The organism is Nocardioides sp. Root122 (genome assembly GCF_001425025.1).
GTDB lineage: Bacteria > Actinomycetota > Actinomycetes > Propionibacteriales > Nocardioidaceae > Nocardioides.
Genome location: NZ_LMDE01000010.1, coordinates 72,490 through 187,832, shown reverse-complemented (window position 1 = coordinate 187,832; position 115,343 = coordinate 72,490). Strand labels below are relative to the sequence as shown.

Below are 115,343 nucleotides of genomic sequence, written 5' to 3'. Positions count from 1 at the left end.
GCCTGCCACCACGTCCAGGTCGAGCAACCCGAGCACGGTGCGCCGCAGGTGGGATCCCAGCACGACCACGTCCATGTCGCGGCCCAGCCGGAGCAGCGCCTCGTCGATCCGGCCCCGCTCGGCCCGCAGCGTGACCGACACCGGGGTCTGCCCGGCACCGCACGTCGTGGCCAGTCCCTCGACACCTCGGAGCCCGGCGAGCTGCGACTCCTCGCCGAGGACGGTCAGCGTCGAGCGGCGGAGGGCCGCATGGCGGTAGGCCCAGGCGAGTGCCGGGCCCGAGTGCTCGTCGAGGGCGACGACCACGCCCCTGCCGCCATCGACGTCGGCAGCACGTCCGCGGGCCCCATCGACCGGACGGTGAACGGCGACCGGGCAACGAGCGTGCTGGCTCAGCGCGACACCGACCGACCCGAGCACCAGGCTGGCGACCGGCCCCCGCCCGCGCGAGCCGACGACGAGGAGGTGGGCGTGGCGTGAGGCGTCGAGCAGCACCGAGCGAGCGTCGTCCAGGCGCAGCACGGTCCGCACGTCGGCCAGGCGGTGCCCCTTCGCCCGCTCGTGGGCGATCCGCAGCACTCCCCGTCCCTCCGCGTGCATCACTGCGATGATCCGTCGGGCATCGACGTGGGTGGCTGCCAAGGTCCCGACGGTGGCAGCGTGCACGATCGTCAGGCGCCGCTCCTCCAGCCGCGCCTGCTCGGCCGCCCAGTCCAGCGCCGCGAGGCTCGTCGGTGAGCCGTCGACGCCCACGACGACGGCCCCCGCGACCACGTCGGCCGCCTCGACGTCATCCACGCCAGTCCACCCTCTGCCGTACGCGCCTGGCCCGCCACGACGACGTGCCCGCGGCTGCCGCTCGCTCGAGGAGATCGTGCCCGTTCCGGCGATCACCGAGGCTGCCGATCCCGACCAGCAGCGAGGCCACCACGGCGCCGGCCCAGCCCAGCGTCAGGTCGCCCACCGTGTCGGCGTACGCCGTGCCCACCTCGCTGGACCTGGTGACGAAGGCGAGGTACTCCCACACCTCCCACCACAGCGCGAGCGTCATCCCGGCGGCGACGCCGATCTCGAGGTTGCCCCAGGCCGGGTCGACCGCCACCCGCGCCAGAGCCAGGACGAGGACGACCTTGGCCGTCACGTCGAGCAGCACGACCCACGCCATCAGGCCGGTGCCGTGGCGATCGTCCCGCTGCTCGAGGTCGGTCACCACGGTCCCTGCCTCCCCGCGGTCGCACGCCGCTCACCCACGATCCTGCTGCCCCTCGCGCCGAGCGCCTAGGGACCAAGGTCAGTGCCTGGGCAGGCCCTCGGACCGAGGCACGGTGTCCGTCCGGCCGCAGCGCCGGCCCGCGGCGAAGGGCGAAGGTGAGTCGTGCCCACCTCCTCCCATCTGCACGGCCTCCGGGGCTGGGTCCGAGGCATCGGCCTGCTCTTCGTGTCGGTCGTCGCGGTCGAGTACGTCGCCGTGCACCTGCTGGCGGGTGCGGTCCGCTCGTGGCCCTCGCTGGGCTCGGCCGCACCCGTGCTGCTGCTGGCTGCCCTCGTGACCGAGCTGCTCTCCCTCGTCTGCTTCAGCAAGCTGACGTCGGTGCTGATGCGGGAGGACGCGCCCGACTTCCGCACGGTGCTCGCCATCGACGTCACCGGCAACGGGTTCAGCCACGTCGTCCCCGTGGGCGGGGCCACCGCCGCCGCGCTCCGCCTGCGCCTCTACGGCCGGGCCGGGGTCGCAACCCCCGAGGCTGCCGCGGCCGCGGCCGGGCAGTACGCCGTCACCCTGCTGTGGTTGGTCGCGGTCCTCGTCCTCGGTCTCGTCGTCGCGGTCCCCAGCCCCAGGACCCAACCCTTGGTGAGGACCGCGGCCGCGCTGGCCGCGGTGCTGCTGACGGCCATCGCGGGCCTGGTGGCGGTGCTGGTCGCGCGTCCCGACCAGGTCGTCCGCGTCACCCACGCCATCGCGGGTCGCCTGCCGCTGGTTCGACCGCAGGTGCTGGAGGGAGTGGTCCGTTCGCTCGCCGACCAGGTGCACCTCCTGCTCCACAGCCCCCGGGCGAGCCGGCGAGCGACGCTGTGGGGGCTGGGCTACTGGGCGTTCGACGCCGCCTCGCTCCACCTGAGCGTGTGGGCCTTCGGCGGCGCGCCCACCCCGGGCGGGCTCCTCACCACCTATGCCCTGGTCAGCCTCCTCGCGCTGCTGCCGGTCACCCCGGGAGGACTGGGCCTCGTCGAGGGCGCGGCGGTCCCGCTGCTGGTGTCCTTCGGCAGCCACCACGACGTGGCGCTGCTCGGGGTGCTGACCTGGCGGCTGTTCGGCTTCTGGCTCACCATCCCGCTCGGCCTGGCGGCCTACACCTGGCTGCGGACCCGCACCCGGTCGTCCGCTCACCACTCACACGGGGTGCCCATCACGTCTGGTGCCGTCGCGCCGACGGCGCCCGGTCCGGGACCGCCGACACGACCCACTCGTCGAAGTGGAGCGGGTCGCGCCGTTCCAGCTCGTCCAGGAGCCCGCGTCGCTGCTCCACGAGCGCCAGGCGGCGATCGAGCGGCGTGGTGCTGCGCAGCACCTCGCACGTGGTCCACTCCCACTGGCGGAGCAGCTGTCGCCTTCCGAGCGTCTCGAGCGGTCCGGTGCTCCCACGCATCATCGCGCGCAGGAGCAGCGCCCGGCTCCGGGTCACGACGAACGGGCACGTGAGTGCGAGGACCAGGGCGAGCGCGCTGCCGGCCCGCGGCCATGCGGCCGCCAGACCGCCGCAGACTGCCGCTGCTGCCCAGGTCCACAGCGTCGTGCGCACGGTCCAGTACCACCGGTCGGGGCGGTCCTCGCAGAAGGTGAAGGCGAGGAGCCCCCCGCCGCTGGCCAGCAGCAGCGCCACGGCCAGCACGCCGACCCAGGTCCCGGCCGCGAGCACGGACGCAGCGGCCCACCCGGTGGCGGCCGCTGCCGACATTCCCCACACGAAGCGGTAGATGACCACGTCAAGCTCCTCTCGGCGCCGCCCGGCACCGCTCGCGCGTCCGCAGGGATGTACGGCACTCCCCCACCGTGACGGGCCGCGACGCAGCGCTCCCAGAGGCCACGGACCGGGGCCCGCGGGGCGGACGCACCCTCCCTCGCGGGACCTTGGACCCGGTGCGTGCGGCACGCGGAGCCCGCCCGGGACCACAGAGTCCGAGGTCCCGGCCCCAGGGGACCGGCGACCGTGTCGGGTCGTCGGCCTCGGCGCGCATGCTCGACACATGGAGACTGCGGCGTACGTCCTCGACCTGGACCACACCACCATCGAGGACGTGGCCCTCGTCGGCGGCAAGAACGCCTCCCTCGGGGAGATGCACCGACACCTCACCTCGGCCGGGGTGCGGGTGCCGCACGGCTTCGCGGTGACGGCAGCCGCCTACCGGCGCGTCCTCGAGGCCACCGGCGCGCGGGCACGGCTCGAGGAGGTGCTCGACGGTCTGGACCCCGACGACGTGGCCGACCTGGAGGAGCGTGCCGCCGCCGCCCGCAGGATCGTGCTGGACGCCGACATCCCCGACGACGTGCGGGAGGCGGTGAGCGCCGCACTGGGCCGGCTGCACGACCGGTACGGCAGCGACCTCCGTCTCGCGGTGCGCAGCAGCGCCACTGCCGAGGACCTGCCCGAGGCCAGCTTCGCGGGCCAGCACGCCAGCTTCCTCGACGTCGGCGAGGAGGAGCTGCTGGCGGCGATCAGCCGCTGCTTCGCGAGCCTGTTCACCGCGCGTGGGGTCCACTACCGCCACCGCCACGGCTACGACCACCTCTCCGTCGCGCTCTCGGTCGGGGTGATGAAGATGGTCCGCTCCGACCTCGCGAGCTCGGGAGTCGCCTTCACCGTGGACACCGAGACCGGCCACCCCGGCGTCGTCCTGATGAGCGCGTCGTGGGGGCTCGGCGAGAACGTCGTCCAGGGCGCCGTGGAGCCCGACGAGTTCTACGTCCACAAGGCGACCTACCGCGCAGGTCACCGGACCGTCCTGCAACGCCGGCTCGGCGAGAAGGCGGTGCGGATGGTGACGACCCCCGACGGTCCCCGCAACGAGCCCACGCCGGAGGCCGACCGGCGTCGCTTCTGCCTCGAGGACGCCGACGTGCTGGAGCTGGCCGGAGCCTCCATCGCCATCGAGGAGCACTACGGCCGCGCCATGGACGTCGAGTGGGCCCGCGACGGGGTGGACGGCCTCCTCTACATCGTGCAGGCGCGGCCCGAGACGTCCGCGGTGCGCGACGCGACCACGCTCAAGCGTTACGTCGTCGAGGACCACGGGGTGGTCCTGGCAGAGGGGCGCGCCGTCGGTGACCGCGTGGCGACCGGGCGTGCCCGCGTGGTGCGCACCAGTGAGGACCTCGCCGCGTTCCGCCCGGGCGAGGTGCTCGTGTCGGAGACCACCAGTCCCGACTGGGAGCCGGTGCTGGGCCGTGCCGCCGCCGTGGTGACCGACCGGGGCGGGCGCACCTGCCACGCTGCCATCGTGGCTCGCGAGCTCGGCCTGCCGGCCGTCGTGGGCACCAGTGACGCGACGTCGACCCTGACCGACGGCGCCGAGGTGACCGTGGTGTGCTCGGAAGGCGAGACCGGGCACGTCTACGCCGGGGCGGCCACCGTCCGGGTCGACCGCGTCGACCTGTCCGACCTGCCTCGTCCGCGCACCCGTCTCATGGTCAACCTCGGCAACCCGGACCTGGCTCTCCGCACGGCGATGCTGCCCAGCGACGGCGTCGGCCTGGCGCGCATGGAGTTCATCATCGGCGACGCCATCCGTGCGCACCCGATGGCGCTGCTCCACCCCGACCTCGTGCGCGACGCGGACGAGCGAGCCGCCATCGACGCGCTCGTGGGACCGTCGGGCGACGGTGCCGCGTACTTCGTGGACCGGCTCGCCGAGGGCATCGGCATGATCGCGGCCGCGTTCCACCCGCGGCCGGTGGTCGTGCGCACGTCCGACTTCAAGACCAACGAGTACGCAGGTCTGCTGGGAGGGTCGTGGTTCGAGCCTCACGAGGAGAACCCGATGCTCGGCTTCAGGGGCGCCTCCCGCTACGCCCATCCGGCGTACGCCGAGGGCTTCGCCCTCGAGTGCCGCGCCATCCGGCGCGTGCGCGAGGACATGGGACTGACCAACCTCGTGGTCATGCTGCCCTTCGTACGGCGCCTCGCTGAGGCGGACGCGGTGCTCGCGCGCATGGCCGAGCTCGGGCTGGCCAGGGGTGCCGACGGGCTGCAGGTCTTCGCGATGTGCGAGATCCCCAACAACGTCGTGCTGGTGGACGAGTTCGCGCAGCGGTTCGACGGGCTCTCGATCGGGTCGAACGACCTCACCCAGCTCACCCTCGGGGTGGATCGCGACAGCGAGGTCGTGGCCTTCGACTACGACGAGCAGGACCCCGGCGTCATGCGGATGATCCGGATGGCGGTCGAGGGGTGCCGCCGCAACGGCATCCACAGCGGCCTGTGCGGGCAGGCACCGTCGGACTACCCCGCGATGGCGGAGTTCCTCGTCGAGATCGGCATCGACTCGATGAGCCTGAACCCCGACAGCCTGCTGCGCACCACCCGCACCGTGGTCGAGGCCGAGGAACGGCTCGGCGGCGTACTCCGCATCCCGGCGCACGCCGTCCATGCCGACCCCGTCCACGCCGACCCCGTCCACGCCGACTGAGGAGGTCCCCATGTCGTTGTACGCCACCGCCACCGCCCTCGTCGCACCCGGCAAGGGGATCCTCGCCGCCGACGAGAGCCACCCGACCATGGCCAAGCGCCTGGCCCGCATCGGCCTGGACTCCACCGAGGCCGTGCGCAGGGACTACCGGGAGCTCCTGCTCGGCACACCCGGGCTCGACGAACACGTCAGCGGAGTGATCCTCTTCGACGAGACGGTGCGCCAGACCTGGCGCTCGGGGACGCCGGTCCCCGCGGCGTTGCTGGACCGCGGGATCATTCCCGGCGTCAAGGTCGACGCGGGGCTCACCCCGCTCCCCCGCTTCCCCGACGAGGACGTGACGCAGGGCCTCGACCACCTCTACGAGCGACTCGCGGAGTACGTCACGCTCGGCGCGCGGTTCGCCAAGTGGCGCGGCGTCATCCGCATCGGCGCGGGTCGACCGACCGCCGCCTGCATCGAGGCCAACGCGCACGCCCTCGCGAGGTACGCCGCCGCTGCCCAGGAGCAGGGGCTGGTCCCCGTGGTGGAGCCTGAGGTGCTCATGGACGGCAACCACTCGCTCGAGCAGTGCGCCGCTGTCACGACCGTCGTGCTGCGCACCGTCTACGACCACCTCGCCCGCTACCGGGTCGACCTGTCAGGCACCCTCCTCAAGCCCAACATGGTGCTGCCCGGGACCACCTCGGGACAGCAGGTCGACGACGAGGACATCGCCGCAGCCACCCTCGGGGTGCTGCGGGACACGGTGCCGGTGTCGGTGCCCGGGATCGTGTTCCTCTCCGGCGGGCAGACGCCTGAGCAGGCGACCGCGCGGCTCGACGCCCTCAACCGGGCCCCCGCGCAGCCCTGGCAGCTCAGCTTCTCCTTCGGCAGGGCCCTCCAGGCCCCCGTCCTCGACACGTGGGCGGGCCTGGAGGAGAACCGTGGCGCCGCCCGGTCGGCGCTGCTGCACCGGGCGCGGATGAACGGACTCGCCCGCAGGGGCCGCTGGGCGGCGGACCTGGAACCGCACGCGGCCGCGTGAGCCTGCCGCTGGGACCTGCCGCTTGGACCTGGCCGCTCGCCCGTGGTCGTCGACGAGGTCGACGCGGCGTCACCGCTCAGCTGTGGGGAGGCCCGTGGAAACCCGGTCGGCGGGCAGCCCTCACCGCTGCCTGCGTCCGGCTCTCCACCCCGAGCTTGCCGAGCACGATCGAGACGTAGTTCTTGACGGTCTTCTCCGCCAGGTCGAGCTGCTCGGCGATCTGGCGATTGGTCAGCCCTTCGGCCACGAGCCGGAGGATCTGCTCCTCCTTGGGGGTCAGGTGCTTCGTCAGGGGATCCTGCTGGGGGCCGTCCCGCAGGCGCGCCAGCACGCGCGCCGTCACCGCCGGATCGAGCATCGACTGGCCGGCGGCCACGCGCCGCACCGCGGTGACCAGGTCCGTGCCGCTGACCTGCTTGAGCACGTAGCCAGCGGCTCCCGCCATGATCGCCGAGAACAACGCGTCGTCGTCGTCGTACGACGTCAGGATCAGGCCCGCGGTCTCGGGCTGCACCGAGCGGATCTGCCGGCACACCTCGATCCCCGAGCCATCGGGCAGCCGCCCGTCGAGGACCGCCACCCGGGGGCGGAGCACACGCATCCGGTCCACCGCCCCGACGGCGCTGCCGGACTCCCCGACGACCTCGATGTCGTCCTCGCTCTCCAGCAGGGTGCGCACGCCCCGCCGCACGAGCTCGTGGTCGTCCAGCAGGAAGACGGTGATCGGCCCGCGCTGGGGTGCATCGGGCACATCCGGGTGCCTCACGCTTCGACGGTACGCCTCTCGGCATCCGCGGCGCTGTGGTCTTCCCGCCCCACCCGACCGGGTCCTACGGCCTCTTCTGCGTGACGCGCCGCGGGTCGTGCCGTCCGGGGTCGCGGACCTGTGGGGAGCCGGCACCCACCACGTCCGCCCGAGGGACCGACGCGAAGATCAGGCGCGCGGTCCGCGCCTTCGTGCGGGACGTCCACCCTCGCCAGGCCGGGCGTGGGCGGCGCTCGTCGGCAGGATTCACCTGGGTCCTCCCCATCGTCTGCGTCCTCGTGCGTGCTCGGGACAGCCCCACGCTAGGCAGGTCGGCGCCCGGCGGTCAGTGCCCAAGGTCCTCCCTCGGCTCGGGACCCGGACGGGCCGATGGCCTCTGGTGACCAGTCGGTCGCCACCCCCACGATGGTGAGGTGAGGCCGCTCGACACGAGGAGGAGCACCATGACCACCACCGCACGAGGTGAGGACGGGGCCCTGCACGCGGCCGTCGGCGACCGGCTGGTCGTCCGCAGCCTGCACGGCCCCGCACGGGACGGGGAGATCGTGGAGGTCAGGCACCCGGACGGGACCCCGCCCTACACGGTGCGCTGGTCCGACACCGGGCACGAGACCCTCGTGTTCCCCGGCGCGGACGCCTTCGTGCAGCACTTCACCGGCCTGGCCGGTGAGGGACGACACGACGGGGCGCACGACTGACCCACCCAGACCCACCGCGGGCCGATCAGCTCGCCCGTCGCGGCCTCGGCACCTGCAGCAGGTGTGCGTGCGGCCCGATGCCCCGAGGTGGACCGAGTCCGGTGGGACGCTGCTCGAGCAGCTCCCGGGTCAGCTGCTCGGCCGCGACGGCCACCTGGGAGGCCTCGCAGCCGGCCCGGAGGACGGCGCGCACCGAGCGCGCGAAGCAGCGGAGCACCGAGCCGGGAGCCAGGTCGCCTCGCTCGTCGAGCAGGCGTGACGCGGCGTCGCTCAGGGCCTGGTTGCTCAGCTGCTCCGCGCCCCCGACAGCGAGGTTGGTGCGCCGCTCGAGCCGGCGCGGCATGCCTACTCCTCGCCCCTCGCGGGAATCAGGGCACGGGCGATCGGAACCTGCACGGGCGTGGGCGCTGTCGTCTCCGACGAGGACGGGACGGAGCCCTCACCGGCGCCGACGCGGCGCTCGGCGGTCGGCGTGCGTGAGCTGATCGGAATCATCGGAGTCTCCTGGTGGGTGACAGGTGCGTTGAGGTCCACGATCGTCGCTGCGGCCGCGGCGCCCCAGAGGCGGACGTCCCGAGAGCGACGGGCCCTCGCTCCTGGTTGGTAGCCCGGGTGTCCGCGTCTCCACACCCCCCAGGTGGGAGATCGTCCGGCACGGCGTACGGCGGACGTGACCCCCGTCGTGGGACACCCGGGCTGACCCCTCACGGGGCGTGGGTCCATCGCAATCCACCGCGGGGGGATGGTCAACTGGCGAAGGTCCCGGGATCTTCGGGACACTGTCCCGGCCCCGCTCTTCGGTCCACACCGCCGCCCCGCTGCGGGCGACGTCTCAGCCGGCAGTGAGCCGGGCGGCGAGCACCGCCGCCTGGGTCCGGCTCGACACGCCGAGCTTGCTCAGCACGGAGGAGACGTAGTTCTTCACGGTCTTCTCCGACAAGAACATGCGTCGGGCCACGTCGCGGTTGGACAGGCCCTCGCCCACCAGCTCCAGGATGCGTCGCTCCTGCGGAGTGAGGTCGTGCAGCTCGTCGTCCTCCTGCACGCCGTGGCGGATGCGGTCGAGCACCCGGTCCGTCATCGCGGGGTCCAGCAGGGACTGCCCCCTCGCCACGCGTCGTACACCGTCGACGAGGTCGGTGCCGTGGACCTGCTTGAGCAGGTAGCCCGACGCCCCCGCCATGATGGCCGCGAACAACGCCGCGTCGTCGTCGTACGACGTCAGGATGAGGCCCTTGATGGCCGGATCGATGCTCCGCACGTCGCGGCAGACCTCCACCCCCGAGCCGTCGGGGAGTCGACCGTCGAGGATCGCGACGTCCGGCCGCAGCGCCGGTATCCGGCTCACAGCCTCACGGGCGGAGTCCGACTCGCCCACGACCACGATGTCGCCGTGCTCCTCCAGCAGCTCCTTGATGCCGCGGCGCACGACCTCGTGGTCATCGAGGAGGTAGACGCGGATGGGCTGGCTCGCCTCGTCGTCCATCGCCTCAGCGTAGAGGCGCGCGACGTGCCCTCGTCCGGCCGTTGGTCCGCCGTGACCGGGACTTTGGTCCCGGGACCCGACCTCTCAGCCCGCGGTGGGGTCGTGCCGCGGGGCCGCGAGCGGCACCGTCCAGGTGACGCAGGTGCCCGCCCCGGCCCGGGAGTCGACGACCATGTCGCCACCGAGTCGGCGGGCCCGCGAGCGCATGTTGGCGAGCCCGCTCTCGAGGTGGACAGGGTCCATCCCGATGCCGTCGTCGGAGACGGTGAGGGCGAGCTCATCGACATCGACCGCGATCCGCACGGCGACCGTCGAGGCATGCGCATGCCTGCTCACGTTGGTGAGCGCCTCGCTCAGCACGGCGAGCAGGTCGGGCGCGAGCTCCGCGCCGACGGCGCTGCGCAACGGACCGTCGACACGGAAGACCGGACGGAGCTTCATCGTGGCACCTGCTCGGTCGACGACCCGCTCGACCTCGCTCTGGATGTCGTGCGACGTGTCGAGGACACCGAGCGCGAAGATCGTCCGTCGGATGTCCTTGACCGTGTCGTCGAGGTCCATGATCGCGCGTTCGATCCGGTCTCGGACCTGGGGCTCGGAGCACGCGTTGAACGTGCCCTGCAGCCCCAGCCCCACGGCGAAGAGCTGCTGGATGGTGGTGTCGTGCAGGTCGCGACCGATGCGGTCCCGGTCCTCGTAGAGGGCCAGGCGCTGCCGGTCGTCCCTGCTCCGGGCGACCTGGAGGGCCAAGGTGGCCTGCTCGGCGAAGCTGGCCGGCAGGGCTGCGTCGACGCGATGGAAGCCGGCCGCGTTCTCCTTCGTCCACGCGAGCGAGAGGACGCCCTCCACGCCCTGCCCGGAGCGCAGCGGCAGCACCATGACCGGTCCGAGCACCGGCCAGCCGGGGATGGACGACGGGTCGACCGCCCGCGGGTCGGACGAGACGTCCATCACGACCTCGGGGCGACCGGTCCGGACGACGGTGCTCGCCAGCGACCTCTCCATCGAGAGGTGGTGCATGTCGTCCATGTCCGCGGGAGCACCCGACGCGACCTCGAGCCGGAGGTCCGCGGGATCGGAGCCGAGGACCAGCCAGGCCACGTCCGCCCCGGACACGGACCGAGCCCGATCGGCCACGACCTGGAGGGCCGACTGCGTCGAGGTGTCGTCGGCGAGCATCGACGTGATCTCCGCGGTGGCGGTCAACCACGCCTGGCGGTGCGCCGCCTCCTGGTAGAGCTGGGCGTTCTCGATCGCCACGCCCGCGGCTGCTGCGAGGGCGACCACGACGGCTTCGTCGTGCTCGGTGAACTCGGTCCCGTCGATCTTCTCGGTGAGGTAGAGGTTGCCGAAGACACGCTCGCGGATGCGGACCGGCACGCCGAGGAACGACGACATCGGCGGATGGTGAGCCGGGAAGCCGTAGGAAGCCGGGTGCTCGGACAGGTGGGCGAGCCGCAGTGGGCGCGGGTCCTCGATGAGCAGACCGAGCAACCCGTGCCCGGTCGGGAGGTCGCCGACGTCGGCAACGGTGCGCTCGTCCATGCCCTGGTGGACGAAGGTGCGGATGTGGCGCTGCGGACCGGGAGAGAGCACTCCGAGGGCCGCGTACTGTGCTCCGGCGAGCGCCCGGGCGGCGGAGAGGATGCGGTCCAGGACTCCGTCCAGCGACAGGTCGGCTGCCACGCCGACCACAGCGTCGAGCAGGTGACGTAGCCGGGCCTGCTCGTCGAGGACCCCGTCGACCCGCGCAAGCACCTCCCTCAACAGGTCGTCGAACGCGGCCTGGCTGAGGTCCTGCCCGCCCGTGCGGCCGTGCCCACCCGGATCGTCCTCCACCTTCCGCCTTCCGCCATGCGAGAGCCCGAGACGCCTTCGAAACTAGTGCCCCCCGGCCGGATCCGGAAGGTGCGAGGCACTCAGCAGCTCACGACCCGAGGCCCGGACAGGGCAGGACCAACGGCCCTTCTCCGGCCGCACGGACCCGGCGACGCTCGATGCCGTACGTCGAGCAACCCGGAGGAAGCTGATGACCCGTCGCCTCGTCGTGCCGGAGCAGGTGCTGCGTCGCGTCGTCCAGACCGCGACCCTGGCACCCAGCGTGCACAACACGCAGCCCTGGCTCTGGCGCGGCTCGTCCCACGGCTTGGACCTCCGCGCGGACCGCTCACGCCAGCTCCCCGCGACCGATCCCGACGGCCGCAACCTGGTCATCAGCTGCGGTGCGGCCCTGCACCACGCACGTGCGGCGGCCGCTGCGCTCGGCTGGTCGGCGCGGGTGACCCGGCTCCCGGATGAACGTGACCCCGACCTCCTGGCGCGGATCGCTCTCTCACCGGCCCCGCCGACGCCGGACGGGGCCGAGGTGCTGGACGCGATGGCCCGCCGGTGCACCGACCGCCGACGGTTCACCTCGTGGCCCGTTCCGGACGCGTTGCTGGCGCAGCTCGCGGACGTCGCTGCGGAGCAGGGGACCTCCGCCTGCGCGGTGACCGACGCCGCCGTGCGGTTCCGTGTCGAGCGGCTGGTCCTCCGGGCAGCCGACTTCCAGGCAGAGCTCCGCGCAGCGTCGACCGAGCACGAGGTGTGGCTCGACCGGGCCACGGCGGACGGCATCCCGGCGGCAGTGCTGGAGGGCTCCGGCTCCGCCTCAGGAGCCCCGCACACGCGCTTCAGGACCCGGCGATCCGCTGACCTCGAAGGTCAGGACGTGCAGGTGAGCGACGGGCTCGTGGTCATGTTCGGCGCCGGCGACGACCCTGCGAGCTGGCTGCGGGCCGGAGAGGGGCTGAGCGCGTTGTGGCTGGCGGCGACCGGCTTCGGGCTCTCCGTGGTCCCCCTCTCCCAGGTGATCGAGGTCGACAGCACGCGCGCCGCGTTCCGGGTCCACGTGCTGCGAGGTGAGGGACATCCACTCGTGCTGACCCGGATCGGCTGGCAGGCGATCGGGCGCAGCGAGCTGACACGTACCCCCCGACGTCCGGTCTCCGAGGTGCTGCGGATGCGATGAGACCATCGGGCCGAAGGTCCTTCCCAGCACCGACCTCCGCCCGTGGTCACCGACGCGCCAACCGGTGACGCTGGGCACATGAGCACCGTGCCCCTCCCTCGCCCCGCCCTCGCGGGTGCAGTCGTCGTCGGGTACGACGGACGTCCGCCCGCCGATGCGGCGTTGGCGTGGGCGGCAGGTGAGGCGAGCGCGACCCGGCGCCCGCTGGTGATGGTGCACGTGCTCACCATGACCCCGATGATGGCGGGCCCGGGCCTTGCCGGGCTGGCCACCCTCACGGCGCCTGCCGTCGGCGACACGGTCCAGCGCACGACCGTGCAGCGCGCTGCCGCGCAGGTCGCCGAGCGACTCCCCCAGCTGACGGTCGAACGGCTGGAGGTGCGCGGAGACCCGGCCGTGGAGCTGGCCGACCTCAGCCGTGGGGCCCACGTGCTCGTCGTCGGGTCGCGCGGCACCGGGATCGCGCGCGCGGTTCCGTCCGCCCAGGTCGGGACCCGCATCGTCGCGCAGGTCACCTGCCCGGCCGTCGTGGTGCCGACGTCGCACCCCGGACGCATCCGGCGCGGCGTGCTGGCGGGCATCTCCGTGCGCACGAGCACACCGGAGGTGCTCGACCGGGCGTTCTCCCACGCGGACCTCCACGACCTCCCCCTCACCGTCGTCCACGCGACGCAGGACACCCTCCGCGCGTCGGACGAGGACCGGAGACGCTGGATCGGTGAAGCCGTCAGCGGACACCGTGCGAGGCACCCGAACGTCCGGGTCGAGATCCGTCTCGCGGCCGGCCGACCCGCCCGGACCCTGTTGGGGCTCGCCGAACGGATGGACCTCGTCGTCGTGGGGCAGCACGCGGCCGGGAGCACGAACCCGCTCGGCCACGTCCGGGGCAGCATCGTCGACCGCTCGCCGTGCCCCGTGATGGTGGTGCCCCCACCCACCCCCGGACCGTGAGCCACCGTCACGCCCGCGAGTCCACTGGTCCCGCCCTGCTCAGCGAGCAGGTCGGACGCCGGGTGGAGCTGAGCGACGGCACGCGGCTGGGCGCCCTCATGGACCTCACGGTCGCCCTCGGCGTGCCACGCCCGCACACGACGCACGCGCTGGTCCGTGGGTCCCACGACGCCGTCCACCTGGTCGAGTGCGATGCCATGAGCGGGCTCACCGCGACCACGGGCCCGGTACGCCTCGACCCCGGGGTGGACCTGCGCACGCCGCCCGGGCGTCGTACCGATCAACGTCGTCCCACGCTTCCCCCGGACGAGGTCCTGCTGATGCGTGACGTCGTCGACACCCAGGTCGTCGACCTGCAGGGCCACCACCTGACCCGCGTCTCCGACGTCCTCCTGTCCCGCGACGGCGACCGGTTCCTGGTCCTGTCCGTGGACCTGGGTGCGGGCGCGATGCTGAGGCGTCTGGGGCTGCGACGGATGGCGAGGTACGCCGGCGAGCGCAGCGTCGACTGGCACGACCTCCACCTCACCTCGCCCCGGGCCCACCAGGTGCAGCTCGCGACGGCCGGAGTCCCGTTCCGCCGTCTCGGGCCGGCAGACCTCGCGGAGCTGCTGGCCCGCCTCAGCACGGCCGGCGCCATGGACCTCGTGCGTGCCCTCGAGCCCCGGCGGGCCGCAGCCGCGATCCGGCACTCACACCCGCGCGTGGGCCGCCGGCTGATGCAGCACCTCAGCCCGCAGGAGCAGCACGACCTCGTCTCTGCCGCCCCTGCGGAGGACACCCCGGCCCTCACCCACCTCGTCCAGGACCGGGCGCCCGCCGCATCCACCGGGAGTCCGAGGCGTTATCGCCGCACCGATGGGTGGCGGCTCCACCGGCCGCCGAGGCGCTAGGCATGCGTGTCGCCGAGACGGGCGCAGGCACCCCGCGGCACGCCTCCAGGCCGGGACGCACCCGCGTGGCTGCGGGTGCGGCTGCCCTGCTCGCCGTGGTGGGACCGGGACTGCTGGCCGGGTTGTCGGACGACGATCCGCCCGGCATCACCACGTACTCGGTGCTCGGTGCGGAGTACGGCTACCAGCTGCTGTGGGTGCTGCTCGTCTCCACGGCGGCACTGGTGCTGTTCCACGACCTCGGGGCCCGCATGGGTGTCGCCACCGGACAGGGACTGCTGGGCCTGGTGCGCGACAGGTACGGCGTACGTGTCGGGGCGTCGGCCCTGGTCCTCCTCCTCGTGGCGAACGTCGGGACCGCGTGCGCGGAGTACGCCGGGCTGGCGGCCGGGTTCGAGCTGATCGGGATACCACGCCAGGTCTCCGTCCCGACAGCGGCCGTGGTCGTGTCGGTGCTGGTCCTGAGGGGCCGGTTCCACCGCATCGAGCACATGCTCATGGCGCTCGCCGCCGTCTTCGTGACCTACGTCGCCGCCGGGCTGGTGGTCGGTCCGGATTGGACGCAGGCAGCGCAAGGACTCCTCCTGCCCACGATGCCGATCCGCGACAGGGACGCGTGGACGATCGTCGTCGCCACCGTCGGGACGACCCTCGCACCGTGGGGGCTCAGCTTCATCCAGTCCTACGCCGTGGACAAGAAGCTCACGGCGACGGAACTCCGGTTCGAACGGGTCGACGTGGTGACGGGCTCGTTGCTGACGGGCGTGATCGGGTTCTTCGTCGTGGTCACGTGTGCCGAGACGCTGCACGTGGGGTCCGCCTCGATCGACTCGGCCGCCGACGCCGCAGACGCGCTCGCGCCCCTGGCCGGGCGCTTCGCGGGCGGGTTGTTCGCCGTGGGCCTCATCGGCGCGGCGTTGCTGGCCGCGGCGATCCTGCCACTGTCCACCGCCTACTCGGTGTGCGAGTTCACCGGGCACGAAGGCGCCCTCGACGACGGCTTCCGCCGCGCGCCGGTGTTCTACGCGACCTTCGTCGCGACCGCCGCCACGGCCGCCGGACTCGTCCTGGTGCCCCACCTGCCGCTCGTACCCGTCCTGGTGCTGTCCCAGGTCGTCAACGCCGTGCTGCTCCTCCCGCTGCTGCTGATGATGCAGGGGCTCTCGCGCGACCCCGACGTGATGGGCGACGCCGTGTCCTCCTCTGCCGCCTGGACGGTCAGGTCCCTGGCGATCGGCTTCATCGCCCTGTGCGTGCTGGCCCTCGTCGTGCTGTCGCTCACCTGATCGCCGCCGCACACGGCGGGACCAAGGTCCCCCGGTGGACAGGCGTAGTCCCGTGGGCCCCTCCGCACCACGCCCTTAGCGTGGCAGGTGGAGGTCTGGCAGGTGTCGTCGAGCGGGGGACCCATGGAGGGCAGCGTCGGTTCGAACGGCCTGACCACTGCCGAGGTCATCGTCCGCCAGCACCAGGACGGCCCCAACGAGCTGCCCAGTCCACCTCGAGCGGGCGTCTGGCAGATGTTCGCCCACCAGCTGACGCACCTCCTCGCGGTCCTGCTGTGGATCGCAGCGGGACTGGCCCTCGTGGCACGCATGCCGGAGCTCGCCATCGCCATCGTCGTGATCATCGTGCTCAACGCCGGTTTCGCGTTCTGGCAGGAGTACCGCGCCGACCGGTCGACCCAGGAGCTCCGGGCACTGCTGCCTGCCACCTCCCGGGTGGTGCGCAACGGCACGCGGACCGACGTACCGGTCGTGGACCTCGTGGTCGGTGACCGCGTCCTGCTCGCCGCTGGTGACCGGGTCGGCGCCGACCTGCGGGTGTCCGACTCGAGCGGCCTGGCCATGGACGAGTCGCTCGTCACCGGCGAGAGCGGCGCCGTGCCCCGCGCTGCCGGCGAGGTGCTCCTCGGTGGCAGCTTCGTGCTCACCGGGGAGGGCGCCGCCGTGGTCGAGGCGATCGGCGGACGGACGACCCTGGCGGAGATCTCGGCGATGACCGCGCGGGCCGAGAGACCGGCGAGCCCGCTCACGCGTCAGCTCAACCGGGTCGTCAGGATCATCGCCGTCATCGCCGCGGTCACCGGAGTCACCCTCGCGGTCGTCTCGGTCCAGCTGGGCATGGACCTGACCTCCGCGTTCCTCTTCGGGGTCGGCGTGACCGTCGCACTCGTGCCCGAGGGGCTGCTGCCCACCGTGACGCTGTCGCTGGCCCGCGGGGCACGGCTGATGGCTGCCAACAAGGCGCTGGTGCGGCGGCTCGACGCGGTCGAGACGCTCGGGGCGACCACGTTCATCTGCACGGACAAGACCGGGACCATCACGCAGAACCGGATGAGCGTCGTCCGGGTGGTGACACCGTCGGGGACCACGACGGTCCACGGCAACGGCTACGACCCCGTCGCCACCTTCGGCGGCGAGGACCCCGCGCGGCAGGAGGCCGGCGCGGCCGCTCTCGCCGCACTCGCCTGCATCTCCGGACGGACCGTGCAGAGGGGCGGCGTGTGGACCCCTGACGGCGACCCCATGGAGGCAGCCATCCACTGTCTCTGCCTGAGGCTCGGGCTCCCTCCCCCGGACGTCGAGGGCCAGAGCCGTGCGTACTCCTCCGAACGTCTCCTGAGCTCACACCTGGGCCGGGGTCGGGTGTCGGTGCTGGGCGCACCCGAGTCGGTGCTGGCCCGGTGCCGCGAGGTTCCCGTGACCATCACGACCCAGCTCGAGGAGCTCACGGCCGCAGGGTTGCGCGTCCTCGCAGTGGCGGCCCGGACCTGGTCGGGGCCGGCGGACGACGCGATGGAGCACGACCTGGACCTCTGCGGGCTCCTCGCGCTGCAGGACCCTCCACGGCCCGACATCGCCGACGCACTGGCGAGGTGCCGCGGCGCGGGCATCAGGGTGGCGATGCTGACCGGCGACCACCCCCTCACGGCTCGGCGGATCGCGACCGAGGTCGGCCTCCTGGGGCCGCGCGGGGTGGTCCTCGACGGACGCGACCTCCCCGACGACGAGGAGCTCGCCGCGCTGCTCGACACCGACCACGGCGCGGTGGTGGCCCGCGTGTCCCCCCAGGACAAGCTGCGCATCGCCCGGGGCCTCCGCGAGCGCGGTCACGTCGTCGCCATGACCGGCGACGGAGTGAACGACGCCCCCGCGCTGCGGGAGGCGGACGTAGGCGTGGCCATGGGTGCCAGCGGGAGCGACGTGGCCCGCGAGTCGGCTGACCTGGTCCTGCTCGACGACCACTTCGCGACCATCGTGGGAGCCATCGAGCTCGGCCGGGCGACCTTCCAGAACGTCCGTCGCTTCCTGACCTACCACCTCACCGACAACGTGGCCGAGCTCGCACCCTTCGCGGTGTGGGCGCTGTCCGGGGGCAGCTTTCCCCTGGCCATCGCGGTGCTCCAGGTCCTGGCGCTGGACATCGGTACGGACATGCTGCCGGCACTCGCGCTGGGGGCCGAGCCACCGCGTGCGGACATCATGCGCGGCCGGCGCCGCCAGGTCCTGCTGGATCGCGCGCTCCTCGTGCGCTCCTTCCTCGTCCTCGGCCTGACCGAGGCGGTGGTGTCACTCGGCGCGTTCACCGTCGTCCTCGTCAGCGGCGGTTGGCGCTTCGGCGACGACGTGTCGAGCGGTCTGCAGCAGACCGCGTCCGGGACCGCCTTCGCCGCCATCGCCATCGGGCAGATGGCGAACGCGTTCGCATGCCGGAGCACCACTCGACCGGTCTGGCGACTGGGCGCGTGGGGCAACCCTCTGGTCGTGGCGGCGGTCGCAGCAGAGGCAGCCCTGCTCGTCGCCGTCGTGGGCCTTCCCTGGCTCGCCGACCTCCTCGGCGGCTCGTGGCCCACGCCCGTCGGCTGGGCGGGCGCAGCGGCAGCAGGGGTCGCGGTGCTGGTGGTGGACGGGGCCCACAAGCGCCTCTTCCGGCCCTTCCACGGGACGAGGTGACCCGCGCCGATAGGCTCGCGCCCGTGACCGCCACGCTCGTCGCGAAGGACCTGTCCGGTGGGCACGGTCACCGCGTGCTGTTCGAAGGACTGGACCTCACCGTCGCTCCCGGTGACGTGATCGGGGTCGTCGGCGCCAACGGCGCGGGCAAGTCCACGCTCCTCTCGCTGCTCGGCGGCGCCGCCGAGCCGATGGCCGGGTCGGTGAAGTGTGCTCCGCCGGACGCGTTCGTCGGGCTCCTCCCGCAGGAGCACGAGCGGGTGCCGGGCGAGACCGTGACGCAGTACGTCGCGCGACGTACGGGCGCGACCGAGGCGACCGAGGTGATGGAGTCGACCGCCTCCGCCCTCGGCTCGGACGTGCCGGGAGCCGACGACGCCTATGCGGTGGCTCTCGACCGGTGGCTCGCGAGCGGCGCGGCCGACCTCGACGACCGGATCGGCCCCGTCCTCGCCGACCTCGGCCTGGACGTCGGCCCCGACGCCCTCATGACGTCGCTGTCCGGCGGGCAGGCCGCCCGCGTGGCGCTGGCCGCGCTGCTGCTCAGCCGCTTCGACGTGGTCCTCCTCGACGAGCCGACCAACGACCTCGACCTCGACGGCCTGGAACGGCTCGAAGCGTTCGTGCAGGGACTCCGTGGGGGCGTCGTGCTGGTCTCGCACGACCGGGAGTTCCTGGCCCGCTGCGTCACCCGGATCGTGGAGCTCGACCTCGCCCAGGGCCAGGTCACCGTCTACGACGGTGGCTACGACTCGTTCCTCGAGGAGCGTGCCACCGCCCGGCGCCACGCCCGCGAGGCGTACGAGCAGTACGCCGACACGCGCGCCGACCTCGTGCAGCGCGCGCGGACCCAGCGTGAGTGGAGCTCGCAGGGCGTGCGCAACGCGATGCGCAAGAGCCCCGACAACGACAAGATCCGGCGCAAGGCGGCCACCGAGTCCTCGGAGAAGCAGGCGCAGAAGGTCCGCCAGATGGAGTCGCGCATCGCGCGCCTGGACGAGGTCGAGGAGCCGCGCAAGGAGTGGGTCCTGCAGTTCGACATCGCCTCCGCACCGCGGTCGAGCGGCGTGGTCGCCACCCTCAACGAGGCCACCCGCCGGCTGGGTGACTTCGAGCTCGGCCCCGTCTCCGTGCAGGTCGACGCGGGCGACCGGATCGGCATCACCGGCCCCAACGGTGCCGGGAAGACCACGCTCCTCCGGCTGCTGCTGGGCCGGGACGCCCCGGACACGGGCGTCGCGTCGCTCGGTGCCTCCGTGGCGGTGGGCACCATCGACCAGGCCAGGACCGGCCTCGACGACGACCTCGCACTGGGCGACGCGTTCGAGGCCGTCGTGCCCGAGATGACGCAGGCCGAGGTGCGTACGTTGCTCGCCAAGTTCGGCCACAAGGCCGACCAGGTCACCAGCCGGGTCGGTCGGCTGTCTCCCGGCGAGCGCACCCGGGCGGCGATGGCGCTCCTGCAGGCGCGCGGTGTCAACCTGCTGGTCCTCGACGAGCCGACGAACCACCTCGACCTGCCGGCCATCCAGCAGCTCGAGCAGGCCCTGGCGTCGTACGACGGCGCGCTCCTGCTGGTCTCGCACGACCGCCGGCTGCTGGAGAACGTCCGGCTGGACCAGCGGTGGGAGGTCGACGGCGGCACGATCGTGGTGCGGCACGTCTGACACCAGTGATGACGACGCGGGAGCGTCAGAGCACAGCGCCTCGAGGCGCGACCTCCACAGCGGCGACACCCCGGGCGTACACCACCACCAGGCGGTCGCCGTGCCGGCACCGCAGCACGCCGGAGTCGGTCGCCAGCGTGGACACGACGTGGTCGATCAGCTCCTCGTCGCTCACCTCGCCCGGCGCCTCGTAGGTGACGTCGGTGCTGTCACCGCTCACGAGCCTGACGCGCAGCACCAGGTCAGCCATGGTCAGGACCCGTCCGACGTCGCCATGCCGACCGCCTCTCGACCGGTTCCCGCCTCCGGGTGGAGGCTGCGTCGCCGGTCACTCGACCCGACCCTACGCCCGGACGTCGCCGTCAACGTGGCGGACCACCAGCATCGCCAGGTCGTCGTCCAGCTCGTCACCGTGGAACGCGCGCACCGCGTCGAGCACCACCCCCGCCATGTCGTCGGCGGACAGGTCGCTGTGCTCGCGCATCAGGTCGGCGACGCGGTCGGAACCGAACTGGTCCCTGCCCCGCCGCGCCTCGAGCAGCCCGTCGGTGAAGACGCACAGCACCTCGCCGGGCGCGAGCTCGACGTCGCTGTCGTGCAGCTCGGGGTCGTCGAACAGCGCCAGCGCCGTGCCGAGCATGCCGACCTCCTCGACCTTCCCGCTGGTCCGCAGGACCAGGGGCCAGTGGTGGCCGGCGAGCGAGAGGGTGATGCGCACAGGGCTGCCGGGGTCGTCCCCGCCGCCCGGCGGCCGCAGGCGTCCGTGCACGAGGGTGCAGTGGCGCTCGGACTCCGTCTGGGCCTGGAGCACGGCGTTGACCTCGCGCAGCGTGGTGGCGGGCGACGCCTCGGGACCCGCGAGGGCGCGCAAGGTGTAGCGGGTCGCCGCGCTCACGGCCGCAGCTTCCGCGCCCTTGCCGCTGACGTCACCGAGCACGAAGGCCCACGTCTCGTCATCCAGCGCGAAGACGTCGAGGAAGTCCCCTCCGATCTCGCCGCCGTCGCCCGCCGGGACGTAGCGGCTGGCGAGCTCGCAGTGGGGGATCTCGGGCAGCCGCGTGGGCACCATGCTGGCCTGCAACGTCGCGGCGACGCGCGACCGGTCGTCCAGCACCTGCTGGAGGCGCTCCTGGTCGCGGACGCGCTCGGTCACCTCGCGGAGCACCACCAGCTCGCCGGCGGTCCGGCCGGCGACGTCGTGCAGCGGCTGCTGGCTGACATCGAAGGTGCGCAGGTCGTCGCCCTCCGGGCCCCCCAGGACGAGCCCGCCCGGCCCGACCTCGGCGATCCCGGAGAGGTTCACGAGGTCGCGCAGGCGACGGCCGACGAGCTCGATCCGGCTCCGGTCGGCCAGGGCCACGGCCGACGGGTTCACGTCGACGATCCGCCCGAACGCGTCGAGGACGAACACGGCGTCGGCCATGCTCTCCACCACGGCGCTCCGGGCAAGCGGGGCCAGGTCTACGAGACGCTCCTCGAAGAGCCCCCAGACCAGCAGCCCGCCGGTGATGGTGAACGCGAACGGCGTGAGGTCGATCCGGGTGAACCAGCCGACCTCGAGGTTGTGCAGGATGTTGGCCGCCCACGGCAGCAACGCCGACCCCAGCAGCACCAGGGCCATCCTCCGGTAGGTCCGCGCCAGCTTCACCATGCTCGCGAGGAAGAGCACGGTCGCGCCGACGAGCAGCAGGTTGTTGTAGCCGAAGATCACCCAGAACGCAGGGCCCGACTCCACGATCGGGAGCTCGTCGGCGGCCGTCTCGCTGTAGTAGCGCACCAGGTCGTGCGTGGCCGGGAGCGCCAGCACCACCAGTGCGGCGACCGCCGGGACCGTCAGCGCGGCCACCAGGCGACGGGTGACCCAGCGGCTGCGACCGGTGTACTGCAGCACGAAGACCAGCCAGGCGGGGGCGAGCGTGACGATGCCGGCGTACTTGAGGTCGCCCCACAGGCTCTTGGCCGCGACGTCGGCCACGGACAGCTCCACGGCATACGCCGTGCCCCACCAGGCCACCGCGACGAGCAGCACCGCCAGGCTCCAGCCCATGCGCGTGCCCCGACGCCAGGCGACGTAGGCCGCCAGGCCTGCCAGCACCAGTCCGGCGCCGGCCATGAGGGTCGCGAGCAGGGTCAGCACCCGGGGTCCCTCCGAGATCCATCGTGCTCCTCCCACGCACTGTCGCCTGGCCGGAGTTGGTCCAACGCTAACCGCCGGGTCCCACTGCGTCCGAGAATCCACCGGATCGAGCCTCCAAGGGGTGGGCTCGTCGAGCGGCTGTGACCTGGCTCACTGCTAGCATCGCCGCGGCGCCCGAGGTCAGGGGAACGGGGTGGAGCGGTGCTGGACCTGCCTGTTCCCCCGCGGCACTCCCCCGCGTTCGGCCACGACGCCCTCGTGGTGTGCGACAACCTGGTGCGCATCTACCAGTCGGAGTCCGTCGAGGTGCAGGCGCTGCAGGGCCTCGACCTGCTCGTGCACGAGGGCGAGATGGTCGCGCTCGTCGGCGCATCCGGGTCCGGCAAGTCGACCCTGCTCAACGTGCTGGCCGGCGTGGACTCGCCGACGGCCGGTCGCGCCCGGGTCGCCGGCCACGACCTCGTGGACATGACGCGGCGCGAGCGCGTGCACTACCGACGGCACGTGGTGGGGTTCGTCCGCCAGCAGACGGCCCGCAACCTCGTGCCCTACCTGACGTCCCGGCAGGTGGTCGACCTGCCGCTGACGATCGCCGGACGTCCCCGCCGCGAGCGCCATGACCGGACGACCGAGCTGCTCGAGCTCCTCGGGGTGGCGCACTGCGCGGACCGTCGTCCCGCGGAGATGTCCGGCGGCGAGCAGCAGCGCGTGTCGATCGCCGTCGCGCTCGCCAACGACCCCCGGGTGCTGCTGGCCGACGAACCCACGGGCGAGCTCGACAGCGAGACGGCGGCCGAGGTGTTCGCGGCCCTCCGCACCGTCAACCGCGAGCTCGGAGCCACCGTCGTCGTCGTCACCCACGACGCCGCGGTCAGTGGGCAGGTGGCCCGCACCGTCGCCATCCGGGACGGCCGCACGAGCAGCGAGGTGCTCCGCAGCCACGACACCGCGGACCAGCCCGGGCGGTCGGAGGAGTTCGCCGTCATGGACCGCGCCGGTCGGGTGCAGCTGCCGCGGGAGTACCGCGAGGCCCTCGACCTCACCCACCGCGTCCGCCTCGCGCTCGCCGACGACCACGTCCAGGTCCGGTCCGACCGCAGCGACCACGGCGCATGAGCGGCGCCACCGAGCCGATGGTCGTGGCACGCGGACTCACCCGGACGTACGGCACCGCCGCCGCCCCGCTGCGGGCCCTGCACGACGTCTCGCTCGACGTCGCGCCGGGCGAGATGCTCGCCGTCGTCGGCCGCTCGGGGTCGGGGAAGACGACGCTCCTCAACCTGCTGGGCGGTCTCGACCGACCGGACGCCGGGACGGTCCGCGTCGACGGCGCCGAGGTCACCGCCCTCGACGACGAGGGGCTGAGCACCCTGCGTCGCGACACCGTCTCCTACGTCTTCCAGACCTTCGGCCTGATCCCCGCCCTCACCGCCGCCGAGAACGTGGGGGTGCCCCTGCGGCTACGACGTACGCCGGTCGCGGCGCGCGAGCAACGCGTCGCCCTGCTGCTCGACCTCGTCGGGCTGGGCGACCACGCGCTGCAGCGGCCCGCCGAGCTGTCCGGCGGCCAACAACAACGCGTCGCCATCGCGCGCGCCCTCGCCGGCTCTCCCCGGGTGCTGCTCGCCGACGAGCCCACCGGACAGCTCGACACCGAGACCGGGCTGGGGGTCATGGCGCTGCTGCGCGCCGTCGTCGAGTCGGAGGGCGTCACCGCGGTGGTGGCCACGCACGACGCCGTGCTGATGTCGCTCGCCGACCGGGTCCTCGCGATCTCGGACGGTCGGGTCGACGGCTGAGGGAGACGCCCGTGTTCTCCCTGGTGCTGCGCCGAGCGCAGGTGCAGCGGCGGCTGCTGGCGGCCGTCGTCGTCCTGGTCGCGACCGCGTGCACGCTGGTCGGCACGTGCACCCTCCTGCTCGACGTCACGCAGGCCCGCGCGTTCCGCGAGGCCGTCCAGCGCTCGGACCCCGACGACCTCAGCGTCACCGCCTTCCTCGTCGACCTCACCAGCAGGGACGCCCCGGCGGCCCGGGACGAGGCCGCGCAGGTGGTCGGCGACGTCCTGGGCCCGATGCGGCCCGTGCAGGAGACCACGCTCACCTCACGCCTGCGCGACCTCGAGGCGGACGGCGCGCGCACCGACAGCCAGGCCTACCTGGTCGCGACCGACGCACTCGCGACCCGCGCCGACCTGACGGCCGGTCGGTGGCCGGCGGCGACGGGCGGCCGTGCCGAGGTCGTGGTCCCGGACACGACCGCGCGGTTGCTCGGGATCGGTGTCGGCGACGAGGTCGCGTTGGGCGGGGAGCGCGGCCTCGGCGGCGTCGACGCCCCGGTGCCGCTCGTGGTGGTCGGCACGTTCCGGCCGCGCGCCGTCCTGGAGTGGGAGCGGGACCCGCTCGGCGGTGCCGGGTTCTCCCCGGCCTACAGCGACGGGCTGGAGGCGGCCTCGACCTACGGTCCGTTCGTCGTCGACGAGCAGGCGTTCCTCGACACCGGGTCGTCGGTCAACGCCCTCCGCGTCACCGCCCACCCCGCTCTCGACGTCGCCGGCGACTCCTCGCTCCAGCAGGCTGCGGGACTCCTCGACGACGCACCGGGCCTGCTGGCGGCGCGCGTCGGCGACCGGGCCCGGCTCACCCGGCTGGCGTCCGACCTCCCTCGCTCGCTCGCGCACCTCCACGCCCAGCGGGCGAGCACGGCCTCCACCGTCCTGGTCGTCCTGATCCTGGGCACGGCGCTCTCCCTCGCGGCCGCGCGCCTGACGGGGCGGCTGGTCGGCTCCGTACGTGAGGACGAGCGCGACCTGCTCGTCGCGATGGGACTGGGGCGCCCACAGCAGCTGGGCACGGCGGGTGCCGAGGCGGCGCTCCTCGCGCTCGTCGCCGGCGCGATCGCCGTGCCCGTCGCGTCCCTGCTCCACTCCCGCCTGACCCACCGGGGCGACCTCAGTGCGGCCGGGCTGCAGCAGGGACCGGTGGTCACGTGGACGTTGGTGGGAGCCGTGCTCGCCACCGCCCTCCTGCTCACTGCGACGCTCGTGACGGCCACGCTGCGCGCACGCCCCGTCGCCGACCCGTCGCCCCGCGCCGCCGCGGCCGGGCGTGGCCTCGACGTGCTCCTGCTCGTCGCCGCAGCGCTCGCGTGGTGGCAGCTGCGCGGTCAACCGTCCACGGCGAGCCGCACCGGCGACGTCGTCCTCACGGCGGCGCCCGTCCTGTGCCTCGCGGTGCTGACCGTGCTGGGCGTACGCCTCGTGCCGGCGTTGCTGGGCAGGGCGGCCGCGCTCGCGGGTCGCGCGCGCGGCCTCGTGCTGCCCCTGGCCACCCAGCAGGCCACCCGGCGCGCACAGGCGTCGACCGCGATGGTCCTGGTCGCCGCCGCGGTGGCAGCGGCGGTCTTCGCACTGGCGCTGCGGACCACCTGGGACACCTCCCAGGACGACCAGGCGGCGCTCCGGGTCGGGACGGACCTCGCGCTCACGCTGCGCGCACCGGCCGAGATCGGCGACGCCCGACGGGTCGGGACCGCGCTCGCGGCCCAGCGACCCGCACCGGCGGCCTCGCCGGTGATCCACCGCCCCCTCGCGCTCGGCCACTACGTCGGTCGGCAGGGCGCGCGTCCCGTCCTGGTCGCCGTCGACTCCCGGCAGGCCGGTGCGCTGCTCCGCGGTCGTCTCGCCCCGGGCACCACCTGGGCCGGCATCGGCCGCGTGCTGGCACCGGCCGACCCGGCCGTCGGTGTCCCCCTCCCCGACGACGGCGCCGGGGTCGCGCTGCGGGGCCGCGGGCCGGCCGGAGCCTCGTTGACGGCGAGGGTGACGGCCGTCGTCGAGGACCGGACCGGCTTCCGGGCATCGGTGCCGGCCGGTGACGTGCCGCTGGACGGCGCCTCCCACCCGCTGCGGTGGCCGGCGGCCGTCGGCCCGGGCCTCGAGCTCGTCGCCGTGCGCCTCGAGCTCGGCGGCTCGACGGGCGCCGGACCGGGGGTGGCGACGGCCACCACGTCCACGGTGACCGCGACCCTGACCGTCCCCGCGGTCGGCGGGACGACCGGCTCGCCCGGTTCGCGTCCGCCGTGGCAGGTGCGCCCCCTGCAGGAGCAGAGCCCCGTCGGCGGGGCCACGGCCGAGCTGCACGCCGTCGACGGTGCCACGGAGCTGCGGACGTCGCTCGAGGTCGACCTGGACTACTTCGACTACACGGGCGCCGACGTGCTGGCCACCGTCCTGCCCGTTCCGGCGGTCGTCCCGGTGGCCGTGTCCCAGGACCTGGTCGACGCCGTCGGAGCGCAGCGCGGCGACGAGCTGGAGGCGATCGTCGGCGACACCGCGCTGCGCCTGTCGGTGGCTGCCGTGGTGCCCGACGTCCCCTCGGCACCCGGCGAGGTCGCCGTCCTGGCCGACGCCGACACCTTGTCGCGCGCGCTCATCGGCGCCGGACGGCTCGATCCCGTGGTGGACGGGTGGTGGGTGGCCGCCCCCTCGACCGCGACCGTCGAGGCCGTCCGGGCGGCCGGGCTGGGCACGGTCACGACCCGGGACGGCGTGGCCGCCGACCTCGCCCGCGGTCCGTTGCGGGTGGCGGTCCCCACCACGCTCGTCGTGCTGCTGGCCCTGGCCATCGCGCTCTTCCTCGCCGCCGTCGTGCTGGTGGTCGGCGCCGACCGCGCCCGGGCGTCGGCGGCCGTGGTCCGCCTCCGGGCGCTGGGCGCGTCCCGGCGCGACGCCGTACGGCTGCAGCTCGCGGAGCACCTGCTGCTCCTGCTGCCGCTGACGCTGGTCGGGTCGCTCGTCGGCGCCGCCTCGACCCTGCTGCTCGGACCGCACCTGGTCCGCTCCGACGTGGGCGCGGCCCCCGCCCCGGCTCCGGTGGTGGCATGGCCGTGGCGGGCGGAGCTGGCCGTGGTCGGCGGGCTCGTGCTCGGCATCGTCGTCGTCACGTGGGTCCTCACCGCGCTCCTCGTCCGCCGGTCCGGGCCGTCGCGGCTCCGGGACGGTGAGCTGTGATGCCGGCGCCACGGCTGCACCTGCCCACGGTCGTCGGCCGTCTGCGCACGGACCGCGGCCTCCTGCTCCTGGTCGGCACCGTCGTCGCCCTCACCGTCGCCCTGACGGGTGCGGTGTCGCCGGTCACCGAACGGTCGGCCGACCGGGCCGTGGCCGCCGCCGTCCGGGAGGCCGGGACGCGCGGCAACGTCGTGGCCTCGCTGCCCGAGTGGTACGACGACCCGTCCGGCAGGACGCGTGATCCCGGCACCGCCACGCAGGTCCGACAGGACGCCGACTTCGTGCGCAGCGCCATGCCGTCCGAGCTCTCGGATGTCCTGCAGCCCGGCGTCACGACCGTCACCACCACTCCCCTGCAGCTCGTCGACGCCGGCCCCGGCCGCTACCTCCAGCTCGCCTTCGTCGACACCGCGGACGGCGCGCCCGCCGTGTCGTACGTCGACGGTGGGGCGCCGCAGGCCGCCCGCGGCGGAGCTCGGCAGCCGTCCGTCCAGGTCGCCGTGTCGGAGCCGGCGGCGCAGGCCCTCGACCTGCACGTGGGCGACCGTGTCCCGGCCCGCGACGAGCACGGCCGGTCCGTGGTCGTCGCGATCAGCGGCACCTTCGAGCCCGACGACGCCCAGGACGCGTCCTGGCAGGCGGCTCCCCAGCTGCTCGAGCCGACCACGAGCACGTCCGGGGAGGAGCCCCGCACGGCCGCGGCGGCGCTCGTGTCCGACGCGTCGCTGGCCGACCTCCGGTTCGCCCTCCCCGGCGACGCCCTCAGGCGGCGCGTGGTGTTCGCCCCCGATGCGGGCGCGGTGACCTGGCGGCGTTCGGCTGCGCTCGAGCGGACGATCGCAAGCCTGCAGTCAGGCGCAGGCCCGGGTCTCGGGGAGGTGTCCTGGGACAGCCTGCTGGGCACCGTGCTCCAGGACGGGCGCGCGCAGGTCGGCGCCGCACGCGGGCAGGCGCAGGTCCTTCTCGTCGGCCTGCTCGCCGGTGCGCTGCTCGTCCTCGTGCTGGCCGGACAGCTCTTGGTGCGCCGACGCACGGGATCGTTGACCGGGGCCCGGGAGCGAGGCGCCTCCCTCCCCGGCATCGCCACCGAGCTCGTCGCCGAGTCCGTGCTGGTGACCGTGCTGGGCGCCGCCACCGGGCTGGCCCTGGTGCGGCTGGTCGCGGGGTCGGTGGGCTGGACCTGGTCGGTGCCGGTGGTCCTGGTGTCAGCCCTGGCCCCGGTCGTGCTGGGCGTCGCCGTGGCCGAGGGGCCTACCGCACGGGTGCCGGCCAACCGCTCTGCCCGACGCGTGCGGGCCCGGGTCGCGCACCTGCGTCGGGTCGGGCTCGAGGTGGCGGTGCTGGTCGCGGCTGCGCTGTCCTTCGTGGCGCTGCAGCAGCGCGGCGTGCTCGGCGACGGCGAGCAGGGAGGAGACCTGACGGCTGCGGGTGCCGTGACGTGGATCGCCGTGGCCGCGGCGGTGGTGCTGCTCCGCCTGACGCCACCGGTGCTGCGATGGATGCTGCGCAGGACACGTCGTACGACCGGTGACGTCCCCCTCGTCGTCGCGGCACGCCTCGTGCAGTCCGGCGTCCGGGTGCTGCCCGTGGTGGTCGTCGTGGTCGCCGTCGCCGGGGCCACCTTCGCGGCAGCGCTCGCGGCCACCCTGCGGGACGGCCAGGCCGCCGGTGCGCTCTCCGTGGTGGGGGGTGACGCACGGCTCGACACCCGCGCCGACCCGAGCCTCGCCGACGTGGCGCGCGAGGCGGCCGGCGCCACCGGCGTCCGCGCCGCCGCTGCCGTGCGGGTCGAGGACGGCGTCAGCGTCTCGGCACACGGCGGCGCGGCGTTCGTCCGGCTGGCCGTGGTCGACGCGGCCGCCTACGAGCAGCTCCTCGGGGCGAGCGCGCTCCCGGACGCGCCCCAGCTGGCGCGCCTGCGCTCCGGGAGTGGGGACCGGGTGCCGGCGTTGCTCCTCGGCGGCCCCGACGGCCTGCGCGACGACCCGAGCCTGCGGTGGGAGGACACCAGCATCCCGCTGGACGTGGTCGGCACCGCCCCCGACGTCGAGGACGCCACCGACCCCGTCGTCGTGGTGGACGTCGACGCGCTCGCCGGCTTCGGCGTGGCGGTGCCACCCGACTCGGTCCGGGCCGTCGGCCCCGGTGCTCCCGAGGCGCTCGACGAGGTCGCGCGCAGGACCCCCGGCAGCACCGTGGTGACGTACGCCGACGAGGTGCAGCGCCGCCGCGCGGCAGCCCTGCCGTCGGCGGTCGGCACCCTCGCCGCCGCGTCCTGCGTGCTGCTGCTGGTCCTGGGCCTGCTCGGCGTGGCGCTGGCGACGGCGATCGACGCGCCGGCGCGGGCGGCGTCGACCGGCCGGCTGCGGGCGCTCGGCACCTCGCGCCGCGACCTGCGCCGCACCCTCCTGGGGGAGCTCGTCGCCCCGGTGCTGGTCGCCGCCGTGGTGGGTCTCGCGACCGGGGTCGGGTGCGCCCGGGTCGCCCTCGGCGAGCTCTCGCTGGAGAGCCTCACCGCGGCACCGGGGCCACCGTCGCCTGTCGTGCCCTGGTGGACCGTGCTGTGGGTGGTGGCGCTGGTCGGCTGCTCCGCGGCGCTGGCCCTCGCGGAGTGGCGCCGGGTGCGGCGCACGCCGCTCGCGGAGCTGCTGCGGACCTGACGGGGGCTCTGCAGCCCGCTCAGGGTCGGAAGGGCTTGTCCTCACTGCGCGGGTCGAGCCCCGGATAGCCCGCCTTCGGCTCCAGCCCGTCGGGGTTCGGTTCCTCGCCACCGGCGCTCTGCTCCGGAGGCGCGTCGTCCGGGGAGTCCACGGGTGAGGTGTCGCGGAGGCCGTCCGCGCCGACCTGCCCCGGGCCGGTGTGGCCGACGCGCTCGCTGCTGGATCCCATGCCGCCTGCCGCACCCGCGGGTCCGGAGGCGTTCGGCGTCGACTCGCGCTCCTCGTGGGCCGGTCCGGTCGTCTCGTCGCTCATGGCCTGTCGTACCCCGCGACCGCGCCGGCATGTGCCGAGGGTGCGTCAGGCGTCGAGGAAGTGGTCCGGGGTGAGCGGCAGGGAGCGGACCCGCACGCCGGTGGCGTGGAAGGTCGCATTGGCCACCGCCGCCGCCGTGCCCACGATGCCGATCTCGCCGATCCCGCGCGAGCCCATGGGTGTGAAGACCTCGTCGGACTCCTCGAGCCACTCGGCGTCCACGTCCAGCACGTCGGCGTGCGAGGCGACGTGGTAGGTCGCGAGGTCCTGGGTGACGACGTGGCCGAAGCGCGGGTCACGGTGCGACTCCTCGAAGAGGCCGGCCGAGAGCCCCATGACCAGTCCGCCGACGAGCTGTGATCGCGCCGTCCTCGGGTTGATCACCCGGCCCACGGAGTAGACGCCGTGCAGGCGCGGCACCCGCACCTCGCCCGTCCAGCGGTTGACACGCGCCTCGGCGAAGACCGCGCCGAAGGAGTGGAACGCGTAGTCCTCGGCCGCAGGATCGTCGGCCGCGGACGCCGTGGTGTGGACGCCCGGGTCCGGGTGGGCGCCGTGGTCCTCCCGGAACAGCTGCGCAGCCGCGACGATCGCGCTGCCCCACGAGCTGGTGCCCGACGATCCGCCGGCGACCGTCGCCGACGGCAGCAGGCTGTCGGCGATCGCCAGGTCGATGTCGGACGGTTCGACCTCCAGCGCGTCCGCCGCGATCTGGGTGAGGACCGTGCGTGCGCCCGTGCCGATGTCGACCGAGCCGATCGCGACCTCGTAGCGCCCCCCGTCCAGCGCGGTCACGCGGGCCTGGTTGCCCGGCTGCCTCATGGCCGGGTACGTCGCCGACGCGACGCCGGTGCCGACCCACCAGTCCCCCTCGAGCCGGGCCCGCGGCCCCGCGGGACGGGTCGACCAGCCGAACCGATCGGCCCCGCGGTGGAGGCAGTCGAGCAGGCGCCGGTCGTTGAAGGGCTTCCCCGTCTCCGGGTCGAGGTCGGGCTCGTTGCGCTCCCGCAGCACGATCGGGTCGAGGCCGCACGCGACGGCGAGCTCGTCCATGGCGACCTCGTGGGCGTACATCCCCGGCATCTCTCCCGGGGCGCGCATCCACGACGGCACCGCGACGTCGAGCTGCGCGAGCCGGTGGCTGGTGCGACGGTTCGGGGCGGCGTAGAGCATGCGCGTCGGTGACGCCGTCTGCTCGGCGAACTCCCGCACGACCGAGGTCTGCTCCTGCACGGCGTGCTCGATCGCGGTCAACCGGCCGTCGCGGCCCGCGCCGAGCCGCACGTGCGAGATGGTGGCCGTGCGGTAGCCGGTGAGGGAGAACATCTGCTGTCGCGTCACCGCAAGCCGCACCGGTCGACCGGCGGTCGTGCGGGCCGCGAGGGCCACGGCCATCACGTGCGCGTGGGCCTCGCCCTTGCTGCCGAAGCCACCGCCGACGTACGGCGCCCGGACCCGCACCTGGTCGTTCTCGAGCCCCAGCATCGGGGCGAGCGCCTGCACGACCCCGTGGACGCCTTGGGTGGAGTCGAACATGGACAGCACCTCGCGGCCTTCGCGCTCCTCCCACCAGGCGAGCGTGGCGTGCGGCTCGAGCGGGTTGTTGTGCTCGTAGGGGGTGCGGTAGGTCTGGTCGACCACGACGTCCGCGGCGGCGAGCGCCGCGTCCACGTCGCCCTCGTCGGTGTCGGTCTCCACGTCGGGGTTGACCTTGTCGGGGCGGTAGGTCGCGTTGTCCTCACGCAGCTCGGCCTCGTGCGGCTCCTGCTCGTAGGTCACCTCGACCAGCGCCGCGCCCTCGCGTGCCGCCTCGGACGTCTCGGCCAGCACGAGGGCCACGACCTGGCCGCGGAAGCCCACCCGGTCGTCCTGCAGGATCGCGAGCTCGGCGTTGTCCGTCTGCGCCAGGCGCGGGGCGCTCGTGTGGTCGAGCATCGCGCTGACGCCGTGGTGGGCCAGCGCCTTCGAGGCGTCGACCCCGGTGATCCGGCCCTTCGCCACGGTCGAGGTCACCAACCAGAGGCTGAGGGGCGCGGCCGTCCCGTTGACGTCCGCATGCTCGACGGCGTACGACGCCGTGCCGGTCACCTTCTCGCGTCCGTCGACCCGGTCGAGCGAGGTGCCGATCGAGCGCGGCGAGATCGTGCGGGTCTGCTGCTCGGTCATCGCGAGGCCTCCTCGGCCAGGTCGAGGAGGGTCATGACGGTGGTGTTGCGGAGCATGGCCACCTTGTAGGCGGTGTCGCGGTTCGTCGTGGTCGTCTCCAGCTCGAGGTCGACCGCTGCCCGGACCGCGTCCTCCGTGATCTGCTGCCCGGCCAGCGCCGCCTCGGCGCGGCGCGCGCGCCAGGGCTTGTGCGCCACACCGCCCCAGGCGAGGCGGACGTCCGTCGTCCGGCCCTCCTCCATGCGCACCGACGCGGCAACGGAGACGAGGGCGAACGCGTAGGACGCCCGGTCGCGGACCTTGGTGTAGGTCGACCGGTGGACGTCGGGGTCCAGTGGCAGCTCGACGGCCGTGACGAGGTCGCTCCGGGCGAGCGTGGTGTCCGCCCCGGGACGGTCCCCCGGCAGCCGGTGCAGCTCGTCGAACGGGATGCGGCGCTCGCCCTCGAGGCCGAGCACCACGACGGTCGCGTCCAGGACCGCCAGGCCGACGGCGAGGTCGGACGGGTGGGTCGCCACGCAGTCGGGGCTTGCGCCGAGGATCGCGTTGTAGCGCCCGTAGCCCTCGAGGGCCGAGCAGCCGGTGCCCGGCTCGCGCTTGTTGCACGGCGTGGTGACGTCCTGGAAGTACACGCACCGGGTGCGCTGCAGCAGGTTGCCCGCCGTGGTCGCCTGGTTGCGGATCTGCCCCGACGCGCCCGCGAGGAGCGCGCGCGCGACCACGGGGAAGCGCGACCGCACGACCGGGTGCGCGGCGAGGTCGCTGTTGCGGACGTTGGCGCCGATGCGCAGCACCGCCCCGTCCTCGCCCTCGACCCGCTCGATGCCGTCGAGGGGCAGTCGACGGACGTCGACCAGGACGTCCGGGGACGCGACGCCGAGCTTGAGGTGGTCCACGAGGTTGCTCCCGCCGGCCAGGAACGTCGCGCCGGGGTGCCGGGCGACCAGGTCGACGGCCTCCTGCGCGGTGGCGGGACGGCGGTGGTCGAGCGCCCTCATCCCCGAGCCGCCCTTCGGACCGCGGCGAGGATGCCGGGGTAGGCACCGCACCGGCAGAGGTTGCCACTCATCCGCTCGCGGAGCTCGGCGTCGTCCAGCTCGACCGCGGCGTCGAGGTCCTCGGTCACGTGGCTCGGGTGGCCCTGCTTCGCCTCGGCCAGCATCCCGACCGCCGAGCACACCTGACCCGGCGTGCAGTAGCCGCACTGGTAGCCGTCGTGCTCGAGGAACGCTCGCTGCACCAGGTGGGGCTCGTCGGCTCCCAGGCCTGCGGCGGTCACCACCTCACTGCCGTCGTACGCGATCGCGAGCGCGAGGCAGGTGAGGTGCCGGCGCCCGTCCAGCAGGACGGTGCAGCTGCCGCACTGGCCGTGGTCACAGCCCTTCTTGGGCGAGGTGTTGCCCAGCCGTTCGCGCAACGTGTCGAGCAACGTGGTGCGGCTGTCGACGGTCACGGCGTGCGAGGCACCGTCCACGACCAGGGAGATCTCACGGTCCATGGCCGTCCGTACCCCCGAACCCGCGCAGGCATCCGCCGCCGGTTGCCCGGGTTGCCGCCGGCGCCGGACGCCTCAGTCGTCCTCCCAGTAGGGGCCCTTGCGGTAGTGGTCGGGCTGGACCGTCGTCACCGGACGGCGCACGGTGCGCCACACCTTGCGCATGGTCCCGTCGGGGTCCTTCACCCAGCGCGCGACCCGGAAGTTGGCGTAGGTCGTGGTGTAGGCGTTGCGCGAGTTGCGGGCGTTGCTCCACTGGTAGTTGAAGTTCTTGAGGTACTTGTTCGCGACCCGCTTGCCGCGGACCGTGAACCAGACCTCGTCGTTGGCCGTGCTGAGGCTCGACCAGTTGACCGACCCGGTCAGCACCATGCTCGTGTCGGGGACGCCGTTGTAGGTGCCCTGGATGACGAGGTACTTCTGGTGGGTGTAGTAGTCGAGGATCAGGTCGTCGATGCCGTCGTTGTTGAGGTCGAAGTTGTCGTCGGTGTTGTAGTCCAGCCCGGTCGAGCGCAGCGGGATCCTCCCCCGCCGCGTGGGCGCGCCGATGATGCCCTTGGCGCGGTAGCCGATGAGGCCGTAGCTGACCCGGAAGTCGCAGCCCTCGGCGTACTTCCTGCGGATCGCGGCGGCGAGGTAGTCGCCGCGGGAGCCGCGCATCGTGTGCATGGACAACGCCAGGCGGGTCCGGGTGACCCCGCCGCTGCCGTCCGGGGTCAGGCACTGGACCTTCCCGAGCATGTCGAGGACCAGGTCGTTCTTGGGTCCGGAGTTCTTCGGGAAGACCCAGACCGTGTTCTTGTCGACGGTGTCGTCGCAGTAGGTGGTGAGGGGCGTGCCGCAGAAGAAGCGGGGTGGCTGGCGGGTGGAGTAGTCCTTCTTCATGTCGTTGAAGAGCGACACGAACTGGCGGAACAGCACGTGGTTGCCGTCGGAGAAGTGGAGGTCGTTCCACTGGTGGCGGTCGGCGTTGAGCGTCATGTTGGCCGAGCCGACGGCGATGACGTCCTCGGACCTGCCGGCCTGCGAGAAGAGGTAGAACTTCGAGTGCAGGTTGTTGAACTCGTTGGCGGCGCCGCGGCAGCTCTGGTGGCACTTGTAGATGAAGCTGTCCTTGCGCCGGTCCTTGCCGATCTCGGCGCGGATCACCTTCATCGCGCCGTTCTCCCAGTGGTCGTTGAGGAGCATCTGCACCTTGACGCCGCGGCGGTGGGCGGCGACGAGGGCGTGCGCCACGGGCATGCGGTCGAGGGAGTAGATCGCGATCCGGATGGTCGAGCCCTTGGGCGTGTGGCGGATGGTGTCGACCACCCGCCGCTCGATGTTGAACCAGCCCTTCTTGAGGTGCGGGTCGTTGAAGTAGGGACCCTTCGGGGCGTCCCACGTGCTCGGCCTGGGCTTCCCGGGCTTGGCCGCTGCCGCCGTCGCAGCGGTCGCGGCGTCGGATCCGGCCGCCAGCGCGGATCCCGGGGCCGTGGCCCCCATCGACGCGACCAGCACCAGGCACAGGCTCCCCACGAGCCTCGACAGCTTCGACACGACCACAACCCCCACATCACGCGGACTTCGCGGGCTCAGCATAGGCACGGACCGCCCCCGCCCCCACCGACGCGCCCACGTGTCGGCGGCCCGTGGTCCAATGAGCCGGATCGGGCCGTTCCGCTTGACTCGTTCGAACAGGTGTTCGATCATGGGCACATGTCCTCCAGCCGCTCGATCACCGCGCTCGACCCTGCGCGCTCGGTCGTCGAGCAGCTGCGCGAGCGGATGGCCGCCATGGAGCACAAGCCGGCCGGGCAGCCGGTGCCGACGCTCCCGGGCCTGGCCGGGCTGGTGCCCCTCCACGGCGGCGGGACCTATGCCGTCGACTCGGCCGCGCTGGGCCTGGCACTGGCCGCGGGCGCCTCCCGGGCGGGCGAGTGGGTCGGCTTCGCCGGGTGGTCCGACTTCGGGGCGGAGGCGGCGGCCGAGCTCGGCATCGAGCTGTCGCGCACCGTCCTCGTGCCCGACCCCGGCGAGCACTGGCTCGAGGTGACCGCAGCGCTCGTCGACGTGCTGCGGGTCGTGGTCCTGCGCCCGCCGGCGTCGGTGAGCGAGCGTGCCGCGGGCGTCATCGACTCCCGGCTGCGCACCCGCTCGGCCGTGCTGGTCGTGCACGGCGACTGGCCCCGGGCCGAGGCCCGTCTCAGCATCGAGGAGTCCCTCTGGACCGGCCCCGCGTCGGGCACCGGGCAGCTGGCCGAGCGCCGCGCCCGCGTCGTCGTACGCCGTGGGGCGCGGCCGCCGCAGCGCGCCGACCTCGCCTGGCCCGGCGCCCGCCGGGTGGAGGCCACCACCGAGCGGGAGGTGCGCGAGATCCGGCGGCCGGCCGACGAGAGGGCGGGATGAGGGTCTCGTGCGCGTGATGGTCGTGTGGTGCCCCGACTGGTCGGTGGTCGCCGCGCTCGACGAGGCGGAGCGGTCGCGCCGCTCCCCGGCCGCCGTCCTGTCCGCCAACGTCGTCGAGGTGTGCAACGGGCCGGCGCGCGCCGAGGGCGTCCGCCGTGGGCAGCGCCGCCGCGACGCCCAGTCCCGGTGCCCCGAGCTGGTGCTGCTGCCGGCCAACCCCGACCGCGACGCGCGTTCCTTCGAGCCCGTCCTCGCCGTGATCGAGGACCTGCGGCCCGGGGTGGCCGCGCTGCGTCCCGGCCTGCTCGCGGTCCGCGCCCCGGGCAGCTGGTACGGCACGGAGAGCGACGCCGCCGCCACGGCCTGCCAGGCGCTGGTCGAGGCCGACGTGTGGGACGTCCGCGTGGGCATCGCCGACGACCTCTTCACCGCCGAGCAGGCGGCGCGGACCGCGGAGGTGCAGTCGTGGGTGGTCGTGCCCGAAGGCGGGTCCGCCGCGTTCCTCCGCGGGCTGCCCGTGCAGGTCCTGCAGGACGACGGGCCGCGCGGACGCGAGCTGGTCAGCCTGCTGCAGCGGCTCGGGCTGCGCACCCTCGGGGACCTGGCAGACCTGCCGGGCGAGGCGGTCGAGCACCGGCTCGGCGCCCACGGGGCCGCGGTGAGGCGCCGCGCCCGCGGGGAGGACCGGAAGCTCTTCGCCGCCCGCACACCCCCGCCCGAGCTCGACGCCGCGGTGCCCTTCGAACCGCCTCTCGACTCGGTCGAGGCGATCACCTTCAGCGTGCGCACCACTGCGGAGCGGTTCGTCTCCCAGCTGGCCCTCCACCAGCTCGTCGCGACCGGGGTGCGCATCGAGGCCGAGTCCGACGGCGTCGTGTGCTCCGCCCGCACCTGGCTGCACCCGCGCCACTTCAGCGCCCGCGACCTCGTCGACCGCGTGCACTGGCAGCTCCAGTCGGCCACGGTCGGTGGGTCGCTGCGCGCCCGCAAGCACGCGGGCGAGGTGCGCGCCCCGATCGAGCGGATCCGGTTCCTGCCCGAGGTGGTCGAGCCGGCAGCGGCCCACGGCGAGGCACTCTGGGGCAACGCCTCCGACGACCTCGTCGAGCGGGGCGTCGCCCGGGTCCAGGGCATGGTCGGCTTCGACGCCGTACGCCGTCCGGTGCTGCAGGGCGGGCGCAGCCCCGCCGCCCGGCAGTCGCTGGTGCCCTGGGGCGAACGCGCGGTCGACCTGCGCCCGGTCGACCGCCCCTGGCCGGGCCGGGTGCCCGGACCGGCGCCGGTGCGGGTGTTCGCGACCCCGCCGGTCGCCGAGGTCGTCGACGACGCGGGGCGCGAGGTGCGCGTCACCGACCGGGGCGTCGTGACCGGCGAGCCGCGACGCTTCCGGGTGGGTGGCGGGGTGCTCCCCTGGCAGCCGGTGACCGCCTGGGCCGGTCCCTGGCCCACCGACGAGGCCTGGTGGTCCGGCGGGTCCGGCCCCTCGGCCCGCTTCCAGCTCGTCGGCGCCGACGGCCGCGCCTGGCTGCTCCTCCGCGCGCCCGAGGGCTGGTCCCTGGAGGCCGGCTATGACTAGCGGAGGTGCCAGGTAATGGGCTGGAACAACCCCGCCATGCACTGGAAGGAGCTGGAGCGGCGGCTCAGCGGCCTGCCGGGCGCCGACGACGCCCCGGTCTCGCGGCCCAAGCGCGGCGCCACCACGCCGCGGGCGATCGAGCGCCCGGCGAGCGTCACCCCCTACGCCGAGCTGCACTGCCACAGCCACTTCAGCTTCCTCGACGGCGCCAGCTCGCCGGCGGAGCTGGTGGAGGAGGCCGTGCGGCTGGGCCTGCACGCGCTCGCGGTCACCGACCACGACGGCTTCTACGGCGCCCCGATGCTGGCCGAGGCCGCGGCCGCCTACGACCTGCCGACCGTCTTCGGCGCCGAGCTCTCCCTCGGCCTGAGCGGCCCGCAGAACGGCGTGCCCGACCCGGAGGGCAGCCACCTGCTGGTCCTGGCGCGCGGCGTCGAGGGCTACCACCGGCTCGCTGCCGCGATCACCGACGCGCACCTGCGCGGCGACGAGAAGGGCCGCCCGGTCTACGACCTCGACGAGCTCGGTGAGCGGGGTCGTGGCCACTGGGTCGTGCTGACGGGCTGTCGCAAGGGCACGGTCCAGCAGGCGCTGGCACACGGCGGTGAGCCCGCCGCGGCCGTGGCCCTCGACCGGCTGACCTCGCTCTTCGGCATGGAGGACGTGCTCGTGGAGGTCTCACCGCGACCGGGGACCGATGCGACCAACGCCGCGCTGGCACGGCTGGCCGGGGTGCACGGCCTCGACCTCGTCGCGGCGGGCAACGCGCACCACGCCACGCCGCAGCGGCACCGGTTGGCGTCAGCCATGGCGGCGGTGCGCGCGCGACGCAGCCTGGCGGAGCTCGACGGCTGGCTCGACCTCTCCGGCTCGGGCCACCTGCGCAGCGGTGCCGAGACGGCGGCCGCGCTGGCGGCGTACCCCCAGGCGGTGGCTCGGAGCGTCAGCCTCGCCGACGACCTCGCGTTCGACCTCAAGAAGGCCTCGCCGGCGCTGCCCAAGCGGCAGATCCCCGAGGGCCACACGGCCGACTCGTGGTTGCGGGTGCTGGCCGAGCGCGGCTTCGCGGAGAGGTACGCCGGCGTCCCGCACGAGGAGGAGGCGCGCGATCGCCTCGAGCACGAGCTGCGCGTGATCTCGGAGAAGGACTTCGCCGGCTACTTCGTCATCGTGCACGACATCGTCGCCTTCGCCCGCGAGCAGAAGATCCTCTGCCAGGGTCGCGGCTCCGCGGCCAGCTCGGCGGTCTGCTACGCCCTCGGCATCACCGCGGTCGACGCCGTCTTCTACCAGCTCCCCTTCGAGCGCTTCATCTCCGCGCACCGCGAGGAGGAGCCCGACATCGACGTCGACTTCGACTCCGACCGGCGTGAGGAGGTGATCCAGTGGGTCTACGACACCTACGGCCGCCGCAACGCCGCCCAGGTGGCCAACGTGATCGGCTACCGCCCGCGGATGGCCGTGCGCGACGCCGCCAAGGCGCTGGGCTTCTCCCCCGGCCAGCAGGACGCCTGGTCCAAGCAGATCGACGGCTGGAAGTCAGTGGTCGCGGGCGACCAGGGCGATCCCGAGGCCCACGACGTGCCCCCGCAGGTGGTCGCCCTCGCCGAGGAGCTGCTGGGTGCGCCCCGCCACCTCGGCATCCACTCCGGCGGCATGGTGCTGACCGAGCGGCCGATCGGCGAGGTCTGCCCGATCGAGCGGGGCCGGATGGACAAGCGCACCGTGCTGCAGTGGGACAAGGACGCCTGCGAGTCGATGGGGCTGGTGAAGTTCGACCTGCTCGGCCTCGGCATGCTCGGCGCGATCGACCACATGATGCGGCTCGTCGCCGAGCACCTCGGCGAGCAGTGGGACCTCGCCTCGATGCCCAAGGAGGAGCCGGCCGTCTACGACATGCTGTGCCGGGCCGACTCGATCGGGGTGTTCCAGGTCGAGAGCCGCGCCCAGATCGGCACGCTGCCGCGCCTGCGACCGCGCGAGTTCTACGACCTCGCGATCGAGATCGCGCTGATCCGGCCCGGGCCGATCCAGGGCGGCGCCGTGCACCCCTACGTCCGCCGCGCCACCGGGCAGGAGCCGGTGACCTACGACCACCCCGAGCTGGTGCCGGTGCTCGAGCGCACGAAGGGGGTGCCGCTGTTCCAGGAGCAGCTGATGGCGATGGCGGTCACCCTCGGCGACTGCAGCCGCGACGACGCCGACCTGCTGCGCCGGGCGATGGGGTCCAAGCGTGGTGTGGAGCGCATCGAGTCGGTCAAGCAGAAGCTCTACGAAGGCATGGAGCGCCGCGGCATCGTCGGCGAGCTCGCCGACTCGATCTACGTCAAGATCCTGTCGTTCGCCAACTTCGGCTTCGCCGAGTCGCACGCCCTGTCCTTCGCCCTGCTGGTCTACGCCTCGTCGTGGTTCAAGCTGCACTACCCCGCGGCGTTCCTCGCCGGCCTGCTGCGCAACCAGCCGATGGGCTTCTACTCCCCCCAGTCGCTGGTCGGCGACGCGCGCCGCCACGGGGTCGACGTCCGCCGTCCCGACGTGGCGCGCTCCGCCGCGCAGGCAGACCTCGAGCCGGTCATCATCGGCCCGGTCCGGGCCAGCGGTCCCGACGCGTGCTGCCGGCCGCGGTTCGAGCGGGTCGAGTGGGTGCCCGGCACGCCGGACCCGGTGCCGACCCACCGCCGCGACACCGCGCTCGCCGTACGCCTCGGGCTCGACTCGGTGCGGGGCATCGGGCTCGACGTGGCGCGCCGGATCGTCGCGGCCCGTCAGGAGGCGCCTTTCACCGACGTCACCGACCTGTCCCGGCGCGCCGACCTGACCTCGGCCCAGCTGGAGGCGCTGGCCACGGCTGGCGCGTTCGACGCGTGGGGGCTCGGGCGCCGCGAGGCGCTGTGGGCGGCGGGGTTCGCCGAGGACGCCGCGCACCTGCCCGGCACCACCCCGGCACCCGCGGCCCCGACGCTGCCGGGCATGAGCGAGCCGGAGATCACCCTGGCCGACCTGTGGGCCACGGGCATCTCCCCCGAGCGCCACCCGGTGGAGCACCTGCGCGAGGACCTGCGCCGCGCGGGCGTGCGCTCCGTCGCCGACCTCGCCACCACCGAGACCGGGCGCCGCGTCCACGTCGGCGGGCTGGTGACCCACCGCCAACGGCCCGGCACGGCGATGGGGGTGACCTTCCTCAACCTCGAGGACGAGACCGGCATGCTCAACGTGGTCTGCTCCGTCGGCGTGATGAAGGCGCACCGGCAGGCCGCCCGCAACCGCGTCGCGGTCGTCATCCGCGGCCGCCTCGAGCGCAACGAGGGCGTCACCAACCTGATCGCCGACCGGGTCGAGCCGATCGACGTGGTCGTGCCGGGCGCCGGCGCGGTGCTCCAGGCCCGGGCGTCCTCGCGCGACTTCCGCTGACCGGCGCCGCGAGTCAACCGGCGGCGGCCGGACGGGGCGCCTCGACCGCGGGCAACAGGCTGTGGGCGGTCTCGTCCTCCTGCGCGTTGTGCAGCCGCATCACGCCGTACAGGCCGTAGAGCAGGCGGCGCACCTCCACCATGTCCTCGGGCTGTGCCCCCTCGTCCGGGACGTCGTCGAGCAGCCGACCGAGGCGGGCGACCTGGTGCTCGATCTCGGCGTGCGTCCTCGTGAGTGCGTACGTCGCCGGTTCGCCGAGCGCCCGCGCGACGAGCGACACCAGCTCGGCCTGGTCGGCACGCTCGTGGGTGAGCAGCTCGGAGCGGAGCCGGTCCAGGAGCCGGCGCACCGGCGCGACATCCGGGGCCTGCGTGCTGATCCGGTCGGCGACGGCCCGGATCTCCTCCACCACGACCAGGGACGCCTCGTGCTGGGCGCGCAGCCGGTGGCCCATCACGACGTCCGCGTGCGGCAGGGTCACGGTGTGCGTGCGTCCGGGGAGCACCGCCCTGAGTGCCAGCCCGATCGCCAGCACGTCGATGCCCTCCTGGAGCACCGCACCCGCAGCCGGCGGCAGGAAGCCCAGCGCCGCGGCGGCCATCCCGACGAAGGACAGGACCATCCCCGTGCCGACGGCCTGACGCGCGATGCGACGCGAGCGCTGCGCGATGAGGATGGCGTCGGCGAGGGCATCGACGCGGTCGACGGTCAGCACGACGTCGGCCGCCTCCGAGGACGCGGTGGCGCCCCGCGCGGCGAGTGCGACGCCGACGTCCGCAGCAGCGAGGGCGGGGGCGTCGTTGACGCCGTCGCCGACCATCATCACGACGCCGTCCGCCCGTTCGGCCTCGATGACCGCGAGCTTCTCCCCCGGGTCGCACTCGGCGCGGACGGCGTCGGTCCCGACGATCCTGCCCACCGTCTCGGCGGTGTCCGCCCGGTCCCCGGTGACCAGGACGACGCGCTGGATGCCGGCATCCCGCAGCCCGTGCACCATGCGCGGCGCGTCGGGGCGGATGACGTCCTCCAGGAGGAACGCCCCGGCCGGGACACCGTCGACCGCGGCGAACACCGTCATCGAGCCGTCGAGGCTGGCGCGCCGGCGCGCCCGCTGGGCCCACGCCGGCGCGGCGTCGGGCACGATCCACGAACGCTTCCCGAGCGCGACCCGCCGGCCCCCGACCAGCCCGCTGAGCCCGTAGCCGTGCTCCTCGACGACCTCGCTCGGCATCTCGAGCGCGAGACCTCGCGCGGTGGCGGCGGAGACGATCGAGGTGGCGAGCACGTGCGGCGACACCTGGTCGAGCGAGGCAGCGAGCCGCAGCAGCTCGTCGGCGGCCAGGTCGTCGCTCGCGGTGACCGTGCCGACGAGCTCGGGGCGCCCACGGGTCAGGGTGCCCGTCTTGTCGAACATGATGATGCGCGCGGCCGCGAGGCGCTCCAGCGCACCGCCCCCCTTGATGACCACGCCCACCCGCGTGGCCCGGGCGAGGCCGGAGATGTAGGCGATCGGAGCCGCCAGCAGCAGGGGGCACGGGGTGGCGACGACGAGCACAGCCACGGCGCGCACGGGGTCGCCGCTCAGCGCCCATGCCGCACCGGCCAGCACGAGGGTGACCGGCACGAAGACGACCGCGAGGCGGTCGGCGAGCCGGACGAAGGGGGCGGACGCGGCCTGCGCCTGCTCGACCAGCCGGACCAGGCCGGCGTACGTCGACTCGCCGGCGGAGGCGGTGGCCAGCAGGTCGAAGGGTGCGCCGGCGTTGACGGCACCGCTGCGCACGGTCCCGCCGGGCGCCTGCTCCACCGGCAGCGGCTCACCGGTCAGCGCGGACTCGTCGAGGGTGGCCCGGGTGAGCAGCCGCCCGTCCACCGGGACGACCTCACCGGTCCGCACCAGCAGGGTGTCGCCGACGACCACCGCGTCGACCGGGACCTCGACCATCCCGTCCGCGACGCGGCGCCTGGCCGTGCGCGGTGAACGCTCCAGGAGGAGGCGCAGCTCGCGCCGGGCGCGCGCGTCCGCACGGGCGTCGAGCAGCTGCCCCGTCGCGAGCATCACGGTGATCACGGCGCCGGCGAAGTACTCACCGACCGCCAGTGCCCCGGCCAGGGCGAGCAGGGCGATCACGTCGACCGTCGGCCGGTGGCGACGGAACGCGTCCGCGGTCGAGGCGACCGAGGCGACGAGCCCAGCGGCGGCGCCGACGAGCCAGAGGACGTCTGCGACGTCGGCGCGGCCGAGGACCCACAGGCCGCCGCCGAGGGCGAGGAGCAGGGTCGAGCCTGCGAAGAGCAGGACCGCACGACGTGCCTGGACGGCCTCCATGCCTCCATGTCACCCGATGCAGGGCGGTGTGGACAGGGCCGTCCTGCAGTGTCGCCGTGGGCCGATGGACCCGTGCGCGCTACCCCGCGCGGGGTACGTCGGTGCATGGCCCGCCCCGGTCACCGTCACGCGCGCACACTGCGGTGATGGCGCACGTGGGGCACGTCGAGGGGTGGGTGGCCACCGAGCGCCGGCCGCCCTCGCTCCGGTCGGCATGGTTCGTCCTGCTCCTGACGGTGAGCTGCGTGGGGACGTACGTCGTGTCGCTCGTGCTGCCCTACTACGCGAACGGGCTGCAGGGTTCCTCGATGGAGGAGCTCTGGGCGCTGGAGCTGACGGAGCAGTGGCCCTACCGGACCGCGCTCGGTGCACCGATCGGCGTGGCGGGCGTCTTCGCGGTCACGGTCGGCCCGTTCCTGGCCGCGGGGACGTTGTGGTGGTCGGCCCGGGTGCTGTGGGTCTACCGCGGTCTGCTGTCCCCGCGGGTGCGCGCGCTGGTCGTGGCGACGCTGCTCGTGGCCATCTCGATCATGGCGTGGTTGCCGACCCCTCTGGCCGGACGTCTCTTCAACTGGTTCATGGACTGAGAGGCGTTCCTCCCAACGCGGAGAGCGGCAGGTTGCCGCCGGTGTCTCGCGACCCGCCGACAACGATCCGGCAACAACGGTTGCGTCGTCAGCATCGGTCGGCCACGTTCAGGGGCCATGACGTCACGGGGGCTGGTGGCTGCTCTGCTGCTACTGCTGTGTGCGTGCGGCGGTGAGGAGACCTCTTCTGCTGGGGCCGACGGAGCGTCGCTCGCACCGGTGCCGGCCGGGCTCCGGGCAGGGTGCCCACCGCCCGAGACGCCGCTCAGGTACCCCGGCGGCGACCTCCCGGTCGGAGCCGTGGCCGTCCGGCTGTGCCCTGGCGAGCCGACCATCGCCTACACCGGCGACCTGACGGGCCCACCGATCGAGGCACCGGCGGACGAGCTCACCTCCGGCGCCGACGCGATGGTCGAGTTGGTCAACGGCTTGCCAGACTTCGATCCGGACACGCCCTGCCACATGGACGACGGCCCGCACCACGTCTACTGGTTCCGCTACCCCGACGGGGACGCGCGGGCGGTCGCCTACGACGAGGCCGGATGTCACACCGCGGTCGTCGGCGACCACGTCCAGCGACAGAACGGCGACGAGCTCGCCACCGCATTCGCCGACGCTCTCCTCGCGCAGCGAGCCGCGACGAATCCGCCGAGAGCGGACGACAAGCCGCTCGCATGCCCGATGCCGCCCAGGTCGGAGCCGACAAGCGTCCTGCCGGCCGTGCCGCTGACGCTGACAGCAGCGACGTGGTGCGTGGGCGTCGGGCCGTACAGGATGAGGTCGACGACCATCCCTGACGATCTTCTCGAGCGCCTCAACTCCGACTTGCTGGACACACCAGCCGAAGGCCGCGACCGGTGCGAGATGGCACCGTACTCAGCCACCTTGGAGGGCGTCACGGTGTGGGGCGACCGCGTCTCCTTCCTCGTGCCCGGTTGCCGGGTTGTTGCCCGCACCGGGTTCGGTCGCGACAACATGTCCACCGAGTACGAGGCCGACCCCCAGCTCCTCGCCGCCATCCAGGCGTTGCCACTCGGTCCCGCGCAACGCTGGCAGAGCGAAGACTGAAGGGTGCCGCGGCTGGGGACAAGCGACTCTGGCGACGAGCACCTAGCAGGCAGTTCAGGCGGTGGAGAACCGACGCTGAGCGTGAGGTCGAGGGCCATCAACGCGAACTGCCTTCCTGGTGCACGGCCGAGCCGACTCACTCGTGGCACCGATCGTCGCGATCACCACCCCAAGGCGATGAGCAGCGCTCGGAATTTTCGAAATGGAAAACGTTATCGATAACGATTGACACACCCCTCCGCCGACGACCAAGGTTCCGTGGTGTGATCCACGTCATACCGGGATGTGGGCGGAGAGGAACGGTCGAGATGCGGAAGCAACTACGCGGCGCAGCGCTGGCCCTCACGGTCGCGGGGCTCTCGCTCACTGCCGCGGCATGTGGCGGGGACGACACCGAGGCGGGCGGGGACGGCAAGACCATCACCTGGTGGCACAACTCCAACAACGAGCCCGGCAAGGGCTTCTACGAGCAGGTGGCCGCCGACTTCGAGAAGGACAACCCCGGCGTCGACGTCGAGGTGACCGCCATGGCCCACGAGGACATGGTCGACAAGCTGACCGCCGCCTTCCAGAGCGGCGACATGCCCGATGTCTACATGGAGCGCGGCGGCGGCGAGCTCGCCGCGCACGTCGACGCCGGCCTGACGCGCGACCTCACCGACGACGCCGCTGACGTGATCGAGTCGATCGGCGGGTCGGTGGCCGGGTGGCAGGTCGACGACCGCACCTACGGCCTCCCGTTCTCCCTCGGCGTCGTGGGGGTCTGGTACAACACGGACGACTTCGAGGAGGCGGGCGTCACGCCGCCGACCACGATGCAGGAGTGGGAGGACGCCAACGACTCCCTGAAGGAGGCCGGCCTCACTCCCCTCTCCCTCGGCGCCGGCGACAAGTGGCCGGCCGCCCACTACTGGTACTACGCGGCCGTCCGCTCGTGCTCGGAGGACGTGCTCACGCAGGCGACGGCCGACCTGGACTTCTCCGACGAGTGCTTCGTCAAGGCGGGCGAGGTCGTGCAGCAGCTCGTCGAGACCGAGCCGTTCAACAAGGGCTTCCTCGCCACCCCGGCGCAGGAGGGCGCGACCTCGGCCTCCGGCCTCCTGGCCACCGGCAAGGTGGCGAGCGAGCTCCAGGGCCACTGGGAGCCCGGAGTCATGCAGGGCCTGACCGACGACGGCGAGGGCCTCGGCGACAAGACCGGCTGGTTCCCGTTCCCCGCCGTCGAGGGCGGCGAGGGCGACCCCACCGCGGCCCTGGGTGGCGGCGACGCCTGGGCCGTGTCGGCGAAGGCGCCCGACTCCGCGGTCGACCTCGTCACCTACCTGCTGAGCGAGGACGTCCAGCGCGGCTTCGCCGAGAACGACATGGGGCTGCCCACCGTCCCGGCCGCAACAGACGCGGTCACCAACCCGGTCCTCGGCGACCTCATCCAGGTCCGCGACGACGCGCCCTACGTCCAGCTCTACTTCGACACCGCCTTCGGTGAGTCGATCGGTGGCGCCATGAACGACGAGATCGCGCTGCTCTTCGCCGGCAAGGCCACGCCGCAGGACGTCGTCGACGCCATGCAGCAGGCCGCCGACGAGCAGGGCTGACGCACCTGCCGTGAGCCTCTCCTCCGTCGCGACCACCGCAGCCGGGACCACCGGCCCGGACGACACCGTCGCCTCCCCGCCCGGACCACGGCGTCCCCCACGCCGTGGTCCCGGTGGGGGCGCCGGCTCGTGGCGCACCCGTCTCGAGATCGCGGTCTTCGTCGCGCCGGCCCTGGTGCTGATGGGCCTGTTCATCGCCTGGCCCGTCGTGTCCGCGGTCCGGATGTCGTTCTACCGGTGGCGTGGCTTCGGGCCGATGGACGACTTCGTCGGCCTGCGCAACTACGAGCGGGTGCTGACCGACGACGTCTTCACCCAGGCGGTCGGGCACAACTTCGTCATCGTGGTGCTCAGCATCCTGATCCAGCTCCCCCTCGGCCTGGCCGTGGCGCTCCTGCTCAACCGGCGGATGCGCGGGCGCGGTGTCGTGCGCACCCTCATCTTCGTGCCCTACGTCGTCGCCGAGGTGATCGCGGGCGTCATCTGGTTCCAGCTCCTGCTGCCGGAGACCGGGGTCGCCGACGGCCTGATCGGCGCGGTCGGCCTGACGCCACCCGACCAGGGCTTCCTCGGGACACCGAGCCTGGCCCTGTGGGCGGTCTTCGGGGTGCTCACCTGGAAGTACCTCGGGCTCGCCATCCTCCTCTTCCTCGCCGGGCTCCAGTCGGTGCCCGAGGAGATCTACGAGGCGGCCGCGCTCGACGGCGCGTCGTGGTGGCAGACCCAGGTGCGCGTCGTCGTACCCCTGCTGGGACCGACGATCCGCACGTGGTGCTTCCTGTCGATGATCGGCTCGATCCAGCAGTTCGACATCGTCTGGGTGCTCACCGGCGGCGGACCGGCCAACGCCACCACGACCATGGCCACCTACCTGCTCACCCAGGGCACGCAGCGCGGCAACTACGGCGTCGCCGGCGCCGCGTCGGTGGTCCTGTTCGTCATCGGCGTGGCCATGGCCGCGCTCTACCAGCGCTTCGTGCTCCGCCGCGACACGAGGCCGGAGGGATGAGGCCGGCATGAGCACCACGACCGCTTCCCGCGACCGCACGCGGCGCGCCACGAACCCCGCGGTGTACGTCATCGCGCTCGCCGTGGTCGCGCTGAGCGTCGGACCCGTCGTCTACGGCGCCCTGGGTGGCTTCCGCTCCAACGAGCAGATCGCGCGCAACCCGGCCGGGCTGCCCGACCCGTGGCGTCTCGGCAACTACACCTCGGTGTTCGGCAACCCGCAGTTCTGGGACTACGCCGTGAACTCGATGGTCATCGCGGCCCTGACCACGGCCATCGCGGTTGGCGCCGGGGTGATGGCGGCGTACCCCCTCGCCCGCTACCGCTTCCGGTTCCGCGAGTCCCTCTTCATGGTGTTCGTGCTCGGCCTGCTGTTCCCGCTCGCCACGGCGATCATCCCGCTGTCGATCTTCATCAGCCGCGACCTGCAGATGTCCAACAGCTGGTGGGGCGTCGCGCTCCCCCAGGCCGCCTTCGCACTGCCGGTGACCGTGGTGATCCTGCGCCCGTTCCTCATGGCGCTCCCCCAGGAGATCGAGGACGCCGCGCTCATCGACGGCGCCTCGCGCATCGGGGTGTTCTGGCGCATCGCCCTGCCGTTGAGCGCCCCGGCCCTCGTCACCGTCGGCGTCCTGGCCTTCGTGACGTCCTGGAACTCCTACCTGTTGCCGCTCCTGCTGCTCCAGGACGAGATGCGTACGCTGCCGCTCGGCGTGGCGGACTACTCCACCGAGCACTCGGCCGACACTGCCGGGGTGCTGGCCTTCACGTCCGTGGCGATGATCCCGGCCCTGGTGCTCTTCCTGGCCCTGCAGGGGCGCATCGTCAACGGTCTGCAAGGGGCGGTGAAGGGATGACGAAGCCATGACGAACACGGTCGGCACGGCGAGCCAGGATCCTCCGGGCGCCCGACCCCCGGGACGGGTGACCATGCAACAGGTCGCCCACGAGGCCGGGGTGTCGGTCTCCACGGTCTCCAAGGTCATCAACGGCCGCTACGGCATCTCCGACATCACCTCGGCGCACGTCAACGACGTCATCACCCGACTCGGCTACGAGACGAGCCTGGTCGCGCGCAGCCTGCGCAACCAGCGCACCAACGTCATCGGCGTGCTGGTCGCCGACTTCGAGCCCTTCAGCACCGAGGTCCTCAAGGGCGCCGCCGACGCGATCCGCGACACCGACTTCGAGCTCGTCGCCTACTCCGCGGGCGGCCGCATCGGCGAGCACGTCGGCTGGGAGCGGCGCTACCTCTCGCGCCTGATGGGCACGCTCGTCGACGGCGCGGTGCTGGTGACGCCGACCGTGACGGACGTCGAGACCCACGGCGCGGTCGTCGCGATCGACCCGCACACCGGCAGCACGACGATGCCGACGGTCACGGCGCACAACCTGCAGGGTGCCCGTGCGGGGGTGCAGCACCTCCTCGACCTCGGGCACACCCGCATCGGCATGGTCACCGGTCGCGCGGACCTCGTCTCGGCCCAGCTGCGCGAGCGCGGGTTCCGCGCGGCCCTCGAGGCGGCCGGAGTCCCGGTCGACGAGAGCCTCGTGGTCCGCGGCGAGTTCGAGGCCGACGTGGCGCGCGCCTCGGCGCGGCAGCTGCTCGACCGCCCGGACCGGCCGACAGCCGTCTTCGCGGCCAGCGACCTGATGGCCCTCGCGGTCGGCGAGGTCGCCGCCGAGCTCGGCCTCGCAGTGCCCGAGGACCTCTCGCTCGTCGGGTTCGACAACATCCCCGAGTCGGCCATGTCCGACCCGCCGCTCACCACCGTCCAGCAACCCATCCGCGAGATGGGCCGGCACGCCGTCGCGATCCTCATCGAGCTCATCGAGGGACGGCAGCCGGAGGACCTCCACCACACGCTCGGCACCGACCTGGTGCTGCGCCGTTCGACCACGTCTCCCGGGAGTCCCACACCATGACCGACCACCCCATCGAGCAGCAGGACACGCCCGTGTGGCAGGACCCGACCGCCCGCGTCGAGGACCGCGTCGACGACCTGGTCGCGCGGATGACGCTCACGGAGAAGGTCGGCCAGCTCGCCAGCATCTGGCTGGTGCCGGACGACGCGGGCGACATGGCGCCGATGCAGGGTGCCGCGACGTCAGTGCCGACGTGGGAGGCGGCGATCGCCGACGGCCTGGGCCACCTCACCCGGCCCTTCGGCAGCGCACCCGTCGACCCCGAGACCGGGCTCGGCCGCATCGCCGAGCAGCAGGCGCAGGTGCGGGCCGCCAACCGCTTCGGCATCCCCGCCCAGGTCCACGAGGAGTGCCTGACGGGGCTCAACGCCTGGGGTGCCACCATCTACCCCACGCCGGTGAGCTGGGCAGCCACCTTCGACCCCGACCTGGTCGAGCGGATGGGCCGCCAGATCGGCGACCTGATGGCCCGGCTGGGCATCCACCAGGGTCTGGCGCCGGTGCTCGACGTGACCCGGGACCTGCGATGGGGCCGGGTCGAGGAGACCCTGGGCGAGGACCCGTACGTCGTCGGCACGATGGCCGCCGCCTACGTCCGCGGCCTCCAGGCCAGCGGCGTCGCGGCGACCCTCAAGCACTTCCTCGGCTACTCCGCATCGCGCGCGGGCCGCAACCTGGCGCCGGTCTCGATGGGCACCCGCGAGCTCGCCGACGTGATGCTGCCGCCGTTCGAGATGGCCCTGCGTGCCGGCGCCCGCTCGGTGATGAACGCCTACACCGACATCGACGGGATCCCCTCGGCCGCCGACCGGGCGCTCCTCACCACGCTGCTGCGCGACACCCTCGGCTTCGAGGGCACGGTCGTCGCCGACTACTTCTCCGTCGCCTTCCTGCACCACCTGCACCGCATGGCGGCCGACCTCGGCGAGGCGGCCCGCCTCTCCCTCGAGGCCGGCATCGACGTGGAGCTGCCGTCGGAGGACGCCTACGGCGCCCCGCTGCTCGAGGAGGTCACCAGCGGGCGGCTGGACGAGAAGGTCGTGGACCGCGCGCTGCGCCGGGTGCTCGAGCACAAGTGCGAGCTCGGCCTGCTCGACCCGGACTGGGCGCCCGTCGAGCCGGCGGCGGTCGACCTCGACCCGCCCGAGGCCCGCTCGCTCGCCCGCGACCTGGCCCGCCGCGCGGTGGTCCTGCTCGACAACGACGGCACGCTCCCCCTCGCGGCGGGGCTACGGGTCGCGCTGGTCGGCCCCAACGCCGACACCGCGGACGCCATGCTCGGCTGCTACACGTTCCCGATGCACGTGCTCGCGCACCACCCCGGGCACGACCCCGGTCTCGCGATCCCGACCTTGCGCGAGGTGCTCGCCGACGACCCGGACCGCGACCTCGACGTGGTGCACGAGCGCGGCTGCGCCGTCGGTGTCCCGGGCGGGACCGACGACGAGCCCGACGACCCCGAGGCAGCACTCAAGGCGGCCGTCGCCGCTGCGGCGGGCGCCGACGTGTGCGTCGCCGTCCTCGGCGACCGCGCCGGCCTCTTCGGCCGCGGCACGTCCGGCGAGGGCTGCGACGTCGCCGACCTGCGCCTCCCCGGCCGCCAGGAGGAGCTGCTCGAGCGCCTGCTCGCCACGGGCACGCCCGTCGTCGCGGTGCTGCTCGTGGGCCGCCCCTACGACCTCAGCCGGCAGGCCGACCGCCTCGCCGCGGTCCTCTGCGGGTTCTTCCTCGGCGAGGAGGGTGCGGGGGCGGTGGCAGACGTCCTCCTCGGCCGGTGCGAGCCGTCGGGCAGGCTGCCGGTGAGCTTCCCGGGCTCGGGCGGCGCGCAGCCCGCCACCTACCTCGGCGCCCCGCTGGCCCAGCGCACCGACGTCACCAGCGTCGACCCGACCGCGCTCTACCCCTTCGGCCACGGGCTCGGCTACGCGCGGGCGACCTGGGACCGCGTCGCGCTCCGCTCCGGCGACACCTGGGCGACCGACGGCGTGGCCGAGGTGGAGGTCGAGCTCGTCAACGAGTCCGACCGGGACGTCAGCGAGGTGGTCCAGGTCTACCTCCACGACCGTGCCGCGTCGGTGGTGCGGCCCGAGCAGCGCCTGGTGGCCGCCCTGCGCGTCGACCTCCCGGTGGGCGCGCGGCGCGTGGCCCGCATCGGGCTGCACGCCGACCTCACGGCGTTCACCGGGCGCGACCTGGCCCGGATCGTCGAGCCGGGCCGCGTCGAGCTGCGGGTCGGGCGATCGAGTGCCGACCACGTCGCCGTGCTCGAGGTGGACCTCACCGGTGCCGAGCGCCCGGTCGGGCCGGACCGGGTGCTCGAGCCGGAGACCAGCGTCTCGGAGGCCTGAGGAGCACGGCCGACGGGCCGCCGCCGCATCAGCCGAGCGGCACCACCATCACCGGCGACCTCGCCTCGCGCAGCACCGTGCGCGCGATCGACCCGAGGTGGTGCGGCTCCCAGGGCCGCGGACCGTGCCGGCCCACGACCACGAGCGCGGCGGCCTGCGAGTCGTCGACCAGCACGTCGCTCGGCCACTGGTGGCGGACCTCGAGCTCGACGCGTACGTCGGGGTGCTGCTGCGCGAGGTCGGCGACGGCCTCGCGGAGGAGGGTCTTCTCCTCCTCGCGCCACTCCGCGGTGACGCGGCGGGTGATGATGTCGTCGTAGACGGCGTCGAGACGCCAGGCGTGGACCACGCGCAGCGAGGCACGGGTGGCGGCGGCCCAGCCGAACGCCGTCTCCAGCACGTCACGCGGCCCGCCCTCCTCGTGGACGCCGACGACGACCTCGTTGGGCGCCGTGCCGGGCGTCCAGTCCGGAGGCACGGACACGACCGGGCAGGCCGCATGCGCGGCCAGGCCGTTGACCGTCGAGCCGGTGAAGAGCCGACCGAGGCCGTGCGGGTGCCGGTGCTGCACCACGACGAGGCGGGCGTCGTGGCTCAGCTCGGCCAGCACCCGCGCGGGCGGTCCTTCCCGCCAGATCGCCCGGAACTCGACCGCACCTGCGGTGAGCTCCTTGAACTCGCGGCTGACCTCCTGGACCACCCAGGGGCCGACGTCGGCAGTGGCGTCGAGGGTCAGCAGGACGCTCGGCGGCGGTGCCGGGTACGGCGGGTGGACGGCGTGCACGAGCACGACCTCCGCTCCGTCCCTCCGGGCACACTCGGCCGCGTAGCGCAGGGCGGCCCGCTCCCGCTCGGGGCCGGTGACTCCGACGACGATCCGGGGCTTGCCAGCGGACGGGTGGTCGGTGACCGGGGTGGTGGTGGTCATGGTGTCCTCCTTGGGTGGTGTCCCCGTGGCCCTGGTGTGCGGGCCCGGGGCTCAGGAGCCGGCCCGCTTGAGCGCGGCTCCGGCGGTCTCGAGGTCGAGGTCGAGCACCATCGGCACGTGGACCGCGGGCACGACCCGGACCGGGCAGTGCGCGTAGAGCAGGACGGCGCGGGCCGTCGAGCCCAGGTGCGTCGCGGCCGGCACGCCGTGGGTCCGGCGCACGACGACGACCTCGTCGGCCTCCTCGGACGCGACGACCAGCGCGTGCGCCGCCTGGTCGTTCACGGCCCGCACCTCGACGTCGACCTCGGGGTGGCTCGCCCGCCAGGGCGCGACGACCTCCTCGAGCTCGCGCTCGGCACGCGCGGCCCAGTCCTTGAGGGTGCCGATGTCGCCGGACAGCAGGTCGTCGTAGGCGATCGGGAGCCGCCAGGCGTGGAGCACGAGCAGCCGGCCGTGCCGCTGGCGCGCGACCTCGAACGCCTCCGCGAGCAGCGCGTCCGCGTGGTCGGGGTGCTTCACCCCCACCAGCACGACGCCCGTGGACTGCTCGGGCGACCACGTGTCGGGGACGGAGACGACGGGGACGGCCGCGCGGGCGGACAACCCGGTGGAGACGTTGCCGGTGAGCAGGCGCATCGAGACCGGCCGGCGGTCGCTGCCCACGACGATCATGCGGGCCTCGCGCCCCAGCTCGGCCAGCGTCGCGACGACGGGGCCGCGCCGCACGTGCGGGCGGAGGGGGACGTCGTCGTGCCGTGGGCCGACCTGCTCGAGCGAGGCGTCGAGCGCGGCTGCGCCGGCGTCCATCAGCTCGTCCGGCGGCACCGGGTAGAAGCCGTTCATCGGTGCGACGTCCGGGACCACGTGGACCACGTCGACGGCGCCGCCGCTGCGGGCCGCCTCGGCCGTGGCGTAGCGGATCGCGTGCGCGCTCGCGGACGAGCCGTCCACGCCGACGAGCACGTCCTCGGTGCGGTGCTCGGACCGTGTGCTGCTGGACATCTCCTGACCTCCTGCTGGGTTCCTCTCCCACCTCCAGCCTCGACCGGTCCGGTGCGCGCCGGCAGGGCCGGAGGAACCCGGGTCCCGGGACCAAGTGCCCGGCCGGGGCGCGTCAGTCGAGCAGGACCCGCTCGCCGTACGACGGGACGACCGCCGTCCACCCCAGCTCGCGCGCGATGCGGGCAGCGAGTGCCTCGGCCGAGCGCGGCTCACCGTGGACGACGTACACGGTGCGGGGCGGTCGCGGCGAGCGGCTCAGCCACTGCAGCGTCTCGTCGGCGTCGGAGTGCACGGAGAAGTCCGGCACGTCGACGACCTCCGCGCGCACGGGGACGTAGCGGCCGTGGATCTTCACCTGCGGTGCCCCTTCGGCGAGCTGCCGACCGCGCGTGCCCTCGGCCTGGTAGCCGGTGAGGACCACGCAGTTGCGCCGGTCGGGCAGCTGGTGGGCGAGGTGGTGCACGACCCGACCGCCGGTGGCCATGCCCGAGGCCGAGATGATGATGCACGGCCGGTCCGGCCTGTTGAGCCGCTCGGAGCCGGCGGCGTCGTGCACGGTGTGCACGTTCCGGACGTCGAGGTCGGACATCAGGTGGCGGGCGTCGTCGCGGAACTGGGAGCCACCGCGGGCTGCCGCGCCGCGGTAGACGTCGAGGCTCGCGAGCGCCATCGGGCTGTCGACGTGGATCGGGACGTCGGGGACCAGTCCCTGGTCCACGAGCCGCCGGATCTCCAGCAGCACCAGCTCGGTGCGGTCGACCGCGAAGGCAGGGATCAGCACCGTGCCGCCGCGCTCCACCGTGCGGGTGATCGCGTCGGCGAGCACCTGCGGATCGGGGACCGGGTGGGTCCGGTCGCCGTAGGTCGACTCCACCACCACCGTGTCCGCCGGTGGCGGGTCGTCGGGCGGACGGAGCAGCGGGTGGTGGCCGCGCCCCAGATCGCCGCTGAAGACGACGTGGTGCGCACCCATCGCCACCTCGACCGTGGCCGAGCCGAGGATGTGCCCGGCGGAGCGCAAGGTGGCGACGGCGCCGCCGGCCAGCGCCACGGGTGCGCCGTAGTCCACGGGCTCGAACAGCCCGAGGGCACGCTCGACGTCCCGGCTGTCGTAGAGCGGGAGCGCCGGGTCGTGCTTGGAGAAGCCGGCAGAGTTGGCATACCTCGCGTCCTCCTCCTGCAGGTGCGCGCTGTCGCGCAGCACGATCGCGGCCAGCTCGGCCGTCTCGCGGGTGCAGGTGACGGGCCCCCGGTAGCCGTCCTTGACCAACCGCGGCAGGTAGCCGACGTGGTCGAGGTGGGCGTGCGTGAGGATCACGTGGTCGAGGCCGGCCGGGTCCCCCGGGAAGGGGTCCCAGTTGCGCCGCCGGTGCACCGCGAGCCCCTGGTAGAGACCCGCGTCGACGAGGATCCGGCTGTCCGGCCCCTCCAGCAGGAAGCGGCTCCCAGTCACCGTGCCGACCGCTCCGAGGAACGTCATCGCAGGTTGTGCGGCATGGCGCCTGCGTCCTGATGCACCACCGGGGATCATGCGGCACCTCCAGCTCGACTCACTCCAGCGTGGACCACGCCGGGGCCCGTGGACAGGGCCGACCTGCCGCTCCCCAGGGGGTCGCAGGTCCCGCCGGGGTCACCCCTGCGGCAGGTCGGGTCCCGTCTCCCAGACGCGGACCCAGTCGACGTACATGTGCTGGGGCAGCCGCTTCTCCTTGATCCGGGGCACCTCGTAGTCGGCCGCGATCAGGCTCAGGATCGGGAACTGCCGCTCCGCGGACACACCACGGGTCATCCGGCCGGTCTCCCGACCGTCGATGCGGAAGACCAGCAGCCGCGGGGTCCACTCGACGGAGAACACGTGGTAGTTCTTCGACCAGCCGTCGCGCCGGCTCCGCAGGAAGGACGCGGAGTCGGTGACCCAGCCACCGGTGGACACCCGGCGCCGGCCGTCGTAGCGGTGCATGAAGGTGGCCAGCCCGCCCTGCGGGTGGTGGTCGCCGAAGTACTCCACGACGTCGATCTCGCTGCCGAGGGCGCCGGGGTACATCCCGCCGGTCGGCTGCAGCCAGAAGGCGCCGTGCTGGCCGCGGAGCTGCTGGAACTTCACCCGCGCGGCAGCGACGCCGTACCGGAAGGAGAACTCGCCCTGCGTGCCGATGTGGCCGCTGAGGCGGTAGGCGTAGCGGCCGGACGTCGCGTCACGACCCTTGATCCGGCACCGCGTCGTCGCGTCGGGGTCCTTCATGACACTGAGCCGCACCGCTCCTCCGCCGACGCTGACGGCGCGCGGGTCCCCCTTGGAGCAGGACCGACGGTTGCCCATCCCGTGCTCACGGCCGCGGGTGCTCCACTGCCGGCCGAGCTCGGTGCCGGAGAACTCGTCGGTCCAGGTCGGCTCGATCCAGCGGGCGGTGCTCACCGGTGTGCTGGTGCGCGACCTCAGGCCGCCGAAACGCATCGCCCTGACCCGGTACGACAGCGGCCGACCGTCGACGACGGCCGCCGCGGCGAACTGCGCGCGCCCCCGTGCGTCCTGTCGTCGGGTGGCGACGACCTGCCACGCGTCGCCGGACCGGACCTGGAGCTGCACCCGGCGACCGACCCGGACCGGGCGCACCGTCGCGGTGACCGCGGCCGACGCGCGGTCGGGGTCGGCGACCTGCCCGCCGAACTGCACGACCGGGGGCAGCGCCTCCAGCCGGATCTTCTGTCCTCCGACCTTGCGCACCGAGACACTCGGCGGGACCTCCTCCGCCTCGTCGCCGGCCGCGCCGGGAGCGGACCAGGCGAGCAGTGCGGTGGGGAGGAGCAGGGCGAGGCTGCCCACGAGGAGGCGGCGGGCGTGCGTGGGGGCTGGCATGGCGGACCTTCGGTTCGAACGGGTCGTGCTGACGGCGGTGTGACGCAGCGGAGGCCGTCCTGGTTGTCCGAAGGGGCCGAGTCCCCGGTCACGTGCCTGCGAGCTCCTCCAGCCGCGCGAGCGTCCGCGCGAGCACCGGGTTGGCGTCCCCCTCGCGCGTGGCCACGACCAGGTCCACGCCGGGCGTGCCGACGAGGGGCACGTAGACGACGCCGGGCACGTTGAGGTCTGCCGTCGGCTCGGGGACGATCGCAACCCCGAGGCCCGCGGCGACGAAGGTGACCAGCGTCGAGGTCTCCGCGACCTGGTGCTCGACCTGCGGCTCGAGGTCGGCGTCGGTGAACAGGTCGTGGACCAGCGTGTGCATGGCCGATCGTCCGTTGCCTGCGTGGATGACCAGGCCCTCCCCCGCCAGCTCGGCGACCCGCAGCCGCTTGCGGTCGGCGAAGCGGTGCTCCTGCGGGAGCGCGACGATCAGCCGCTCGTGGCGCACGTCGGTCACCGCGAGGCCCGTCATGTCGGGGAGCCGGCGCAGCAGGGCGAGGTCGAGCGACCCGTCGTGCAGGGCGGCGACCTGGTCGGGCGAGAGCATCTCGCCCCGAAAGCCGAAGTCGACGTCGGGCAGCTCGCTGCGCATCCGCTTCGCCAGGGCCGGCAGGAGCGAGTACGTCGCCGAGCCCACGCACCCGACCATCAGCCGCCCGGTCCGGCCGGCGGCGATCCGGGCCGCGACGGCGCCCGCCTCGTCGACCGCGGCGAGGATCTCGCGGGCGTGGTCGAGGTACGCAGCGCCCGCCGGCGTCAGGTCCACCCGGCGGGTGGTGCGCGTCAGCAGGGTGACGCCGAGCTCCGCCTCGAGCTGGCGGATCTGCTGGGAGAGCGGGGGCTGCGCCATGTGGAGCCGTTCGGCGGCCCGGCCGAAGTGGCGCTGCTCGGCGACGGCGACGAAGTAGCGGAGGTGGCGCAGTTCCATCCACTCATACTCGCAGGGTTCCAGTCCCGCGAGAACGGACGTTGCTGCGTATCACTGGGCACCGCGAGCCGGTCCTCGCCCTCAGCCGCCGAGGATCCACGGGGTGAAGGTGCGGCGCGCCGGCGCCCAGTCGACCGAACCGGCGATCTCGTCCGCGAACCTCACGGCGACCCGGACCCTGTTCGGCTCCCGCAGGCAGGTGCGTGGGACCCGCACCCACACCGGCCGGTCGTCGAACATGTCGGCATGCGCCCGCAGGCCCGGGCATCGCACGAAGCGCGACGGGCGCTGGCCGAACGACTCCACGACGGCGAGCTGGCCGCCGAAGTCGGAGTTCGCGCGGAACTCCACCGCGTACGTCGGCCGGGGTCCGCGCCCGGTGTCGATCCAGAACCGGTAGACCTGTCCGGCCGCCAGCGGGACGGCCGACCGGACGCTGACCTTCACGGCGTTCTCGTGGGCGACGCGGACCCGGGTGATGTCCACCGACGTCGCGTCCCCGACCGGGTCGTCGAACGACCCCGTGTCCGCTCGTGCCGCGCCGGGCAGCCCCAGCGCCGCGACGACCGCGCCCGCAACGAGTGCTCGACCACCTGCTCTGCGTACGTCCATGACGCTCCCTCCCCCGGGACCGCCATCGTCGCGCTGCGTCGCCACTCACCGCAAGGGTCGAAGGTAGGTTCGCCGCCATGTCGGACGACCGGACCACCACCCGCGTGTACGTCGACATGGTCGGCGACCTCTTCCACGCCGGCCACGTCGCCCTGCTGCGGGAGGCACGCAGCCACGGCGACCGGCTGGTCGTCGGCGTGCTGTCGGACGAGACCGCGGCGGCGTACAAGAGACGCCCGATCATGACGCTCGCCGAGCGGGTGGCAGTGATCGAGGCCTGCCGCTGGGTCGACGAGGTCGTCCCGGACGCGCCGTTCGAGGTCACCCATGAGTTCCTCGACGAGCACCGCATCACCACCGTCGTCCACGGCGACGACCTGACGCCAGAGGGCGCCGCCTCGATCTACGGCCCGGCCGTGGCGTCCGGGCGCTACGTCGCCGTCCCCCGCACCAGCGGGCTGTCGACGACCGAGATCATCCGCCGGGTGCGCGAGGCCGCGACCTGACCGGCGCGTCGGACGACCACAACCTCCCGCCTGCGGCCACCTCCACGCTCAACCGGACGGCCGCCGACGACTTCTGGTCGTCCGACGCGCCGCCGAGCTGTCGTGCCACCATCGAGCCCGTGACGTCCCAGCCGGTGCACCACCTGGCGATCGACGAGGCAGAGCGCCGGGCCCGGTCCAGCGCCCGGTGGGAGACGGCGCCGGAGACCACCTTCGCGATGACCGACGAGGACCACGACCGGTGGCTGGCGTCGTACCACCCGCCGACGGCCGAGGAGCTCTCCTACGCGCCGGTGCCCGGGCCGCCGGCCGGCGTCGACAGCTGGTTCCACTGGGCGAGCGAACGTGGCCGACGCTGCCGCGGCTGGACGTGCCCGAAGGCGTTCAAGACGTCTGACGTCTCAGTCGGCGCCAAACGGATACTTCACTGTATCGAACGTCACGATTAGGTTCGATCCATGCCCGACATCGTCATCTGTGAACCCGTGCGCACCCCGGTGGGTCGCTACGGCGGCGCGTTCGCCTCGCTGTCCGCCGTCGACCTGGCGTCGACCACCCTCGCCGAGCTGGTCCGCCGCACCGGCCTGCAGGAGGGCGACGTCGACGACGTGATCCTCGGCAACTGCTACCCCAGCGGCGAGAACCCGGCGATCGGCCGCATCGCGGCCCTCGACGCCGGCCTGGGCACCGGCGTGCCCGGCCTCCAGCTGGACCGCCGCTGCGGCTCCGGCCTGCAGGCCGTGCTCTACGCCGCCGCGCAGATCGCCAGCGGTGCCGGCACGGTGATCGTCGCGGGCGGCGCCGAGTCGATGTCGAACGTCGAGCACTACGCCCTCGGCCTGCGCACCGGGGTCAGGGGCGGGTCGGTCGAGCTGATGGACCGTCTCGTCCGGGCCCGCGAGACCGCCGGCGGCAAGGACCACCCGGTCCCCGGCGGCATGCTCGAGACGGCCGAGAACCTCCGCAAGGAGTACGACATCTCGCGCGAGGAGCAGGACGAGCTCTCGGTCCGCTCCCAGCAGCGCGCAGGTGCCGCCCACGAGGCCGGCCGGTTCGCTGACGAGCTCGTGCCCGTCACCGTCCCGGGTCGTCGCGGCAAGCCCGACGTGGTCGTGGACCGCGACGAGCACCCCCGCCCCGAGACCACCCTCGAGCAGCTGGCCGCGCTGAAGCCCGTGCGCGAGAAGCTCGACCCCGCCTCCACCGTCACCGCGGGCAACGCCAGCGGCCAGAACGACGGCGCCGCGATGTGCGTCGTCACCACCCGTGAGGAGGCCGAGCGCCGCGGCCTGCGTCCCCTGCTCGCGCTGAGGTCGTGGGCGGTCGCCGGCGTCGGCCCCGAGGTGATGGGCATCGGGCCGGTCCCCGCGACCGCCGCCGCCCTCGACCGCGCCGGCCTCACCCTCGACGAGATCGACGTGATCGAGCTCAACGAGGCGTTCGCCGCGCAGGTGCTCGCCTGCCTGCGCGAGTGGAAGGTCGACCCCACCGACGAGCGGCTCAACCCCAACGGGTCGGGCATCTCGCTCGGCCACCCGGTCGGCGCCACCGGCGCGCGCATCCTGGCCACGATGGCCCACGAGATGCAGCGCCGCGAGTCGCGCTACGGCCTCGAGACCATGTGCATCGGCGGCGGCCAGGGCCTCGCCGCGATCTTCGAGCGGGTCGTGTGATGAGCGCCGTCGCGGTCCACCACGTCGTCACCGGTCGCGAGGACGCGCCCGTCGTGGTCCTGTCCAACTCCATGGGCGCCGACCTCCGCATGTGGGACGGCGTGCTCCCCGCGCTCGAGGAGCACTTCCGCGTCGTCCGCTATGACACCCGCGGCCACGGGCAGTCGCCCGAGGCCCCCGGCCCCTACTCCATGGACGACCTGGCCGACGACCACGTCGCCCTGCTCGACACCCTCGGCGTCGAGAAGGCCCACCTCGTCGGCCTCTCCCTCGGCGGGATGATGGGCATCCGCCTGGCTGCCCGTGACCCCGAGCGGGTCGACCGCCTCGTCCTGCTGTGCACCGCCGCCTTCCTCGACGTCGGCCCGGCCTACACCGAGCGCGCCGCCCAGGTGCGCGCCGAGGGCACCGCGTCGGTGGCCGAGGGGGTGGTGAGCCGCTGGTTCACCCCTGACCACCTCGAGCAGCACCCCGACGTCCGCGAGCAGCACGTGGCCATGTGCGCCGCGACCTCCGCCGAGGGGTACGCCGGCTCGTGCGAGGCGATCGCCGCGATGGACCTTCGGCCCGACCTGGCACAGGTCACGGCCCCGACCCTCGCGATCGCCGGCGCGGACGACCCGGCGACGCCGCCGTCGTACCTCCGCGAGATCGCCGACGGCGTTGTCGACGGCCGCTTGGTCGTCGTACCCGACGCGGCGCACCTCGCCGCCACCCAGCAGCCGGAGGCCGTGGCCTCCGCGATCCTCGAGCACCTCGGAGTGGAGTCATGAGCACGGGCAACACGATCGACAAGGTCGTCCCCAGCGCGGACGACGCCGTCGCTGACATCGCGCCCGGCTCCAGCCTCGCCGTCGGCGGCTTCGGCCTGGTCGGCATCCCCTGGACGCTGATCGGTGCACTGCTCGAGCAGGGCGCCGACGACCTCACCGTCGTCTCCAACAACTGCGGCGTCGACGGCGCGGGGCTCGGCCTGCTGCTCGAGGCCCGCCGGATCACCCGCGTCATCGCGTCGTACGTCGGCGAGAACAAGGAGTTCGGCCGGCAGTACCTCGCCGGCGAGCTGACCGTCGAGCTCACCCCGCAGGGCACGCTCGCCGAGCGGCTTCGCGCCGGCGGTGCCGGGATCGGCGCGTTCTTCACCCCGACCGGCGTCGGCACGATGGTCTCCGAGGGCGGCCTGCCGTGGCGCTACCACCCCGACGGCACCGTGGCCCTGGCCTCGGAGCCGAAGGAGGTGCGCACCTTCCACGGCGTCGACATGGTGCTCGAGGAGTCGATCGTCACCGACGTCGCGCTGGTCCGCGCCGCCACGGTCGACCGCGCCGGCAACTGCGTCTTCCACGCCTCGGCCCGCAACTTCAACATCCCGGCCGCGATGGCCGGCCGCCTGACCATCGTCGAGGCGGAGGAGGTCGTCGAGATCGGCGAGATCGCCCCCGACGACGTCCACCTCCCTGGTGTCTTCGTGCAGCGCATCGTCGAGCTGACGCCCGCGCAGGCGCACGAGAAGGACATCGAGAAGCTCACCACCCGGCCCCGACCCGCACCCGAGGAGGTGTCCGCATGAGCTGGACCCGTGACGAGATGGCCGCGCGCGCCGCGCTCGAGCTGCGTGCCGGCGAGTACGTCAACCTCGGCATCGGCCTGCCGACCATGATCCCGGCCCACCTGCCGGCGGACTCGACGGTGACGCTGCACGCCGAGAACGGCATCCTCGGCGTCGGCCCCTACCCCTACGAGGACGAGGTCGACCCCGACCTCATCAACGCCGGCAAGCAGACCGTCACCGTCCTGCCCGGCGCGTCCTTCTTCGACTCCTCGCTGAGCTTCGCGATGATCCGCGGCAGCCACATCGACACCGCCGTGCTGGGCGGGATGCAGGTCTCCATGGCGGGCGACCTGGCGAACTGGATGGTGCCCGGCTCGATGGTCAAGGGCATGGGCGGCGCGATGGACCTCGTCAGCGGCGCCCGCCGGGTGATCGTGCTGATGGAGCACGTCTCGCGCAGCGGCAGCCACAAGCTCGTCGCGGAGTGCGACCTGCCGCTCACCGGCCGCCGCGTCGTCGACCGCGTGATCACCGACCTCGGCGTCCTCGACGTCGCCGGCGACGCCTTCGACCTCGTCGAGCTCGCACCCGGCGTCACCGTCGAGGAGATCGCCGATCGGACCGGTGCCCCGGTCCGGGTGCCGGTCGGGGTCTGACATGACCACCCAGCGCGTCGAGCAGGTGCAGGACGAGGGCCTGGCCGCGCGCGTGCGCCGACTGGAGGACCTGCACGCCATCGGGCAGCTCCGGGCGCACTACTGCCAGGCCCTCGACGACGGTCGATGGGACGACCTGGTCGACCTGTTCACCCCCGACGGCGCGTTCGTCGGCCTCTCGACCGCGCGCGGCCACGACGAGCTGCGCACCTTCTTCGCCGACCTCCAGGACGGCCCGCTGTCGGCCTGGTGGCACTTCTCGTCCAACGAGACCATCGACCTCGTGGGCACACCCGCCCACGCAGCGACCGGAGCGACGTGGCTCGACCAGCCGTGCGTCGTCGACGGTCGCGCCCACGTCGCCGCCGGGCGCTACCAGGACCAGCTGGTCCGTGGTGACGACGGCCGGTGGCGCTTCGCCGAGCGTCGCGTGACGTTCTTCTACTGGGTGCCCGGGGACGAGGACTGGGCCCCCGGTCGCTACGGCTGGGCACCCGCGCGCGCCGCGGCCGATGCCCGCACCCTCGAACGGCTCCCCGCCGACATCTCACCGTCCGCCTGATCCCAGCAACGACGAGTCCCGCCCCGGCACGACGACGTGCCGGCGCCATCCGAGTGCGCCCTCGCGCGCCCTGCCCCGATCCGGAGACCTCCATGACGCACACCCTCACGCCGCCCACCTCGCCGCCGACACCGACGGGAGCAGCGCCGGTCGCGGACCGTCGTACGCTCACGCGGGTCTGCACCGCCGTGCTCCTCGGCTCGGCCCTCGAGTGGTACGACTACTTCCTCTACGGCGCCGCCGCCGCGCTGGTCTTCGGCCAGGTGTTCTTCCCGAGCGCCTCCGACTCGACCTCGCTGCTGCTCTCGCTGGCCACCTTCGGCGTGGGCTTCGTGGCCCGGCCGATCGGCGCGATGGTCTTCGGCCACATCGGTGACAAGCACGGCCGCCGGCCCGCGTTGATCGCGACCCTCATGCTGATGGGGCTCTCCACGACGGCGATGGCGCTGATCCCCTCGCACGCGATGATCGGCATGGCGGCCCCCGTGCTCCTGGTCGTGCTGCGCCTGCTGCAGGGCATGGGCTCCGGGGCGGAGTACAGCGGCGCTTCGGTGTACGCCGTCGAGTACGCGCCGCCCGGACGCCGCGGCTTCTTCGGCTCGTTCTCCGCCGCGGGCGTCTACCTCGGCCTGGTGCTGTCGTCGGGCGCGCTGCTGCTCACCACCTCGGTGACGAGCGACGCCCAGTTCGCCGCCTGGGGCTGGCGACTGCCGTTCCTGGCGAGCATGCTGCTGATCGCCCTCGGCCTCTGGATCCGGCTCCGCCTCGAGGAGACGCCCGCCTTCGAGGAGGTCGTCGACGACGCCGCTCCCGCGAAGGCACCGCTGCTCACGCTCGTGCGGACCCAGTGGCGCAGCATGCTGCTGGTGATGGGCCTGGTCGCAGCACCGCTCTCGTTCAGCCACCTCTACCAGGTCTTCGCGCTCTCCTACATGGCCGACCACGGCTACGACCGCGTCACCGGCACGACCGGGCTCCTCATCGCCGGCCTCGTCGTGATGATCACCGCCCCGCTGGCCGGCATCGCCTCCGACCGGTTCGGCCGCCGCCCGGTCCTGATGGTCGGCGCGCTCTACGCGATCGCGTTTGCCTTCCCGTTCTTCGTGCTCGTCGACAGCGGCCGTCCGGTCCTGGCGATGCTGGCCCTCGCGCTCGCCCAGGGCGGCAGCGTCGGCATCATGTTCGGGGTGCAGGGCGTGGTCCTGTCCGAGCTCTTCAGCACCGCCAGCCGCTACAGCGGCGCGGCCGTGAGCCGGGAGTTCGCCGCGATCATCTTCGGCGGCTTCGCACCGCTCATCGCGGTGAGCCTCGCCGCCTCGGCGAACGGCGCCTCGTGGCCCGTCGGCATCTACGTCGTCGTGCTGGCCGGCATCACGTTCGTGTCCGCGCTCCTCGCGCCGGAGACGTCCCGCGGCAGCCTCTCGGACGCACGCGAGGGCTGACCCCGTCCGCGAGGACGCCCACGGAGGGCACGGAGGGCACGGAGGGGTTTGCCCCAAAGTGGGTCTTGCCTCCAAGGCGGCGTGGTGCGAGCGTCCGAGGATGACCGGTCCGCGCCGCCACCACGCCCTGCTCGCCCTCGTCGCCTCGGCGCTCGCGCTGGCCACCGCACTGGCGCCCGGCGCGAGCGCCCAGGCAGGGCCGCCAGGAGCAGGCCACGGCGGTACGCCCGCCCGGAGCGCCACGGTGATGACGCGCAACCTCTACCTCGGCGCCGACCTCGGTCCGATCCTCACTGCCCTCGCCACGGGCAACGACGCGACCATCGTCGGGGCGGCCACCCGGACGTGGGGCGCGGTGCAGGCGACGCTGCCCCCCGAGCGCATGGGTGCGATCGCGGACGAGATCATCGCGGCGGACGCGGACGTGGTCGGGCTCCAGGAGGTCACCACTTGGACGACCTTCGCCTACAACCCGCAGACCAGGACGGTGAGCAGCCCGACGGTGGCCTACGACTTCCTCGACCTGCTGCTCGACGCCCTTGCAGCCCGTGGTGCTGACTACGACGAGGTGGCCGGGGCGATCGCGCACAACTTCTCCTCGCCGCCGATCCCGGTCCTGGCCAGCCCCACCGCCACCTTCCCCACACGGGCCGTGCAGCTCGCGGACCGCGACGTCGTGATCGCCCGCAGCGGCGTGACCGCCACCAACGCCCGCACCGGGACCTACCAGAACATCGTCAGCTTCCCCTTCGGCGCCTCGACGCTGCCGGTGGCGCGTGGCTGGGGATCGGCCGACGTCCGGGTCGGCAAGGCGACCTTCCGCTTCGTCAACTCCCACCTCGAGGCCTTCGGCATCCCGGGCGTCGACGCCGAGCAGGTGCGTGTCGCCCAGGCAGGTGAGCTGCTGGCCGCCCAGGCCGCGATCGCCACCCAGTCGGGGAGCCTGCCGATGGTCTACGTCGGCGACTACAACTCGCGCGCGCCGGTGGCGGCGGCGTACTCCACGCTGCTGGCGGGCGTCGGCACGGACGCCTGGACGCGCAGCCACCCCGGCGACCCCGGGTTCACGTGCTGCCTCGGCGCGACGCTGACCGATCCCACGAACCCGCTCACCGAACGGATCGACCTCGTCCTGCTCGGCGAGGGCGTCAAGGCCCCCCGCGTCGACATCGTCGGCGACGACCCCGCGGAGATGACCGCCTCCGGGCTCTGGCCCTCCGACCACGCCGGCGTGGTGGCGCGGGTCGTCATCCCCGCCCGTCGCTGCCGGTGACCGCCCGCCACCCGTAGGAGGACCGCTCAGGCCCCGGGCGTGGTGCCGGCGCGGACCGCGGCCAGCTCGCCGCGCGAACGGATGCCGAGCTTCGCGTAGATCCGGGTGAGGTGGTACTGCACGGTCTTGGTCGAGACGAAGAGCTCCGTCCCCACCTCGCGGTTGGACATCCCGCGCGCGACCAGGTCGGCGACCAGCTCCTCCTGCGGCGTCAGCGTCACGGCGTCCCGCTCGACCGCGGCGCGGCCGGCATGGACGCCTCCGGCGCGCAGCTCACGGTCGCAGCGCTCGACGTACGTCGTCGCGCCGAGGCGGGCGTAGAGGTCGCGCGCTGTCTGCAGGACCGGGTCGGCCTCACGCCGCTTCCCCGCGCGACGCAGCGTCTGGCCCCAGGCGAAGTGCGTCCGCGCCCGGTCGTACGGGAGCGGCAGGTCCTCGAGGAGGTCGGCGGACTCCTCGAACGCGACGCGCGCCGCGTCGAGGTCGCCGGTTGCGGCGAGCACCCGGCCGCGGGCGTAGCGCAGTCGCGCGCCGGCCGAGCGGTGGCCGCGCTCGGCAGCCAGCTGCTCGTGCGGGCGCAGGAACGCGTCCGCCTCCTCGTGGCGACCCTCGATGGCGAGGGCGTTGGCGTACACGTCGGCCCAGGGCCACGCGCCCGGCTCGTCGATGCTGCCTCCCGCCCACGGCTGGCGCAGCGGGTCGAGCGCGCGGAGGACCCCGGCGTAGTCGGCGCGCGCCTCGGCCACGCTCGCGCGAGCCAGCGCCGCCGCGACGCGCATGATCTCGTAGTCCCGTGGGCCGGCGGCCGCCTGGCGGACCGCCTCGTCGGCGCGTGCCCACTCGCCCCGCAGGCCGTGCACCTGGGCGCGGGTCCAGGCGAGCAACGGCTCGATCAGCCGCATCCCCGTGCGCTCGGCGAGGACCGCGCCCCGCTCCGCGGTGCGCACCGCGTCGTCCCAGTCGCCGCTCACGAAGTGCGCGCGGGCCAGCCAGGCGTGCGCCCACAGAGCGATCCGGGTCGAGCCGCCGAGGAAGTCCGTCGAGACGGCCGACGACAACGCCTCGCGGGCCACGTCGACCTCGTCGAGGGCCAGGGCGGTCCAGCCGCGGCCCATCGCCACCCGCTGCGCCTGGGCGCCGTGACCGACCTGCTCGGCAAGGGTCGCGTAGTCGGCGAGCGCCTGCGCGCCGTGACCCGTGCCGGCGACGCCCAGGCCGCGGATGGCGGCCGCCTCGACGGCGGGTGGTGACCCCGGGGTGGCGAGCGCGAGCGCGCGGTCCGCCCAGTCGACCAGGTCCTGGCCGCGGCAGCGGGCCAGGCTGTGCAGCACCCGGCGATGGCAGATCAGGGCCGCGACGTCGGGGTCGCGCTCGACGTTGACCAGGTCCCACGCCCGCACCAGCCGGCCCTCCGCCTCGGCCGAGCGCCCCCGCACGATCGCGAGGTAGCCCAGCGCCGCGTTGCGCAGCGGGGTCTCGCGGAGGCTCTCGACCTCCGCGACAGCGGCGGCGGCGCCGAGCGTGTCGCCCGAGCCGACCAGCGCGTCGAAGGCGCGCGAGAGCCGGTCCTCGCGCGTCCCGCGCTCGGCGCTGAGGCGCGCGGCGCTGGACAGCAGCTGGGCGACCGCGCCCCACTCCCCCGTCCTGGCCCGCTCCGCTGCCAGCTCGTCCAGCTCGTCGGCGAGGCCGGCGTCGGCCGTCGGGGTGGCGCTCGCCAGGTGGTCGAGACGTGCCACCGGGTCCTCGACCAGGGCCGCGGCCGCGCGGTGCAGCTCGGCGAGCCGGACCCGGCCCATCGAGGCCAGGACGGCGGCGGCGACCATCGGACCGCTCGGCTCGACGCGTGCGGCACCGAGGTGCTCGACCCAGCGCACCAGACCGCCCCCGACCAGCTCGTCCACGGGCGCGAGCGGCTCGGCCACTCCGGCCAGCGCCGCCGCCAGCGGCACGGGTGCGCCGCCGAGCACGGCGACTGCCTCGGCCATGGCCCGGGCCGGGGCAGGCGCTGAGGTGAGCCGCGCCGCGACGTCGGCGGCCACGCGGGCGGGAGGCGGGAGTGCGGGCGCGACATCGGCCCAGAGCTCGGGCGGCTGCTCGGCCAGCAGCTCGAGGGCCGCGCCGGGCCGACCGGACGTGAAGCGGCACAGCCGCTCGGCGAGGCTCGGGTGCAGCGCCACGCCGGCGAGCGCCGCCAGCTGCTGCACGTCACGGGGGTCGAGCGGCGCCAGCACGACGCGATCGGCGACGCGATCGATCACCTCCGCAGCGCCGGGCGACGTCACGGGCGCCGACACGGCGAGCACCGCGAGCACGCGTGCCTCGGGATGGTGGCGTACGGCGCTCCAGAGCGCCTGCAGCGACGCCGGGTCGGCGTGGCCCGCGTCGTCGACCACGACGAGCACCGGGTCCGCCTCCTCGGCGACGGCGTCGGCAAGCTCCGCTGCGGCCGTGCCCACGGCGAGCGACCGGGGCGGCGTGCCGAGCAGCTGCGCCACCACGCCGAGTGCGACGTCCGCCTCCCACGGCACGGCCTGGGCCCGCAGGCACCGCCCGCCCGCTGCGGCGTGCTCGGCAGCAAGACGGCGCACGAGCGCGGTGGTGCCCGTGCCCCGGGGGCCGGTCACCACGACGAGTCCGGGACCGGACTCGCCGACCTGCCGCAGGCGCTGCTGCAGGTCGGCGAGCTGGGCGTCGCGCGCCACGAGCACGGGCGTCGCGTCGGCGTCGGTCACGCAGTCACGGTAGACCTGACCTGACCCGGGACGGGGACCTCAGCCCGGGTCACCGCCGGCCACGGGAAGCACCGTGCCGGTGATGTAGGAGGCTTCCTCGCTGGCGAGGAAGGTGATCGCCGCCGCCTGCTCGTCGAGCGAGCCGTAGCGACGCATCAGCGAGTGCGACAGGGTCTGGTCGATGTGGGCCTGGAACCACTCCTGCTCGCGCTCGTCCTGCGGCACCGGGGTGCCGCGCGAGATGCGCCGCGGCGGGGCCTCGGTGCCGCCCGGGGCGGTGGCGACGACGCGGATGCCGTGGTCGGCGTACTCCAGGGCGAGCGAGGCGGTGATCGCGTTGATCCCGCCCTTGGCCGCGGAGTAGGGGATCCGGTGGATGCCCCGGGTGGCGGCGGACGACACGTTGACGATGACGCCCGCGCCGCGCTCCACCATCCCCGGCAGCACGGCCCGGCAGGAGAACAACGTGGTCATCAGCGAGCGCTGCACCTCGGCGCTGATCTCGGCGTCGGTGAACTCGGTGAACGGCTTGAAGTTGATCGCACCGCCCACGTTGTTGACCAGCACGTCGACCCGGCCGAAGCGGGCCACGGCCTGCGCGACCACCGTGGTCGCGCCGTCGTAGGCCTCGAGGTCCGCGACCACCGCGAGTGCTCCCCGGCCGGTGGCAGCCAGTTCCTCGGCGAGCTCGTGGACCAGCTCGGAGCGGTCCGCGAGCACCAGCCGGCCGTCCTCCGCGCTGATCCGGCGGGCCACGGCCTCACCGATGCCCTGGGCGGCACCGGTGACCACGACGACCTTGCCGGCGAAGCGGCCGGGGGTCGTGAAGCGCGGGCGCTCGGAGGTCCGGCTCGCGTCCATGGCGCGGCGCATGGTGGTCTTCGACCGGTCCGCGTGGGCGCTGACGAGCTGGCGGGCCGCAGCGCGGTCGCCGCGCTCGATCGCGTCGACGATGTCGAGGTGGTCCTGCACGCAGAGCGGGTGGCACCACGTGGCCTGCTTGAGCACCTCCTCCATCCTGCCCTTGACCCCGAGGGCCTGGTAGGCGCGCAGGAGGTGCTCGTTGCCGGTGAGGGTGAACAGGTAGTCGTGGAAGGCGGCGTTGGTGTCGGTGTACGCCGCGGCGTCGACGAAGCGGTCGCCGTCGACGTACGGCGCGCAGCCCTCGGCCAGCAGCCGGTAGCCGGCGACCTGGCGCGAGCTGATCCGGCCGAGCACCAGGTCGAGCGCGCCGAGCTCGAGCGCCATCCGGGCCTCGAAGATCGCGTCCGAGGCGTGCACCGATGGGTGCTCCTCACCGATCTCGTAGCCGTCGGTCGTCCCGCCCGCGACGGCCTCCTCGAGCGGCGGGGCCACCAGCGCGGTGACCTCACGCGCCGGGAAGGCCTGCCGGCCGGCGAGCGTACGAGCCGTCGCTGCGACCGCAGCTGCATCGGGGGCCACCCCGCCCCGGAGCCCGACGAGCTCGCGGGCCGGGAACAGCTCCTGCCCCGCCACCGAGCGCCCGGCGAAGCCCACGACCAGGGACTCGTCGTCGGCCGCGTGGACCAGGGGGACCGCGCCCCGCGCGCCCACCGGTTCCCGCACCTGCGGCTCCGGATCCGCTGGCGCCTCGGTGACCTCGACGCCCGGCTCGACGCCCTGCTCGACGCCCGGCTCGATGCCCGGTTCGACGGCGGTGCCCGTGCCGGACAGCGCGAACTTCTCGTAGTAGAAGCCGGTCGGCTCGATGCCCTGGTCGGCGAAGTGGCCGCGCACCGCCTCCACCATGGGCGGCGGACCGCAGAGGTAGACCGCGACGTCGCCCTCGTGCAGGTGCTCGGCTCCGATGAGGCCCATGACGTAGCCCTGGTGGGCGGCCCTGGTCGCCGGGTCGGAGACGCAGTGGTCCCACGTCAGGGCAGGGAGCTCCGACGCGAGGGCGTCGAGCTCGGCCAGCTCGACGAGGTCGTCGTCGGTGCTGACGCCGTAGACCAGGTGCGTGGGCCGGGTGCTGCCGCTCGCACGCATGGTGCGCAGGATCGACAGGATCGGCGCCAGTCCGGTGCCCCCGGCGATCAGCAGCAGGGGGCGCTCGGCCTCGCGCAGGAAGAAGCTGCCGTTGGGCCCGGTGAAGCTGACCTCGTCGCCGACGGCAGCCTGCTCCGACAGCCACGTCGACATCACGCCGCCCGGGGTGAGCTTCACCAGGAAGCCGAGCGAGCGGTCGTCGGTGGCGGTGCTGAAGGAGTAGGACCGGGACTCCCCCGTGCCGGGCACCTCGATGTTGACGTACTGCCCGGGTAGGAAGGCGAGGTCGTCGCGCTCGTCGGTCTCCACCGTGAGCGACACCGTCGTCGGTGAGAGCCGCTCGAGCCGCGTGATCGTGGCCTTGTACGTCGCCGCCCGGGTCTTGGCGACCGCCGACGTGCTCGCGATCTGGAGCACCAGGTCCGAGCGCGGCTTCATGCTGCAGGGCAGGACCATGCCGGCGGCCGCCTCGTCGGGCGACAGGGCGTCCTCGATGTAGGTGCCTCCGTCGTAGTCCCCCGACTCGCACAGCGCCTTGCAGGTGCCACAGGCACCGTCGCGACAGTCCAGCGGGATGTTGATGCGGGCGCGGTAGGACGCGTCCGCGACGGTCTGGTCCTCCGCGCACGTGATGAAGCGGGTGACACCGTCCTCGAAGGCGAGGGCGACCTGGTGGCTGCTCATGGCTGCTCCTGACTCGGGCGGGCCCGGGCGGGCTCGGGGAAGGGCGGTGCTCAGAAGTGGTAGACGTCCACGACGTGGTGGATGTAGTCGTTCTTCAGCACCACGGTCTTGCGCCGGATCAGCGGGCTCTCGCCGGAGAAGTCGATCGTGTAGAAGGACGTCCCGTAGTACGGGTCGATCGTCTTGTAGCGGAAGTACATGGTGTGCCAGTTGAACCGCACGTCGACGAGGTCGCCGCGACGCTCGATCACCTCGACGTTGCTGATGTTGTGGCTGGTGCGCGGCTCGGGGATCGAGGTCGCGCTGGAGCGCTCGGTGCGGATCCGGAACACGCGGTCCTCGAGGCCGCCCTTGTTGGGGTAGTAGATGAGCGAGATCTCGGTCTGCGGGTCCTGGACGAGCTCGTCGTCGTCGGTCCACGCCGGCATCCAGTACTCGCAGTCGTCGGCGTAGCACTCCAGCCACTTCTCGAACTCGCGGTCGTCGAGGAACCGCGCCTCGCGGTAGAGGAACTGCTCGAGGTCGTTCTGCGTGATCAGCCGGCCACCGGTCACGGTGCTCGTGTCGGTGCTCATGCCTGCGCCTCCGTCCCGGCCTCGCGGGCCACCGCGGCCCGCATCGTGTCGAGCCAGTAGCCGTGCTGGACGGGGTAGAGCCCCTCGTCCTCGTTCTTCACCCCGGCCGAGATGACCCCGGGCATGTCGAGCGCGAGCGCGACCTCGTCGGGTCCGGTCAACCAGTGCTCGGCACCACGGCTCATGTCGTTCCACGGGGCGGCGGTGGCCTGGAAGGTGAGCTGGCAGGAGCGGAACTCCTCCAGGTCGTCCGGCGTGGCCATGCCGGAGGCGTTGAAGAAGTCCTCGTACTGACGGATCCGCCAGGCCCGCGACTCCTTCGACTCGCCCTTGGGGGCGATGCAGTAGATGGTGACCTCGGTCTGGTCCGGCGAGATCGGGCGGAAGTGCCGGATCTGCGTGGAGAACTGGTCCATCACGTAGACGTTGGGGTAGATGCACAGGTTGCGGCTGCCCTTGACCATGAACTCGCCCTTGGCGTCGCCGTAGGTCTCCTTGAGCTTGTCGAGGCGGTCCCACAGCGGGCGGTCCTCGGGGTTGCCGGCCCAGGTCCACAGGCACAGGTGGCCGTTGGGGTAGGACCAGTAGCCGCCGCCCGACTTGCCCCAGCTGCCGGCGTCGAGCGTCTTGGTGGTGTTGGCGGAGTCGCCGGTGTTGCGGCGCGAGGTGGTGGCCGCGTAGTTCCAGTGGGTCGCGGTGACGTGGTAGCCGTCGGCGCCGTTCTCCGCCTGCACCTTCCAGTTGCCGTCATAGGTGTACGTCGACGAGCCGCGCAGCACCTCGAGGCCGTCGGGCGACTGGTCGACGAGCATGTCGATGACCTTCGTCGCGTCGCCGAGGTGCTCCTCGAGGGTGGACACGTCGGGGTTCAGCGAGCCGAACAGGAAGCCGCGGTAGCTGTCGAACCTCGCGACCCTGGTCATGTTGTGCGAGCCGTTGCTGTCGAAGGTCGCGGGATAGCCGGCCCCCTCGGGGTCCTTGACCTTGAGCAGCGTGCCGTCGTTGCGGAACGTCCAGCCGTGGAAGGGACACGTCAGCGTGGTCCGGTTGTCGGTCTTGCGGCGGCAGATCATCGCGCCGCGGTGGGCGCACGCGTTGATGAGCAGGTTGAGCTCGCCGTCCTGCCCGCGGGTGATCACCACCGGCTGGCGACCCATGTAGGTCGTGACGTAGTCACCCTTCTCGGGCACCTGGCTCTCGTGGGCGAGGTAGATCCAGTTGCCCTCGAAGATGTGCTTCATCTCGAGCTCGAAGACCTGCTCGTCGGTGAAGATCCGGCGGTTGGCCCGGTAGATGCCGGCGTCGCGGTCGTCGACCACCGCGTCGGCGAGCACCGACTGCACGTGGGAGAGCGTCTCGGTCATGGGTCCTCCAGGAGGTTCTGGGTGGTGGTCCGGTGGTGGGGTGGACCCGACCGTTCCACGACGTGTCGGCCGTCACACGAGCCAACTGCCTAGGCCTGACCCAGGCACCCATTGATCGCTCGCGCGTATCAATGCCGGCCAAACAAGTCCTTGTCATCGATGAATATCCAGACCTACCGTGAATCAATCGCCGACGACGTGAGCGTCGTCACCACCGGCCGGAACACACTGGACGACGAGGGGAGGACCCCGTGGAGCTGCGTCACCTGCGCTACTTCGCCGCTGTCGCGGAGACCAAGCACTTCGGTCGCGCCGCCGAGCGGCTGCACCTTGCCCAGCCCGCGCTCTCCCAGGCGATCAGGCAGCTCGAGGCCGAGCTCGGCACCCCCCTCTTCGTCCGCACCACCCGCCAGGTCAACCTCACCCCCGCCGGGGAGTTCCTGCGCGAGGAGGCGGCCCGGGTCCTCACCGCGGTCGACGACAGCGTGCGCGGCGTACGCCGGATCGCCGAGGGCCGCCAGGGCCTGCTGCGGATCGCGTTCACCGGCACCGCCGCCCACACCCAGCTCCCCCGCATCGCCCGTGCGGTCAAGCGCGAGCTGCCGGGCCTGGCACTGGAGATCCACGCCGACCTGCTCACCCCCGCCCAGGTCGCCGGCCTGACCGACGGCAGCCTCGACCTCGGTGTGCTCCGCCCGCCCACCACGGGCGACGCGCTCAGCGTGCGCACCATCGCCCACGAGCCCCTCGTGCTCGCGGTCGCCGCCGACCACCGCCTGGCCGGCGAGCCGGTCGTCTCGATGGCCGACCTGCGCACCGAGGACTTCATCGTCTTCGCCGGCGCCAGCTCGGTGGTCAACGACGCGGTGCTGCGCAGCTGCCGCGAGGCCGGGTTCACCCCGACCGTGGCCCACGAGGCGCCGGGCACCGCCGTGATGCTGCCCCTCGTCGCCGCCGACCTCGGGATCGCCCTGGTCCCGGCCTCGGTGCGTGCCGCCCCGCTCGCGGGCGTCGTCTTCCGCGACGTCCCCGACGCCGCGTCGCTCGACCTCGCCCTTGCGTGGCGCACCGACGACACCGACCCCGCCCTGCTCGCCGTCCTCGAGGTGCTCGAGCGCGCGGGCCTCTTCTCCCCTGTCCCTGAGCTCGACGAGGTCACCCCGTGAAGATCACCCAGGTCGAGGCGATCCCCTTCGCCATCCCCTACCGCAAGCCGCTGAAGTTCGCGAGCGGCGAGGTGCACGTCGCCGAGCACGTGCTCGTCCGCGTCACCACCGACGACGGGGTGGTCGGCATCGCCGAGGCGCCGCCGCGCCCCTTCACCTACGGCGAGACCCAAGCCGGCATCGTCGCCGTCATCGACGGCATCTTCGCCCCGCAGGTGACCGGGCTCGACCTCATGGAGCGCGAGCAGATCCACGCCCGCCTGTCCCGCACCGTCGGCAACCCCACCGCCAAGTCCGCGCTCGACATGGCGATCTGGGACGCCCTGGGCCGGTCGCTCGGCTACAGCGTCACCGAGCTGCTCGGCGGCTACACCGACCGGATGCGCGTCTCGCACATGCTCGGCTTCGACGAGCCTGCCGCGATGGTCGCCGAGGCCGAGCGGATGCGCGACACCTACGGCATCACCACCTTCAAGGTGAAGGTCGGGCGCCGCCCGTTCTCGCTCGACACCGCCGTCGTCCGCGCCCTGCGCGTGGGCCTCGGCGACGACGTCGAGCTCTACGTCGACGGCAACCGCGGCTGGTCCGCCTCCGAGTCGGCCCGCGCGATGAAGGACATGGCCGACCTCGGCCTCACCTTCGCCGAGGAGCTGTGCCCCGCCGACGACGTCCTCGGGCGCCGCTGGCTGGTCTCACAGCTCGACGTCCCCTTCATCGCCGACGAGTCCGTCGTGACCCCGGCCGAGGTGACCCGCGAGGTCCTCGGCGGGTCGGCCACCGCCGCCAGCATCAAGACCGCGCGGACCGGCTTCACCACCAGCCGTCGCGTGCACCACCTCGCAGAGGGCCTCGGCATCGAGCTGGTCATGGGCAACCAGATCGACGGCCAGCTCGGGTCGCTGTGCTCGGTCGCCTTCGGGTCGGCCTTCGAGCTGACGTCACGGCGCGCCGGCGAGCTCTCCAACTTCCTCGACATGAGCGACGACCTGCTCGCCGAGCCGCTCGAGATCCGGGGCGGCGAGCTCGTCGCCCGCTCCGGTCCCGGGCTCGGCGCCGTCCTCGACCCCGACAAGCTCGCGCACTACCGCCAGGACTGACCGGAGGGCACCGCCGCCACCCCGGTCGTACATCACCCATCCCGCACACCCGCACACCCGCCAGCAAGGAGCACCGCCATGAGCACCACCATCAACGAGACCGAGGCCCAGCAGGCCTCCGCCGCCGCCTCCGGCGCGAGCGCCACCGAGCGCTTCCACGCCGACAAGTCGCCCTTCGAGGCCGTCAAGGACGTCCCCGCCGAGCGCGTGGACACGCTCGCCCGCGAGGTCCTCGAGGCGATCTACGCGACCGTGCGCAAGCACAAGGTCACCTACGACGAGTTCAATGCGCTGAAGGCGTGGCTGATCAACGTCGGTGAGGACGGCGAGTGGCCGCTGTTCCTGGACGTGTGGCTCGAGCACGTCGTGGAGGACGTCGCCACCGAGCACCGCGAGGGCAACAAGGGCTCCATCGAGGGCCCCTACTACGTCCCCGACGCTCCCGAGCAGGGCGCGAAGGGCACCATCCCGATGCGCGAGGACGAGGGCGGCACGCCGCTCGTGTGGAGCGGCCAGGTCACCTCGACCGACGGCTCCGCCCTCGGTGGCGCCAAGGTCGAGCTCTGGCACGCCGACGACGACGGCTTCTACTCCCAGTTCGCCCCGGGCATCCCCGAGTGGAACCTGCGCGGCTCGTTCACCACCGACGCCGACGGCCGCTTCGAGATCACGACGGTCCAGCCCGCGCCCTACCAGATCCCGACCGACGGCTCCTGCGGCAAGCTGATCGCCGCCGCCGGCTGGCACGCCTGGCGCCCCGCCCACCTCCACGTCAAGGTCTCGGCGCCCGGGCACGAGCTGCTCACCGCCCAGCTCTACTTCCCCGGCGACGAGCACAACGACGACGACATCGCCTCGGCGGTGAAGCCCGAGCTCGTCCTCGACCCGCAGCAGCAGCCCGATGGCAGCGCGACCGTCGACTACGGCTTCGTGCTCGACCCCGCCAAGGGCTGAGGCGCCGATGCTCTACCACGTGCGCATGGACGTCCGGATCCCGCTCGACATGGACGCCGACGTCAAGGCCGACCTGGTCGCCCGCGAGAAGGCCTATGCCCAGGAGGTGCAGCGCTCCGGTCGCTGGCCGCACCTGTGGCGGATCGTCGGGGAGTACGCCAACGTCTCGATCTTCGACGTCGAGTCCAACGACGCGCTCCACGAGCTCCTCTCCGGGCTCCCGCTGTTCCCCTACATGGACATCCAGGTCACGCCGCTCGCGACGCACCCCTCGTCGATCGCATGACACGTCCCGCCCCCGACCCGTCCTCCGCGCCCCGCGGAGGACGGGTCGCTGCGGCGAGGGCCAGATGAGGCCCAGATCACATCCGGCCGGGAATGAAGTCATCCACCGCGTCGTTGGACTGATTGAATTGTCAACTACCTGACGCACCTCGACCTCCCAGGAGTCCCCATGTCGTTCTTCCGCCGCACCAAGAGCACCGCCGCCGCCGCCGCGCCCAGCGCGCCCGTCGCCGTCCTCGACCGCGACTCGATCACCGGTGACTACGTCATCGACGCCAGCCACAGCCGCCTCGGCTTCTCCGCCCGCCACGCGATGGTCACCACCGTCCGCGGCCAGTTCCAGGACTTCGAGGGCTCCGCGCACGTCGACGCCGAGGACCCGGCCGCCTCGCGCGTCGCCCTCACCATCCGCCCCGCGAGCATCTCGACCGGCTCCGCCGACCGCGACGGTCACCTGCAGTCCGGCGACTTCTTCGACGTCGAGGCCTTCCCCGAGATCACCTTCACCTCGACCGCCGTCGAGCGCGACGGCGCCGAGTGGTCCATCACCGGCGACCTGACGATCAAGGGCACGACGAAGTCCGTCACGATCCCCTTCGAGGAGACCGGCACCGCCGTCGACCCGTTCGGCAACACCCGCGTCGGCTTCGAGGGCGCGACCACGATCAACCGCAAGGACTGGGACCTCTCCTGGAACGCGGCCCTCGAGACCGGTGGCGTGCTCGTCTCCGAGAAGATCAAGCTCGAGCTCGACGTCTCCGCGATCAAGAGCGCCTGATCACGCCTCCCCCACGCAGCGCGCACGAGCCCGGACCCGGTGGTGTCCGGGCCCGTGCGCGCTTCCTCGTGTCAGTCGTCGCCGCCTCCACGACGAGCCTGCTCCGGCTGAACCCGGTCCCGCCCGGCCAGCACCGCGTCGCGCTCCGCGCCGGGTTGAGCGTCGCGGTCCCGCTGCTCACGCTGGTGCTGCTCGACCGCACGACCTGGGCGGTCTACGCCGCCTTCGGTGCCTTCACAGCCCTCTACGGACGCAGCCGTGTGCACCTCCCCCGGGCCGTCATGCAGAGCACGGCCGGCCTCGTCCTCGTGGCCGCCGTGGGCCTCGGCGCCGCGGTCTCCGCGGCAGCCGTCGGCCCGTGGACGCTCGTCCTCCTCAGCGCGCTCGTGGCGGCCGCCGGCTCGATGGCCTCGACCGTCTTCGACTGGCACCCGTCCGGGCCGCTGTTCGCGATCTTCGCGTTCGGCACGGTCGCGTCCGTGCCGGCCGGTCGGTCCGACGTCGGGGTCGCCCTCGCCGTCGCGGGCGCCAGCGCCGTCCTGGCCGTCGTCATCGGCAACATCGGCGCCGTCGCGCGGCGCGCTGCCCGGACCTCGACGCCGCCCCTCCGCGCCCCTCGGTACGTCGACCCGCTCCGCTACCTGCTCGTCGTGCTCCTCGCCGGTGGGGCCGCCACCGCTGCCGGCATCGGGCACCCCTGGTGGGCGATGGTCGCCGCCGTGGCCCCGCTGAGCGTCAGCGGTCGCGACCACCAGTCGCTGCGCGCCGCCCACCGTGCCGTCGGCACCCTGCTCGGGCTGCTGCTGGCCGCGCCACTGCTCCTGCTCGGGCTCGATCCCGTCGCACTGGTGCTCGTCGTGGTCGTGCTCCAGGTCGTCACCGAGCTGGTCGTGGGACGCAACTACGGCATCGCGATGCTCTTCATCACCCCGATGGCGCTGCTGATGGGCCAGCTCGGCTCGTCTCAAGGGTCCGGCGCGCTGCTCTTCGACCGCGGCGTCGAGACTGCCATCGGCGTCGTCGTCGCGCTCGCCCTGATCGCCGTTGAGCACGGGCGCGACACCGTCGCCCGCTGAGGGCCGGTCCGTCCCACCGCTCCCCTGACGAGCGGCGCCGGTCTGGACCGGACCGGCGGTGTCGGCAGGGGCCGCGCGCGTGCGGGAACCACATACCCAACCGGGGGCCTTGACGCCACCCGGGCACGGGTGGAGGTTCGACCCATCCCCGGGGGAGCCGCGCCCGGGCGCCACTCTGACTTCCAGGACCGGGCTCCCACCCCGTCCTGGAGGGTGCCGTGAAGAGCACAGACCGCCGTCCCGTCATCGTCGTCGCAGCCCTGGCCCTGGTGGCCCCGGCCGCCGTCACCGCCCTCGCGGTGGGCACCACGGAGGCCGCCTCGGCTCACAAGGGCGGCGGGCACCATCCGTCACCGCACTCCACCTCCAAGGCGGTCTACTTCGCCTCCGACGGGCTCCGCCAGGACCTCGTCGAGAAGTACGCCGACCAGGGCGTGATGCCGACGATGAAGAAGTTCCTGCGCAACGGCGTCAAGGCGCGCGGCAACGGCATGCTCACCCAGGCGCCCCCCAACACCGGCGCCGGCTGGTACACCCTCGCCACGGGTGCGTGGCCGGGTGTGCACGGCTCAACGAACAACACGTTCCACAAGAACGGCGACCCGTTCGCCAACCGCACGGCGGCGTTCGACTCGGGGGTGCTGCAGGCCGAGTCGATCGCGCAGTCGGCGGAGCGCGGCGGCCTCAAGGTCGCCCAGATGGAGTGGGCCGGCGGACGCAACGCCTCCATCCAGGGGCCCACCATCGACTACCAGAGCTTCCACTCCGGCCGCGGCGTGGCCACGAACTTCATCGGCCAGAAGGGCGAGCCGATCTTCGACGACGCGCCCTTCATCGCCTCCTTCGGCCTCCAGTTCGACCACCCGAGCGGCTACGCCGGGCAGGCGCCGTTCCCGTCCGCCGCGCCCAGCCCGGCCACGGGCTGGACGGGCGTGCCGACGTCGTACAGCCCCGCCCAGGAGATGCGGCTGCGGGTGCTCGACGCCGGCGTCGACAAGTACGGCTTGAACGCCTACCTCTACGACAGCCGCAACGACGGCCGGACGAAGTACGACCGGGTCCTGTTCTCCCCGACCAAGAGCGGCTCCGACGCCGTCGGCGACCTGCGCCAGGGCGAGTGGGCCGACGTCAAGGTGACCATCCAGGGCGGTGCGCTGGCCGGCAAGACCGCCGGCATGCTGGTGAAGGTCGAGACCCTCTCCCCCGACCTCTCCCGCGTGCGGCTGTTCCACACCTCGGTGACCCGCGCGATCGCCAGCTGGCCGACCTGGCCGGGCGAGCCGGGCTACACCGACTTCGACGAGTACCTCGCGGCCGAGTTCCCGACCTCCACGGCCGCGGACTTCGCCATCCTCGAGGCCGGCGTCACCAGCGAGGAGACCTACGCCCAGCAGGGCCTCTACTGGTCCACCGGCCACTGGCCGATGCTGGAGTACATCGCCCGGACCTACCAGCCCGACCTGCTGATGGTCGGCATGCCGACGACCGACGAGTTCCAGCACCAGTTCCTCGGCCTCGTCACCAAGCGCCTGCCCGGCGGCGCGCCCAACCCGGCGTACGACGACGTGGACCTCGACGGCGTCAAGGACGGCCGGGTCGCGCAGCGGGCAGCGTTCATCCGGGAGGCCTACGCCGAGTCCGACCAGACACTGCGGCTCGCGCGGTCGCTGGTCGGCAAGGACCCCACGACGTTCGTGGGCTCCGACCACGGCTTCGCCCCGCAGTTCCTGGCGATCGACGCCAGCCGGCCGCTGGTCGACATGGGCCTGCTGTCGCGGCCGCAGACGTCGAACTGCCGCCCGGCCGCGGGCGAGACGATCGGCAAGGCCAAGGCCTGCTGGGCCGGCGGGACGCTGCAGGTCTACCTCAACCTCGCCGGGCGCGACCCGGCCGGTGGCGGCCTGCAACAGGTGCCGGCCGCCGACGAGGCCGCGACGGTCGCCGCGATCAAGGCGGCGTACCTCGGCCTGACCGACCCCAACGACTGGACGCACGACGGCAACCCCGAGGGGTGGACCGTCATCGACCGGGCCTTCACCAAGGCCGAGGCGCGCCACATCCCCAACGGACCGGGCAGCACCGCCGACATGGCGCACCCGACCCGCACCGGCGACCTCGTCGTCTTCTCCTACCCGCCCTACCAGTTCGACGCCGAGACGCCCGGCACGCTCGTGGCGCCCTCGCACTTCTTCGGACAGCACGGCTACGTCCCCGACGTCCAGGACCTGGCGGCCAACGTCAACATGCGCGCGACGTTCCTCGCCGGCGGCGCGGGCATCGGGCACGGCCGGGTGGCGGCACGCTCGATCGACCTGGCCCCGACGCTGGCGTTCCTGCTCGGGGTCCCCGAGCCGCAGCACAGCCAGGGCGAGGTGCTCCTCGACGTCGCCGACGACGGCCACTCCTACACGCCGGTGCCGATCGTCGGGCTCAGCGACTTCCACGGACAGCTCGACCCGACGACGCGCGCCTACGACAACGGCATCAACGCCCGCGTCGGAGGCGCGTCGTTCCTCGCGACGATGTTCGACGAGGACCTCGACGCGCTGCCGGGCGAGGGCCTGATCCTGGCCGGCGGCGACAACGTCGGCGCCTCTCCCCCGAGCTCGGCGCTGCTCGAGGACATGCCCGCGATCGACGTGGAGAACGCCTGGGGCCTCGACGCCACGTCCTACGGCAACCACGAGTTCGACTACGGCGTCGCCCGGCTGCTGCAGCACCAGGCGCGCGCCGACTTCCCGTTCCTCGCCACCAACATCGTGGATGCCGACACCGGCGAGGCGCCACCGTGGGTCACGCCGTCGAAGGTGTTCCGGGTCAACGGCGTGAAGGTCGGCGTGATCGGCGCCGGGCTGGCCGAGACACCCGAGCTCGTCGCGGCCGGGGCGACCGAGGGACTCGAGTTCCTCGACGAGGCGCCGAGGATCAAGGCCGAGTCCGAGCGGCTGCGCCGGCAGGGCGTCAAGGTCCAGGTCGTCGTCATCCACCAGGGCACGGCGCTGGGCAGCAACCCCGTCGGCACCACCCCGGGCGCCGCGTGGGAGGGACCGATCATCGGCATCGCCGACGCACTGCAGGACACCACTGTCGACGCCATGATCGTCGGACACACGCACCGGGTCTCGAACCTGATGCGTGGCGACATCCTCATCACCGAGGGCATCAACGCCGGCGCGTCGTACTCCGTGCTCCAGCTGATGGTGCGGGGCGGCGACGTGGCCTGGGCGGGCGGCGCGACCCGCGTCGCCAAGACCCTCGGCGTGACCGGCCGCGCGGACGTCCAGGCGATCGTCGACCAGGCCAACGCGGAGACCGCCGTGCTGCGCAACCAGGTGATCGGCACGCAGGCCAACGACGTCCTGCGTGACCCCACCCGCCTGCACGAGTCGGAGATGGGCAACATGGTCGCCGACGCCATGCGTGGGAAGTACCCCGGCGTCGACGCTGCCTACACCAACTCCGGCGGGCTGCGACAGGACCTCGTCTGCTCGCCGCCCAGCGCGGGCGAGGCCGCGTGCGAGATCACGTGGGGCGAGATGTTCGCGGTGCTGCCGTTCGGCAACCGCACCACGATCCTCACCGTCACCGGCGCCCAGCTGCGTACGGCGTTCCTCAACGGCTTCTCGCCGGTGTGCAACACGGCCATCGCGACCGGCCGGTTCCCGCAGGTCTCCGGCCTGCGCGCGACCTTCCACTGCGAGGGCACGACGCCCGTCGTCGACGGGATGTGGCGGACCCCCGACGGCATCGGCGGGACGCAGACGCCCATCGCCGACGGCGACTCCGTCAGGCTGGTGACCAACGACTTCATGTTCACCGGCGGCGACGGCTACACCGTCTTCAGCCAGGCCACCGACGTCCAGCAGCCGGGCGACGACCTGATGCAGATCGCCGCCGACTACGTGACCGACAACAGCCCGGTGGACCCGCAGGTCGAGGGGAGGTTGACGCAGAACTGACGGAGAGCCGCGCGCCGTCGCGACGCGCAGCGTAGGCTGGCAGCGTCCGTCAACGCCGTCGCACCGTGCGCCGGCCCTGCGGGCAGGGCGGAAGTCCCATGTCGGAAGCCGTACCGCAGGACCATCCGCCCGACCACTGGCAGCTCACCACCCTGCTCACCGAGATCGGCCTGGCCCGCGGACGGCTCGAGACCGCGCGGAGCGGCATCCGCCCGGCCGACCAGCTGGCGCTGCGCCGCGCCCTGCTGTCGGCCCTCGAGGCGTACGCCACCGCGCTCGCCACGCGCGGAGCGCCGCTGCCCTACCGCCTACGCTCCGAGATCGACCTCTACCGAGGCCTCGGCCCCCGAGGCTGACCCCTGCCGCGCGTTGGTCGAGGAGGGACGAAGTCCCGTCACGAGACCCCCCATCCCGTCCCCTCGGTGGTTGAGGTGCGAGCGCCAGCGAGCCTCGAAACCACGCCCGCCCCCGCTGGCCGTCCTGCCTCGGTGGTTGAGGTGCGAGCGCCAGCGAGCCTCGAAACCCCGCCCGCCCCCGCTGGCCGACACCCCCTCGGTGGTTGAGGTGCGAGCGCAGCGAGCCTCGAAACCCCGCCCGCCCCCCGCTGGTCGACACCCCCTCGGTGGTTGAGGTGCGAGCGCCAGCGAGCCTCGAAACCACGCCCGCCCCGTTGGTCGTCCTGCCTCGGTGGTTGAGGTGCGAGCGCCAGCGAGCCTCGAAACCACGCCCGCCCCCGCTGGTCGACACCCCCCTCGGTGGTTGAGGTGCGAGCGCCAGCGAGCCTCGAAACCACGCCCGCCCCCGCTGGTCGTCCTGCCTCGGTGGTTGAGGTGCGAGCGCCAGCGAGCCTCGAAACCACGCCCGCCCCCCGCTGGTCGTCCTGCCTCGGTGGTTGAGGTGCGAGCGCCAGCGAGCCTCGAAACCACGCCCGCCCCGTTGGTCGAGGAGGGACAGAGCCCCGTYGGTCGAGGAGGGACAGAGCCCCGTCGCGAGACCTGTTCACGGGACGCGTCCACAGATCCTCTTCGTGGCCGCGAGTGTCGGTGTCATGTCGGTGGTCTCGCCTAGACTCGAACGCATGATCGAGACCTTGGAGCACAGAGTCGGGAAGTTCGAAGACGACCTCTCCGCCTCCGACGTGCTCGCCTCGATCCGCGCACGCAAAGCCGACGAAGATCGCGCGGCCGCTGACCAGTTGGTCCTCGCCGCCCGCTGGGCCGACCTGCACCCGCCGGAGTCGATCCACCACGCCGCGACGTTCACCGTCCCGGGCTGTGAGCACGAGGAACCCGTCGCGGGTCAGGGTGCGCCGCTGGTGGCGGAGTTCTGCATCGCCGAGCTCGGAGCGGTGCTGGGCATGTCGACCACGTCGGCGAAGAAGCTCATCGGCCACGCGTTGGAGCTGCGTCACCGGCTCCCGCGCCTGTGGGCGCAGGTCCAGGCGGGCGTCGTCCCGGCGTGGCGGGCGAGGTCTGTCGCGGAAGCCACGATCCACACGACGCCCGCGCTCACTGTCGAGGCTGCCGGGTACGTGGACGCTCACGTCGCTGCGGTCGCCGGGCGGATCGGTCCCGCGCAGCTGGACCGGCTGGTGGCGGAGACGATCAGGCGGTTCGACCTCGCGGCACCGGACCCGACCCAGGATCCGGAGGACGGGCACCTGCACGTCGACCCGCGCCAYGCCACSTTGAACGACGAGGACGTCGACTTCGGCGGCACGATGCACTTCGACGCCGTGCTCGGCATCGCCGACGCACTGGACTTCAACCACGCCGTCGCCCAGGACGCCGCGGCGCAGAAGACGACGAGGACGTCGACTTCGGCGGCACGATGCACTTCGACGCCGTGCTCGGCATCGCCGACGCACTGGACTTCAACCACGCCGTCGCCCAGGACGCCGCGGCGCAGAARGCCCTCGGMTCCACCGAGTCCCTCGACGTGCGCCGGTCCAAGGCGCTCGGCAACCTCGCCCGCGCCCAGACCGCCCTCGACCTCTCCTCGACGCCAGCGCCAGATGGTCGAGCAGCCGGTGAACGAGCCGGCGTATCAACACCCGACCTGCMGGCCGCGCGCGAGGTCGTCATCCACGCCCACTTCGACGCCASCACTGTCGGCGAGACGACGGTGTTCGGGCCGACCGGTCGGATGGAGGAAGGCCAGCGGCTCGTCCTGCTCGGGCAGGTCCAGGGCTGGTGCGCCGACACCCACACCAAAGTGACCATCAAGCCCGTCATCGACCTCACCACCGAGCTGTCCGCGCCGGGCTACGAGATCCCGACATGGCTGCGCGAGCAAGTGATCCTCCGAGATGGCAGGCGAGTTCTAGGTAGTGACGCAACACCTCGTCTGAGGAGTTGTGATGAGGAAGTTCACCAAGCCCGATCTGCCGCGTGAGCATGAACGTCGGTTCGCCCTCGGCTCCACCGAGTCCCTCGACGTGCGCCGGTCCAAGGCGCTCGGCAACCTCGCCCGCGCCCAGACCGCCCTCGACCTCTCCTCGACGCCAGCGCCAGATGGTCGAGCAGCCGGTGAACGAGCCGGCGTATCAACACCCGACCTGCCGGCCGCGCGCGAGGTCGTCATCCACGCCCACTTCGACGCCAGCACTGTCGGCGAGACGACGGTGTTCGGGCCGACCGGTCGGATGGAGGAAGGGCAGAGGTTGGTCCTGCTGGAGCAGGTCCAGGGCTGGTGCGCCGACACCCACACCAAGGTCACCATCAAGCCCGTCACCGACCTCACCACCGAGCTGAGCGCACCCGGCTACGAGATCCCGGCCTGGCTGCGCGAACAGATCGCCCTCCGCGACGGCACCTGCGCGTACCCCTGGTGCACCCGACCGGCCCGTCGTGCCGATGTCGACCACATCATCGAGTACGACCACAACGCGGAAGCCGAGGGCCGAGACCAACCCGGCCCGACCACAACCTCCAACCTCGGGTGCCTGTGCCGGTCCCATCACCGGCTCAAGACCCACTCCGCCTGGACCTACACCATGGTCGCCCCAGGCGTGTTCGAGTGGACCAGCCCGCACGGACACCGCTACCTCCGCGACCGGCACGGAAGCGTCCCGCTCGACGGGCCGGGTCTCGTGACGGGCGCCAGCGCGCCCCCCTCGACCAACGAGCACGCTGATCCGCCCGAGCGACCATGACCCCGCCCCGCACCCCGCCAGTCCCCACGATGGCGGGGCCACAACCATGTCCTGAGACGTCCGCGACTCCTCGCACGTCTGTTGCGGATCAGCTGCCCGCCGAGCGATGACTCTCCCGGTCGCAATCTCCTGGGAACACCTGAGGCGTTTCACTGCGGCAGGCGTCGCGATCCCTGAGGATGAGCCTGCCGATCTACGGGCGGCATCGTCTCTCCATGCCATCAGTGGCCCACAGGCGTGACGTCGGCCGCCCGTGCCCATGGAGCACGAAGGACACATGAACATCCTCATCCGAAGCGCCGTTGCCCTCGCGGCAACAGTTGCCATCTCGCTGAGCGCGGTAGCTGCCCCTGCTGGGGCGTCCAGCAGCGCTGCCGTCGACCGTGCGGTCACTTCGGCCGGCGTGATCACCAACCTCACCCCGCCCCGGATCATCGGCGTGCCCGCCTACGGCAACGTCCTGTCGGCCGATGTCGGCACCTGATCGGCCGCGGAGGGCCTCACGTACCAGTACAGGTGGACCGTCGACCCGGACTCCAGCTGGTTCCAGGGTGACGAGCCGACATACACGCCACTGTCCGGTTACATCGGGAAGAAGCTGTACCTGCGCATCTATGCCTTCGGGCAGGTCAACGGAGAGCCCGCCATGGGTGAGGCGCTCAGCGAACCGGTCACCGTGACGGCCGCCTCCACGAGCATCACCGCGACTGCCCCGACGGTCGTCAAGGCGAGGAAGAAGTTCGTCATCAGGGCCCACATCACCGACCCCAGCGCCAGTCTGTGGGGCACCAACGTGCTGGTGTCGCACACGAAGCGGCCGCTTGCGGGCAGCGGCACCATCTACCCCGAGGACGAGAGCGCGACTGGGATGGACGTCAAGGTCGTCGTTGCCGACTACCACGGGCGCTGGTTGCCAGTCGGCACCCATACCCTCACCGTCCGGTTCTCCGGGTTCGACGCGAGCAACGCCCCGGCGGAGTCGCTACCGTCCACCACCACCGTCAGGATCAAGGTCACCAGGCGGGGACCCCGGCGCCACTGACCGCCTGGTGCACCCCACCCGTCCCGGCATCGCTGGCCGGCGAGTCACCCCTGCTGCTCCGCGTCGGCCATGCGGCCGGCGTACCACACGGCTGCCGTCGGGGTCGCGAACGCGAGCGCCAGGACGGGTACAGCGAGGATCATCCCGCTCCCGCCGTCGGCGACCCACTCGCCGAGCGGCGTGATGCTGGCCAGCACCACCACGTTGACGACACCCAGGGCAGCGGCGACGACGACCGCTGCAACGCGCCGGCCCCCGCGCAGGCCTTCGCGCTCCTGCTGCCGTTGGGGCAGCTCGTCCTGCTGGGAGGCCTCGCCAGTCACAGCGGGAGACCGGGACAGGACGACCACCGCCGCGATCCCCACGGTCGCGCCGACCACGATGATCGTCAATGCCGCCACCACGGGCCTCGCGACATCGGGCGCGCCCAACCAGTTACCCAGCACGGTCAGCTGTCGCAGCGCGGTCGCGGTCAGCACGGTCGATGCCACCGCGAGAACCAGCACCGCGGCTGCTCGCCACCAACCCGCCAGGGTTGCCGCCGCTCGTCCGGACAGTCCCGTCGCGCGAGCCGACGCCCACGCATCCGCGGACCGTAGGCCGATGGTGCCCGCCCAGAACATGGCCACGGGGATGGCGGACGCGCCGGCCACGGAGCTCCAGAGGACGACCGGCGTCAGGACCAGCCAGCCCCCCAGGACGTTGACCCGCAGGGCCACGAACCTGTGGGCGCGGCGTCTCTTCTCGACGAGATCCATTGGCACTCCTCCTCCGTCCGGCCGGGCGATCGGCCCCACTGTGGCGCACCGGAAGGCGCGCCGTTGGCCGAACGAGCAACACGAGGTCACAGCGACCCGACACGCACCGCACCGGCCGGAGGCCCGTCCGGCGAAGCGGTGGTCTGGCCCCGGCGCCGGTAGATTTCTGCGGTGCCCGACACCCGCCCTCGCCGTACGTTCGCCGTCATCAGCCACCCCGACGCGGGCAAGTCGACCCTCACCGAGGCGCTGGCCCTGCATGCCCGGGTGATCACCGAGGCAGGCGCCGTGCACGGCAAGGGCGACCGTCGCGCCACGGTGTCGGACTGGATGGCGATGGAGAAGGCCCGCGGCATCTCGATCACGTCGGCCGCGCTGCAGTTCGTCTACCGCGACCACGTGATCAACCTCGTCGACACCCCGGGCCACAGCGACTTCTCCGAGGACACCTACCGCGTGCTGTCCGCGGTCGACTCCGCGGTGATGCTGGTCGACGCCGGAAAGGGCCTCGAGCCCCAGACCCTCAAGCTGTTCAAGGTCTGCGCGCTGCGGGGGATCCCGGTGCTGACGGTGATCAACAAGTGGGACCGTCCCGGCCTCTCCGCGCTCGAGCTGATGGACCTCATCCAGGAGAAGATCAAGCTCCGGCCCACTCCGCTGACCTGGCCGGTCGGCGAGGCCGGCGACTTCCGCGGCGTGCTGGACCGGCGTACGGGCGAGTTCGTGAAGTACACCCGCACCGCGGGTGGTGCGACCCGCGCGCCCGAGCGGCGGATGGGGCCCGACGAGGTCGAGGACGTCGACGCGCACCCGTGGCACGCGGCCGTCGAGGAGCACGAGCTGCTCACGCTCGACGAGGCCGACCACGACCAGGCGCGCTTCCTCGCCGGCGAGACCACTCCCGTGATGTTCGCCTCGGCCCTCCAGAACTTCGGCGTCGCCCAGCTGCTCGACCTGCTCCTCGACATCGCGCCGGACCCCAGCCCCACCCTGGGCGTCGACGGCACCGTGCGTGACGTCGACGACGAGTTCAGCGCCTTCGTCTTCAAGGTGCAGTCCGGCATGAACAACGCCCACCGCGACCGCCTCGCCTACGCCCGCGTCGTGTCCGGCACGTTCGAGCGCGGCATGGTGGTCACCCACGCCTCCACCGGCCGCCCCTTCACCACGAAGTTCGCGCAGTCGGTCTTCGGGCGCGACACGACCGTGATCGAGACCGCCGAGCCCGGCGACGTGATCGGCTTCGTCAACGCGCAGGCGCTGCGGGTCGGCGACACCGTCTACGTGGGCGACGCCATCGAGTACCCGCCCGTCCCGAGCTTCGCACCCGAGCACTTCGTGACCGCCAGCGCCGGTGACATCGGTCGCTACAAGCAGTTCCGGCGCGGCATCGAGCAGCTCGACCAGGAGGGCGTGGTGCAGGTGCTGCGCTCCGACCTCCGCGGCGACCAGAACCCGGTCCTGGCCGCGGTCGGCCCGATGCAGTTCGAGGTCGTCGAGGACCGGATGACCAACGAGTTCAACGCCCCCATCCGCCTCTCCCGCCTGGACTACCAGGTCGCCCGCCGCACCGACGCGGCCGGCGCCGCCGCCCTGGCCGGCAAGCGCGGCGTCGAGGTCCTCCAGCGCAGCGACGGCACGCACCTCGCCCTGTTCGTCGACCAGTGGCGTGCCCAGGTCACCGCCCGCGACAACCCGGACATCATGCTCGAGGCGCTGCCCGCCGGCGGTGCCTGAGCCGGTCGGCGCGGTGTGCCCGCCCCACGTATCGTCGACGGGGTGACTGCCCACGTGACCTCGGACCTCGAGCTCGGCAACCGGTTCGCCAGCGACCTGCCCGAGCTGGCGCTGCCGTGGCACGGCGCCGAGGTGCCGCACCCGAGCCTGCTCGTGCTCAACGACGCCCTCGCGGTCGACCTGGGCCTCGACCCGGAGTGGCTGCGCACCGCGGACGGCCTCGGGCTCCTGACCGGCACCCACGTCCCCGAGGGGGCGACCCCGGTGGCCCAGGCCTACGCGGGCCACCAGTTCGGCGGCTACTCACCGCGGCTCGGCGACGGCCGCGCGCTCCTCCTCGGCGAGCTGACCGACCGTCAGGGTCGGCTCCAGGACCTGCACCTCAAGGGATCCGGCCCCACGCCGTTCTCCCGCGGCGGCGACGGCTTCGCCGCGGTCGGCCCGATGCTGCGCGAGTACGTCGTCAGCGAGGCGATGCACGCCCTCGGCATCCCCACCACCCGGTCGCTGGCCGTCGTCGCGACCGGCCGCGACGTGCGCCGCGAGACGCTGCTGCCCGGCGCGTTGCTGGCGCGCGTCGCGAGCAGCCACCTGCGGGTCGGGTCCTTCCAGTACGCCCGGGCCACGGACGACCTCGACCTGCTCCGCCGCCTCGCCGACCACGCCATCGCCCGGCACCACCCGGCAGCGGCGGCCGCCGACCAGCCGCACCTCGCGCTCCTCGATGCCGTCATCGCGACCCAGGCCTCGCTCGTGGCCCGGTGGATGCTCGTCGGGTTCGTCCACGGCGTGATGAACACCGACAACATGACCATCTCCGGCGAGACCATCGACTACGGCCCCTGCGCCTTCATCGACGCCTTCGACCCGGCGACGGTCTTCAGCTCGATCGACACCGGCGGCCGCTACGCCTTCGGCAACCAGCCGGTCGTCGCCGAGTGGAACCTCGCCCGGTTCGCCGAGGTACTCCTCCCCCTGCTCGCCGACGACCAGGACGACGCCGTCGCCCTGGCCGTGGCGTCACTGGAGAGGTTCCGCGACCTCTACTCCGGGGAGTGGAAGGCCGGCATGCACGCCAAGCTCGGCCTGCCCGCCGGCCTGGCCGACGACGTGGCCGATGGACTGGTCGCGGACCTCGTCACGCTGATGCGCGACAACCACGTCGACCACACCTCCTTCTTCCGCGGCCTCGGCGCCGCGGCCCGGGGCGACTCCGGACCCGCGCGTGGGCTCGTGCTCGACCTGGCGGCGTACGACGCCTGGGCCGAGCGCTGGCTCGCGCTCTCCCCCGACGCCGACGCGATGGACCGGGTCAACCCCGCCTACGTCCCGCGCAACCACCTCGTCGAGGAGGCGCTGGCCGCCGGCACCGACGGCGACCTCGGCCCACTGCGCGAGCTCCTCGACGTCCTGTCCGCCCCCTACGACGTGCGGCCCGGTCTCGAGCGCTTCGCCGAGCCGGCCCCGGACTCCTTCGGCCGCGGCTACCAGACCTTCTGCGGGACCTGACCCGGGCGCGGAGCCCCGCTCCTCAGGCCTCGAAGACCGGCTCCCCGGCGATCCACGTCGACCGGACGCGCGCAGCACCGATGTCCTCGGGCGTCTGGAACGGGTCGGTGTCCAGCACGACGAGGTCCGCGACCGACCCGGCAGAGACGGTGCCGGCGTCGTCGCGGTGGTTCACCCACGCCGACCCGCTCGTGCACGCGGCGAAGGCCACCTCGATCGGGAGAGCCTGCTCGGGGAGGAAGGGGTCGGTGCCCGCCGGCCCCGGTTCGCCGTACGACGTGCGGTGCACCGCGGTGTGGATCGCGGCCAGCGGGTCGGGCGTGCTGACCGGCCAGTCGCTGCCGGCGACGAGGCGGGCGCCGGAGGCGTGGAGGTCGGCGAAGGGGTACTGCCGTCCGGCCCGCTCGGCACCGAGGAACGGCATCGTCAGCTCGGTCATCTGCTCGTCGAGGCACGCCCACAGCGCCTGGATGTTGGCCGCGACCCCGAGCCGGCCGAAGCGCGGCACGTCGTCGGGGTGCACCAGCTGCAGGTGCGCGACGTGGTGGCGGCGGACCGGGTCGGTGCCCTCGAGCGCGTCGAGCGCCTCGCGCACGCCGCGGTCCCCCAGCCCGTGGAAGTGCACCTGGAAACCCTGCGCATCGAGCTCGGCGACGTACGACGGCAACCGGGCCGGGTCGACGAAGGAGATGCCGCTGTTGCGGGTCGCGTGGCCGCAGCGGTCGAGGTAGGGCTCGACGAGGGCGGCGGTCCCGTTCTCCGCCACGCCGTCCTGCATGATCTTGACCGCGGTCGCGGAGAACCGGCCGCGCGACCACTCGGCCCGCTTCGCGACCATGTCGGCGACCTGCTCGATCCCGCGGTCGCGCTCCCACCACAGCGCACCCACGACGGTGGCGACCAGGTCGCCGTTCGCCGCGGCGCGGGCGTAGGTCGGTCCGGCGTCACGCATGCCCGAGTAGGCGCCGACGATCGCGTCCTGCCAGCTCGTGATGCCCAGCGACAGCAGGTGGCGCTGGCCCTCGAGGAAGCCCGCGTGCATGAGCGCGTCGTCCGCGGCGGGCAGCACCCCGGCGAGGAGGTCCATGGCGCCCTCGTGCAGCACGCCGGTCGGTGAGCCGTCCGGGTCGCGCTCGATGCGCCCGTGCTCGGGGTCGGGCGTCGCCGCGGTGATGCCGGCGAGAGCCAGGGCGCGGCTGTTGGCCCACATGCCGTGGTGGTCGCGGTTGACCAGCGCGACGGGCCGGTCCGGCGCCACCGCGTCGAGCTCGGCCGCGGTCGGCAGGCCGCCCGGGAAGGCCGCCATAGCCCAGCCACCGCCCTGGACCCACGCGAGCTCCGGGTGCGCAGCGACGTAGTCCCCGATGTGGACGAGGTAGGCGGCGCGGTCGACCGGCACCTCGCTCAGGTCGCAGGCCAACCGCTCGATCCCGCCCTGGATCGGGTGCACGTGCGCGTCGGTGAAGCCGGGCAGCAGCAGGCCGCCGGCGACGTCGACGACGGTCGCACCCACGGGCGCGACGTCCTCGCCCAGCGCGACGACCCGGCCGCCATCGACGACGACGTCGCCGACCGCACCGAGGTAGGCGTGCCCGTCGAAGACCGTCGCGTTGCGGAAGACTGGGCTCACGCCGGCCATCCTGCACCCCGCGGCCCTCCCGTGGCAGCACGGCAGATACGTTCGTGAGCCATGTCGACTCTCTCGGGCACGGAGCACGAACGGGGCCTCGCCCGCCTCGCCCAGCGCAGCGCAGCATGGACCGAGAAGTGGTTCCCCGACGCCTACGTCTTCGCCCTCGCCGGCGTCGTGCTCGTCGCCGTGGCCGCCATGGTCAACGGCTCGAGCCCGGTGCTGGTGGCCGAGACGTTCGGCGGCGGCTTCTGGGACCTCGCCCAGTTCACCCTGCAGATGGCGATGGTGGTGCTCACCGGCTACGTCGTGGCCACCTCACCGCCCGTCGCGAAGGTGATCGAGCGGATCGCCCTCTACCCGTCGAGCCCGCGCGGCGCGGTCGCCTTCGTGGCACTGCTGTCGTGCCTGGTCTCGATGCTCAACTGGGGCCTGAGCCTGGTCTTCAGCGGCCTGCTCGCCCGGGCCATCGCGCGGCGCTCCGACCTGCGCGCCGACTACCGCGCGCTCGGTGCCGCGGCCTACCTCGGCCTGGGCGCCGTCTGGGCGCTCGGGCTCTCGTCCTCGGCCGCGCAGCTGCAGGCCACCCCGGCGTCGCTGCCGCCGGAGCTGCTCGAGATCACCGGGGTGCTCGACTTCGGCACCACGATCCTGACCTGGCAGTCGCTCACCATGGCGGCCGTCCTGATCGCGCTGAGCGTCGCCGTCGCGTGGGCCTCCGCGCCCCAGGGCAAGGCGATCAGGACCGCCGAGGACATGGGTGTCGACCTCTCCGACGAGGTCGCGCCGCTGGCCGAGCGCAGCCGCCCGGGCGAGTGGCTGGAGTACTCACGGATCCTGCCGCTCCTCGTCGGCCTGCTCACGCTCGGCTGGCTCGTCCAGCAGCTGGCGACGCTGCCGTTCCTGAGCGTGATCAGCAGCCTCAACGGCTACCTGATGGTCTTCCTCATCCTCGGCCTCGTGCTGCACGGCACGCCGCGCGGCTTCCTCAACGCGGTGACCAAGGCCGTGCCCACCACGGCCGGCGTGCTCGTCCAGTTCCCGCTGTACGCCGCCATGGCCGCGGTCCTCACCCGGGCCGAGGGCCGGGGCGGGGTCACCGTCTCGCACCACCTCGCCGACCTGTTCACCAGCATCGGCGGCGGCGGCGCCTTCGCCGTGGTGATCGCGCTCTACACCGCGCTCCTCGGCCTGCTCGTCCCCTCGGGCGGTGGCAAGTGGCTCGTCGAGGCGCCGTACGTCATGCAGTCCGCGACCGACGTGGGCATGAACCTCGGCTGGACCGTCCAGATCTACAACGCCGCGGAGGCGCTGCCCAACCTGGTCAACCCGTTCTTCATGCTGCCGCTGCTCGCCGTGCTCGGCGTCCGGGCGCGCGACCTCGTCGGCTTCACGTTCCTGCAGTTCCTCTTCCACCTGCCGGTGGTGCTGCTCCTGCTGTGGCTGCTCGGCACCACCTTCGAGTTCGTGCCGCCGGTGATGCCCTGAGGTCGTCCCCGGCCCGGGCTAGCGTGGCGGGGTGGAGGAGGAGCAGCTGCGGCGCTCGGTCGACGCGGCGATGGTTCCGATCGTCGCCTCGCTCGCGCCGGCCGGCGTGCTGGAGGCCCACTGGCTGCCCGACCGGGCCGGCGACCCCGTGGTCTGGATCCGGGTGCGCGGCGAGGCCGATCGGGTCGCGGTGGAGTCCTACAGCTGGGTGCTCCCCCAGGTGCAGATCATCCTCGCGCGGCTCGGCCTGGCCCCCGACAAGGTCCTGGCGCTCCGGCTCGAGGTCACCTCCGGAGAGGCCGAGGACCGGCTCGTCGACGAGTGAGGCCGTCCCTGCCGTGGACGACCCGCCCGTTGCTTCGGGGACTCATGGGTACCGTCGCTCCAGGACATCGGTCCGCCCCACCCTGCTGACCGAGGAGGTCGCGTGACAACCGAGCTGTCGCACGGCCCTGCCGGGGCGAGCGCGCCGGTGCGCGGACTCCTCGTCAGCGCGCACGCCGGCCCGGCACTCGCGGTGACGGTGCTCGCCGCCCTGCTCGCCGCCGCGCAGGGCCTCGATGTCGGCCGCGCCGTGGTGCTCGTGGCCGCGGTCCTCGCCGGGCAGCTGTCGGTCGGCTGGAGCAACGACCTCATCGACCTCGTCCGTGACCGCAGCGCCGGGCGCACGGACAAGCCTTTGGCCGCCGGGACCGTCCCGGTCGTCCTCGTGCAGGCGTGCTGTGGCGCGGCGGTCGTCGCGTGCGTCGTCCTCTCCCTGGCCTGCGGCCTGCTCGCCGGTCTGGTGCACCTCGGGTGCGTCGCGGCGGCGTGGGCCTACAACCTGGGGCTGAAGTCCACCGTCCTGTCCTGGCTGCCCTACGCGCTGGCCTTCGGCGGCCTGACCGCGTTCGTCACCCTGGCCGACGGCGAGGCGCCGCCGTGGTGGTGGCCCGTGGGGGCCACCCTGCTCGGCGTCGGCGCCCACCTGCTCAACGTGCTGCCCGACCTCGCGGACGACGCCGCGACCGGCGTACGCGGCCTGCCGCACGTCCTGGGTCCCCGGCGGATCGCTCCCCTCGCCGCCGGTGTCCTGGTGGCGGCCACGATCGTGGTGCTCGCGGGCGCCATGCCCCCGCTTCCGGTCGCGGTCGCCGCCGGCGCCGTCGTGACGGTCCTCGCGGTGCTCGTCGTCAGCGGCAGCGGCCGGCGGCCGTTCGTGGCGGCCATCGGCATCGCGCTCGTGGACGCCGTGCTGCTGGTGGTCGCCCGATGACCGCCGAGCGCTGGGACCTCGTCGTCATCGGTGCCGGTCCGGCCGGCTCTGCGGCCGCCCTCGGCGCCCTGGCCGAGCAGCCCGGACTGCGCGTGCTGCTGCTCGACCGGAGCGACTTCCCCCGCGACAAGTCGTGCGGCGACGGCATCGCACCGCACGTCCTCGACGCACTCGCAGAGGTCGGCGCCGCCGACGTCGTCGACGACTGGACGCCCCTGCGCCACCTGTCGCTCTCCCACTCCGACGTCGAGGTCGCCGGCCCGATGCGGCGCGAGGTCCACGTCGTGCCCCGGCAGGTCTTCGACGCCCGGCTGGTCGAGCGGGCCGTGGCCGCCGGTGCCGTGCTGCGGCGGCACCGCGTGTCGTCGCTCGGCGCCGGCGCCGACGGTCCGGTCGTGTCCGACGAGCTCGCCGCACGCGTCGTGGTCGGCGCCGACGGGGCGCACTCCCTCGTGCGCGAGTCACTCCTCGGACGACGTCGGGAGCCCCGCGCGATCGCCATCCGCGGCTACGCCCCGACGCCCCCGGAGATCGCCGGGCGCCAGGTGATCCGCTACGGCGACCGGCGCCAGCCGTCGTACGCCTGGGCCTTCGACCGCGGCGACGGCCTGGCCAACGTCGGCTACGGCGAGCTCCTGCCGGGCGAGCGGGGCACCGGCAGTCCGCCGAGCCGACAGCTCCTCCTCGACCAGCTCGAGGAGCTCATCCCGGGCGCGGCGAGCACCGGCAGCGACTGGCGGGGCCACCACCTGCCCCTCAGCGGGTGGCGCTGGGACCAGCCCGACGGGCCGACGTTGCTCGCGGGTGACGCCGCAGGACTGGTCAACCCGATGACCGGCGAGGGCATCTACTACGCCGTCGCCACCGGGATCGCTGCGGGCCGCACCGCCGCACGCAGCCTGGCCGCCGGCACGCCGGAGGGGGCCGGCGCGCTCCACCGCCACGGCGTACGACGCCTGCTCGGCGCCCACCTCAAGCACACCTGGACCGCCTCCCGGCTCGCCCGGTCGCCGCGCGTCGTGGACGCCGGCATCCGGGCCGCCGGCCGCGACCGGCACGTCTTCGACACGCTTGTCGAGATCGGCCTCGGCGACGGGCGCATCGACGCCCGCCTCGCGGCCGGCCTGGCCCGCGCCCTGCTGCACCCACACCGACCCACCCCCACCCCCGAAGTCACGATGAGGAAGACGCCATGAAGATCCTCTCCGCACGCGGGGCCCTGCCCCCGCACTCCCACCCGCAGGCCGAGATCACCGAGGCCTTCGCCGAGTTCATCACCCAGGGCAGCCTCGACCGCGCGCTGCTGCGGCGCTTCCACGCCAACGCCGGGGTCGAGCGACGTCACACGGTCCTGCCGCTCGACCAGTACGCCGGGCTCACCGACTTCGGCCACTCCAACGACCTCTTCATCGAGCACGCCGTCGAGCTGGGCTCGCGGGCGCTCGTCGACGCCCTCAAGGCGGCCGACCTGACGCCGTCCGACCTCGACCTGGTGGTCACGGCGACGGTCACCGGGCTCGCCGTCCCGTCGCTGGACGCCCGCATCGCCGCCCAGGTCGGCCTCCGCGAGGACGTACGACGGATGCCGCTCGTCGGCCTCGGGTGCGTGGCCGGCGCGGCCGGGATCGCGCGGGTGCACGACTACCTCCTCGGCCATCCCGGGCACACCGCCGCGCTGGTGGCCGTCGAGCTGTGCTCCCTGACCGTGCAGCGCGACGACACGTCGGTGCCCAACCTGGTGGCCAGCGGGCTCTTCGGCGACGGCGCCTCCGCGGTCGTCGCGGTCGGCGACCGCGGCCGACCGGGCCCCGTCGAGGTGCTGGACTCGCGCAGCCGGCTCTACCCCGACAGCGAGCGGACGATGGGCTTCGACGTGGCCGCCAGCGGCCTGCGGATCGTGCTCGACGCGGAGGTGCCGGCCCTGGTCGAGCGCTTCCTGCGCGACGACGTCGACCGCTTCCTCGCCGAGCACGACCTCACCCGCGACGACATCGGCTGGTGGGTCTGCCACCCCGGTGGCCCCAAGGTGATCGAGGCGCTCGAGTCGGCGCTCGAGGTGCCTCGGGACGCCGTGCAGCTGACCTGGGACTCGCTGGCCCGGGTCGGCAACCTGTCCTCGGTGTCGGTGCTGCACGTCCTCGAGGACACGCTCCGCGACCGCCCGCCGGCACCCGGCACCCACGGCGTGCTGCTCGCCATGGGCCCCGGGTTCTGCTCCGAGCTGGTGCTGCTGAGGGCCACCGCATGACGACCCTGCTGGCGTTCACCGTCCTCGTGCTCCTCGTCGGCCTGGAGCGCCTCGCCGAGCTCGTGGTCTCGGTCCGCAACGCGGCGTGGAGCAAGGAGCGCGGCGGGATCGAGACCGGGCAGGGCCACTACCCCTTCATGGTGGTCCTCCACACCGGCCTGCTGGTCGGGGCGCTCGTCGAGGCCTGGGTCCGCCGGCCCGACGTGCCGTCGGTGCTGGCCTGGTCGATGCTCGGGCTCGTGGTGCTCTCGCAGGCGCTGCGCTGGTGGTGCATCGGCACGCTCGGGCGCCGCTGGAACACCCGGGTCATCGTCGTGCCCGGTCTCGCGGCGGTGCGCTCGGGCCCCTACCGGCTGCTGTCCCACCCCAACTACGTCGCCGTCGTGGTCGAGGGGTTCGCCCTCCCGCTGGTGCACGCCGGCTGGATCACCGCCGTCGTCTTCACGGTGCTCAACGCCGGCCTCCTCGCCGTACGCATCAGGGCCGAGGACACCGCGCTGGCCACGCTGCCCGCAACCCCGCCGCCCTCATCCGGCCAGCCTGCCCGTGCGTGACCTCGTGGTGGCCGGCGGTGGCCCGGTCGGGATGGCCGCGGCCCTGCACGCGCGCCGTCTCGGCCTCGACGTCGTCATCCGCGAGCCGCGCCCGGGCCCGATCGACAAGGCCTGCGGCGAGGGCCTGATGCCCGGCGCCGTTGCCGAGCTCGCGGCACTCGGGGTCGACCCCTCGGGACGCGACCTGACCGGCATCCACTACCTCGACGCCGCGACCGCCGGACGGGGCGCCACCGCGCCGTTCCGCGCCGGCGCCGGCCGCGGGGTGCGGCGCACGGTGCTGCACGCCGCGCTGTCCGACCGGCTCGCGGCCGCGGACGTGCCCGTCGAGCACCGGCCCGTGGAGGACGTGCGCCAGGCGGGTGACCACGTGGTCGTCGACGGTGAGCCGGCCCGGTTCCTGCTCGCCGCTGACGGCCTCCACTCCCCCGTGCGCCGCCTCGTCGGGCTCGACGCACCAGCGTCCGGACGTCCGCGCTTCGGCCTGCGCTGCCACGTCGAGCAGGCGCCGTGGACCTCCTACGTCGAGGTGCACTGGTCGCCGCGCGCCGAGGCCTACGTCACCCCGGTCGCCGACGACCTCGTGGGCCTCGCGGTGCTCGTCGAGCGGGGCACCCGCTTCGAGGACGTGCTCGAGGACTTCCCGGTGCTGCGCGAGCGGCTCACCGGCCCGCGCACCCGGGTGATGGGCGCCGGCCCACTGCGCCAGCAGGCGCGCGCCCGGGCGGCCGGGCGGGTGCTGCTCGCCGGTGACGCCGGCGGCTACGTCGACGCGCTGACCGGCGAGGGGATCGCCCTCGGCCTCGCGCAGGCGCGGGCCGCCGTGGGCTGCCTGGTCCGGCAGCGACCCGAGGACTACGACCGGCTGGCACGGCGCCTCGCACTGCGCCACGAGCTGCTCACCCGCGCGCTGCTGAGCAGCACCGCGCACGCGCCGGTGCGTCGCCTGCTCGTGCCGGCCGCCCGCCGGGCCCCGTGGCTCTTCTCGGCCGCCGTCAACCAGCTGGCGCGCCCGATCGAGGTGCCGGCCTGACCGGCTCGGGCCCGCTCAGCGGACCACGGCCACCGGGCACTCGGCCCGGTGGAGCACGACCTGGCTCACCGAGCCCAGCAGCAGGCCGCTGAAGAAGCCGAGCCCGCGCGAGCCCACCACGACCAGTGACGCGCCCGCGGAGGCGTCGACCAGGGCCTGGCCGGGAGCGACCGGGACGACGGCCTGCTCGAGGCGTACGTCGGGGTGGTCCTCGCGGACGCCTGCCACGCTCTCGGCGAGCAGCCTCTCGCGCTCCTCGGTGTCGACGCTGCGGGGCGAGCTGCTCCACACGTCGGTCGAGGGGGCGTGGACGCGCCACGCGTGGATCGCGACGACGGTCTCGCCGGTGTCCTCGGCGCGTCGGCAGGCGTAGTCCAGGGCGGTCGCGCTGGAGCGGGAGCCGTCGATGCCGACGACGATGCGCCGCGCCTCCGGGTCGCGCGCCTGGCGTACGACGACCACCGGGCAGGTCGCGTGCCGCGCGAGGTGCTGGCTGACGGAGCCGATCAGCGCCTCGCCGGTCCTTCCGTGGCCGTGGCTGCCGACGACGAGCATCGAGGCGGACTCGCCGGCACGGAGCAGGACGTCGACGACGTGGCCGGTCGCCTGGTCCAGGGTGGCGGAGCCGACCCCGGCATCCGAGAGCGTCTTGTCGGCCTGCTCCAGCAGCGCGGAGGAGTCACCGACCGGGATGTCGACCACGCCGGCCATGCCCACCCCGCCCGCCATCCCGCCCCAGGTGGGCGGCACGACCGCGTTGACCGCGAGGACGCGCAGCGGCACGTCGGTGCGCAGCGACTCGGCCGCGGACCACTGCAGGGCACGCTCGGCGTCGGCCGAGCCGTCGTAGGCCACCAGGATCGGGAGTGTCGTCGTCATGCCTCCACGCTGGCTCGGCGGGGGCGCGCAAGGCAGGGCCCGAGGTCCCCGGATCGGCGGGCGAAGGTCCCGTCAGGGGGGAGCGGTCAGCCGACCTTCATCTCGCCGAGCTCGTTCCAGCCGTCCTGGTCGACGGCCGTGGAGACGATGGCGGGCGTGCGGGCGAGGTACTGCGGCAGCTCGGCCTGGGCGGCTTTGAAGTGCTCCGACCCGACGTGGGCGCCACCGGCGTCGCCGTCGCGGAACGCCTCGACGAGGACGTACTCGTTCGGGTCGTCGAGGCTGCGCGACCACTCGAACCACAGGCAGCCCTCCTCGGCGCGGGTGGCCTCGGTGAAGGCCCGCGAGATCTCGGGCCACGACTCGGCGTGCTCCGGCAGCACGGGGAACTTGGCGGTGATGAAGATCAAGGTGACTCTCTTCTCGATCGGTGACGGGTCGTCGGCTCGCGTGGCGGTGCTCGGTGCGGACGTTGCGGGTATGGTGCCGCCCGCCGACCGCAGCGTGCATCGCTCTGCCCAGCCGTTCGGAGACGATACCGAGCACGGCCCCGACGACGACCGCCAGCGGGGCCCGGCCGGTGTCGAGAGCCAGTCCGAAGAGGCCGAGCGGGCGCCGAGCTTGGCGCGAGCCGTGGCATGGTCTGCAGCAGGTTGACCCGGTACGACATCCACCTCCAGCGCCGCTAGTCGTCGGACGGACGAGAACGGCGGCGTCCGTGGGAGGGACGTCGCCGCTCGAGCGTGGCTCGCCAGGCATCCCGTGCTGCGAGGTTCCCGGAGATCCAGTCCACCGACTCAGCCATCGCGTCGTCCTGGCTCCACCAGCGCAGGACGATCACCCAGAACCCGTGGGCACCTGTGTCGCCGACGTGGTCGTCGACCGCACGAAGTGCTCGCTCCAGCCCGGGACCGTCATCGTGGACAGCCGCGACGAAGCCGCGAGCGACGGCGACGTCCACCCGCCCCTCCGTAACTCCGTAACCACCCGCGGCCGCGGCCGCCTCGTCGAGGAGCCGGTGCGCCTCGACTGGTTCGCGCCCTGCCTCGAAGAGCGCTTGTGCCACGAGGTGCGTGACCGCGCCCCATGCCGAGGCGTCCTCGTCGTCAGGCCGCTTGCGCAGACGGGGGTCGGACCGACCGGTCCAGCCGTCGACCAATGCGAGCTCGGCTCGGTAGAGACGCTCAAGACCGAGGTCTCCGGACGCCATGGAGTCGGCCAGGCCACGCTCGTAGTGGGATCTGGCCTCGTCCCATCGTGCGTGGTAGCGCGTGACGTCGCCCAGCACGCGGTGCAGGTCCACCCGGGAGTCGGGATGCTCGGCGAGGGCGACCAGCTCCTGGAAGCGTCCCGTCTTCAACAACACCAGGGCGAACATGGTGTGGACGTGGACGGCGACGTCCGAGGGCAGCACGCCGTCGCTGATGATGTCCGAATAGGCATCAGCGGCGGCCCGCACCTCCCCCGCATTCAGCAGAGCGGTGGCACGTAGGGACCGCACCCACACGCGATCGACGGGACTCAGTGCGTCCAGGAGGGCTCGGTCCAGCGGTTTCGCGGCCTCGGCGAAGGACGTCTGGCTGTGCGCATCCACGACCTGGCACAACCGGGACAGCGCGCCTGCGGGAGTCTTCAGCGAGCCGAGGTCTCGTACGCCGGACAACCCGCCGTGCCCGGCCAGGCGGCGCGCCACTACGGACAGCCAGTCCACGGGCAACAGGAACTCGTGGGCGAGAGCCAGGCCCTGCACCAGGCACGCCCGTAGCTCGCGGGTGTCATTGGACCGGGCCGCACGCTCGGCCAGGCGGTCGAACACGCGGCGCGCGGCCAAGTTCCAGTCGATGTCTGTCCACGAGTCCCACGAGGTCGTGTCGGCCCGCAGTGCCCGACGCAGGGTGGAATGCAGGGACAGAGGCCAGACCCGGAGAACGTCACGCTTCACGAAGTCACGTTCCAGGAGCCCCATCACCGCCCCGTCGGCGACGTGGCCCGCGGCGGCGCGGACGAGATCGGCATCGAACGACTCCAGGAGTGCCGCTCCCCGCATGACCGCCCGCTCCTCCATGGAGAGGTCCGCAGCGAGTCGGGTGGCGAGAGCGGAGAAGGGCACGTCGCCCTGGATGTCGTCCGCTGTGCCTTCCGCCATTGCCTGCTGGAAGTGCTGCGCGGCAAGGTCGAGGTAGAGCGGCCACCCTCCTGATGCGGCCACCATCTGCTGGCGTACCGCCGGGGGAATCGCCGCCTCACCGTGCACCAACAGTCGCTCTGACAGGTAGGTGTCGGAATCCCTCTCGGAGAGATCGCCGACCCGCACCTGGGACGCGGCCTCGGTCTCGGCCAGACCCGGCCAGCATCGAGGGCCGACGTAGTCCAGCTCGCCCAGCAGCGACTCGTGGGCCCAGTCAAGTCGGTTGCGCCCGCCGACTACGAAAAACACGTTCGGCAGCAGGAAGCAGATCCGCTGGATGGGCTTCTCCTGACGGCGACCCCTGTCCTGCACCTCCTCATACGTGTCCCAGAAGACGGTGACGGGAGGATTCCCCGCCTGCTGCAGGTCCCACGACAACAGGGCAGGCAGGTACCCGATCGACTGCTCCGCTGTTGTGGGGTCCAGGAAGATCGGGAGGTCATCGCACTCGGCGATGGCGTGCTTGACGCGCGCCCGGTCAATCAGGAGCCGATGCACGGCAGACGCCAGCTTGGTCGTGCCGTGGACGACGGACGACGACTCGACGACGCTGGACACGATGTCCATGACCGACGACTCCATGTCGGCGGCCAAGTCGTACTTCCGGCTCAGCCGACCCAGTACACCGTGCTTGGCGGTGTACATCTCGATCGACTCGCCTGGGTGAGCCACGCTCCAGTAGAAGTGGAGCGCGAAGTCGAAAGCCGTGCACCGGATACCCAGCTGCCCGACGCACGCTCGCAGCCGCAGCACCATCTCCTCGAGGTCGAACACCGACGGTGAGTCGAAGTCGATGACCTCGCTGGCGCGCGCGATTCCATCTTCGTCGAACTCGCGTCGCAGACGGTGCAACAACGACGACTTGCCGATACCGCCCGTTCCGTAGAAGTGCAGCACGTTCGTGCGGGGCGCCTCTCGTCCCAGTGCCGCGAGATCGTCCAGCGAGGCGCGGTGGGCGTCCCACGCGCTCCTGAAGCGAGCGAGCTCGTCGACCCTGTTGGTGAACACGGGCCGTGCGCTCACGATGCTCGCGCCCACGCGGAACCGGTCGCTGAACGGGTCGCTCACAGACGGGCCTCTCGATGCGGGATCAAGGCTGATGGGTGCGGTGCACACTCGTCCGTCCCAAGGCGGCGTCAGGCTACTATGCGCCCGTGTCTCGCGTCCGCGTTTACTGGTGGCGCGAGCAACCGAACTTCGGCGACGCGATGAACCCCGTTCTGCTCGAGAGGTTGTTCGGCGTCACGGTCGAGTGGGCGCCCCTCTTGGAGGCCGACCTCACGGCCAGCGGCTCCGTCATCCAGTGGATCACCCCCGCCGTTCACAACCGCCCACGGCCAATCCGCGTTTGGGGTTCTGGCTTCATCCACGACCTGGAAGCAGCCCCTCCACTGGCGGAGGTCGCCTACCACGCGATCCGCGGACCTCGTTCGCGCACGCTCGCCGGGGCCAACCCCGACACGCCTCTCGGGGATCCGGGCCTGTTGTGTCCGGAGGCATTCGGCGCGCGCCCGACGACCACGCACGCCATCGGCGTGGTCCCCCACCTGTGGGACCTTGGGAGTCTCGTGCTGGCCGAGGCTGTCGCACGGTCGAACGCTCTGCTCATCGACGTACGCCAGGACCCGGAGGTCGTCATCAGCCAGATAGCCTCGTGCGAGCACGTCTTCTCCTCCTCGCTCCACGGACTGATCGTGGCCGACTCCTACGACGTCGCGACCACTTGGTTCACGAGCACCGAGCTGTTCGGCGGCACGTACAAGTTCGACGACTACCACGCATCCGTCGGGATGACGCGGGAGCCGCACGTGCTCAGCCCGGGCGACGACCTCGTCGCGCTGGCGAGCAGGTGGGACGGTCGACGTCCAAACGGCCTGTCGGACCTCCGCGACGAGCTCTACGCCGCCTTCCCGACCTTCGACTGAGTGCCTCGCCCGACCTAGGCTGGCGCCGATCGCCATGACCCAGGACCCTCCCCGCTCCCGCCGGCTGCTGCTGGTCGTGGACGCGCCCTCGCTGCTGCACCGCAACCACCACGCGCGCGCCCACACGGGCCTGCGCGACCGGTCGGGGCGCCCGATCTGGGCCCTGCACGGCATGCTGCGCCAGATCCTCGAGTCGATCGACACCATCGCGCCCGACGCCGTCATCTTCGGGCTCGACGACCGCACCGGCTCGCTGCGGCGCGACGCCTACCCCGACTACAAGGCCGGCCGTGCCGAGAAGGACCCCGAGCTCGTCGACCAGCTCGACCGCGCCGGCGCCCTCCTGGACGCGCTCGGCCTGGCCACGCTGACCCCACCCGGGCTCGAGGCCGACGACGTCAACGCCTCCGGCGCGACGTGGGCCGCGGCCAACGGCTGGGACTGCGTGATCATCACCTCCGACCGTGACGCCTTCGCCCACATCAGCCGGCACACGCAGGTGCTGCGGCTCATCGACGGCGGCATCCACGGCTCCCCGATGCTCAACCCCGCGCGCCTGTTCAACATGTACGGCGTCCGCCCGGCCAACTACCTCGCCTTCGCGGCGCTGCGCGGTGACGCCAGCGACAACCTCCCCGGCGTGCAGGGGATCGGCGAGAAGACCGCCGCGATCCTGCTCGACGTCGCCGGGTCCATGGACGCGGCCTGGGCCGACGTCGACCACCTGGGCGGGCGCTCGCTGGCCGCCGCGCTCGACGACTGGGCCGCGGAGAACGGCGCGCGCCGCCTCGGCGAGACCGTCGTACGCCGTCTGGCGGCGCCCGGTGCCCGCGCCCGCTACGACTTCAACGTGGAGATGATGTCGGGCAAGGACGACCTCGACCTCGGCCTCACCCCGGACGTGCCGGGGTCGCGCGGGCTGCTGCCGCTCGACCTCGACCGGGTGACGAAGGTGGTCGGCTTCCTCGACAACGACTTCACCACCGACTTCGCCGTGCGGGTGCTCACCTCCCCGCCGGCCTCGTCCGGCTGAGCCTCACCGCCGCCTGATCCGGATCGGGCCCGTCGCGGTGGCCAGGTCGACGACCTCCCCGCCCCGGGTGATCTCCACCTCGCCGCGGTCCACGAGCCGCGCTGCCGCGGCCCGCGCCGGGTCCATCAGGTCGCGCCACGAGTCCTCGTCGCCGACCTCCCGGGCCGCGTCGAGGGGCAGATGGTCGCCGTGGGAGCACGCCTGGCGAGGAGCTCCAGGATGGCCGCCTCCAGCCGCTGGTCGATGTCGGGCACGGCTCCAGTGTGCCTCGGCCCGCCGCGCCGGGGTGACGTCCGAGTAGTTCACCGAATGTCCACCTGCGCGCCCCTCCGCGGCTCACCGGGCACGGACAGAGTGAGGCCGACACGCGACCTGCACCCACTCGGCACGGAGACACCCATGACGGACACCACCCCTCGCCCGCTCCCCAGCACACCTTCCCGCCTCCTGCCGATGGCAGGGCTCACTCACGGCAACCGCAGCGCGGTCACCTGTCACCTCCGGTGCGGCGACGCCTGCTCGGTCGCTGCGCCCAACGTCACCGACACGTCGTACTTCCGCGACGTCGCCGCGCAGGCGCTGCGCCGGCGCACGGTCGTCGGCGCAGGACTCACCGCCGCCGCGCTCGGGGTGGTCGCCGCCTCCCCCGCCGCGGCCGGTCGCGGCGGGCACGGCGACCCGTCAGGTCACGGCGGCCACAGCGGGGGCGCCCCGCTGGCATTCGCGGCGATCGCACCCGTCGCGACGACCGTCGACGACGTCACGGTCCCCGCGGGCTACGACTGGCAGGCGATCATCCGCTGGGGCGACCCGATCCTGCGCGGTGCGCCGGCCTTCGACCCGGCCCACCAGACGCCCGAGGCCCAGGCAGGCCAGTTCGGCTACAACAACGACTACCTCGACATCATCGAGACCAACCGCTCGGGCACCCGGGCGCTGCTGGTGTGCAACCACGAGTACACCAACGAGGGCATCATGTTCCCGCCCGGCACGGACCTGACGACCCTCGCCCGCACCGCCTGGGCCGCGCACGGCATGTCGGTCGTCGAGCTCGAGCGGCGTCGCCGCGGCGACACGTGGCGCTACGTCCCCGGCGCCCGGCTCAACCGCCGGATCACCCTCGACACGCCCTTCGTCCTCGACGGTCCCGCCGCCGGCTCCGACCTGCTGAAGACCGCCGAGGACCCGACCGGCACGACGGTCCGCGGCACCATGAACAACTGCTCCGGCGGCACCACGCCCTGGGGCACGGTGCTCTCGGGCGAGGAGAACTTCAACCAGTACTTCAAGGCGGCCGGCACCACCCCGCGCGAGACCCGCTACGGCCTGTCCGCCACGCAGGACGCCCGCAACTGGCGCTCCGTCGACCCGCGCTGGGACGCCACCCAGCCGGCATACGCCAACGAGCCGAACCGCTTCGGGTGGGTCGTCGAGATCGACCCCTCCGACCCGCGCTCGACCCCGGTCAAGCACACCGCGATGGGCCGCTTCAAGCACGAGGGCGCCAACGTGATCGTCAACCGCGACGGGCACGTGGTGGCCTACATGGGCGACGACGAGCGCTTCGACTACCTCTACCGCTTCGTGTCGAAGGACCGCCTCCACGGGCGCGGCGGCAGCTGGCGCCGCCACGGCAACCGCTCGCCGCTCAGTGAGGGCGACCTGTCCGTCGCCCGCTTCACCGGCGACGGCCTCGAGGACGGCGTCAGCGACGGCACCGGCGAGTGGATCCCGCTCACCCGGGACGGCCAGTCGATGGTGCCCGGCTTCAGCATCGAGGAGGTGCTCGTCTTCACCCGCCTGGCCGCCGACGCCGTCATGCCCACCAAGATGGACCGCCCCGAGGACGTGCAGCCCAGCCTCCACAACGGCAAGGTCTACGTCGCGTGCACCAACAACACCGACCGCGGCAAGGTCGGCAAGGAGGGCCCGACCGAGCCCAACCCGCGCGCGGCCAACAAGGACGGCCACGTCGTCGAGATCACCCCGACCGGGGGCGACCACACGGCCGCCACGTTCAGCTGGGACCTGTTCCTCATCTGCGGTGACGCCGCTTCCGCCGGCACCTACTTCGGCGGCTGGACCGGTCCGGTGTCCCCGATCTCCTGCCCCGACAACGTCGCCTTCGACAGCGTCGGCAACCTGTGGATCTCCACCGACGGCCAGCCGAGCGCCATCAAGCTCAACGACGGTCTCTTCAAGGTGCCCGTGGAGGGGCCCGAGCGCGGCCGCGTGCAGCAGTTCCTCGCCGTGCCCGCGGGCGCGGAGACCTGCGGCCCGGTGATCCACGACCGCGACGGCTCCGTCTTCGTCGCCGTCCAGCACCCCGGCGAGGACGGCACCTGGGACGCGCCCCAGTCGCGCTTCCCCGACTTCGTCGCCGCCGGCACCACGCCGCGCCCCGGCCAGTTCTCCGGCCCGCGCCCCTCAGTCGTGCAGGTCACCCGCGCCTGACGCGCACTTCCTGATCGACCCACCCGGTCGCGCCGGGCCCCACGGCCCGGTGCGACCGGCGCACGCCCCTGCCCGGAACTCGGACCCGAAGGACTCGTCATGCCCCTACCCATGCACCCACGTCGTACGACGCTCGCTGCACCACTCGCCGGCCTCCTGGTCGGCTCCCTCCTCCTCGCCGCCCCCGTCGCGCCCGCCCGGGCCGACGCAGACGGCCACGGCCACGGCCAGCACGGTCACGGACACAGCCGGACGGTCGAGGTGCCCACCCTCGTCGGCCGCGCCACGATCGACGCCGACTTCCTCGCGCCGGGCCCACCGTCGGGCGCACAGATGACGCCCGGGAACGGGCGCACGGGCCCGTTCCCGGGCCAGGTGGTTCCTGGCTTCTCCGCCATGCTGGACAACGGCGACGGCACCTTCTGGGCGATGCCGGACAACGGCTTCGGCGCCAAGGCCAACTCCGCGGACTTCCTGCTGCGGATGTACCTCGTCGAGCCCAGCTTCGAGGGCACTGGCGGCGACGGCACCGTCGACCTCCCCGACTTCATCTCCTTCGCCGACCCCGACCACAAGGCGGGCTTCCCGATCGTCAACGAGGACACCGACGAGCGCCTGCTCACCGGTGCCGACTTCGACATCGAGTCGGTGGTCCGCCTGCGTGACGGCAGCTTCCTCGTCGGCGACGAGTTCGGCCCGTACCTCCTGCACTTCGACACCGACGGCGCCCTCCTCGAGGCGCCCGTCCCGCTCCCCGGAGTGCAGTCGCCGCAGAACCCCGCGCTCGGCGGCGCCCAGCCGACCCTCCCTGCCAGCAAGGGCTTCGAGGCGACGGCGTACGACGGCTCGCGCTACGCCTACCCGGTCCTCGAGGGCGCACTCGTCGCGGAGACCGACCAGCGCGTGCGCTGGATCAACCAGTTCGACACCCGCACCATGCGCTACACCGGCAAGCGGTGGGCCTACCGCACCGTCGAGGCGGCCAACCTCGTCGGCGACGCGTTCATGACCGGCCGCAACCGCGTGCTGCTCCTCGAGCGCGACAACTTCGGCGGCGCCCAGGCGGTCACCAAGCGCATCGTCGAGGTCGACCTCGGTCGCACCGAGCCCGGCGGCCACCTCGTCGCCGAGCCCGTGCTCGACCTGCTCGACATCGCCAACCCCGACGGCATCGGCGCGGGCGACGGCTACGGCACCGGCGACCCCTTCGCCTTCCCGTTCGTCTCCGACGAGACAGTGGTGCAGCTGCGCGACGGCAGCTTCGTCTTCACCAACGACAACAACTTCCCCGGCGACGACGCGCGTGTCGACGGCACGCCCGACGACATCGAGATCATCCACGTCGAGATGCGCCGCGAGCGCGTGGCAGCCGGCGGCCCGACGGTGTTCGCGCACCGCGGCGCCTCGGGATACCGCCCCGAGCACACCATCGCCGCCTACGAGCTCGCCGCTCGCCAGTGCGCCGACTTCGTCGAGCCCGACCTGGTCATGACCGAGGACGGCGTGCTGGTCGACCGTCACGAGCCCGAGATCGGCGGCACCACCGACGTCGCCGCGCACCCCGAGTTCGCCGCTCGTCGCACCACCAAGCAGGTCGACGGCCGCGCCGTCACCGGCTGGTTCGTCGAGGACTTCACCCTCGCCGAGCTCAAGACGCTCCGCGCGGTCGAGCGCCTCCCCCAGCTGCGGCCGGAGGGTGCGACCTACAACGGCCTCTACCAGGTGCCGACCTTCGACGAGGTCCTCGCCTTCGCCCGCCGGACCGAGACCTGCGACGGCCAGCCGATGGGCGTGATCCCCGAGATCAAGCACAGCACCTACCTCGCCCGGGCCGGCCTCCCGGCCGAGCAGCCGGTCCTCGACGCGCTCGCCCGCAACGGCGTACGTCCCGGTGACACGCCGGTCGTGATCCAGAGCTTCGAGGTCGGCAACCTCCAGCGCCTGTCACGGATGACCCGCTTCGACCTGGTCCAGCTCATCGACTGCGCCGGAGCGCCCTACGACCAGGTCGCCGCCGGCACCGGCGTGACGTACGCCGACCTGGTGACCCGGGCGGGCATGCGCGGCGTCGCCCGCTACGCCGACAGCGTCGGGATGTGCAAGGACGTGATGATCCCGCGGAAGGCCGACGGCAGCCTGGGCACGCCGACCGAGGCGATCCGCAACGCCCACCGGGCCGGTCTGACGGTGACGGGGTGGACCTTCCGCCGGGAGAACACCTTCCTGCCGCTGGACTTCCGGTCCTCGGCCGACCCGGCCGCGGTGGGCGACCTGGCCGGTGAGATCCGCGTCTTCCTCCGGGCGGGCATGGACGACTTCTTCACCGACAACCCGGACGTGGGGGCGGCGGTGGCGGCGAGCGCCTGACCACCGCGACCACGGGTCCCTACGATCGGGCCATGCCCCGCCCGCTCGCCGCGACCACCACGGTCGCCGTCGCCTCGACGGCGCTGCTGGTGCTGGCGGTCGGGCAGGGCTGGCTCGGACCCGACGTCGGCCGGGGCGCGAACTTCTGCGAGGCGCCGCGCCCCGGCTGGGTCCGTCAGCCCGCCAACACGCTGTCCAACGTCGGGTTCGTCATCGCCGGGCTGCTGGTGGCCGCCCGCGCGGGCCGGCTGCCGGCCGACGGGGTGATGTCGCGGACGGTGGCGACGGTGCTCGCGTGCGTCGTGGTGCTGCTCGGCCCGGCCTCGGCAGCCATGCACGCCACGCAGAGCACGTGGGGCGGCCACCTCGACATGCTGAGCATGTACCTCGTCGCGGGGTTCGCGGCGGCGTGGGCCTGGGTCCGCTGGACGCGCCGCGGCACCACGGCCTTCGCCACGGCGTACGCCGCCTGCGTGCTGCTGTGCGAGCTCGCCGGGCTCTGGACGGACCCGGTGCCGGTGGTGCACTACTCCGGGAACCTGGCGTTCGGGGTGCTCCTCGTCGCGGCCGTCGTGCTGGAGACCCGCATCTGGCGGCGCGGCGAGACCGCCATCGTCTTCCGGCACGGCGTCGTGTCCCTGGCCGCGATGCTCGTCGCGTTCGGGATCTGGCTGCTGAGCAACGCCGGCTGGTGCGACCCTGCGTCGCTGCTGCAGGGGCACGCCGCCTGGCACCTGCTCTGCGCCGTAGCGGCGTACTGGCTGTTCCGGTTCTACGCCTCCGAACGATCGGTGAACACCGCCGCTGGGAGGTTGACCTGGGCCGAGGTCGTGTAGGTAGATGGACCGGCTCCGGGCACCTCCGGGGCGACTCGGATCTCTCGGAAAGCGGTTCTGCATGACCTCGCAGCCCACCCCCAACCGTCGCGCCGTCCTCACCGGTGCCGCCGCCCTCACCGCCGCAGGCTTCGTCGCGCAGCCCGAGGCGGCCCTTGCCCACCCCGGGCGGCACCGCACGCGGCTGACCGTGCTCGGCACCACCGACCTGCACGGCAACGTCCTGAACTGGGACTACTTCAAGAACCTCGAGTTCGACAACACCGCGCACGACGACATCGGCATCGCCAAGGCGGCCACCCTGATCAAGGCTGGGCGGGCCAGGCTCGGGCACCAGCCCGTGCTGACCCTCGACGCCGGCGACACCATCCAGGGCACTCCCCTGGCCTACTACTACGCGCGCATCGACCCGATCACCGGCGGCTCCATCCACCCGATGGCCCGCGCGATGAACCTCGTCGGCTACGACGCGGCCGCGCTGGGCAACCACGAGTTCAACTACGGCCTCGACACGCTGCGCACCTTCGAGTCCCAGCTGGACTTCCCGCTGCTGGGCGCCAACGCGGTCGACCCGGCGACCGGTCGCCCGGTGTTCCCGCCCTACGTCATCAAGCGGTTCAAGGTGCGGGGCGCTCCCGACCTGAAGGTCGGCGTCCTCGGGCTGACCAACCCCGGCATCGCGATCTGGGACAAGGCCAACGTCGAGGGCAAGGTGGAGTTCCCCGGCTTGGTCGAGCAGGCCCGCCGCTTCGTGCCCGAGCTCAAGCGGCGCGGCTGCGACGTCGTCGTGATCAGCGCGCACAGCGGCGCCGACACATCCTCGTCGTACGGCGACGCGCTGCCGTGGCCGGAGAACGCCGCCTCCCTGGTGGCCGAGCAGGTCCCGGGCGTCGACGCGATCCTCGTCGGCCACGCCCACAAGGACATCCCCCAGCGCCTCGTCCCCAACGCCCGCACGGGGCAGCAGGTGCTGCTGTGCGAGCCGGCCTACTGGGGCATGCGCGTGGCGGTCATGGACCTCGACCTCCAGCACGTGCACGGCCGCTGGAAGGTCGTCTCGTCCCACGGGCAGACGCTCAACTCCAACACCGTGGCCGGTGACCCGGCGGTGCTGGCCGCCGTGCGCGCGCAGCACGACACCGTCGTCGACTACGTCAACTCCCCCGTCGGCACGTCGGCCGCCGCACTGTCCGCAGCGCGTGCGGTCGTCGAGGACGTGCCGATCATCGACTTCGTCCAGTACGTCCAGGCCGACGCCGTGAAGGCGGGCCTGAGCGGCGCCGACGCGGCGCTGCCGGTGCTGTCGATCGCAGCACCGTTCAACCGCCAGGCGTCGTTCCCGGCCGGCCAGGTGACCGTCCGCGACGTCGCCGGGCTCTACATCTACGACAACACCCTGCTCGGCGTGAAGGTCACCGGCGCCCAGGTGAAGGACTACCTCGAGTACTCCGCCCGCTACTTCAAGCAGGTCTCGGGTCCCGGGCCGTTCACCATGGACCAGGTCACCAACGCCGTCACGGCGACCGCCCCCAACGGCACGCCCGACTACAACTTCGACTCCGTCGCCGGGCTCGACGCGGCGCTGACCTACGACATCGACGTCTCCCAGCCGGTGGGCTCGCGCATCCTCGACCTGTCCTACAACGGCCGGCCGGTCACGGCCGACCAGGAGTTCGCGATGGCCGTCAACAACTACCGCCAGTCCGGGGGTGGCGGCTTCCCGCACGTCAGCACGGCACCGGTGGTCTACAACCGCCAGAACGAGATCCGCCAGCTGCTGATCGACTGGGTGACGGCCAACGGTGTGATCGACCCGGCCGACTTCGCCTCCGTGGACTGGCGGCTCGTGTCGGGCGGCCAGCCGATCACCGTCACCTGAGGCAGCCGGTCTACGAGCTGACCAGCACCCGGCGCGGCTCCTCGTCGCCGCGCCGGCGTGCCGCGGCCGCGCCCACCAGCAGGCCCAGGAGCGCACCGGGCACGAGCCAGCGCCAGCCGGAGAGCGAGAACCAGGACGAGTCGTCCGCCGGGGGCGCCGCGGCGGCCGGGGTCGCCGGGACGTCCGCAGCGGAGGCGTTCCCGGCAGGGACGGAGACGGCGGTGGGCTCCGCGTCGTCGTCGAGGACGCCCTGGAGGAGTCGCCGGAGCGCCTTCGCGGGGCCGAGCGACTGCCACTCACCGGCGACGTTCGCGGTCGAGGTGGTGGACACCCACACGTTGCCATCGGCGTCGAGCTGCAGCCGGTCGAAGCGCCACGGCATCACGTCGTGCACCATCCAGGTCAGCTGGTAGCCCTCGCCCGCGTAGCCGGGCGGGCTTGCCTCGCCGCTGGTGTCCCCCGGCGGCAGCAGCCGCACGAGGGCGTCGTACGCCGCATCGCTGTGGTAGAGCGCGCCGGCGCCCGTCCCGGGCTGGGTGACGAGCACGCTCGTCGGTCCTCCGGCCGTGGCGGTGCCGGGGAGCCCGACGAGGGCGGAGAGGGCGAGCACGACGACGGCCAGGATCCTGCGCATGGCTCCTCCAAGAAGGTGGGTTCGGGCGGGTGCCGGTGATACACCCTCGCCCCCGTAGGTGGTCGAGTAGCGCGCGAGGAACGAGCGAGCGTATCGAGACCCGGAGGGGTGGGTGCCGGGGATACACCGCCGCCTACGGAGAGGTTCCCGTATCCACCGACTCGGCCACGGCCACCGCCTCGTCGAGACCGAGGTCGCCCTCCAGCCGCAGCGTGAGGTCGCCGCTGAGCCACACCAGCGTTGGTGCCGACAGCCGGGACGGAAGCTGTCGGACGTCACCGCCCGGGGCGAGGACGGTGACCCGGTGCGGCGTCGGGAGCCAGAGCGCGTCGCGGCCTGCGACGGCGACGTGCTCGGCCTCGGGCGCGGTCTTCCAGAAGAGCGGCTCGACGGTCCCCAGGAACTCGTCGAGCCGCACCGTCCCGTCGTCGGTCGTCCAGCTCAGCGAGACGACGGACGCGTCGTCGGAGACCTCGACGGCGTCCGGTGCTCCCAGCGCGTCGGGCACGACGGGCTCGAACCCGGCGAGCGCCGCCGCCTCCGCGAGGTCGGCGCCGCCGGATGCGGCGGGAACCGTGGGACTGCTGGTCACCCGGTCGCCGGAGGTCACCGCGACGCCGTGGAAGCCGAACCACTCCCGGAGCGTGGCTCCCACCGGTGAGGCCACGACGCCACCGGCGAGCGCACCGAGGAGCAGCCCCACCACCCAGCGTCGCCACCGTCGGGCAGGGCGGGCACCGTGGACCCGATCCATGACCGAGTCCGCGAGCCCGGCGGGCACGTCCACCCGCAGGTCGTGGGCCAGCTCGGCCAGGCGCTGCTCGATCGCGTCAGGCATGGTCCACGCGCTCCGTCGTCGTGCCGAGGTCCTCGCGGAGCCGGCGCAGTCCCCTGCTCAGCCGTGACTTGACGGTGCCGCGCGGCAGGCCGAGCACCACCGCCGTGGTCGCCTCGTCGAGGTCGAGGAGCCAGCGGCACACCACGACCCGGCGCATCGCCTCCGGCAGCCGGTCGACCGCCGAGAGCAGGTGCTCCTTCGCCTCGCGGTCCGCGACCTCCACGGCCGGGTCGAGGAGCTCGGGTGGCAGCGACCGCGACGCGCGCTCCTCCCGCGCCGAGCGACGTACGGCGCCGCGGTGGGCGTTGCGGGTCTCGTTGGCCACGATCCTCAGCAGCCAGGGACGGAACGGCCGGTCGGCGTGGAAGCGGTCCAGCGTCCGGAATGCCTTCACCAACGCCTCCTGCACCACGTCCTCGGCGTCCCCGCCCGCACCGAGCAGCACCGCCGTACGCATCGCCATCGGGGCGTGGCGGCGCACGAGGACGGCGTACGCGTCGGTGTCACCGGCGCGCACCCTGCCGATGAGGTCGGCGTCCGGCACGTCGTCGTCGGCGCTGATCGTCACTCCCGTCCTGAGGGTCCCAGCACCGTGTCTACACCGCCGCGGCGGCGGAGGTTCCGCGATCCGGGTCTACGTCCGCCGGGCGAAGGTGACCTTGTTGTCGGCGTGGACGGTCATGGCGTAGCGGGGGTCGTGGGCGAGGCGGTGGTGGTTCGGGCAGAGCAGGCGTCCGTTGGTGAGGTCGGTGAGGCCGCCGCGGGACCACGGGTCGTCATGGTGGGCGTGGCAGCCCGACGCGGTGGTCTCGCATCCCTTCGCGGTGCAGCCGCCGTCGCGGAGGCCGAGGGCGATGCGCTGGGCCTTGGTGAAGAGTCGAGCCGCGCGGCCGAGGTCGAGGGGCTGCGACGCGGTGCCGAGGACGACGGGGATGATCCCGGCCTCACACGCGAGTCGACGGGCCTGGGCGGCGGACATGCGGGTGCCGTCGTCGAGCAGCGCGGTGGCGTGCTCGCCGAGGAGCT

At 73.1% G+C, this 115,343-nt stretch carries 95 protein-coding genes and 1 pseudogene (1 of these 96 running past the window's edge); 62 read left to right on the top strand and 34 right to left on the bottom strand.

Annotated elements, in window-relative coordinates:
- Both ASC64_RS10050 and ASC64_RS10045 read right to left on the bottom strand, forming a co-directional pair.
- A protein-coding gene (locus ASC64_RS10050) for a universal stress protein (protein WP_056907410.1) crosses the window boundary here: on the bottom strand, positions 1–798 show its 5' portion. Its footprint begins 66 nt before the window's first position; 798 of the gene's 864 nt are visible here — the first part of the coding sequence; it begins with the start codon at positions 796–798; its stop codon lies beyond the left edge, outside the window.
- Positions 791–1,213, bottom strand: coding sequence for a hypothetical protein (locus ASC64_RS10045; RefSeq protein WP_156385117.1), 423 nt, complete (start codon positions 1,211–1,213; stop codon positions 791–793). The genes ASC64_RS10050 and ASC64_RS10045 overlap by 8 nt, the downstream gene beginning before the upstream one ends.
- A 162-nt stretch (positions 1,214–1,375) precedes the next feature.
- On the opposite strand from ASC64_RS10045, the gene ASC64_RS10040 reads away from it, so the two are divergent.
- The 3 genes from ASC64_RS10040 (at position 1,376) to ASC64_RS10025 (ending at position 6,712) form a co-directional block, all read left to right on the top strand.
- On the top strand, positions 1,376–2,701 hold the full coding sequence (locus tag ASC64_RS10040; RefSeq protein ID WP_056907408.1) for a lysylphosphatidylglycerol synthase transmembrane domain-containing protein: 1,326 nt from the start codon (positions 1,376–1,378) through the stop codon (positions 2,699–2,701).
- Between the two features lie 545 nt (positions 2,702–3,246).
- The gene (gene ppsA, locus ASC64_RS10030; protein WP_056907406.1) at positions 3,247–5,685 is read left to right on the top strand and encodes a phosphoenolpyruvate synthase; all 2,439 of its coding nucleotides are present in this window, start codon (positions 3,247–3,249) and stop codon (positions 5,683–5,685) included.
- 10 nt (positions 5,686–5,695) lie between these two features.
- Positions 5,696–6,712, top strand: a complete 1,017-nt coding sequence (locus ASC64_RS10025) for a class I fructose-bisphosphate aldolase (RefSeq protein WP_056907405.1) — start codon at positions 5,696–5,698, stop codon at positions 6,710–6,712.
- Positions 6,713–6,788: 76 nt separating this feature from the next.
- Here the strand turns inward: ASC64_RS10025 and ASC64_RS10020 are convergent, their stop codons facing one another.
- On the bottom strand, positions 6,789–7,478 hold the full coding sequence (locus ASC64_RS10020) for a response regulator transcription factor (RefSeq protein WP_308195202.1): 690 nt from the start codon (positions 7,476–7,478) through the stop codon (positions 6,789–6,791).
- Positions 7,479–7,921: 443 nt separating this feature from the next.
- On the opposite strand from ASC64_RS10020, the gene ASC64_RS10015 reads away from it, so the two are divergent.
- Positions 7,922–8,176, top strand: a complete 255-nt coding sequence (locus ASC64_RS10015; RefSeq protein WP_082550351.1) for a DUF1918 domain-containing protein — start codon at positions 7,922–7,924, stop codon at positions 8,174–8,176.
- 25 nt (positions 8,177–8,201) lie between these two features.
- Here ASC64_RS10015 and ASC64_RS10010 read toward each other — a convergent pair whose 3' ends face one another.
- From ASC64_RS10010 to ASC64_RS10000, 3 genes are all read right to left on the bottom strand, one after another.
- Entirely contained in the window at positions 8,202–8,519 is a 318-nt protein-coding gene (locus ASC64_RS10010; protein WP_056907403.1) for a hypothetical protein, read from the bottom strand.
- A gap of 489 nt (positions 8,520–9,008) precedes the next feature.
- Positions 9,009–9,662, bottom strand: coding sequence for a response regulator (locus ASC64_RS10005; RefSeq protein ID WP_056907402.1), 654 nt, complete (start codon positions 9,660–9,662; stop codon positions 9,009–9,011).
- An 84-nt stretch (positions 9,663–9,746) separates the two neighbouring features.
- Positions 9,747–11,501 carry a sensor histidine kinase gene (locus tag ASC64_RS10000; protein ID WP_056907401.1) on the bottom strand — a complete coding sequence of 585 codons (1,755 nt, stop codon included), beginning with the start codon at positions 11,499–11,501 and terminating at the stop codon, positions 9,747–9,749.
- Between the two features lie 190 nt (positions 11,502–11,691).
- Here ASC64_RS10000 and ASC64_RS09995 point away from each other — a divergent pair, with 190 nt between their 5' ends.
- The 6 genes from ASC64_RS09995 (at position 11,692) to ASC64_RS09970 (ending at position 20,139) form a co-directional block, all read left to right on the top strand.
- Entirely contained in the window at positions 11,692–12,672 is a 981-nt protein-coding gene (locus ASC64_RS09995) for an Acg family FMN-binding oxidoreductase (RefSeq protein WP_056907400.1), read from the top strand.
- A 78-nt stretch (positions 12,673–12,750) separates the two neighbouring features.
- Complete coding sequence (locus ASC64_RS09990; RefSeq protein ID WP_056907399.1) at positions 12,751–13,623, top strand: universal stress protein; 873 nt, start codon at positions 12,751–12,753, stop codon at positions 13,621–13,623.
- On the top strand, positions 13,620–14,516 hold the full coding sequence (locus tag ASC64_RS09985) for a magnesium transporter MgtE N-terminal domain-containing protein (RefSeq protein ID WP_056907398.1): 897 nt from the start codon (positions 13,620–13,622) through the stop codon (positions 14,514–14,516). Before ASC64_RS09990 ends, ASC64_RS09985 begins: the two co-directional genes overlap by 4 nt.
- A 2-nt stretch (positions 14,517–14,518) precedes the next feature.
- Positions 14,519–15,802, top strand: coding sequence for an Nramp family divalent metal transporter (locus ASC64_RS09980; protein WP_082550350.1), 1,284 nt, complete (start codon positions 14,519–14,521; stop codon positions 15,800–15,802).
- A 123-nt stretch (positions 15,803–15,925) separates the two neighbouring features.
- Positions 15,926–18,472: a cation-translocating P-type ATPase gene (locus ASC64_RS09975; protein WP_056907397.1), complete on the top strand. Its 2,547-nt coding sequence runs from the start codon at positions 15,926–15,928 to the stop codon at positions 18,470–18,472.
- Positions 18,473–18,495: 23 nt separating this feature from the next.
- Positions 18,496–20,139, top strand: a complete 1,644-nt coding sequence (locus ASC64_RS09970) for an ABC-F family ATP-binding cassette domain-containing protein (protein ID WP_056907396.1) — start codon at positions 18,496–18,498, stop codon at positions 20,137–20,139.
- Between the two features lie 25 nt (positions 20,140–20,164).
- On the opposite strand, the gene ASC64_RS09965 is transcribed toward ASC64_RS09970, so the two are convergent.
- A complete protein-coding gene (locus ASC64_RS09965; protein WP_056907395.1) occupies positions 20,165–20,389 on the bottom strand; it encodes a hypothetical protein in 225 nt (74 codons plus the stop codon).
- 93 nt (positions 20,390–20,482) lie between these two features.
- Positions 20,483–22,276 carry a histidine kinase N-terminal 7TM domain-containing protein gene (locus ASC64_RS09960; protein ID WP_056907394.1) on the bottom strand — a complete coding sequence of 598 codons (1,794 nt, stop codon included), beginning with the start codon at positions 22,274–22,276 and terminating at the stop codon, positions 20,483–20,485.
- A 201-nt stretch (positions 22,277–22,477) separates the two neighbouring features.
- On the opposite strand from ASC64_RS09960, the gene ASC64_RS09955 reads away from it, so the two are divergent.
- From ASC64_RS09955 to ASC64_RS09940, 4 genes are read left to right on the top strand one after another with little or no spacing between them, the layout of a single operon-like run.
- Positions 22,478–23,392: an ABC transporter ATP-binding protein gene (locus ASC64_RS09955; protein ID WP_200937666.1), complete on the top strand. Its 915-nt coding sequence runs from the start codon at positions 22,478–22,480 to the stop codon at positions 23,390–23,392.
- The gene (locus ASC64_RS09950) at positions 23,389–24,075 is read left to right on the top strand and encodes an ABC transporter ATP-binding protein (RefSeq protein WP_056907393.1); all 687 of its coding nucleotides are present in this window, start codon (positions 23,389–23,391) and stop codon (positions 24,073–24,075) included. Before ASC64_RS09955 ends, ASC64_RS09950 begins: the two co-directional genes overlap by 4 nt.
- Before the next feature lie 11 nt (positions 24,076–24,086).
- Positions 24,087–27,287, top strand: a complete 3,201-nt coding sequence (locus ASC64_RS09945; RefSeq protein ID WP_056907392.1) for an FtsX-like permease family protein — start codon at positions 24,087–24,089, stop codon at positions 27,285–27,287.
- The gene (locus ASC64_RS09940) at positions 27,287–29,947 is read left to right on the top strand and encodes an FtsX-like permease family protein (protein WP_056907391.1); all 2,661 of its coding nucleotides are present in this window, start codon (positions 27,287–27,289) and stop codon (positions 29,945–29,947) included. The genes ASC64_RS09945 and ASC64_RS09940 overlap by 1 nt, the downstream gene beginning before the upstream one ends.
- A gap of 19 nt (positions 29,948–29,966) precedes the next feature.
- Here ASC64_RS09940 and ASC64_RS09935 read toward each other — a convergent pair whose 3' ends face one another.
- The 5 genes from ASC64_RS09935 to ASC64_RS09915 all read right to left on the bottom strand — a co-directional run bounded on the left by ASC64_RS09935 (position 29,967) and on the right by ASC64_RS09915 (position 35,460).
- Positions 29,967–30,260, bottom strand: a complete 294-nt coding sequence (locus tag ASC64_RS09935; RefSeq protein WP_056907390.1) for a hypothetical protein — start codon at positions 30,258–30,260, stop codon at positions 29,967–29,969.
- A gap of 45 nt (positions 30,261–30,305) precedes the next feature.
- Complete coding sequence (locus ASC64_RS09930; protein ID WP_056907389.1) at positions 30,306–32,426, bottom strand: xanthine dehydrogenase family protein molybdopterin-binding subunit; 2,121 nt, start codon at positions 32,424–32,426, stop codon at positions 30,306–30,308.
- The gene (locus ASC64_RS09925) at positions 32,423–33,424 is read right to left on the bottom strand and encodes an FAD binding domain-containing protein (protein WP_056907388.1); all 1,002 of its coding nucleotides are present in this window, start codon (positions 33,422–33,424) and stop codon (positions 32,423–32,425) included. Before ASC64_RS09925 ends, ASC64_RS09930 begins: the two co-directional genes overlap by 4 nt.
- The gene (locus ASC64_RS09920; protein ID WP_056907387.1) at positions 33,421–33,924 is read right to left on the bottom strand and encodes a 2Fe-2S iron-sulfur cluster-binding protein; all 504 of its coding nucleotides are present in this window, start codon (positions 33,922–33,924) and stop codon (positions 33,421–33,423) included. The genes ASC64_RS09925 and ASC64_RS09920 overlap by 4 nt, the downstream gene beginning before the upstream one ends.
- A gap of 72 nt (positions 33,925–33,996) precedes the next feature.
- Entirely contained in the window at positions 33,997–35,460 is a 1,464-nt protein-coding gene (locus ASC64_RS09915; RefSeq protein ID WP_162245787.1) for a phospholipase D-like domain-containing protein, read from the bottom strand.
- A 159-nt stretch (positions 35,461–35,619) separates the two neighbouring features.
- Here ASC64_RS09915 and ASC64_RS09910 point away from each other — a divergent pair, with 159 nt between their 5' ends.
- From ASC64_RS09910 to ASC64_RS09900, 3 genes are read left to right on the top strand one after another with little or no spacing between them, the layout of a single operon-like run.
- Positions 35,620–36,309, top strand: coding sequence for a hypothetical protein (locus tag ASC64_RS09910; RefSeq protein WP_056907385.1), 690 nt, complete (start codon positions 35,620–35,622; stop codon positions 36,307–36,309).
- Between the two features lie 16 nt (positions 36,310–36,325).
- On the top strand, positions 36,326–37,885 hold the full coding sequence (locus ASC64_RS09905) for a Y-family DNA polymerase (RefSeq protein ID WP_082550424.1): 1,560 nt from the start codon (positions 36,326–36,328) through the stop codon (positions 37,883–37,885).
- 15 nt (positions 37,886–37,900) lie between these two features.
- The gene (locus ASC64_RS09900) at positions 37,901–41,296 is read left to right on the top strand and encodes an error-prone DNA polymerase (RefSeq protein ID WP_056907383.1); all 3,396 of its coding nucleotides are present in this window, start codon (positions 37,901–37,903) and stop codon (positions 41,294–41,296) included.
- Positions 41,297–41,309: 13 nt separating this feature from the next.
- Here the strand turns inward: ASC64_RS09900 and ASC64_RS09895 are convergent, their stop codons facing one another.
- Complete coding sequence (locus tag ASC64_RS09895; RefSeq protein WP_056907382.1) at positions 41,310–43,625, bottom strand: heavy metal translocating P-type ATPase; 2,316 nt, start codon at positions 43,623–43,625, stop codon at positions 41,310–41,312.
- Between the two features lie 146 nt (positions 43,626–43,771).
- Between ASC64_RS09895 and ASC64_RS09890 the strand changes: the two genes are divergently transcribed.
- The 7 genes from ASC64_RS09890 (at position 43,772) to ASC64_RS09860 (ending at position 52,157) form a co-directional block, all read left to right on the top strand.
- Positions 43,772–44,212, top strand: coding sequence for a hypothetical protein (locus ASC64_RS09890; RefSeq protein ID WP_056907381.1), 441 nt, complete (start codon positions 43,772–43,774; stop codon positions 44,210–44,212).
- A 135-nt stretch (positions 44,213–44,347) separates the two neighbouring features.
- Positions 44,348–45,280: a hypothetical protein gene (locus ASC64_RS21995; RefSeq protein WP_156385116.1), complete on the top strand. Its 933-nt coding sequence runs from the start codon at positions 44,348–44,350 to the stop codon at positions 45,278–45,280.
- A gap of 308 nt (positions 45,281–45,588) precedes the next feature.
- The gene (locus tag ASC64_RS09880) at positions 45,589–46,875 is read left to right on the top strand and encodes an ABC transporter substrate-binding protein (protein ID WP_056907379.1); all 1,287 of its coding nucleotides are present in this window, start codon (positions 45,589–45,591) and stop codon (positions 46,873–46,875) included.
- A 10-nt stretch (positions 46,876–46,885) separates the two neighbouring features.
- Positions 46,886–47,884: a carbohydrate ABC transporter permease gene (locus ASC64_RS09875; protein WP_056907378.1), complete on the top strand. Its 999-nt coding sequence runs from the start codon at positions 46,886–46,888 to the stop codon at positions 47,882–47,884.
- A gap of 7 nt (positions 47,885–47,891) precedes the next feature.
- Complete coding sequence (locus ASC64_RS09870) at positions 47,892–48,740, top strand: carbohydrate ABC transporter permease (RefSeq protein WP_056907377.1); 849 nt, start codon at positions 47,892–47,894, stop codon at positions 48,738–48,740.
- A 7-nt stretch (positions 48,741–48,747) separates the two neighbouring features.
- Positions 48,748–49,809, top strand: a complete 1,062-nt coding sequence (locus ASC64_RS09865; protein ID WP_200937663.1) for a LacI family DNA-binding transcriptional regulator — start codon at positions 48,748–48,750, stop codon at positions 49,807–49,809.
- Positions 49,806–52,157 (top strand): glycoside hydrolase family 3 protein, encoded by a 2,352-nt coding sequence (locus ASC64_RS09860; protein ID WP_056907375.1) that lies wholly within the window; start codon positions 49,806–49,808, stop codon positions 52,155–52,157. The genes ASC64_RS09865 and ASC64_RS09860 overlap by 4 nt, the downstream gene beginning before the upstream one ends.
- 28 nt (positions 52,158–52,185) lie before the next feature.
- Here the strand turns inward: ASC64_RS09860 and ASC64_RS09855 are convergent, their stop codons facing one another.
- The 6 genes from ASC64_RS09855 to ASC64_RS09830 all read right to left on the bottom strand — a co-directional run bounded on the left by ASC64_RS09855 (position 52,186) and on the right by ASC64_RS09830 (position 58,532).
- Positions 52,186–53,085: a universal stress protein gene (locus tag ASC64_RS09855; RefSeq protein WP_056907374.1), complete on the bottom strand. Its 900-nt coding sequence runs from the start codon at positions 53,083–53,085 to the stop codon at positions 52,186–52,188.
- A 51-nt stretch (positions 53,086–53,136) separates the two neighbouring features.
- Positions 53,137–54,090 (bottom strand): universal stress protein, encoded by a 954-nt coding sequence (locus ASC64_RS09850; protein ID WP_056907373.1) that lies wholly within the window; start codon positions 54,088–54,090, stop codon positions 53,137–53,139.
- Positions 54,091–54,202: 112 nt separating this feature from the next.
- Positions 54,203–55,570 (bottom strand): MBL fold metallo-hydrolase RNA specificity domain-containing protein, encoded by a 1,368-nt coding sequence (locus ASC64_RS09845; RefSeq protein WP_235563638.1) that lies wholly within the window; start codon positions 55,568–55,570, stop codon positions 54,203–54,205.
- A gap of 150 nt (positions 55,571–55,720) precedes the next feature.
- A complete protein-coding gene (locus tag ASC64_RS09840; RefSeq protein WP_056907371.1) occupies positions 55,721–56,947 on the bottom strand; it encodes a glycoside hydrolase family 16 protein in 1,227 nt (408 codons plus the stop codon).
- An 88-nt stretch (positions 56,948–57,035) separates the two neighbouring features.
- The gene (locus ASC64_RS09835) at positions 57,036–57,920 is read right to left on the bottom strand and encodes a LysR substrate-binding domain-containing protein (protein ID WP_056907370.1); all 885 of its coding nucleotides are present in this window, start codon (positions 57,918–57,920) and stop codon (positions 57,036–57,038) included.
- An 81-nt stretch (positions 57,921–58,001) separates the two neighbouring features.
- Complete coding sequence (locus tag ASC64_RS09830) at positions 58,002–58,532, bottom strand: hypothetical protein (RefSeq protein WP_056907369.1); 531 nt, start codon at positions 58,530–58,532, stop codon at positions 58,002–58,004.
- 77 nt (positions 58,533–58,609) lie between these two features.
- Here ASC64_RS09830 and ASC64_RS09825 point away from each other — a divergent pair, with 77 nt between their 5' ends.
- The 9 genes from ASC64_RS09825 (at position 58,610) to ASC64_RS09785 (ending at position 66,196) form a co-directional block, all read left to right on the top strand.
- Positions 58,610–59,038 (top strand): adenylyltransferase/cytidyltransferase family protein, encoded by a 429-nt coding sequence (locus ASC64_RS09825; protein ID WP_056907368.1) that lies wholly within the window; start codon positions 58,610–58,612, stop codon positions 59,036–59,038.
- A gap of 119 nt (positions 59,039–59,157) precedes the next feature.
- Positions 59,158–59,487, top strand: a complete 330-nt coding sequence (locus ASC64_RS09820; protein ID WP_056907367.1) for a hypothetical protein — start codon at positions 59,158–59,160, stop codon at positions 59,485–59,487.
- Between the two features lie 9 nt (positions 59,488–59,496).
- Positions 59,497–60,711 carry an acetyl-CoA C-acetyltransferase gene (locus tag ASC64_RS09815; RefSeq protein ID WP_056907366.1) on the top strand — a complete coding sequence of 405 codons (1,215 nt, stop codon included), beginning with the start codon at positions 59,497–59,499 and terminating at the stop codon, positions 60,709–60,711.
- Positions 60,711–61,484 carry a 3-oxoadipate enol-lactonase gene (pcaD, locus tag ASC64_RS09810; RefSeq protein WP_056907365.1) on the top strand — a complete coding sequence of 258 codons (774 nt, stop codon included), beginning with the start codon at positions 60,711–60,713 and terminating at the stop codon, positions 61,482–61,484. The genes ASC64_RS09815 and pcaD overlap by 1 nt, the downstream gene beginning before the upstream one ends.
- Positions 61,481–62,281 (top strand): CoA transferase subunit A, encoded by an 801-nt coding sequence (locus ASC64_RS09805; RefSeq protein WP_056907364.1) that lies wholly within the window; start codon positions 61,481–61,483, stop codon positions 62,279–62,281. Before pcaD ends, ASC64_RS09805 begins: the two co-directional genes overlap by 4 nt.
- Positions 62,278–62,919 (top strand): 3-oxoacid CoA-transferase subunit B, encoded by a 642-nt coding sequence (locus ASC64_RS09800; protein WP_056907363.1) that lies wholly within the window; start codon positions 62,278–62,280, stop codon positions 62,917–62,919. Before ASC64_RS09805 ends, ASC64_RS09800 begins: the two co-directional genes overlap by 4 nt.
- Position 62,920: 1 nt before the next feature.
- Positions 62,921–63,481: a nuclear transport factor 2 family protein gene (locus ASC64_RS09795; RefSeq protein ID WP_056907362.1), complete on the top strand. Its 561-nt coding sequence runs from the start codon at positions 62,921–62,923 to the stop codon at positions 63,479–63,481.
- Positions 63,482–63,573: 92 nt separating this feature from the next.
- On the top strand, positions 63,574–64,923 hold the full coding sequence (locus ASC64_RS09790) for an MFS transporter (protein ID WP_056907361.1): 1,350 nt from the start codon (positions 63,574–63,576) through the stop codon (positions 64,921–64,923).
- Positions 64,924–65,023: 100 nt separating this feature from the next.
- Positions 65,024–66,196: an endonuclease/exonuclease/phosphatase family protein gene (locus tag ASC64_RS09785; RefSeq protein WP_056907360.1), complete on the top strand. Its 1,173-nt coding sequence runs from the start codon at positions 65,024–65,026 to the stop codon at positions 66,194–66,196.
- 26 nt (positions 66,197–66,222) lie between these two features.
- On the opposite strand, the gene ASC64_RS09780 is transcribed toward ASC64_RS09785, so the two are convergent.
- Genes ASC64_RS09780 through benA form a run of 4 tightly spaced genes read right to left on the bottom strand, consistent with a single transcriptional unit; the run spans position 66,223 to position 73,561 of the window.
- Complete coding sequence (locus tag ASC64_RS09780) at positions 66,223–68,928, bottom strand: helix-turn-helix transcriptional regulator (RefSeq protein ID WP_056907359.1); 2,706 nt, start codon at positions 68,926–68,928, stop codon at positions 66,223–66,225.
- Between the two features lie 39 nt (positions 68,929–68,967).
- On the bottom strand, positions 68,968–71,622 hold the full coding sequence (benC, locus tag ASC64_RS09775; RefSeq protein ID WP_056907358.1) for a benzoate 1,2-dioxygenase electron transfer component BenC: 2,655 nt from the start codon (positions 71,620–71,622) through the stop codon (positions 68,968–68,970).
- A gap of 50 nt (positions 71,623–71,672) precedes the next feature.
- Positions 71,673–72,197, bottom strand: coding sequence for a benzoate 1,2-dioxygenase small subunit (gene benB, locus ASC64_RS09770; RefSeq protein WP_056907357.1), 525 nt, complete (start codon positions 72,195–72,197; stop codon positions 71,673–71,675).
- On the bottom strand, positions 72,194–73,561 hold the full coding sequence (gene benA / locus ASC64_RS09765; protein ID WP_056907356.1) for a benzoate 1,2-dioxygenase large subunit: 1,368 nt from the start codon (positions 73,559–73,561) through the stop codon (positions 72,194–72,196). The genes benB and benA overlap by 4 nt, the downstream gene beginning before the upstream one ends.
- Before the next feature lie 251 nt (positions 73,562–73,812).
- Here benA and ASC64_RS09760 point away from each other — a divergent pair, with 251 nt between their 5' ends.
- From ASC64_RS09760 to ASC64_RS09705, 13 genes and pseudogenes are all read left to right on the top strand, one after another.
- The gene (locus ASC64_RS09760) at positions 73,813–74,727 is read left to right on the top strand and encodes a LysR substrate-binding domain-containing protein (RefSeq protein ID WP_056907355.1); all 915 of its coding nucleotides are present in this window, start codon (positions 73,813–73,815) and stop codon (positions 74,725–74,727) included.
- Positions 74,724–75,824, top strand: coding sequence for a mandelate racemase/muconate lactonizing enzyme family protein (locus ASC64_RS09755; protein WP_056907354.1), 1,101 nt, complete (start codon positions 74,724–74,726; stop codon positions 75,822–75,824). The genes ASC64_RS09760 and ASC64_RS09755 overlap by 4 nt, the downstream gene beginning before the upstream one ends.
- Positions 75,825–75,902: 78 nt before the next feature.
- A complete protein-coding gene (gene catA / locus ASC64_RS09750) occupies positions 75,903–76,778 on the top strand; it encodes a catechol 1,2-dioxygenase (RefSeq protein WP_056907353.1) in 876 nt (291 codons plus the stop codon).
- Positions 76,726–77,064, top strand: coding sequence for a muconolactone Delta-isomerase (gene catC / locus ASC64_RS09745; protein WP_306666185.1), 339 nt, complete (start codon positions 76,726–76,728; stop codon positions 77,062–77,064). The genes catA and catC overlap by 53 nt, the downstream gene beginning before the upstream one ends.
- A gap of 168 nt (positions 77,065–77,232) precedes the next feature.
- Positions 77,233–77,841, top strand: coding sequence for a YceI family protein (locus ASC64_RS09740; RefSeq protein ID WP_056907351.1), 609 nt, complete (start codon positions 77,233–77,235; stop codon positions 77,839–77,841).
- A gap of 68 nt (positions 77,842–77,909) precedes the next feature.
- Positions 77,910–78,917 carry an FUSC family protein gene (locus ASC64_RS09735; RefSeq protein WP_056907350.1) on the top strand — a complete coding sequence of 336 codons (1,008 nt, stop codon included), beginning with the start codon at positions 77,910–77,912 and terminating at the stop codon, positions 78,915–78,917.
- A gap of 218 nt (positions 78,918–79,135) precedes the next feature.
- Positions 79,136–82,876: a 5'-nucleotidase C-terminal domain-containing protein gene (locus tag ASC64_RS09730; RefSeq protein WP_056907349.1), complete on the top strand. Its 3,741-nt coding sequence runs from the start codon at positions 79,136–79,138 to the stop codon at positions 82,874–82,876.
- Between the two features lie 98 nt (positions 82,877–82,974).
- Positions 82,975–83,232: a hypothetical protein gene (locus ASC64_RS09725; RefSeq protein WP_056907348.1), complete on the top strand. Its 258-nt coding sequence runs from the start codon at positions 82,975–82,977 to the stop codon at positions 83,230–83,232.
- Between the two features lie 692 nt (positions 83,233–83,924).
- Positions 83,925–84,518, top strand: a pseudogene (locus ASC64_RS23140) (DUF222 domain-containing protein); the annotation flags it as partial.
- 188 nt (positions 84,519–84,706) lie between these two features.
- Positions 84,707–85,270: a hypothetical protein gene (locus tag ASC64_RS22745; protein ID WP_056907346.1), complete on the top strand. Its 564-nt coding sequence runs from the start codon at positions 84,707–84,709 to the stop codon at positions 85,268–85,270.
- A complete protein-coding gene (locus ASC64_RS09710) occupies positions 85,236–86,030 on the top strand; it encodes an HNH endonuclease signature motif containing protein (RefSeq protein WP_056907345.1) in 795 nt (264 codons plus the stop codon). Before ASC64_RS22745 ends, ASC64_RS09710 begins: the two co-directional genes overlap by 35 nt.
- A 277-nt stretch (positions 86,031–86,307) precedes the next feature.
- Positions 86,308–86,514, top strand: a complete 207-nt coding sequence (locus tag ASC64_RS21985; RefSeq protein ID WP_156385114.1) for a hypothetical protein — start codon at positions 86,308–86,310, stop codon at positions 86,512–86,514.
- A 162-nt stretch (positions 86,515–86,676) separates the two neighbouring features.
- Positions 86,677–87,072: a hypothetical protein gene (locus ASC64_RS09705; protein WP_056907344.1), complete on the top strand. Its 396-nt coding sequence runs from the start codon at positions 86,677–86,679 to the stop codon at positions 87,070–87,072.
- Between the two features lie 44 nt (positions 87,073–87,116).
- Here the strand turns inward: ASC64_RS09705 and ASC64_RS09700 are convergent, their stop codons facing one another.
- The gene (locus ASC64_RS09700; RefSeq protein WP_056907343.1) at positions 87,117–87,830 is read right to left on the bottom strand and encodes a hypothetical protein; all 714 of its coding nucleotides are present in this window, start codon (positions 87,828–87,830) and stop codon (positions 87,117–87,119) included.
- A 171-nt stretch (positions 87,831–88,001) separates the two neighbouring features.
- Here ASC64_RS09700 and ASC64_RS09695 point away from each other — a divergent pair, with 171 nt between their 5' ends.
- A complete protein-coding gene (locus ASC64_RS09695) occupies positions 88,002–89,567 on the top strand; it encodes a peptide chain release factor 3 (RefSeq protein ID WP_156385113.1) in 1,566 nt (521 codons plus the stop codon).
- A 42-nt stretch (positions 89,568–89,609) separates the two neighbouring features.
- Positions 89,610–91,076 carry a protein adenylyltransferase SelO gene (locus ASC64_RS09690; RefSeq protein ID WP_056907341.1) on the top strand — a complete coding sequence of 489 codons (1,467 nt, stop codon included), beginning with the start codon at positions 89,610–89,612 and terminating at the stop codon, positions 91,074–91,076.
- Positions 91,077–91,098: 22 nt separating this feature from the next.
- Here the strand turns inward: ASC64_RS09690 and ASC64_RS09685 are convergent, their stop codons facing one another.
- Complete coding sequence (locus tag ASC64_RS09685; RefSeq protein ID WP_056907340.1) at positions 91,099–92,715, bottom strand: amidohydrolase; 1,617 nt, start codon at positions 92,713–92,715, stop codon at positions 91,099–91,101.
- 51 nt (positions 92,716–92,766) lie between these two features.
- Between ASC64_RS09685 and ASC64_RS09680 the strand changes: the two genes are divergently transcribed.
- From ASC64_RS09680 to ASC64_RS09650, 7 genes are all read left to right on the top strand, one after another.
- Positions 92,767–94,194 carry a short-chain fatty acid transporter gene (locus ASC64_RS09680; RefSeq protein ID WP_056907339.1) on the top strand — a complete coding sequence of 476 codons (1,428 nt, stop codon included), beginning with the start codon at positions 92,767–92,769 and terminating at the stop codon, positions 94,192–94,194.
- Positions 94,195–94,225: 31 nt separating this feature from the next.
- Positions 94,226–94,519, top strand: a complete 294-nt coding sequence (locus ASC64_RS09675) for a hypothetical protein (protein ID WP_056907338.1) — start codon at positions 94,226–94,228, stop codon at positions 94,517–94,519.
- Between the two features lie 102 nt (positions 94,520–94,621).
- Positions 94,622–95,449: a UbiA family prenyltransferase gene (locus ASC64_RS09670; RefSeq protein WP_235563634.1), complete on the top strand. Its 828-nt coding sequence runs from the start codon at positions 94,622–94,624 to the stop codon at positions 95,447–95,449.
- Complete coding sequence (locus ASC64_RS09665; RefSeq protein WP_056907337.1) at positions 95,446–96,645, top strand: NAD(P)/FAD-dependent oxidoreductase; 1,200 nt, start codon at positions 95,446–95,448, stop codon at positions 96,643–96,645. The genes ASC64_RS09670 and ASC64_RS09665 overlap by 4 nt, the downstream gene beginning before the upstream one ends.
- Positions 96,642–97,697, top strand: coding sequence for a type III polyketide synthase (locus tag ASC64_RS09660; protein WP_056907336.1), 1,056 nt, complete (start codon positions 96,642–96,644; stop codon positions 97,695–97,697). Before ASC64_RS09665 ends, ASC64_RS09660 begins: the two co-directional genes overlap by 4 nt.
- Positions 97,694–98,251, top strand: a complete 558-nt coding sequence (locus tag ASC64_RS09655) for an isoprenylcysteine carboxyl methyltransferase family protein (RefSeq protein WP_056907335.1) — start codon at positions 97,694–97,696, stop codon at positions 98,249–98,251. The genes ASC64_RS09660 and ASC64_RS09655 overlap by 4 nt, the downstream gene beginning before the upstream one ends.
- Complete coding sequence (locus tag ASC64_RS09650; RefSeq protein ID WP_056907334.1) at positions 98,244–99,284, top strand: NAD(P)/FAD-dependent oxidoreductase; 1,041 nt, start codon at positions 98,244–98,246, stop codon at positions 99,282–99,284. The genes ASC64_RS09655 and ASC64_RS09650 overlap by 8 nt, the downstream gene beginning before the upstream one ends.
- Before the next feature lie 15 nt (positions 99,285–99,299).
- Here the strand turns inward: ASC64_RS09650 and ASC64_RS09645 are convergent, their stop codons facing one another.
- Both ASC64_RS09645 and ASC64_RS09640 read right to left on the bottom strand, forming a co-directional pair.
- Positions 99,300–100,163 carry a universal stress protein gene (locus ASC64_RS09645; protein WP_082550346.1) on the bottom strand — a complete coding sequence of 288 codons (864 nt, stop codon included), beginning with the start codon at positions 100,161–100,163 and terminating at the stop codon, positions 99,300–99,302.
- 86 nt (positions 100,164–100,249) lie between these two features.
- Entirely contained in the window at positions 100,250–100,573 is a 324-nt protein-coding gene (locus ASC64_RS09640; protein WP_056907333.1) for a putative quinol monooxygenase, read from the bottom strand.
- Here ASC64_RS09640 and ASC64_RS09635 point away from each other — a divergent pair.
- A complete protein-coding gene (locus ASC64_RS09635; protein ID WP_162245786.1) occupies positions 100,563–100,820 on the top strand; it encodes a hypothetical protein in 258 nt (85 codons plus the stop codon). The two genes, ASC64_RS09640 and ASC64_RS09635, sit on opposite strands and share 11 nt — an antisense overlap.
- 28 nt (positions 100,821–100,848) lie before the next feature.
- On the opposite strand, the gene ASC64_RS09630 is transcribed toward ASC64_RS09635, so the two are convergent.
- A complete protein-coding gene (locus tag ASC64_RS09630; RefSeq protein WP_056907331.1) occupies positions 100,849–103,419 on the bottom strand; it encodes a hypothetical protein in 2,571 nt (856 codons plus the stop codon).
- An 86-nt stretch (positions 103,420–103,505) separates the two neighbouring features.
- Between ASC64_RS09630 and ASC64_RS22740 the strand changes: the two genes are divergently transcribed.
- Positions 103,506–104,276 carry a polysaccharide pyruvyl transferase family protein gene (locus ASC64_RS22740; protein WP_056907330.1) on the top strand — a complete coding sequence of 257 codons (771 nt, stop codon included), beginning with the start codon at positions 103,506–103,508 and terminating at the stop codon, positions 104,274–104,276.
- 34 nt (positions 104,277–104,310) lie between these two features.
- Positions 104,311–105,309 carry a 5'-3' exonuclease gene (locus tag ASC64_RS09620; RefSeq protein WP_056907329.1) on the top strand — a complete coding sequence of 333 codons (999 nt, stop codon included), beginning with the start codon at positions 104,311–104,313 and terminating at the stop codon, positions 105,307–105,309.
- Positions 105,310–105,312: 3 nt separating this feature from the next.
- Here the strand turns inward: ASC64_RS09620 and ASC64_RS09615 are convergent, their stop codons facing one another.
- Complete coding sequence (locus ASC64_RS09615) at positions 105,313–105,615, bottom strand: DUF3253 domain-containing protein (protein WP_235563632.1); 303 nt, start codon at positions 105,613–105,615, stop codon at positions 105,313–105,315.
- Between the two features lie 147 nt (positions 105,616–105,762).
- On the opposite strand from ASC64_RS09615, the gene ASC64_RS09610 reads away from it, so the two are divergent.
- The 4 genes from ASC64_RS09610 (at position 105,763) to ASC64_RS09595 (ending at position 112,845) form a co-directional block, all read left to right on the top strand.
- On the top strand, positions 105,763–107,763 hold the full coding sequence (locus ASC64_RS09610) for a PhoX family protein (RefSeq protein ID WP_235563631.1): 2,001 nt from the start codon (positions 105,763–105,765) through the stop codon (positions 107,761–107,763).
- A gap of 99 nt (positions 107,764–107,862) precedes the next feature.
- Complete coding sequence (locus tag ASC64_RS09605) at positions 107,863–110,130, top strand: esterase-like activity of phytase family protein (protein ID WP_200937659.1); 2,268 nt, start codon at positions 107,863–107,865, stop codon at positions 110,128–110,130.
- Between the two features lie 32 nt (positions 110,131–110,162).
- Positions 110,163–110,966 (top strand): ceramidase domain-containing protein, encoded by an 804-nt coding sequence (locus ASC64_RS09600; protein ID WP_056907326.1) that lies wholly within the window; start codon positions 110,163–110,165, stop codon positions 110,964–110,966.
- A gap of 61 nt (positions 110,967–111,027) precedes the next feature.
- Positions 111,028–112,845 (top strand): bifunctional metallophosphatase/5'-nucleotidase, encoded by a 1,818-nt coding sequence (locus tag ASC64_RS09595; protein WP_056907325.1) that lies wholly within the window; start codon positions 111,028–111,030, stop codon positions 112,843–112,845.
- 10 nt (positions 112,846–112,855) lie between these two features.
- Here ASC64_RS09595 and ASC64_RS09590 read toward each other — a convergent pair whose 3' ends face one another.
- From ASC64_RS09590 to ASC64_RS23135, 4 genes are all read right to left on the bottom strand, one after another.
- Positions 112,856–113,479 carry a hypothetical protein gene (locus ASC64_RS09590; RefSeq protein WP_056907324.1) on the bottom strand — a complete coding sequence of 208 codons (624 nt, stop codon included), beginning with the start codon at positions 113,477–113,479 and terminating at the stop codon, positions 112,856–112,858.
- Between the two features lie 133 nt (positions 113,480–113,612).
- Entirely contained in the window at positions 113,613–114,317 is a 705-nt protein-coding gene (locus tag ASC64_RS09585; RefSeq protein ID WP_056907323.1) for a hypothetical protein, read from the bottom strand.
- Positions 114,310–114,885, bottom strand: a complete 576-nt coding sequence (locus ASC64_RS09580; RefSeq protein ID WP_056907322.1) for an RNA polymerase sigma factor — start codon at positions 114,883–114,885, stop codon at positions 114,310–114,312. Before ASC64_RS09580 ends, ASC64_RS09585 begins: the two co-directional genes overlap by 8 nt.
- 66 nt (positions 114,886–114,951) lie before the next feature.
- A complete protein-coding gene (locus ASC64_RS23135) occupies positions 114,952–115,317 on the bottom strand; it encodes a DUF222 domain-containing protein (protein ID WP_442937963.1) in 366 nt (121 codons plus the stop codon).
- Positions 115,318–115,343: the final 26 nt, after the last annotated feature.

Bases quoted from the DNA above. Each gene is read 5' to 3' on its own strand.
- ppsA (WP_056907406.1), top strand. From the start codon at position 3,247: ATGGAGACTGCGGCGTACGTCCTCGACCTGGACCACACCACCATCGAG.
- ASC64_RS10025 (WP_056907405.1), top strand. From the start codon at position 5,696: ATGTCGTTGTACGCCACCGCCACCGCCCTCGTCGCACCCGGCAAGGGG.
- ASC64_RS10015 (WP_082550351.1), top strand. From the start codon at position 7,922: ATGACCACCACCGCACGAGGTGAGGACGGGGCCCTGCACGCGGCCGTC.
- ASC64_RS10010 (WP_056907403.1), bottom strand. From the start codon at position 8,519: ATGCCGCGCCGGCTCGAGCGGCGCACCAACCTCGCTGTCGGGGGCGCG.
- ASC64_RS10005 (WP_056907402.1), bottom strand. From the start codon at position 9,662: ATGGACGACGAGGCGAGCCAGCCCATCCGCGTCTACCTCCTCGATGAC.
- ASC64_RS09995 (WP_056907400.1), top strand. From the start codon at position 11,692: ATGACCCGTCGCCTCGTCGTGCCGGAGCAGGTGCTGCGTCGCGTCGTC.
- ASC64_RS09990 (WP_056907399.1), top strand. From the start codon at position 12,751: ATGAGCACCGTGCCCCTCCCTCGCCCCGCCCTCGCGGGTGCAGTCGTC.
- ASC64_RS09980 (WP_082550350.1), top strand. From the start codon at position 14,519: ATGCGTGTCGCCGAGACGGGCGCAGGCACCCCGCGGCACGCCTCCAGG.
- ASC64_RS09975 (WP_056907397.1), top strand. From the start codon at position 15,926: ATGGAGGGCAGCGTCGGTTCGAACGGCCTGACCACTGCCGAGGTCATC.
- ASC64_RS09965 (WP_056907395.1), bottom strand. From the start codon at position 20,389: ATGGCTGACCTGGTGCTGCGCGTCAGGCTCGTGAGCGGTGACAGCACC.
- ASC64_RS09950 (WP_056907393.1), top strand. From the start codon at position 23,389: ATGAGCGGCGCCACCGAGCCGATGGTCGTGGCACGCGGACTCACCCGG.
- ASC64_RS09940 (WP_056907391.1), top strand. From the start codon at position 27,287: ATGCCGGCGCCACGGCTGCACCTGCCCACGGTCGTCGGCCGTCTGCGC.
- ASC64_RS09935 (WP_056907390.1), bottom strand. From the start codon at position 30,260: ATGAGCGACGAGACGACCGGACCGGCCCACGAGGAGCGCGAGTCGACG.
- ASC64_RS09930 (WP_056907389.1), bottom strand. From the start codon at position 32,426: ATGACCGAGCAGCAGACCCGCACGATCTCGCCGCGCTCGATCGGCACC.
- ASC64_RS09925 (WP_056907388.1), bottom strand. From the start codon at position 33,424: ATGAGGGCGCTCGACCACCGCCGTCCCGCCACCGCGCAGGAGGCCGTC.
- ASC64_RS09920 (WP_056907387.1), bottom strand. From the start codon at position 33,924: ATGGACCGTGAGATCTCCCTGGTCGTGGACGGTGCCTCGCACGCCGTG.
- ASC64_RS09910 (WP_056907385.1), top strand. From the start codon at position 35,620: ATGTCCTCCAGCCGCTCGATCACCGCGCTCGACCCTGCGCGCTCGGTC.
- ASC64_RS09905 (WP_082550424.1), top strand. From the start codon at position 36,326: ATGGTCGTGTGGTGCCCCGACTGGTCGGTGGTCGCCGCGCTCGACGAG.
- ASC64_RS09900 (WP_056907383.1), top strand. From the start codon at position 37,901: ATGGGCTGGAACAACCCCGCCATGCACTGGAAGGAGCTGGAGCGGCGG.
- ASC64_RS09895 (WP_056907382.1), bottom strand. From the start codon at position 43,625: ATGGAGGCCGTCCAGGCACGTCGTGCGGTCCTGCTCTTCGCAGGCTCG.
- ASC64_RS09890 (WP_056907381.1), top strand. From the start codon at position 43,772: ATGGCGCACGTGGGGCACGTCGAGGGGTGGGTGGCCACCGAGCGCCGG.
- ASC64_RS09880 (WP_056907379.1), top strand. From the start codon at position 45,589: ATGCGGAAGCAACTACGCGGCGCAGCGCTGGCCCTCACGGTCGCGGGG.
- ASC64_RS09870 (WP_056907377.1), top strand. From the start codon at position 47,892: ATGAGCACCACGACCGCTTCCCGCGACCGCACGCGGCGCGCCACGAAC.
- ASC64_RS09865 (WP_200937663.1), top strand. From the start codon at position 48,748: ATGACGAACACGGTCGGCACGGCGAGCCAGGATCCTCCGGGCGCCCGA.
- ASC64_RS09860 (WP_056907375.1), top strand. From the start codon at position 49,806: ATGACCGACCACCCCATCGAGCAGCAGGACACGCCCGTGTGGCAGGAC.
- ASC64_RS09855 (WP_056907374.1), bottom strand. From the start codon at position 53,085: ATGACCACCACCACCCCGGTCACCGACCACCCGTCCGCTGGCAAGCCC.
- ASC64_RS09850 (WP_056907373.1), bottom strand. From the start codon at position 54,090: ATGTCCAGCAGCACACGGTCCGAGCACCGCACCGAGGACGTGCTCGTC.
- ASC64_RS09845 (WP_235563638.1), bottom strand. From the start codon at position 55,570: ATGACGTTCCTCGGAGCGGTCGGCACGGTGACTGGGAGCCGCTTCCTG.
- ASC64_RS09840 (WP_056907371.1), bottom strand. From the start codon at position 56,947: ATGCCAGCCCCCACGCACGCCCGCCGCCTCCTCGTGGGCAGCCTCGCC.
- ASC64_RS09835 (WP_056907370.1), bottom strand. From the start codon at position 57,920: ATGGAACTGCGCCACCTCCGCTACTTCGTCGCCGTCGCCGAGCAGCGC.
- ASC64_RS09830 (WP_056907369.1), bottom strand. From the start codon at position 58,532: ATGGACGTACGCAGAGCAGGTGGTCGAGCACTCGTTGCGGGCGCGGTC.
- ASC64_RS09825 (WP_056907368.1), top strand. From the start codon at position 58,610: ATGTCGGACGACCGGACCACCACCCGCGTGTACGTCGACATGGTCGGC.
- ASC64_RS09815 (WP_056907366.1), top strand. From the start codon at position 59,497: ATGCCCGACATCGTCATCTGTGAACCCGTGCGCACCCCGGTGGGTCGC.
- pcaD (WP_056907365.1), top strand. From the start codon at position 60,711: ATGAGCGCCGTCGCGGTCCACCACGTCGTCACCGGTCGCGAGGACGCG.
- ASC64_RS09805 (WP_056907364.1), top strand. From the start codon at position 61,481: ATGAGCACGGGCAACACGATCGACAAGGTCGTCCCCAGCGCGGACGAC.
- ASC64_RS09800 (WP_056907363.1), top strand. From the start codon at position 62,278: ATGAGCTGGACCCGTGACGAGATGGCCGCGCGCGCCGCGCTCGAGCTG.
- ASC64_RS09795 (WP_056907362.1), top strand. From the start codon at position 62,921: ATGACCACCCAGCGCGTCGAGCAGGTGCAGGACGAGGGCCTGGCCGCG.
- ASC64_RS09790 (WP_056907361.1), top strand. From the start codon at position 63,574: ATGACGCACACCCTCACGCCGCCCACCTCGCCGCCGACACCGACGGGA.
- ASC64_RS09785 (WP_056907360.1), top strand. From the start codon at position 65,024: ATGACCGGTCCGCGCCGCCACCACGCCCTGCTCGCCCTCGTCGCCTCG.
- benC (WP_056907358.1), bottom strand. From the start codon at position 71,622: ATGAGCAGCCACCAGGTCGCCCTCGCCTTCGAGGACGGTGTCACCCGC.
- benB (WP_056907357.1), bottom strand. From the start codon at position 72,197: ATGAGCACCGACACGAGCACCGTGACCGGTGGCCGGCTGATCACGCAG.
- benA (WP_056907356.1), bottom strand. From the start codon at position 73,561: ATGACCGAGACGCTCTCCCACGTGCAGTCGGTGCTCGCCGACGCGGTG.
- catA (WP_056907353.1), top strand. From the start codon at position 75,903: ATGAGCACCACCATCAACGAGACCGAGGCCCAGCAGGCCTCCGCCGCC.
- catC (WP_306666185.1), top strand. From the start codon at position 76,726: ATGGCAGCGCGACCGTCGACTACGGCTTCGTGCTCGACCCCGCCAAGG.
- ASC64_RS09740 (WP_056907351.1), top strand. From the start codon at position 77,233: ATGTCGTTCTTCCGCCGCACCAAGAGCACCGCCGCCGCCGCCGCGCCC.
- ASC64_RS09725 (WP_056907348.1), top strand. From the start codon at position 82,975: ATGTCGGAAGCCGTACCGCAGGACCATCCGCCCGACCACTGGCAGCTC.
- ASC64_RS09710 (WP_056907345.1), top strand. From the start codon at position 85,236: ATGAGGAAGTTCACCAAGCCCGATCTGCCGCGTGAGCATGAACGTCGG.
- ASC64_RS21985 (WP_156385114.1), top strand. From the start codon at position 86,308: ATGAACATCCTCATCCGAAGCGCCGTTGCCCTCGCGGCAACAGTTGCC.
- ASC64_RS09705 (WP_056907344.1), top strand. From the start codon at position 86,677: ATGGGTGAGGCGCTCAGCGAACCGGTCACCGTGACGGCCGCCTCCACG.
- ASC64_RS09700 (WP_056907343.1), bottom strand. From the start codon at position 87,830: ATGGATCTCGTCGAGAAGAGACGCCGCGCCCACAGGTTCGTGGCCCTG.
- ASC64_RS09685 (WP_056907340.1), bottom strand. From the start codon at position 92,715: ATGGCCGGCGTGAGCCCAGTCTTCCGCAACGCGACGGTCTTCGACGGG.
- ASC64_RS09680 (WP_056907339.1), top strand. From the start codon at position 92,767: ATGTCGACTCTCTCGGGCACGGAGCACGAACGGGGCCTCGCCCGCCTC.
- ASC64_RS09665 (WP_056907337.1), top strand. From the start codon at position 95,446: ATGACCGCCGAGCGCTGGGACCTCGTCGTCATCGGTGCCGGTCCGGCC.
- ASC64_RS09660 (WP_056907336.1), top strand. From the start codon at position 96,642: ATGAAGATCCTCTCCGCACGCGGGGCCCTGCCCCCGCACTCCCACCCG.
- ASC64_RS09655 (WP_056907335.1), top strand. From the start codon at position 97,694: ATGACGACCCTGCTGGCGTTCACCGTCCTCGTGCTCCTCGTCGGCCTG.
- ASC64_RS09645 (WP_082550346.1), bottom strand. From the start codon at position 100,163: ATGACGACGACACTCCCGATCCTGGTGGCCTACGACGGCTCGGCCGAC.
- ASC64_RS09635 (WP_162245786.1), top strand. From the start codon at position 100,563: ATGAAGATCAAGGTGACTCTCTTCTCGATCGGTGACGGGTCGTCGGCT.
- ASC64_RS09620 (WP_056907329.1), top strand. From the start codon at position 104,311: ATGACCCAGGACCCTCCCCGCTCCCGCCGGCTGCTGCTGGTCGTGGAC.
- ASC64_RS09610 (WP_235563631.1), top strand. From the start codon at position 105,763: ATGGCAGGGCTCACTCACGGCAACCGCAGCGCGGTCACCTGTCACCTC.
- ASC64_RS09605 (WP_200937659.1), top strand. From the start codon at position 107,863: ATGCCCCTACCCATGCACCCACGTCGTACGACGCTCGCTGCACCACTC.
- ASC64_RS09600 (WP_056907326.1), top strand. From the start codon at position 110,163: ATGCCCCGCCCGCTCGCCGCGACCACCACGGTCGCCGTCGCCTCGACG.
- ASC64_RS09595 (WP_056907325.1), top strand. From the start codon at position 111,028: ATGACCTCGCAGCCCACCCCCAACCGTCGCGCCGTCCTCACCGGTGCC.
- ASC64_RS09590 (WP_056907324.1), bottom strand. From the start codon at position 113,479: ATGCGCAGGATCCTGGCCGTCGTCGTGCTCGCCCTCTCCGCCCTCGTC.
- ASC64_RS09585 (WP_056907323.1), bottom strand. From the start codon at position 114,317: ATGCCTGACGCGATCGAGCAGCGCCTGGCCGAGCTGGCCCACGACCTG.